The organism is Methylocystis parvus, from assembly GCF_049675845.1.
GTDB lineage: Bacteria > Pseudomonadota > Alphaproteobacteria > Rhizobiales > Beijerinckiaceae > Methylocystis > Methylocystis parvus_A.
Genome location: NZ_CP187161.1, coordinates 2,205,001 through 2,315,419, shown reverse-complemented (window position 1 = coordinate 2,315,419; position 110,419 = coordinate 2,205,001). Strand labels below are relative to the sequence as shown.

Genomic DNA, 110,419 nt, shown 5'->3' with positions numbered 1-110,419 from the left:
AGTGAATTTTATCCGCGCCGCGTCGCCGAAGCGGGCGGCGGCGGCCTGCGCGACGGCCTGGTAAACATGGCCGGGCGCGTAGCCTTTCGCGCCGCGCTCGATCTTGCGCGCATAAGGCACGGTCGGGACGAAAAGCGCCTCGCGCGCGCCCACGGCGTCGCGCGGATCGAGCGAGGCGACGCCGTCGACATACATTCGCATCGAGTCGCGATAGGCGCCGGAAAGGCGCGGGCCGGCGTTGCGCAGCGTCTCGAAAATGAAATCGACGGCCGCATAACCGACCGACCAGCGCGCGACGACGATCGACGAGGCCTTGACGCTGGAAAAGGTCGCCGCCCGCGCGCCGTCGACGACGAGATCGTAAGGCAGTCGCCGGCCGGCGGCCGCCGCATTCTCGGCGTCTGTCTGCGCAATCCGTTTCGCAGCCAGGCGCGCGAAGGCCTGCGCGCGCGCCGCTTCCGAAAAGGCCGGGAGCTCGACAAGCGTGCGCTCGGATATGATCGGGAAGCGCCGAATAATCGGCATTGCGTCACGCGATCCCTAGCCGCTCGGCCTCGGCCAAAGCAGCGCGATAGTCGTCGATCTCGCCCTTTGTCGCCTCGGCCTCGCCGCCATGCGCCCGCGTAAAGCCGCGAATGACGGCGGCGAATTCCTTGAGCGTCATTCGGTCGACGGCTCGCGGGCCGAGTCCGATGGCCCCGCCGGCTTCATAGAAGGGGGAGAGGTCGCCGGGGGCGCGCTCGCTTCCTTCTCCCCCTCGCCTTTTGGGACGTCAACGCCGTCGATAAAGGCCGAGATGATCGACGCCGCAAGCGCGACATGGATGCGCTTTGGGCCGGCGTCGACGTAACGCTCGATCAGCATGTCGGCGTCAACCTCGGAAGCGCCGCCGCCCATGAGGCCGAGGCGGATCGTCTCGCGAACGTCGTCATAAAACCACGTTTCCGAGACGAGCCGCCCGAAGATCAGGGCGACGCCCGCGCGGCATAGCCGCTCGAGCTCGCCCAGCTCGCCGAGCCGCAACTCGAATTTCTGGCGGCGGCCGGCGAATTGCGCATAAACGCAAGTCTGTTTGTCGGTCATTTCTGCCTTTCGCTCTGGCTCAATCCAACCGCTCAAGGGCTACGGATTGACCGTCACGGTCGGCTTGCCCTGGCCGTGGAAAGTCATTTGACATTTGACGAGGCCGTTTTCGCTCTTGCTTTCCTTCCATTGCGTAATGAGGAAAGCCTGCTGCTCCGTCTCGCCGCCATTCGCGCCGGTGAGGTTTTTCTTGAGCTGCAGATTGATCGGCGCGCCGGAACGGAAGGCCGTCCGCAGCTGCACATAAGGCGCTTTCGTCGGATCGACGAGGCCGGAAGCGGTAATGTCCCAGGTGAGCATTTTTACGGTCGAGGTCCGCGTCGGAATGGCGGTCGGATCGTCGCAATCGGGCGCCATGGCGTCTTCCACCTCGGCGCCGTGGTCCGAGTCGATCGTCGTCAGAATGCAGGCGAAAGTGAAAGCCTCGGTCGGCGTCGCGCCGTCGCCGACGAGCAAGTAAAATTTCTGGCCGGCAAGCGGCTGGACAGGATTAACCATGGCTTAAAGCTCCTCTAGGCGGGGTCGGGATAGGGCGTCGCGTCGAAAAGCTCGCAAGCGAATTCGACGAAAACCTCATGAGGCTCGGTCGCGCCGACGACGTCGCCGCCGGCGATCGCGATAAAGCGGTCGATCGTGTGGCCGCCGGCGATGGCGATCTCTTTGCGGTCCAGCGCGAAGCGAACCGCATCGGCCAGGCTGCGCGCCTCGCCCGCGGCGAATCTCGTCGAGACGGCGTGAAAGCGCAGCGAGACGCCGAACCATGGCGAGCAGCCGGCTTCCTTGCCGCGCCAGTTGAAGCCGGCCAGAAAGACGTAAGGCGTCACGACGTCGGCCGCGTCGCCGCGCGAGTCGCGCGGGACGGTTTCATAGACGCGCGGGCCGCAGAAGGCGGCGACGCCGGCGTCGGCCTTGAGCGCGTCGATCGCGGCCGTCTTGAGCGCGTTGAGCGCGTCGCTCATGGGCTTTCGCCGGCGACAGCGGCCGAGGCCTCGGCGGCCCCTTCCGGATCTTCGACGCGCTTGCCCTTGCCCTGCGCCTCGATCTGCTCGATATGCGCGCGCGGCGCTAGATGGATTCCCGGCTGATAAACCTTATTGACGGCGGGCGTGCAGACGACGAGCGCCTCTTGCGTTACCTCGACTTTCATTCCCTTGCCTTTCGGGTTAGCCGCCGATTCTCATGACGGCCGTCAATTCGATATGACGGCGAGCGGCGTCGGGGAGGTTGACGTTATCAATCGCCCAATCGCCGTCACTTGAGGCGCTCGGCGCGATATTCGGCCCGGTGATCTTGAGGCGATCGCCGATCGAGATCGTCCGCGTCTGCGCATTGGCGTAAACGCGCAGCGTCACGACGTTCATATTTTCGAGAAAGCCGCCCTCGGCCTGGTTGAAGCCGTTTTTTTGCTTGAGCGCCGCCCGCGCCGTGAAGGCCTCCGCATAGTCGCCGCGCGACGCGCCGCCAGGGTTTCCGCCGACGACGGCGCGGCGCATGACGGCGATGCGATAGCGCATGGATCCGGCGAGCATTAATCGAGCACCATTTGAGCGAGAGACGACGGCGCGCGAGGGGCGCGGGACGCGCCGAGCCATTCCTCGATCTCGCGCTCTGACAAGTCCGGTGCATCGCCGGCGGTGAAAACGCGCAGAAGGGAAGCCAGAAAAGCCGCGATCATGTATTCGGCGCGCGGTGCGGCATGAGCAGCGCGGCGACGCCGAGCGGGAGCTCTTGCAAATTCGAGCCGAAACCCGTCGTCGCTTCGCGGTTTTGGTAGAAATGCGAGACGAGCAAAAGGGCGGCCTGGCGGATCGCCGCCGGGATGTCGGCCGCGTTGTCGCCATAGCCGAGGCGCGCGGTAATGCGCCAAGCCGCCTCGTCGACGTCATAGCGCGGCCAGGCCGTCCCGTCCGCGACGCGAATAAGCGTCGCCTCTTTTGTCACCTGGCGCGTTACGGCGCTCGCCGTGAAATCCACATAGGCGCCGTTTTGCAGATACTCGACTTTCGTCACGGCCTGGAGCGGCGCGCGCGTGAGCAAAAAGCCCGTCCTCGGCGTATGGCCGCGCATATATGGATTTCCAGCGAGCGGCGACGGCTCGGGCGCGGTGAATTGCCAGGATTGCGAGAGCAGGGGCCGCCCGATTACCCCGTTTTCGAGATCGAGCAGCGCCGTCACGGCGTCGACGATGGCCGTCAGCAAAATGTCGTCGTCGTTGAAATCGACCGTATTGGTTTGACGCTTGGCCTCGGCGAGCGAGACGATCGGCGTCGCGGATTTCGTGACGAGGGACCAGAGCCCGGCCATGTCGACGCCCTCGCTTTACTGACCGTCGCCGGCGGGCGCAGCCTCGGCCGCCGGCGCAGCGTCAACGGCGATCGCGGCCTCGGCCGCCGGCGCAGCCGCGGCGGCCGCCTTCCGGCCTTTCGGCGCGGCCGCGGCGGCGAGCTGCGCCTCAAGATCCGCGACGCGCGCATTTGCGGCCGCGAGATCCATCTCGCGCGAGGCATGGCCCAACTGCGCGGCCTCAAGCGCGCCCTCCAGCTCGACGCCGCGCGCCTTGAGCGCCTCGATCTCGGCCCCGCCCGACGTCGCGCCGAGCTGCTCGGCGAGCGTCTCGGCCTGGCGCTTGAATTCGTCGCGCTCTTCCGTGAGGGCGGAAATCTTCGCCTCATAGGCCGACTTGGCGTCGCCGAACGTGCGGGCGAAATCTGCCTTGAGCGCATCGTTAGCCTCGCGCGCGGCGATAAGCTCGGCGCGGGCCTCGTCGGCCGCCGCCCGATGAATGTCGCGCTCGGCGATCGCGGCCTCGGCTTCTTTCTTCGCGGCCTCGACGGCGGCCGCGGCGTCGATGATCGTCGCGGCCAGGCCGTCGCGACTGGCGCGCGTATCGTCGAGCGCGGCCGTCAAATCGCGGATCCGCTGCGCCGCGACGTCGCCGGCCGGGGCCTCGATCGCCATTCCGGCGGCGATCCACGCCTTTGCAACGTCGTCGGGGCGATCCGTCACGTCGCCAGGCGCGAGCGATTCCCGATCGCCCGCCCAAGGCGAAAGCATTTTGATTTTCATGATTGAGCCTCGCGCAAGCGAAGAGGGGAAGAGACGCGGCGGCGCGCGAACGCGCCGCCGGCGCGGCGATTAGGTCGCCGAGTGCTGAAAAGCCTTGATCGCGGGGAAAGCGGTCTGCGCCGCGTCCTTGGCGTCGATCATGCGGCCATCGGCGCGCGCCCAGCCCAAAAAGCCGACCTGGCCTTTCTTCCCGTAGGCGGAATCCGTGAAACGCAAAATCAGGACGTCCATGACGTCGCGGATCATGTTTTTCGAGAAATCGCCGAAGAGGATCGACTTGGCGTCGGCCGCCGGGACGGCCATATGCTGATTAATGACGATCGGGCGGCCCTCGATCTGATAGCCCGAAACGACGCCGCCGGCGAAAGCGGCCTCGACGCTCGGCAGGAAGATCGGGCGGCCGTTCGCGTCCTTGAGCTGCTTGATCTTCTTCCAAGTCGTGTCGTGCATCATCCACGTCGCATTGTCGCGGTAGGCGGGATCGACGGAATGGAAAAGCTCTTGGAAGAAATCATAGGCGAGCGAGGTCGTGTTTCCGACCGGGGCCGTATAACCGACCGGCGAGGCCGTCACGACGCCCTGCGGCTGGCCGACGCCGGAACCCGTCGTGAAATAGCGGTTTTGACCGCGAGCGATGCGGGTCGCCAGCCCCTTGAGCACGATCGCCTCGACGTTGACGGCCGCGTCCTGCAAAATTTCCATCGAGACGGGGATCGTCTTTGACGAAAACTTGTAGGCGCCGACACTGACAGAACCGAAAGCGAGGTCGTCGTCGCTCGCCGTCACGCCCTCGGCGACGATCTCGCCCTCGGCGGCCGTGTCGTCGATCGTGCCCCAGGAGAACGGATTGCCGCCGGCAGTCGAAAGGATCCACGCGACGGCGCGCATGCCGCCGAAGGCCTTGAGATATTCGAGAACGGTCGGCATGACGATCGTCGGGACGAAAACGCCGCCCGTCGCCGACGCGCCCTCGGCGACGTTCTGGATCCGCGAGCGGTTGCGCGGATCGTCGGCCGCGACGAGCGCCGACTCTTCCGTATTGAGCGCGCCGGCGCCATAGCGCAGCGCCTTGATAAAGGCCGCCTTTGCCTGTTTCACGCGATGCGTGTTTTCGTCGACAGAGCGGCCGTCTTCATTGCTCGCGGCGCGCGCGTTGAATTCGTCGGCCTCGTCGCCGGTGAGCGCGATCGCGTTATTGATGGCGGCGATCTGCGCGTCGACGCGCTCGATCTCGGCGAGTTTGGACTCGGCCTGCGCCTGAATTTCTTTCGTGAAATTCTCGGCCTTGGCGAGCGCCTGATATTCGGTCGCGAGGCGCGCGCGGTCCTCGCGAAGAGCCTGAATCGACTTTGCCATAACGGTTTCCTTTGGGGTTTACGCAGTCGGGAAGGCTTCGCCCCATGCGCGCCGACTGCTCGCCGCGCGTGAGGCGAAAGGGGTCAGGCGGCGGGGCCGAGGGCGATCAATTTCGCCATGCGCGCATGAAAGGCGCGACCCTCTTCGAAAGCCGCCTCGGCGTCGAGCGCGGATTTCGCGGCCGCGTTGAGATCCGGCGCATTCGCGAAGGCCGAGACGTCAAAACGATTGAGCGCCGAGGCCTTGGTTTTCTTTTCCATTTCGACGTCACAGAAGCCCTTGGCGACGGCGGTCGCGGAATCCATCCACGTTTCCGCGTCCATCATTGCGAGCAGCTCGTCGGCCGCGAGGCCGGTTTTCGCGCTGTAGTCGCCGGCGATCGCGGCGCCGACCTGGTCGAGCAGATCGGCCGAGCGGCGCATTTCCTTTGCGTCGCCCATGGCGAAGCCCCAAGGGTTGTGAATCATGACGAAAGCGCCCCTGGCGATGCGGATTTCGTCGGCGGCGAGCATGAGAAACGAGGCCGCGCTCGCGGCCAGGCCGTCGACATGCACGACGACGCGGGCCGAATGCTGCTCAAGCGCGGTTTTGATGGCGCGGGCCTCGAAAACGTCGCCGCCCGGCGAATTCAAATGCAGATTGATGGTTTTCGCCTCAAGGGCGGCGAGGCGCGGCGCGATCGTCGCCGAGTTAATCTGCCAATCGCACGGGCCGATTACGTCGTAAACGTAGAGATTGACGACGCCGGTTTCGTCCTCGTCGGGCGCGCCGGGCGCGTCGGAATCGCCGTCGCGGTCGGGATCCGCAGCCGCCGCATTGGCGAGCCAAAAGCCGCGCTGCGCCTTGGCCGGGTCGGCGATTGGCGCGTGACGGTTGTTTTCGAAAAGCTGCAAAAGACGGCGATGCATTGTCTTACCTCGCGCGGGCGCGGTTGCGGGATTTTCTCGGCTTGGCGGGCGCGGGGGCGGGCGGCTCTTGCTCCTGCGCCTCCTCCGCAGCCTCGTCGGCCGGCTCGGCGGCCTCATGCTCGCATTCGCCCGGCGCATTCCAGCAGACGAGCTCGTCGGCGCGCGGATCGTCGCGAAGGCCAATATTCAGGCGCGCGCGAACCTCGTTTTGAGACATTATGCCGGGGCCGTTATTGCCGCCGAGCGCCGTCCTATAGGCTTCCATGCGCGAGAGAAGATCGCCGCGCACGAAGGCCTCGCGGTCGAATTCGGCGACGAGCGAGTCGTCGCGAATGAGCTTGTAGTTAACCTCGTCCTCGATCGCCTGCAGATGCGGGCCGAGCGTGAAATCGAGGAAGCTTTGCGACATTTCCTCAAGGCCCTTGCCGAAGCTCGTCGCCTTGTCGAGCTGGCCGAGCAGATGCGGCGGAACGCCGAAAATGCGCGCAATGTCCTCGACGGAAAATTTGCGCGCTTCCAAGAGCTGCGCGTCGGCCGCGTTTATCTTGATCGGCTCGAATTTGCCGCCATCCGTGAGAACGGCCGGGCCGGCGAAGCGATTGGCGCCGCCGTGTTTCGCCATCCAATGATTACGGATCTCGTCGGCCTGGTCTTTCGCCTTCGAAATCCCGTTAGGGTAGGTAATATAGCCGTCAGGACTTGAGCCGTTGTCGAAATAGGACTTCGCGAAGGCGTCGGCCGAGATGCCGATTCCGACAGACATTGCGTAAGCCGTGAGCGGCGAAAAGGCCCGGAAAATCTGCCATTGCGTCGAGCCGGGAAAATGCATGACGTCGTCTTGATGCGCCGTAATCAGGCGGCCATCGTCGAGCGTGAGCGTATAGATTTGCGTTGGCTCGCCGAGGATACGGTCGAGGCGCACGCCGGCGCGCGTCCACGGCACGAAATGCAAGGCGATAGGCCGCGCGCCCTTGCGCTCGATCCATGTCACGCCGTTGCCGCTTAGCAGCATGTCGGAAACGGTCGAGCGCCAGAAAATCGACGGCGAGAGGCGCGGATTCGGGCGCTTGTCGATCAGTTTCGCGAGCGGGTGATCTTCCAGGCGCTCGCGGTGGCCTTTCGCGCCTTTCTTGTAAAGCGCGAAGGGGAGCATGGCGACGCAACCGGCGATCAGGAAAACGCAGCGGTAAACGGCCGAGTGCTGCAACGCCGAATCCGCCGAGACGCCAGGACGGGCGGGGCCGAAAAGCTTTTCGAACGCCAGCGGATCCGAGACCGGATAAGTCGCCGTCGTGCCGGCGTTCTGGATTTTGCCGCGCAGCTCGGCGAGCTCGTTTTCGAGGCGCGCCTCTTCCACCTGGCGCGCGAGGCGCTCGCGTTTCGAAAATCCGAACATGCGGGGGGTTCGCCTTTAGTAGTCGAGGAAGCCCGCGCCGGGTTGTTCCGGCGCGCTCAAAAGCGTCGCGTGGGCGATGATCGCGGCGACGATCCCGTCGATTTTCTCGCGGGATTTTTCCTTGTCGGGCGCGAAATTCATGTTTCGATCGAACCGCACGAAGGCGTTACCGGCCATCCACGTTAAAACCGGGTGATTCCCATGGTCGAGAGCGCCCGCGAAAACGAGTTTCTCGAAAACCTTGGTCGACTCGCCGAGCGACGGGATCCCCTGGCGCACTTTCAGGAAGCGCGAGGCCTCGACGCCTTCGTTTTGCAGATCCGTGACGAGTTTCGTCGCGTTCCACGGGTCGAAGCCGATACATTGAACGTCGAAGGCCTCGAGCGCCTCGCCGATCGCTGCTTGCAAATAGCTTTGATCGACATAATCGCCCGGCGTCGCCTCGAGCGCGCCGGATTTCAGCCATCGGTCATAAGCGACGCGATCGCGCTTTGACCGGACGTCGATATTTTCCTCGGGGCACCAGAAACGCGCGAAAAGCCGGACTTTGTCGGTCGTCTCGTCGGGCGGGAACCACGCCACAAGCGCCGTTATGTCCTGCGTCGACGAGACGTCGAAACCCAGGAAACACTTTTTGCCCGCGAGCTCGTTAACGCGACGCAGCCAGGCCTGCGGATCCGCGCAACAGGCCTGCCATTTCTTTGCCGGGATCCACTTAACCGCATTCTCAACCCATTGATTGAGATGGTAGCGGCGAAAATGCGACTCGGCGCGCGGGTTGTTTTTCGCGAGCGCGGCCTCGCGGCGCAGAAAGTCGATCGTCGGCGAGAGGCCGAGATTTGGATTCGCCTTGCGCCAAACCTCTTCGGCTTGCCAATCGTCTTCCTCGTCGGCCGCGAAGACAACGACGAGCGTCGACGGCTCATAGATCCCCGCGCCGTTATCGTTTTGCGGGTCGGGAGGCTCGATCGGCCCCTCGAGGATCTTGCGGCTTTCCTCCCAAAGCCCGAAACCGACCGCGGCCGACTTGAGGCCGGCCGTCGACGCGAAAAGCTCGATCGGCTGCAGGCGCGCGCCCATGCCTTGACGCAGCGTCGTCGCCAAATCGAGCGACTGCCATTCGTGCATTTCGTCGCCGACCGAAACAGTCGGCGAGCGGCCGTGTTTTCCTTCCGCCTTGCCCGTCAGCAAGTAAAAGCCCGACCGCGTTTGCGCGATAAACAGGCTTTTTCCGAAGGCCGTTACGCTCTTTGCAAGTCGCGCGTCTTGCGCGACCACGGCTTTCATTTTGTCGAGAACGATTTTCGCCTGTTTCTCGTCGCGCGCGAAGACGAAACCTTGCCCGCCGACGACGCCGTCGAGGGCGAAAAACAGCAAAGCGAGGCAGGCGAGAAACTCGGATTTTCCGTTTTTACGCGGAACCCACAGCATGAGGCGGCGGAAAAGCCGCACATGCTCGAAAGCCGGCTTTTGCGTCGCGGGGTCGATAACCTCGACCGGGACTTTCCAGCCGACGAGCAGCCGCGTCGTCACTTCCTGCCACAAGGACAAGTAGAACGGTTGCCCGGCGAAACGGTCCTCGGTTAGCCGGAAGACGCGCGGCCAGAGATCGACGATCGCGTCGGCCTTGGCGTAGTCAAACCACGCGCCAGGGACGCAGGCGGCGCGGCGCCAGGCGATCGACGGCCAGGCCCAGCCCTTTTCGCTCGCCTGGCGGATCCATTCCGGCTCGGGCCAGAGATCCGCGCCGGCCGAGGCCGTTATCGCCGCCGCCGAGCTGCTCGACCCCGCGATCGCGGCGGCGGTTGCGCTCATGCGTCACTGAAAACGGCCCGGCGGGGGCGAGTCGAAACGCCCCGCCGCGCCGATTATCTCGTCGTCGGCTTCCGGCGCGGCCGGCGCTTCCGGCGCGGTCGGGGCCTGGCCGGCGGAAGGCGCGCCGCCAAAGAGGCCGCCGAGCGGGTTTGCGGCCTGCGATTGCAGAAGCTTTAAGCGATCGGCCGGCGTGAGGCCGAAATTCTCGGCCATCTTCGCGACGATCGCGAAAGCCGTGTCGCGACGCTTGACGCTCGGATTGATGAAAGGCCGCGCCGCGCCCTCGCCGCCATAGGTTTTGACCGTCACGGCGTAGCCGTTTTTAAGAATGTCCTGCTGAGCCGTGACGAATTCGCCCGCGTAAACGCAGAAGAGCGAGAAAGTGAAGCGGTCGAGCTCGCCGAGAATATTCAAGCGCGAGAGTTTCGGGGCGTAGTCCCGCCAAACGCTAAGCGCGGCGGCGCAGCGCGGATCCGCAAGAAACGCCGGCGGCGAAAGCGCGCCGCCCGACTCGGCCGGAGTCGCGGCGAGCAGCTCGGCGATCGCCGTCGCCTCGGCCGCCTGGCGCTCGGCCTTCGTCATGCGCTTGCCGGGCGAGCCCTTTAGCGCCTGCGTTTCGGGACTGTCTTTGCGTCTTCCCATAAAAAAAACTCTTCCGCAAAAATATCGCGGAATTTTTCTCCGGGTTAGGCATCCGGTCGGGGGGAGGGGGCGGGGAGGTTTTACCGCCCCCCCTACCTTGCGGCGCGCTCTTCTGCCTGCTTCGCGCTGCTGTGATGCGGCGTGCAGAGGGATTGAAGCTCGCCATGCCAGAAGAGATCAGCGTCGCCGCGATGGGGTCTCACATGGTCGGCGACGGTCGCCGGCGTCATGACGCCTTGCGCCTTGCACATGCGGCAGAGCGGCTCGGCCTGCCTCTGCGCCTCGCTCTTGCGCCGCCACGCTTGCGAGCCATACCAAGCGCGCCACTCATTGCCGCGCCGGCGGCGCTCATATTCGGCGTTAGCCTCGCCCGGCGCGTCGCATCGGTAGGAAGGGCGCGCCGTCTTGGGCGAGGTTGCCATGTGGAAAGCTTCGCACTCAGGCCCGCTCGCGCAGGCCATGATTTGAGACGTTGGGCTTGATCGGACGCCGGCGGCATTGCTCCACAAGCTCAACGTGACCGGCTTCGATAACGAGTGGCGCCGATCCGCCGAATTTGTGCGTATCTAGTCGCAAGGCGCGGCCAGAGTCAACCCGCCACACCTCGCCGAGCTGCCCCGCCGCAGGCCCCTCGACAACCCGAACGACGTCGCCGACGCTTATTTTCGTCGGCTCGATCATTGCGCCGAGCGGGACGTTTCCCCTGTAAAATTCGATCATTGCGTCGGCGACGACGATCGGCCGAGCGCTATCTTTGGCGCATAGAACGCCGCGCGCTTTTGGCATGTGGGAAAGCGCCTCGACGAGCTCGGGCGTCATGAGCGACCGCACGAAAAGCAGCGGCCCGAAGCGCGAGATTTTGCGAATCACTTTCTCTCGGCGCGACGCCATAGATCCGACGCGCAGCCGCCGCGTCGCCGTCATCGTGTCGACCAGATGCAAGACTTTCGCATCGCCCAGCGCGCCCGCCGCCAGCGCCGCAGCGAGGGTTAGGGCGAGCGTGAATTCCTCGCCCTCAATCGCCTCGACGACATACCAAGCCGGCTCGATCGCCGCCTTTTCCCAAAACTTCCGGTTTAAATCCGCCGCGCGCTCTTGCGCCATCTGCTCGCCCTCATTCGCCCGTTTCGCCCTTAACGCCTCACGCCCTCGCGCCTCTCGGCCCGTCGCGCGACGTCTCGACGCCGGCGGCGGCGCGATCCTTCGCGCTGGGCGGCCACTCGCTTTGCAGCACGGCGCATTTCGTCATGCGGCCCGTTTCGGGATGGCGCTTTTCCGAGAGGAAAAGCAGGCCCTTGGTCATGCCCTCAACTTCGCGCTTGTAGCGATCCCACGCCGCCGCCTGCGGCGTGCCCGGCCACACGACGACAACCGGGACGGCCGCCTTGCCGGGGGCCGGCTTGAATTCCGCAAAGCGCTTTTCGGCGAGATAGGTCCGCGCCATGGGGAGCTTGCGCTTGCGCTCTTCGTGCAGCTCGACGAAGGGTTTCGCCCACTTCACGGCCGCAGCGCGCTCTTCGTCGGCCAGAGCCTCGAATGCGGTGCGGGCCTGCGCCCTGGAGTCGAGCGGGGAGAACGGCCACACGGCCTCGAAAGCCTCAAAGCGCAAAGCGCGCCCCTCCCCAATTCCCCCTTGGGGGGTAGGGGGGAGGGTTTGTGTTCTAGGTTTGTGTTCAAGCTCTATATGCGAAATCGCACAGTTGCGGTTTAAGGGGGGGTCTATTTGCGGTTTAACCTCCCCGGCGACACCGCAATTTGCGGCATAAGTCACACCGCAATTTGCGGCGTCTGAATTTTGTCCTAAGCCTTCCGCCTCGTCGTCGTCGTCATGAGAGGGCGCGCCGCGCCATCCCAGCTCGACGGCGCGGGCGCGCGAGGGATCGTCATGCAAAACGATATATTCATTTGAGCGACGGCCGCCGCGCTCGCCGTTGGAATAGCGGCCCGTGCGCCAGATCAGGCCGAGGCCGACGAGCTCTTTCAACCGCCGCTGGACGCTATCGACCGATTGCTCTGTTTCGTCTGCGAGGCGCTCTTGCTTGGGGAAGGACTCGCCCGCCGCGCCGGCATAGTTGGCGAGGGCGAGCAGCACGGCCTTCGCGCTCGGCGAGCCTGTTTTCTGCGCGAGCGCCCATGTGACAGCCTGGACGCTCATTCGCCCGCGTCTCCCGTCTCGTCGCCCTCGGCGCGCAGCCATGCCGCAAACTCGCCGTCGATCTTGCGCCACGCCGCGCCGGCCTCGGCGACCGTGTCGAGCTCCTTGCGGCTTTCGACGCCGCAGGCGAGCCGCACGGCGATCGCCGCGTAATCCGCGTCGGGGGCGTTCAAAAACCTTTGAAAGCGCACGTCCGCGCAGCGCATGGCCGCTTGCGTCGCGAGCGGCAGATCGGAAAAGCGGCGGCGCTCGGCCGGCGCGGCTTTCGCCTTTTGAGCCGCCGCGCGCGCGGCCTCGCGCACGACGTCGGCATTGTCGCGCAGCCATGCGAGCGACGCCGCGGCTGCGTCCAGTTTCTTCGCGCGCTCACTCATGACGGCATGCGCCGCCTTGTCGCGGTCCTTGTGATATTCCGCCGTCGCCGCCGCCATATTGGCGGAATCGCGAACGGCGGCCGCCTGATCGGCGAGGGGGATTTTTTGCGCCGCGCCCGCCATCATGCCGCCATGCGGTCGAATAGCTGCAACGCATGGCGCGAAAAGGTCGCGCGCGCCACATCGGGCCGCACGCCGACGATATGAACGCCCAGCGGCTCGGTTTCCGTCGCCCAGCGCATGGGCGCGGGCGCCATGAGCGCGCGCGACTCGTCGGTCAAAATGCGCAAATCGGCCTCGCGCACCGCAGCCGGCTCTTCCCATGGCAAGGCGAAGCGCGTGCAAATCGCCTCCATTATCCGCCTTTCGATCGCCCGGTAATTCGTAAGAGACGACTTGATCGGGCGCGGAACGTCGACGAGATAGGCCTCGGCCGCATCATGTAGCAGCGCCCAGCGCGCGAGCTCGCGATCGCCACGCAAGAGGAAATATTCGCACAGCGTCGAGCTATGCTCGGCGACGCTGTAAAAGCGCGTCGAGTGGCCGCCGAACCGGCAGAGATGCGAAAGAGCGTGCGCAATGTCGCGCATGCAAACATCTTCCGGCCGAGGGTCGAGCGGATAAAAGGCGCGGCCCGAATAAGTTTGAATCCAGTCGCCTCGATCAGTCATTTTCGGCCTCGCTTTCTTCCGCCTCATTCCCCCACGCGTCCCAGCCGGCGCGCGGCGGGCCGCGGCGGTTGAGCTCGATTTTCGGCAGGGTTGGAAACATCGCTTCAATGATCTCGGCGAAGCGTTCCGGCTTTGCGCTATGGGCGCCGACAGGGGCCTCGATCAGCGACTCGAATTGCTCGCCGGGGGCCGGGCAGGGCGGATTTCCGCGCGTCGCGATTATGAGATGCTCGGCCTTATCGCGCGTCCAATAGCCCGTTCCTGCCTTGTCTTTCCCCCACACGATGCAGGACTTGTATTCAAAGCCCCAGCTATCCAGCACGAGCGGGAAGTCGCCGAGCATGGGCGTCGTCACCCACATAAACAGCACGCAATCATCGGCGGCGATCGAGGCGACGTCGCGCGCGCAAATCTCGGCGAGGGCCGACGTCGAATAGTGATTATCGGCCGCGCGATCGAGGCCCCTTTCGCTTCGAACCTCGAAACGCCATTCGGGGTCCGCGTAAATCACGCCGTAACGCTTTTCCGGCAGCGCGCGGATCTTCTCGGCAAGCGCTTCCTCGCGCTCGGCGCGGCGTTCCTTCTTCGCCTGCGCCCGCTCGGCGCGAGAGCCGGCGAGCGCCCGGCGCGCGTCCTTCTGCCGCTCGGCGACGCATTCCTCGAAATCCGACAGAGAGAGGCCGGCGAGCTTCTGCCACGCGGCCGACTGGTCTTTCGTCACGCCAAGGGAGGCGAGCTTCAAAGTCGGCTTGCGCGACTTTGATTTTCGATCACCGCCGCGCGCCTCGCGCGCGCCCTCGTCGGCCATCTTGCGCAAGAGCTCGCCGGCGCGTCGCTGCGCGGCGAGAGAGAGCGCGACGGCCTTGTCGAGCAAATCGGGATCGCGCGCGCGCTTGGCGAAAAGCTCGATCGCGTCGGCCTTGGCGAGCATTTCTTGCGACTCGGCCATGGTCGCCGCCGCGAGCGCGGCCAGCGCCGCGTCATATTGCGCGACCGCGCCATAACGCTCCTCGAATTCCTCGCGGGTTTCGCCCGCCTCGGCGCTCACGGCTCGACGCCCTTGTCGCGCGCGCGGCAAAGCAGCGTCGCAATCGGCCCCTGGCCGAGATCGAGCGCGTCCGACATTTCCGCGTAATTGAACCGCAGCCGGCGCTGCGCGACCGCTTCCGCCTGGCGCGGCGACAGGCGCTCGAATTCCTCGTCGGAAAGCTGCTCGGCGACGATCGTCGCCAGCTTGCCGCGCGTGAGACGCCCGGTCGCCGCGAGATCTAGCGCCGCTATGCGCGTGACCGTTTTCGGCCCGTCTATCCCCGGCGCGCCGCAGGCGCGGCGGGCCTGAGTCGAGACGCCCCGTCGCGCCGCGCCGTCGAGACGCGACGCGACGCCGTGGCGATCCTTGAGGCCGAGCGCCTTGGCGGCCTCGTCGATCGTGAGGCCGAGACGCACAAGCGCGACGGCGCGCGCCTGGCCGATCGTCAAGGCGCGCCGCTCGTCGGCGCTCAATTGCTCGGCGACAATCTGGTCGAGCTTTTCCAGCGCAAACGCGCGGCCGCTTGGGAGGGGAGCGCGCGCCGGCGTCACGGCGGATTCGGCGGCCGTCGTCATGCGCGGCGCCATCTCGCCCGCGCCCGGTCGAGCCATGAGCGAATAACGGCCTCGCTGCGGCAATAGTGCGAGGCGATTTCGGGGACGGTCCAACCCATGCGGAAACGAAACGCCGCGCCGCCCTCGGCGATGCTGAGCCCGCTCAACGTCGGCGACGGATCTTCGAAAAGAGCGTCGATCTGCCCGCCGCCCATCGTCGCGACGACGGCGCGCCAGTAGCTCCGATTATACGCGGCCGCGCCCGGCTCGCGCGGCCGCTCGCGGTAAACGTCCCTTGTGTTGAATGCGCTCATTTAGGCTCATGCTCCCGGCAAAAGTAACGAACGGACTCGCCGCGATGCGGCAGGCCCCGGCCGAAGGGCGCGAAGCCGCCGCAGACGGCGCAACGATGGTTGAGGGCGTAAGGCGCGGCGGCCGCGAGATGCGGCGTGATTTTTGGCGCCTCGTCTTTCTTGCGGTCCCGCGCGCGGCGCCCGGCGCGCTCATGGGCGAAAAGGTCGCTCAATGGCGCCGCGCCTTTTTCGGCGGGGCGATTTCCAGCGCGTCGAAAAGATTGTCGCGCGTGACGACGTCGAGGATCCGCGCGCGCAGCTCTTCCGGCTTGAGGCCGCGCGCGGCGGCCGCGTCGCGAAAGGCCTGCGCGAGATCGCGCGGCACGCCGAGACAGCCCGCGCGATTCGCGGCGATCGGCTTGCGGGCGGCGCGCGCGTCGCCATCTGCCCGCGCCTTGTCGAGCACGTATCGCACTTGCGAGCGCGTGAGGCCGCAACGCTTTTCGATCACGGTGCGTTGCACGCCGCGCGCGTTGAAATCGAGGATTTGCTTATGGCGCTCTTTAAGGTCGTCTCGCATGACTGTGACTCCGGTTGAACGTCGGGCCGCAACCTTCAAGGGGGGTGAGGCTGCGGCCCGGTAACGCGACGCCACACGCAACGGCGCGGGGAAGAGGAAACGAAACCCCACGCAAACCGACCGGCGCGACGCGCCGAAAACCTTGGCGAAAAGACCGGCGCGGGATGACCGCGCCGGCAAGGCGCCAGAGAAGAGGCCGGAAGGACCGGCCGTCACGAAGCGAGGGAGGCCTCGCCGCGTTCCTTGCGCGCCGGCTTGACGAGCCCGCGCGAAATGAAATCGAAATCGGCGAGCAGGCGCGTCAGCTTTCGCGCCGCGTCGGCCTGGCCGTCCCGCATGAGGTCGCGGCGATAATTGACGAGCTCGCCGCGCAGATAGGACGGCCGCGCGGCCGTCACGATCATGTCGATCTGCGCCGGCGTGAGCGGCTCGACCGTGATCGGCACGACGACGCCGCCGGGGAGAGGGACGCGGGCGATCTCGCGCGCGAGGCGCGTCGCGGCGCGGGCCGGCGTCTTGCGCTTAGGGGCGGCCATTTACGCCCCCCTTTCGCCGCGCCAGCAATGCGCGCGCCGTCGCCAGATGCGTTTCAATCTCGCGAGCTTCAAGCCGATCAAGGTCGCCATATCCTTCGCGAGCGATAGCCAGCTCATGCTCAAGTCTTCCGATTTCGCGCTCGACGTCGCAGATGAATTCGTTGCGGATGGAGTCGATCAGATCGAGGCCGATGCGCTTGAGGCGCTTTCTCTCGAAATTCTCCAGCGTGCCGGGGGCCTGCCGCATGCGCGAGGCGAGGCGCGAGCGCGCGAAACCGCGCAGCTTGTCAGGATCGACGCGGCCCTCTAGGCGCTTCTCTTCGCGGCGTAGCGAGAATTTGAGCCACCCCCGCGCCTGCTCGTCGATCGATTCCGCTATGGACATTTTATCCATTCCTGTTGGACACATTGACTGAAACTCCCATGCGATAAACGCGGCATGGGAAACGCGATTGAAAACCCCTCACCACGGCGCTTCGCGCGGGCTGCAAACCGCGCGGGCGCGCTCAATTCGGTTACTCAGACGCAGTTCGCATTTTCGGTTGGATCGACGTCACAAGGTCATAGAGATGGTCGGCGAAGCGCGCGCATTCTGCGGCTTACTCATCGCAGCCGAGCGAGATCAGCTCACGCCGCAGATTTTGAAGATTGTTGCGCGCCGTATTGGCCGCGTCGGTCACGCGCCCGCACGCGGCGAGGCTCGTATCGGGGCGCGCCGTCTCACTCATTCCGCCGCCTCGCGTGGATAGGCTGTGGCGACAGGGATAGGTTTTGCGTTCCCTGCCGCCGCCTCGCTTACTTTTTCGGCAGCCATCGGTAGCGGCGCTGTTTCCGCGCGCGCGCCGCCAGGCGCTTGGGAACGAAAGGGGCCGTCGGCGGCGGGAGAGGCACATCCCACGAAGAAATCGTTCGGCGTAACAGCGCCGTTTGTCTCATCAATGATCTTTTGCATTTGCGTCGGCCGTGGAATGCGATCGCCACTGATCCACGTTTGCACAGCCTTCGTGGTGACGCCGAGCGCGTGCGCGAAGTCGGCTTCGCCTCTTCCGTTCTGATGAAGGTAATCTGCCAATTTCATGATTCAAAAATGGAACAATACGTTCCAAACGTCAAGAACAATATGTTCGTGGAACATATTGTTCGAATATCAGATACTTATGCAATGCCTAGATCCGAAAACAACGACCCAAAACGCGCCGTGGACGCGAAAAAAACTCAGAAACTGCAACTGCCGCTTTGGGCGATTAGGCTTGAGATCGCGCTTTTGCAGGCAGGTTTCGTTGATAAAAAAGGGAAGGTTGATAAGAAAAAGGTTGGCGAAAAGTTTTTGGTTGGCCCAAAGGCTGTTGAGCATTGGTTGAATGGAGCGCGCGAGCCAAGGTTCGCCGTCATGGTGGAACTGCACCGTCTTACGGGCTTATCACTCGATTGGCTGTTTGGAGCTGAAGAAAGCCGCCCTTTCGTTAGCGCATCAACGGATCATTACCGATATACGCAAAGCAATTACACGCAAAGTGATTGCAAAATATAGGTTTGTATATATCGATCACGAAAAGCAGAAGGATAATTTAATGCGTCTTAAGTATATTGTTTTTGCATTATCGCTTTCATCCTGTGGTTCTGCGCCTCATACGATCACCGATCGCGATGACTTTCTTGCTGAGGCAACGCGGCGCTACAAAGGAGAAGATCGCGAAAGGGTGATCAGAGCTGCCGAAACCGTAATCAAGCATTCCGACCCGGCAGACGTCGAAATTCGATATACCGCCTCCGGCTTTACCGCTCTGCGGAAATATTTCATTTACGCGGTCTTTGCCTCTGCGTCTGGACGGGAAAAATGGGAGTTTACCGTCGAGGACGCGCCAGGAGCAAAAGTCGCCAGCATCAGTATTTCTGAAGCAGGGACGTCGACAGGAGGCTATGCGGCGACGCCCTATGAAAACACAATGAATGCTTTCCCATTGTATCGCCTTTTCTGGAAGCGCGTGGATTATATGCTTGGGTTGCGACCCGACTGGGCATATTGCACCCATGAGGAAACTGCGGTTCGAGCTGCTGGTCAAAGCCCTGCTTCGGCATTGTCTGGGCTCTGCGGCCCAACGAGCGAGGGGCGCGATGCGCCCCCACCTCAACCCTTCGCGCCCGCGACAGCGACCCCAGCGACCCGCGCCCCAGCGCTCGCGGGACGGTAAAACAAGTATACCACCAGCCCCTACAAGGACCTCCTTCATGCCAAATTTGGAAATTGAACTAACCTCTGGAAACGATCGCCCCGACCAGCCGACGGCTCCGCCGGATGATGGGGGGTCGAATACGCGCGACGAGCCGATCGGGAGCCCGAAACCGCAAGGCTCCTAAAACAGCGTTAGCAGAAGGGAGACGGCGAAGCTCGCCGCTCCCGCCATGCCGAAATAGAGGCCGGCAATGAAGATCCTATATCGCGCCTGATTCGCGCGATCGGTCAGGTCAATACGGTCCTGGTAGAATGACGCGAGATATCCGAGCATTAGCTCCACCCGTCCCGGCTCTCCGTCGACCCATTTCGGGGTCATCCACATTTGCGGCTCGGACCCCATGTAGCCGAATTTTCCCGGCCGAAGCGCCAGAGCAAAAGCTGCTGCGCCGGAAGCGAATGCGAGGCCCGCGATGAAAAACCATAGTCCCTTATCGCCGATTGGCCCGCCGCGTGCGACCAGCGCCCCGATACTGAAGCTCGCCGAGGCCGCAGCAACATAGGCGGCGAATAGTGCCGTCGATTTCCCGTCGGTCGATTTCTTTGCTTCAAGCAAATCAGCCAGACGCTTTTCCGCCTGCGAAACCACCTCTCGCATAAATTTTTCATCCAACTTGCTTTCGGAAATTTCCTCTCTCGACAACATCGAATCGTCCTTGCTTCTAGCCCGGCCCCGCGCCGGGCTTCCTTTTTAACACGGAAGAGGATGGAACAAAACGTTCTTGACGAAAGGAACAGAACGTTCCACATTTTCCTCGTCACCGCTTCGCCCGCCCGCATCCCCTGCGAGCTCCGAGGCCGACGAGGACGCACGCCATGCTTCGCAATCTCATCCCCCTTATCCCCTTCGTGATTTTCATCGCGCTTTGGCTCGCGGGCGAGCTGCTCTCGAGCATCTTCACGGCCCGCGCCGCCGCCCGCGAGCGCGCCAGCGCCCGCGCCGTCTCCCGGCTTCCGCATCGCTCGCGGGGCCGGAAATGACCGGCGATCCCATGCGTCTCCCCGTCAACACCGAGACGGTCGATCAATTCGCCAAGGCCGCGCAAATTGGCTTCGGACCCGGCGTCGGCGTCGCGCTTTTCGTTTTTACGGATGACGGAAAACCCGGCTGCCTAGCGTTCTCAGCGACCAATGTCGCCGACGCCGATCTCTATGCGCTGCTCGACGACATTCTCGCCCGCATGAACGTCGAAATCTCCATGCGCGCCGCCGTTCCCAGCTCCACCAATTAGGAAAATGCATGAGCCGAGATCTTTTCAAACCCGGCGAAACATGCCGCACCCGCAACGGCAAGCGCGCGCGCGTGATCTGCGTCGACGCCAAGGGCCGCCAATCCATCGTCGCGCTCATGGAAAAGGACGGCGAAGAAAGCCCCGTGAAATTCTGCCACGACGGCACGCGTCAGCTCGACGGTCGATCGGGCCTCGACCTGATCCCGAATGCGCGCGACCGCGCCGAAACCCCGCCGCGCGACGACGCCGCCGCGCTGATCGACCATCATTCGGTTTGAGGGCGCGCCATGAGACGACAGGCCCTCGCGCTCGCCTTCCTTTGTTTCACGATTGGCGCAGCGGCGCTCGCCAGCGCGGCGCTTGTCGCCACGGCATGCCGCGCCCCGTGCCAGTTCGCAACGTCTAGGGCGCAATGAAACGCGGCCTCACGCCCGGCCAGGCCGAGGCCTGCGTTTTCTTTGGGCTGATAACGCCCGCCGCCTTTCCGTTTTCCCGCGCCACCGCCGCTGCGGTCGCCGTCGTCGGGATCGTCATAACCTTCGTTTTGTGAGGCTTTATGCGCTTTCTCAACTCTATCGCCGAATTCTTCCGCGCCGCCCGGCGCTTCGCAAGCGACGCGCTCGACGAGCTGATCGCGGGCGAATGGGACGCCGGCGGCCTCGTCTCGCGGCCCGGCTTTATCGACATGCAAAGCGAGGCGATCCGCGCGGTCGCCAGATTGCGCCGCCGCGCCGACGACGCCGAGCGCCGCGCCGCGCGCAATGGGCTTTGGGCCGTCGCCGGATGGGGTCTGCTCGCGATCGCCGCCGTCGCCGCGATTTTGGGCCTCGCTCTATGAGCGCCGTCGTCGCCCTCAACGCCGTGCGCTCGCGCCGCGAGACGCAGGCCCGCGCCGAGGCCGCCGCGCATCAAGCGCGCCTCGCCGAGGCGCTGCGCGACGCCGCCGAGTGCTGCGAAACCGCGCTCGCCGAGCGCGACGTCGAGACGGCGCGCGACGCGCTGGCCGCGCTGATTTGCGACGCCAGCGCGCCCGAAACCATGCCGCACAATGTCCTCGCCTGGCGCAAGGCGAAAGTTTTGCGCCTCACGCTGCGGCTCATGCAGGCCGAGGAAGACTTGCACGATCTCGCCGCGCGCGGCGCGAGCGTCGACGCCACGAAGGAAACCCCATGAATTTCGAAGCGCTCCCCCTTTCCGCGATTACGCGCATTTCGCCGCTCAATCCGCGCCAGGACATGGAAAGCGACGTCTCGTCGCTCGCCGCGACGATTGCGGCTTGCGGCCTGATCGATCCGCTCGTCGTCTGGCCGCGCCCCGACAGCGACGACGAATTTGAGGTTTTGTCGGGCGGCCGGCGTTGGCGCGCGCTGCAATCGCTCAAGGCCGAAGGGAAACACGGCCCCAATGTGCTGGGCGGGTTCAATATCCCCGTCGAGATCCACAAAGGCGACGAGGCCTCGGCGATCCGAGTCGCGCTCGCCGCCGCCGTCACGCCGCGCCCGCAGCATCCGGTCGACGAATATGAGGCTTTCGCGAAGCTCGTCGACGCCGGCATGAGCGTTGCGCAGATCGCGCGCGATTTCGGCGAGACGGAAAAGCGCGTCAATCAGCGCCTCGCCCTGGCCGGCCTCTCGCCCCGCGTCCGCGAGCTTTGGCGCGCGGGAAAGATCGGCGCGGAAGCGGCGGCGGCCTTCACGGTTGGCAGCGCCGAGGCGCAAGAGGCGTTGCTCGACCAATGCGGCGACGATCGCCACAGGATCGACAATCCGATCGTTATTCGCCGCGCGCTGCGCGGCGACGCCATGCCGGAAAACGAGCCAGTTTCACGCTTCATCCTTTCCGACGCCGCCCGCGTGCAAGCCTATGTCGAGGCCGGCGGCCGCGTGGCCGGCGATCTCTTCACGGCCGGCGCGCTGCGCGACGCGCCGATCGCCGAGAAAGTCGCCGCCGAGCTGCTGCGCGCCGAGGCCGAGCGCGTGGCGCAGGAAGAGGGCTGGGCGCGCGCGGTGATCGAAGACGACGGCGCTTGGGGCTATGAAAACGAGCCGGAATTGACGGAAGAGGAAGAGGCGCGCCTCGACGAGATCGCTGCCGCCATCGACGCTGATCCGGCCTCGGCCGACGCCGACGCGCTATTGGCCGAGCAGGAAAAGATCATGCTCGACGCCATTCTGCGCGAATGGTCCGCCGAAGAGCGCGCGGCGCATGGCGTCTTCGCCGGCCTCGATTCACAAGGCAAGATTTACCTATCCCGCGGCGTTGCGCTCCCCGACGCGTCCGCGGAATCCGCCGGCCAGCAATCGGCGGAAACCAAGCCCGGCGAGGCGGCCCCCCAGGCCTCGCCGGGCGAGAGCGGCGAGCATACCGACGAAGCGGCGCCCGCGGGCGCTCCCTTTGCCGCCCCCGGCAAGGCGTTGCGCGCGGTGATCGACGAGACGGCGACGAAGGCCCTGGCCGAGACGCTGCGCCGGCGGCCCGACATTGCGATCGCGATGGCGGTCGCCGCGCTCGGTTGCTGCTATGACGTCGCGGGCGTCGCGCTGCGCCCGGTCGCCGCCTGGGCGATCGGCGCCGAAGAGGCCAACGGCCTGTTGCGCGCCATTTCCGGCGAGCGTTTCGAGAACGCGCTCGCGGCCTGCGCCGCCGCGCCGACCGGCGATCTAACCGTCGCCTTTGCGCGCTTGATGGCGCTCGCCGTCGATACGCAAAGCGCGAGCCTCTCGACGATCGCGGCCCTGATCGGCGCGGCCGGAACGCGCGGCGCGGATATGACCGGCGCGCTTTACGACGCGCTCGACCGGCGCAGCTATTTCGAGGCGATCGGCAAGGGCCGCGCGCTCGACGCGATCGGCGCCATGATCGGCGAGGGCGAGGCGAAGACGCACAGGAACAAGCCGAAAGACAAGGTCGCCGAGGCCGCCGCACATATTGCGCTCGACCGGCAGTTTCTCCCCGCGCCCTTCGCCAATTGGGCCGCCGTGGCCGCCGCACCGCATGCGGCGGCCGACGCCATCCACGCCGACGACGAGCGCCCGATCGACGCGACGCCTCTCGCCGCCGCCATGGCCGGCGCGATCGCGGCCGACGAGGCGGCGAAATCCGACGAGGCGCGCGCGCTCGACGCGAAGATCGACGAGGTCGCGAGCGCCTTCGCGGCGCCGCTGCTCGCCCCCTTCCTGCGCCAGCGCGTGCATTTCGGTAACGAGGCGCTCCACGCCGGCCAGGTGAAGGCGGGCGAGCTTTACGCCGCCTATGCCGATTTCATCGGCGACAGGACGCCCTTGACGCAGCGCGCTTTTGGCGAGGCGATCGCGGCGATCGGCGTCGGGAAGAAGCGCTCAAAGACCGGCTGGCAATATCTCAACATCGCCTTGAAGGGCGCGCCGGCGAGCGACGCGAAGGAGAGGGACGCAGCATGAGCCTCATTTTTGAATGGTATGTCTCACAGTGCGAAGAGCGATGGCTCGCGACCGGGGCCGCCACGCGAGAGGCAGCGATCGCCTTTGGCCGCACTGAATATTGCGGGGAAAGGTTCTCCATCTGCCGCGCGCGAAGATCCCGCCTCAATTTCAGGATTAGGGCTTGGGAAATCATCGAACAGCTCGTCGGAATCAACGAGGAAAACGTCGATCCAGAGAGCTGCGAAGGCGTTCTCGGAAACCAAGACGCGACCGCCGATCAGGAATCCGACCTTGAAAAATGCGTTGAGGCGGCAATTCGCCTTTGGTTTGAGCGCAACAAATTTTCGGTAGAAGGCTGGGTTTTCGAAGAAATCCGCGATCAAGAAACCATTCTCGACGAGCGAGAGTATCCGCCAGACGTGCGCAAGAGATTTCACAAGCTCGTTGCCAGCATGGGCAGCAATACTTTCGAGGCCGCGCAATGAGATTCGCTTTCTCCACACACACTCTCGACGCCGCCATGCGCTTTGCCGAAACCAGCGCCGCCCGGCGCGCGCTCGGCGGCCTCATGGTCGCCTTTGCCTACGTCGCCGGCGTGAGCCTCTCGGCCGAGCTGGGCGCGCCGGCGGAAATTTCCCCGGCGCACGCCGAGCCGCTCACGCTTCCCGATTTCGAGCAGCATTTCGCGCCGACCGAAAACCTTGAGCGGCTGGACGTCGCCGAGATCGCCCGCGCGACGCGAACACTCGACGTCGCGGCCTATGCGTTGACCGACGTCGCCGTAATCGACGCGATCGCAGAGGCCGCGCGGCGCGGCGTCAAGGTCCGCGTCTATCTCGACGGCAAGCAGGCCGCGCGAAACGACGACAGCCCGACGATTACCGAGCATCTCGGCCGCCTAGCCGAGACGGGCGCGCTGATCAAATACAAGCCCGGCGCGGAACCGCCGATGCATCTCACGGCCTATTGCGTCGACGGCGCGACGCTGCGCACGGGCGCGGCCAATTTCTCGGCGTCCGGCCTAAAAATGCAGGATAACGACGCGGTTTTCTTGCGCGGCGCCAATGTCTGCGCGGCCTTCGCTGCGCATTTCGCGACGATGTGGGGGCGGTGATGGCCGATGGACAATTGACGACGCCCACGCGCCAGAGCGTCGAGCAGGCTTTGAATGACGCGGCCGAGAACGGCTATCGCTTCGAAGGCTGGACGCCGCGCGCGATCGCCATTGATCTTTGCGCTTTCGACTGGACGCATGAGCGATGCGAGATCGAGGCCGTCGAGAAAATCGTCGCGGAAATCAGGGGGAAGGAATGACCGCGCATAACGTGGAAATCGACGCCGCCCGCTCGGCCGTCGTGCAACTGCGGCCGCGCTATCTGCGCAAGGCCGAGGCCGCGAAATATATCGGCTGCGGCGCGTCAAAGCTCGCCATTCTGCTGGCCGAAGGCGTGCTAGAGGCGCGGCGCGCCGACAAGCTCGTTCTCGTCTCGGTCGCCTCGCTCGACGCCTATCTTGACAGCCTTCCGAACGCACGCGACGGGCAGGGGGCCGCCAATAATGGCTAAAACCGGGATCGAATGGACCGACAAGACATGGAATCCGCTCGCGGGTTGCTCGATCGTCTCGCCAGGCTGCGCGAACTGCTACGCAATGGCGATGGCCTCGCGGCTCGAGGCCATGTCCGACACTTACGAAGCGAACCACGGCGGGGATCCGGGGCCGCTTAAGCACTATCGCGGCTTGACCGAATACGTAAAAGGTAAACCAGTTTGGACGGGAACCGTAAAACACGCGCCTGAAAGCAAGCTTCTTGAGCCGCTGCGCTGGAAAAAACCCGCGCGCGTCTTCGTCAATTCCATGTCGGATTTGTTTCACGAGGCCGTCGCCGACGAGACGATCGACCGAATTTTCGCAGTTATGGCGCTTTCGCCGCATTTGACGTTTCAGATTCTTACGAAGCGCGCGGCGCGCATGCGGGAATATTGCAACGGGGCCAAGTCTAAAATTCCGTTCCTCGGTCGCATGCCTCTTGAACGCGTCCACATTCAAGCCGCCGGCCACATGGAAGGCGACGGCAGTTTTATGGATGAATTGAAGCGCGTCGCTAATCCCTACAGCCTTTACTTAGACTGCCCTTGGCCGCTCCCGAATGTCTGGCTCGGCGTGACGGCCGAGCGCCAGCAGGAAGCCAGCGCGCGCATCCCCGATCTTCTCGCCACCCCGGCGGCCGTGCGCTTCGTGTCGATTGAGCCGATGCTGGGGGAAATAGACCTTACCGACATTCCGTGGCCACGCCCGGTCTCGGAGCGCTTCGCGGAAGGCGACGACCTTTCCGATAGCTTCGATGCGCTTCGTTATCAGACCGAAGGCCATGGGCGCCTTGATTGGGTCATCTGCGGCGGCGAGAGCGGCCCGAACGCGCGCCCCATGCATCCCGACTGGGCGCGCAGCCTGCGCGATCAATGCGCGGCGGCGGGCGTTCCGTTCTTTTTCAAGCAATGGGGCGAGTGGGCGCAGCATAAAATGCGCCCAGGCGTCGACCCTGGCGACGACATGCGAGCCGGTCGCGTTGTGCAGATTAGAGCGCACGGCGAGCCGGACGGGCACTTCCGAAAAGGCGATTGCCACGTCGAGCGCGTCGGCAAGGCCCGCGCCGGCCGACTGCTCGACGGCTGCGCGCACAACGCTTTTCCAGAGGCCCGCGCATGAGCGCCGCAACAAAATATGACGATCCGCGCGCCGTCGCCTACGCTATTTCGCCGCAAGACGCCGAGGCCCTGGCTGGCGCGCAAGGCCTTCCGGTCGAGCTGCGCCGGAAGATCCTTGGGAAAATCGCGCAAGAGCGCGGCGCGGCGGCGCTCGTCGAGCTCTTCGCGAATTTCATGGGCCTCGCGAATAGCGTCGTCGCGAACTGCCACACGGCCCTTGAGGTCTATTGCATCACCGACGCCGGCATGCATCCGTTCGAAGCCGAGGCGCTCAACCTCCCGACCATTTTCGGAGCATGCCTCGGCGTTAAACTCGCGCACGGCATGAGCGACGACGGCCTTTGCGCCGGCTGCGCCTTCCGGCTCGGAACGCATGCCAACCAATGCCCGCCGACGCAGATCGACGCCGAGACATGCGCGCAGCCTGGCGAGCGCCTCTTTATGTGCCACGAAGAGCTAGACGAGCGTGGCGCGCCGACAAAGCCCTGCGCAGGATGGGCGCGGGCGCGCAAGGCGAGGGCGCGCGCATGAGCGCCCCGCGCCCCGTCCGGCTACAGCGCAAGCGCGCCAAGGGTTTCGATTTGCAGGCCGTCTCGCGCGCCGCCAATGGCCTGCCAGGCCGCGCCGTGACGCGGCCGGGGGATTTCGGCAATCCGTTTCAAGTCGGCCAATGGTTTCGCGTCGGCGAGGTCGGCGAAGAATGGCGTTGGCTATGGAAGACGGCGCAATTCGCGAAACACGACTTGCGCTTTACTTTTGTCGCCGACGCCGAGACGGCCGTCGCCATGCATAAAACGATGCTTGAGCGCCACGGCCCGCCGCCGCGGATCCGCGAGCTCGTCGGCCACAATCTCTTTTGCTTCTGCCGCCTCTGCCCGCGCCACGCAGCCACAGGAAAGCCATTCGACGAGGATTGCGACAACTGCGCGCCCTACCACGCCGACGAACTCGGCCGACGCGCCCTGGCGCTTGTTTGTGAAGGTCTCGACGCATGAAAACGCCATTAGCGCGCGCACAAGCCTTTCAGGACCGCACGGCTGGTAAATTTCCCCCGCCGCCGCCGCTCGACGATCTCCCGCCCGCGAGCGAGGGGCCTTTCGGTTTCAAATTTGCGACCGTGGCGCTTGCGGTTCTTTTGATCGCAATGGCCGCGTCCTACGCGGCTAGTCGCCAATCATTCCCATAATCTCGCCCGCCCACCATTCCATGAGCCGCCGGCGCTCGTCGAAATAATCCGCCCGGTGATAGGCGCGCCGCACGTCGTTTGCGTCGACATGGGCGAGGGCGCGCTCGACCGCGTCGAAATTCCACAGGCCCGACTCGTTTGCGAGCGTCGAGAATGATGAGCGGAAGCCGTGCGCCGTCGCCTCGTCGCCGGCAAAGCCCATGGCGCGCAGCGCGACGTTAAAGGCGTTTTCGGAAAGCGGCCGGCCGGGCCGGGGCGAGGGGAGGATAAAGGGCGAGGGCGGCCGCGCCTGGCCGTCTTCCGCCTTGAGCCGCGCGAGGATCTCGACGGCGGCGCGCGAGAGCGGCGCGCGATGCGGCAAGCGCATTTTCATACGCGAGGGCGGGACCGTCCAAACGGCGGCCTCTAGGTCGAATTCGGGCCAGAGGGCGAGGCGCAGCTCGCCCGGCCGCGCGGCCGTGAGGGCGAGCAGAAAGAGCCCGTCGCGCACGATTCCGCCCTTGCCCTGGTAAGCGGCGATCGCGCGCATAAGCCGCGCGAAATCCTCCCGCTTGACGAGCGCCGGCCGGTGCGTCGGCCGAGGCGCCAGAAGCGCCCCGCGCAAAAGCGCGGTCGGATCCGTGTCGACATGGCCGCCGGCGGCCGCATATCGGAAGATTTTGGAGATGGTCGAGCGCAGGCGCGACGCCGTTTCTAGCTGGCCGGCGGCCTCGAGGCGCTTCAATACGGCGAGAATGTCGGGCGCGCGCAGCTCCGCGATCGGCCGCGCGTCGAGCTCGCGCGAGAGGCCGGCGAGCCAGATCGCCTTTTCAATCGTCGCCGGCGCGGTGCCCGACCGCTCGACGCCGTCGAGCCATTGCGCTTTGAGCGCGCCAAAGGTTGGCGCGGGCGCCGCCGCGATCGGCGCGTCGAGCGCGCCGGCGGCGATGCGGGCGCGGGCCTCGTCGGCCGCCTGGCGCGCCGCCTTGAGCGATAGGGCGGGATAGTCGCCCAGCGTAATCGAGCGCTGCCGGCCGCCGGCGCGGAACGCCAAATGCCAGGAACGCTTACCGGAAGGATGCGCCCATAGCTGCAACCCGCGCCCGTCTGAAAGCTTCGTAAGCCTCCCGTCGCGCGGCCTGGCCGCGCGCGCCTGCGCATCGGTTAGCGCCATGTCGCCCCCCGTTGGTATGGCCGCCCGCCGGCCGCGTCATACCAACCGGCTACCAACAAAACGCAACGGCTGCAAATGGAAGCTTATGGACGATAACGGAAGCTCAAACGCGAAAAACCGCCCAGCTTTTCCGACGCTTAGCGCCGCTTTGCGGGCGATTTCGGATGATAACGGAGGGAAACGGAAAGGCGGGAAAAAGGCCCGTGGTGCCCTTGGCCGGCGCCACTCCACCGATGCGGTAGACCGAGACGTCCTTCTCCCGGGCGCGTTCGATCGAAAACCCTTTCTTGCGCAGGCCGGTGAGCGCCGCCCGAGTGGTGTGCGGCAGCCACCCTGTCGCCTCGATGAGCGAGTCGATTGTCGCTCCCGATTTGCGGCTCAGCATCGAGATGACCAGCACCTGTTTCGAGCCCGCGCGCGGCTTCTCGATTGGCTGGGACTCCTGCTCCCGGCGCTCGCCCTGCGGCTTCGGCGCATGTGCGGCGGCTCTTGCGCCAGTGCGCTTCCGGGGCTGATCGACGCCGCTAGTCCCATCGCTCTCCTCGACGCCGATCGCCTTGCGTCCCACCTTGGTGATCATGAGGCTGATCGGGCGCCCCTCCCCGTCCTGGCGCCAGACCGGCATGCCCGGCTTCGCCTTCACCTCCCGCATCAGCTTGCGGGCGAGAAGGCGCGATCCGACCTTCGCGGCCCCGGCCCTGTTCATCTTCAAAGGCGCAACCGCTAACCCATCATCACGCGCGGCCGCCGCCGACAAGACGATGAGCTGGGAATCCGTGAGCTTGGTCATGTGTTCTCCTCCGCTTGGACAGCCTGCGCTGTCACCAGCGCGACCCTGCGAAGGCCCATGGCCCGCAGGGTGAGGAGAAAGGCGTTCGGGGCTATCTTCCCGCCGCGACGCCAAGAACGCTCTCTTCCGACAAGAAGTCCAGTGGAATTTCAGAGGCCTGCGCGGAAGGCTCGGCATCAGCGAGAAAACGAAGAAGCCTCGGGGGCCGCGGAGGTCGCGCAGCTATTAGGGAGAGAAGAGCCGCTGACTCTTAATCAGCGGGTCCAAGGTTCGAGCCCTTGTGCGCCCACCAATAAAATCAACGTGTTAAGGGACTTGATGGCAACGCTGATGTCGGATTGGTGACCACATGGTGACCACGCCGAGCAATGTATCAACCCTACAGGCTTTGGATAAAGCGGCGTGCTTCTTTTCGTTGCCGACCTCCATCTAGGCCCGGAGGCTGAATGGAGGTGAGCGGACGGGCGAAAGCAACCTTGAATGTTGCCCCGCCACCAGGAGTTTCGGTTACCCAAAGACGCCCGCCTAGCTTTTCCATCAATTCTCTGGCGATGGCCAAGCCTAGTCCAGTGCCTGGCGTGGCGTCGCTTTTTCGCCAAAACGGCTCAAAAATGATGTCGCGCTCCTCTGGCGCAACTCCCGGGCCGTGGTCGATAACGTCGACGATGCCGTCTGCCAATAAGCGGACGACAACGAAGCCCCCGGACGGCTCTGCGCGCAGGGCGTTCTCAATGAGATTTGTAACGACGCTTTCCACGGCCCAGCGGAAAGCGTAGACGGGAACCGGATCATCCGGGGCCTCGAATTCGATTTGACGATTGCTATGATATGCGATCGGCATCAAATCTGCGATTGTCGTGAGAATCGCTTCTCGCAGATCGACCTTCGGAATTTTTTGCTCATGGGCGCGTTCCTCGATCTGCGCCAAGACGAGAAGTTGCTCTAGAATTGTTTTGATTCGAGCCGCGTCGCGCTGTAACTCCGCCTTGAGCGGGCCATCGTTCATTTTCTCGAGCCGTGCGCACAAAATGGCGATTGGCGTGCGGAGTTCATGCGCCGAGTTGGCCGTGAAACGTCGCTGCCGCGCGACCCCGTCGCGAACGCGTTGAAAGGCGGCGTTCACTTCATCGACAAAAGGCGCGATTTCCGAGGGGAGATTTCCGTCCGGGGCACGCCAGTTCAGCGTGTCGACGCTAATCTTCCTAATATTGCGGGCGGCGACGCTCAGTGGAGCCAAACTTCCGCGGACCACGAAAAATCCGATCAGTAATATGAGCGCGCAAAGCGGAATATAGGCGAGAATATTTTCTATGATCAGATAAGCGTTCAACTGGTAGAAGACGTCGTCCCAGTGAAAGTTCGAGCCATACACAATCGTCTCGATTTTGCCGAAGCGCGTTAGCGTCGTGCGCACGTAACCGCGCGCATTAGGATTTGGGTCATTCTCCAGATGAAAAAGCGAGCCGAACACTTCAACGTCTCCAAGGAGTGGTCTGAAATGCTCGGCGAGTCCTTGCGAAGACCCTGGCAGCAAAGCGCCGCTTACTGGATCAAACGCGGCGAAGCGGAAGTCTGGGTTGCGCTCCTGATGTTTGTGCAATTGCGGGGTCGACTCGATATAAAGCTTGCCGTCGTCCCCGCGTCTAAGCGCGTCGATCAGAACGTCCCGCGCGTGTTTCGTCGTCCAGACCTCAAGCGCCTGCCGATGGTCGCGGCCCCAAAAAAAAGCCAGTGGGATTTGCACGGTGATAGGCGTCGAAAAATAGGCCAGAAGCGAACCGAGGATCCAAAAGAGGATTAACCGCGTCTTGAGAGAGCGCGGTCGCATCAGGCGCGCGCCTGCGCGATCATATAGCCCACGCTCCGCGTCGCATAGATTTCGACGCCCCCATCGGCCTCTCTCAACTTCTGGCGAAGCCGCGACACCAGCATTTTGAGCGCGTCATTCTGCACCTGTTCGTCCAGTCCATAAATCTCGTCGATGATCACCGTATAAGTGACAGCGCGTCCGGCGCGCCGCATCAACGTCTCCAGCAACAGGAGTTCGCGCTTGTGGAGCGCCAGTGGTCGGCCTTGCACCTGCGCTTCGTGCAAATTGAGGTCAAAAGACAAATGGCCCAGCACGACGGGAGGAATCGGCGCGGCGCCGGGCCGACGCAGACTGGCGCGTATCCGCGCGAGAAGCTCGTCAGGCGCGAAGGGCTTGATCAAGTAATCGTCCGCGCCGGCGTCGAGGCCATTGACGCGGTCGTCGAGCGAACGCAGCGCTGTGACCATGAGTACGCGAATATTTGGCCGCAATGTGCGGATCTCCGGCAGGAAATCCAAGCCGTCGCCATCCGGCAGGCGTCGGTCCAGCAGCAGGATGGGATAGTCGAATGCGTGCAGCGCCTCCCGCGCGTCGGCAATCCTGCCCACGCGGTCGACGAGATATCCCGACCGCTCGAGGCGGTCCGACATGAGAATGCCCATGTCGATATGGTCTTCAACGACCAATATTCTCATCGGAGGATTTTCCGCATCTCGCGCTTGGATTACAAATCGAACGCGCCTCCAGACCATAGGCTATCCGCTATTGTTGCGCTCTTGCAACAGTAAAACGGCTTCTGCTTGGGGACCCCGGCAATCGCTCCGGCGGTTGCGCTCGCGTTACCTTCAAGTGTTAACGATCGGGAACGCTCCGATCGAGGTCGAACCGTGTTCCGCGCCCTTTGGATTTTTCTGCTCTGTCTGACCCTTCACGGTGCCGCCCTGTCGGCGGCGGGAGCGTCGAACGGGCGCGGAGTCGGCGCTGGCATAGGCCAAGCTTTTGCGGGCGTGGATTGCACGGCGGGCAGGGATGCCGGAAAGAGCGCGCCGTCAAAAGATTTGTGGCGGCATCGCTGCGATGCGTGTGCGGTCGATCATGTGGGCGGCGCGCCGAGACCCTTTCTAGGTGCTAACGACGCGCTATTGGTTCCCTGGTCGCGAACTCCTCACCGCGTTGCCGGGCTTTCCTGGCAGGTCCCTCCCTTCGGAACCTTTAATCAGCTTGGATCGCAGTCTCCAAGATCACCGCCTCTGGCGAACTGATCTCAGCGCAAGGCCGACAGGCTGTTCCCTCAAATAAGTCAGTAGATTGCGGTCGATCGGCCGCTCCTGGAGCTTTTCATGTCACGCTCACGTCTTCTGCGCGGCGCATCCGTCGCGTCACTCTTGCTCGCCTTTGTTCCTGCAGTCGCCGATGCACAGCAGACGCTGCCGACCATTGAAGTCGGCGCCGCCCGGCGGGCCGTCCCTCGCGCATCGAGCCCCGCGCCCGCCGCCGCACCCGCGATTGGGACCAATGGGACAGAATCGATAAACGCCGCGCCAGGATTCCAGCCCGCGCGGGCCAAGCTGCCTATTTATCGAGACCCGCCGGGGCAAACGGTCACGACGGTCGATCACAAGTTCCTCAGGCCAACGCCCATGTTCACCGTGCGGGAAATGCTGCAATACAGCCCCGGCGTCCAGATTCAGGAAGGCAACACCCCACGAGAGGTCAACATTTCGATCCGTGGTTCGGGCTCCCGCTACTCGGTGGGCTTTCCGCTCGGCGTCCGCAACATCATGCTCTACGAGGACGGATTTCCGATCACGACCGCTGACGGCACGGGCCGAACGGATATCCTCGATCCGCACGCATATAACGGCACGGACGTCTATCGCGGCCCCTCATCGGCGCTCTTCGGCAATTACGCTCTCGGCGGCGCGATCAATTTCCGGACATTTTCGGGCGCGGAAATCGACGGACTGGACACTGGGTCCGAATTCGGCAGTTTCGGCTACATTAATAATTACATCCGCGCGGGCAAGAAGGCAGCGACCGCGAGCCTCGGCGAGTTCGACATCTCGATCTTCGCCTCGGACGCCCGTGGCGATGGCTATCTCGCGCGGAGCGCATTTTCGGGTGACCAGGCGCGCCTTCTTGCGAGATGGGCGCCGACGCCCAATGATCGCTTCACGCTTAAGTATCTGTTCAACGATTCGTTCTCGACGTTCATGAACCGAAGTTCTCAAAATCAGTATTATTGGAACCCATACGGCACAAGCTTCGGCTGCGCCATTGCGACCCCGGCCAATCTGCCGTTTTGCAACAATCTCAACGTGCCGAGGAACGGGATATTCACCTCAGCGTTGGCTCCGCTAATTAATCAGAGCGTCTGGCAGCTCGGCTCGCATCTGCATTCGCAGCAGATGATCGGCGGTGCCCGCTATGAGCATGACTTCGACAATGCGACGACCTGGCGGAGCCAGTTCACCTATAATTATTTCGATTACATCAACGGCACCTGGCCGCCGCCGAAAGTGGGGCCGGCCGTTCTGGGCGGGCTTGGCGGACCCGTCGCGATCCGCGGACCTTCCGTCGGCATCGACGCCAGCACGGACATCACGAGTCACCTCCCTGTTTTCGGCCTGCCGGCGACCCACTATCTCGGTTTCTTCTACAATAACGTCAAAACCACGAATCCGCTCTTCAACCAGCTCCCAAATGTCTGGAATTACGGCGCGGTCGGCGCCGCGGTCGGCAAATTCGACAGCTATACGTCGAATATCGGGCTGCGCGCGCGCGAGGAGATTGCGCTGACGCCTCAATTGACCGGAGTCATTGGCTTCAGCACGAACTGGAACCGCGTCTGGGGCGTCAACACTGTCTACAATTACAACGCCAACGGCACGTGGCGGCTGCCGCAGCAGGTCGGGGTCGACAATGACTATTGGAATACCGCGCCGGAAGCCTCTCTGACCTATCGCTACAGCCCGGAATGGCAGGTCCGCGCGCGCTACGCCGCGGGTTACGGCACGCCGTCCTTCCTTTATCTGACGTCGACGCAGACGGGCGCCGGAAGCAATACCGGCCTACAGGCGCAGACTAATATGGGCGTCGATGTCGGGATCGACTGGACGCCGAGCCGCAACGTGCTGGTGAGCCTTACCGGCTTCAATGAGTGGTATCGCAACGAAATTCTGACCCTGTCAAATGGACTCGTCAGCTACCAGGCCAACGTGCCCGCCTCGATCCATCGTGGTCTCGAAGCGAATATCGATTGGCGGCCCTTCGACGGCTGGCGCTTCCTAGCAGCATATACGCTGAACGATCAGTTCTTCACGAACTACTGGGACAATCTCGGCGCCATGAACGGCCGGTTCGTTATGTATAATCGTTCTGGCAACAGGATCCCCAACGTGTCTCCGCATACGCTGACGGCGCGCGTGGGTTACGATCAGCCGACCGGCGACTTCAAGGGATTGGGGGCCTACGCCGAATATGTCTTCAAGGCGGGCTACACGATCGACAATGCCAATTTCACATCCCTGCCGGGCTATGGGCTGGTCAATCTGAACCTGCACTACAATCGCGACGTCGAGAATTTTTACATCAAGAATCTGGAGATGTATCTCAACCTCAACAACGTCTTCGATCGCACCTATATCGCCGGTTCACTCGTGATGAGCAACACGCTGATCACAGGCACCCCGATCCAGACGCCGACGCTTCTGCTCTCCACGGCGCAAGGCGCGGGGATACTCGCAGGCTCGCCGCGGGCTTTGGTTGGCGGCGTTAAGCTAAAATTCTAGTTGTCGCCGTGACGGGCCTCGTTCTTTGCGAGGCACGTCATTCAAGCAAGCGCCCATGGAGCGGATAATGCCGATCGTCCTGTTTGTAGAGAATATGCATTGCAAAGGATGTGCACAGCATGTCGTCGAGGCCGTGCACGCCCTGAAGTTCAACGCGGACGTATCCGTTGATCTACCCGCGAAGCGGGTGTCGATCGACCCAGCCCCTGCTGATTTGCATGCGCTTCTCTCCGCGATCGACAAGGCCGGATACAAGGCGAGCGTCGTGCAGGAGACCGACGCCGATTTCTTTGCGCGCCGGACGATGGCTCGGGAGCGGCTGAACGCGATGAACCCGCACATGCAGCCAGACGGAGATCCTAGCGACCCAAAGGGAGATCAATGGTTTACGAAGGTCTATGAACTCGCCGGCGACGACGAGGCCAACATTCCCTGGGCGGCGCTTTCCGCAAACTCCCTGCTTACGGATTGGCTGGCACGGCAGGACATTGACGGCAAGCGTGCGCTCGACGTCGGTTGTGGGCTCGGCGACAATGCGGAGGCTTTGTCGGCCGCCGGGGCTCGCGTCAGCGCTTTCGACTATATTGACCGCGCCATCGCATGGGCGAAGCAGCGTTTCCCCCATAGCGCTGTCGACTACCGCGTCGCCGATCTTTTCGCGCCCCCGCCTGAGTGGATCGGCGCTTTCGATCTCGTGCATGAATGCTATACGTTGCAGACCCTTCGAGATGAATTGACGGCGGACGCGGCAAAGGCGCTCGCATCGATGGTCGCGCCCAACGGGCGCCTGCTCATAATTTCCTCCGCGCGGGAAGCAAATGAGCCTCAGACCACGCCGTGGCGGCCGCTGACGCGCCGCGAGATCGACAGTCTCGCCGTAGACGGCTTGAAGTTGCTGGAACTTGACGACATCCCTCAGCAGGGGTGCCTTTCGCGCCGATGGCGCGCCCTGTTTGGTCGGTAAGAGCGTAAGCTATCGAAGTTGATCAACAAGGAAACGCCATGCGTGATCGCCGTCATCCAACGCGCACCTTGCTTGCGTTTCCTTTCAAATGGCTGCCGGCCGCCTTTGCGCTCATCACTTGTCTTATCACGCTTTCTGGGCAGGCCTCGGGGGCCGAAGCGGCAAAGCATGGGCTCGCCCTTTATGGCGAACCGGCGCTTCCCGTTGGTTTCGATCATCTGCCTTACGCCAATCCGAGCGCGCCAAAAGGGGGGCGGTTGCGGCTCGGAATGGCAGGCGGCTACGAGAGCCTCAATCCATTCAATCTCAAATTCGCTGCGGCGCCGCAGCTGCTCATCGGGAATGTCTATCAAAGCCTGATGGCTCGGTCGCAGGATGAGCCCTATAGCATGTATGCGCTCATTGCACAGTCGGTGGAACTCGGACGCGAGCGGGAATATGTTGTTTTTCGCCTCGATCCACGCGCGCGCTTTTCCGACCGCAGGCCAATTACCGCGGAAGACGTTTTATTCTCCTTCGAGCTCTTGAAGGCGAAAGGCCGCCCCGGTCAACGCGAGGCCTTCTCGCGCGTGACGGGCAGCGAAGCAACCGACGCCCATACTGTCCGCTTTAATTTGGGCAAAGGCGCAGACCGCGAATTGCCGCTGCTGCTGGCGGCGATGCCGGTCCTCTCCAAGACAGCGGTCGACAGCACGCATTTCGACGATGTTCGAATGGATATTCCAGTCGGCTCCGGTCCGTACTCTGTCAAGGAAGCGAAAGCTGGCGAGCGTCTCGTTCTGGCGCGAGATGCGGATTACTGGGGAAAGGATATCCCGACCCAACGCGGACTCTATAATTTCGATGAGATCGATGTCTCCTGGTATCGGGACGGCGGCGCTCTGTTTGAAGCATTGAAGGGTGGCCTCATCGATTATCGGGAAGAAGCGAGCGCCGCGCGCTGGCTAGCGGCATATGACTTTCCCGCCTTACGAGACGGAAGGATTGTCAAGGATACGCTGCGCCCGGGACGGCCGATTGGCATGTCTGGCTTCGTCTTTAATCTCCGCAACAAGCTTTTCGAAGACGTCGCGCTGCGTGAAGCCATGGCGATGATGTTCGATTTCGAATGGGTCAACGCCAATTTCTACGTCGGCCTCTACAAGAGAACGACAAGCTATTTCGAAGGGTCGCCCTTTTCTTCATCCGGCCGTCCCGCCAGCGAGGTAGAACGCGAGCTGCTCGCGCGCTTCCCCGACACGGTTCGAAAAGATGCGCTAGATGGTAGCTGGCGCCCCACCATACATGACGGCAGCGGACGTGATCGCGAAATCGCGAGGCGAGCCATCCAGCTTGTCTCGCAGTCCGGCTACAAGCTGACCGACAAGGGGTTGGAAAAAGACGGCCGACCGGTCGCATTCGAGATTATGATCCGCGACCGCGACGAAGAGCGGCTTGCATTGAATTTTGCGGCGTCACTGAAGCGCATCGGAATCATCGCGCAGCCCCGACTATATGACGAGACGCAGTATCAGCAACGTCGGCGGAAGTTTGAATATGACATGATGATCGGCCAATGGCTGCCCGCCGCCGTTCCGGGAGCCGAGCAGGCCGGAAGATGGAGTTCCGGGAGTCTGGACAAGCAAAAAGGAACCAATCTCGCCGGAGCCTCATCGCCCGCGTTGGACGCGCTGGTCGAGGCACTCGTCGCTTCGAAGACACCGGAAGAGCATGTCGATGCGGCGCGCGCACTCGATCGGGCGTTGCTCTCGGGCTTTTATTTCGTTCCGCTGTTTTTTGTCGACGAAATTTGGACCGCTCATACGGCTACGCTCGGGCGGCCTTCATATCTCCCGCATTACCCGATGTATCCGTTCGGTTTCACGCTTGAGCAGTGGTGGTGGAAAAGCGAAGAAATTCGTAACGACTAGGAGCCCGCTTCCCGCACTGAGGAACATTCAATGTATGAGACGCGCTGACTGGGGAGCAGCGGTCGACGCGCCAAAGGCGGGATCTCACTACGGAGTCATGACTGCTTTCGAACAGAGGCCAACACGTCGAAAGAACATTCAGCACAATGATTGACGAGCAACAAAATTCCGCAAGCGAAGAACGCAATTCGAGCTGACGTCCAACTCATTCAGAGCGGCTAGATGATCGACATTGGCGGCCACTCACGGCACTCTTTGCGGCTGCCAGCGCGATGCTAGTGCGCTCGAAACGATGTTGTGCCATAAAGGCTTGGGGTGCCAGGATCGCAGCAAAACGTGGTCATAAGCGGCGGTCGTCGCAGTGGCATGGAGGCTTGCCGTGATCATGCATCGAATGTGGATCGATGGTAGCGAGTTCCCCTTTCGGCGAACGTGCAGGCGTCAAAGCCGGGCATTACGGATAGTCGGTCGAGGCTAGAAGTCGAGACATGAGATCACATGGGCTGCGGCTCGAGAGTCGACAGAACGGCAGAGCAACCGCAGATTGACGGCTGACGCCGGGCGAAGCGGCTGGCGAAGTATGGCCTCGCCAGCGAGATTGAGCCCGGACGCTGGGCGATCGTCGACAAGGCCGAGGCGACCCTGCGGGCGCTCGGCGAGCGCGGCGACATCATCAAGACGATGCACCGGGCGCTTTCTGATCATGGCCTCGCCGAGCAACGCGGGGCGGACCAATATCTCCTTCACGGCGATCGCGTCGGCGCGCCGATCGTCGGCCGCGTCCTCGGCAAGGGACTGGCCGGCGACGAGATGTGCGAGCGGCTTTATTTGATCGTCGATGGCGTCGACGGCCGCATCCATCACCTCGAATTCGCCAAGGCCGAGGCCCTTGACGATATTCGCCGGGGGATGATCGTCGAGGCGGCGCCCGTCGTCGCCGAGCCAAGGGCGGCGGATCGCAACATCGCCATCGTCGCCGCGGGCGAAGGCGGCCTCTACCGGCCGAGCCGTCATCTCGACCGCTTCCGCGACAGCTTTACGCGCAAGGGCAAGGACCCGGACGCCTTCGTCCGTTTCCATGTCCGCCGTCTGGAGGCGATGCGCCGGGCTGGCCATGTCGACCGCCTCGACGCCGACGCCTGGCGCATCCCGGAGGACATCGCCGAGCGGGGCATGCGCTACGATCTCAGCCGGGGCGGCGACGGCCTTTCCGTGCGCATCCTCTCCACGCTCGACCTCGAAGCCCAGATTGGCAGCGACGGCGCGACCTGGCTCGATCGGGAGCTGACGTCGACGAGCCGGACGCCGATGGCCCAGGCCGGCTTTGGCCGCGACACGGCGAGCGCTCTGGAGCGCCGCAAGCGGACGCTCATTGAGAGGGGTTACGCCAGCGGACGACCGGGGGAGGGCTTTCGCGCGCCCAGCGATCTGCTCTCCCGTCTGGAGCGCGCCGAAGTCGCCCGTGTCGGTCGGGCGATCGCCGGCGAGCGCGGCTTGGCCTTCAACGAAGCCAAGACCGTAACCGGCAAGCTCGTCGGCGCGACCCAGCTCGCCAGCGGGCGCTTCGCCATGCTGGAGGATGGCCTCGGCTTCAGCCTTGTCCCCTGGCACCCCGTCCTCGACAAGCGCCTCGATCAGCACATCTCCGGCGTCATGCGCGAAAGCGGGGTCGACTGGACCTTTAGCCGCAAGCGCGGGCTCGGTCTTTGATCTCCGCGCCAACACCGCGCCCCGGCTCCGCTCAATCGCGCGATTGTCCCTCGCTCCATCCGTTCACACGGGCGACGAGGGTTGGAGAGGGATGGAAGGTTAGGACCTTCCGCGCGCTGATCACCGCCTCGACGCCGGTCTTGGGATTGCGACCGATGCGCGGACGCTTTTCGCGCAGGTTGAATGAGCCAAAGCCTCGCAACTTGACGGACTGGCCGCGCAAAAACGCGGCGGCGAGTTCGTCAAACGTGGCGTCGAAAATGTCGCGCGCCTCGGCCCGCGAGAGCTGCGGACAGCACTCATAAACCGCCGCTCGCAAATCCTGGCGCGTAAGGGTTTGGGTTTGTTCGATTCTTTTCAGCATGCGGGCGCTCCGAGCAACAGATCCGTCGCAACGCGCCCGCCGATCAAAATCTTCATGGCCGCCACTCCATAAGACGATTTTGTTGGGACAACTCACGATTAGGCGCGCCGCGCGCCTTTGGCAACCGCGCAGGCATGGCTCCGTCGCCGCGCCCTGGTCGCCGATTGCCTGTCTTCGCGCGAGGCCCTTCGCCAGGGGCGCTTTGCGCCATTTCCGCCATTCTGATCGATCCCGGTTCATCCGATCTTTGCCGTATGCAGAAAGATCGCTCGCTCCCTCCTTCGCCAGATCGCCGCCTGTCACAACCGAACGGGCAGCCTGATCCGATCTGCGACCGCGAGAAGCCAGACCGCGCCGCCGGCCAGTTCAATCGCGACAAGTTTCTCTGGCTCGAACACGTGCATTCTGACGCAGAACTCACGCCCCTCGCCTTCATGCTCGCCTATGCACTGGCCAATCTCGTCAATGAACGGGAAGGCTTCGCCTGGCCAAGCATCGCGCATCTTGCCGCAAAATGTCGCGTCACCGAGAACGGGATCAAGAAGGTCATTCGACGCCTGACCGAACGCGGTCATCTTTCCGTCGAGTTCGAAACCGGTCGCGGCAGAACGAACCGCTATCGCTGGATCGTCAAAGAGGCGCGCGCCGTCACAGCGGATCGACACGAAGGCCAAGAAAGCGCCTGCCGCCAAATGGCGCAAGGAACGCTTCTCTCGACGAAGGAAAAAGGGGGTAACGGCCGTCGCTCCTGTCCACGAGAAAAGGGGTAACCCCGGTTCGAAAAAGGGGCAACTGGCGTTCCGGAAAGGGGCAACGCCCGTTACCCCGATCTTAATTAAAGAATCTAATTATGATCTTTCTTATCGACTCTCATCGCAACGAAACGCGCAAAGCACGGCGAACGCCTTCGACGCCTTCTGGCGCGCCTATCCGAAAAAAGTCGCCTTGAGGGATGCGATCGGCGCCTTCACGCGAGCCATCGAGCGAGCGCCGCCTGACGAGATCATTCGAGGCGCGACGCGCTATGGTGCAGCGCTCGCTGTCGCCGCCGTATCGCTTGTTCTAGCTGGCGGAGTAATTCCCGTCGCTGCGGCAACCACCGCAAAAGTCCATTGCCTTGGAGCGAACAGCTGCAAAGGAAAGTCCGACTGCCATACCCCGAAGAACGCCTGCAAAGGCATGAATGCCTGTAAAGCTCAGGGTTGGGTGTTCACGGAGTCGGAGAAGGCTTGCGAAGAAGCTGGCGGGAAAGTTTTAGATTAGGCGACATCTTGGCTATCGCAAGCGGACGATCGTCACGGAGCCGCATTCGCGATAGAGCAAACAACGAGCGCGCGGTCCTCAACGGCCGCGCACCGTAACCCCCGAGACGTTTCTGAGAGCCTGATCAAGCGTCGTAGCCCGCCGTCGTTCTTACGCTGCGCGTAGCGCGCGGCCGCCGACCAGGTGGGTGTGAGCTGTAACGCCGGGATTGTCCGGGAAAGCGTCGCCAGTCTAGCTGGAAAGGCTAATGCTCATTGCAAGCGCCCAATGATGCAGCTCTATCCTCATCCATGGCGGGCTCCGCCTGTCGCAAGACAAGCCGAAAGGTCGCGCCGCCGCCGGCCGTGTCGAAGCCAAAGAGCGACCCGCCCATAACTTCCGTCAGGCTCTTGGAAATCGCCAGACCGATGCCGGCGCCTCTGCCTCTCGTATCGCGCCGCCAGAAGGGTTCGAAAATCCGATCCCGATCCTCGGCGGGAATCCCCGAACCATGATCAATGACCTCGACGACGGCTCCATTTGAGACGTGAATCACGATGACGCCACCCTCCGGCTCGGCGCGCAGCGCATTATCCAGAAGGTTTGACACGACGCATTCGAGCGCCCATTTGTCGACCTTCGCGCGAATAGGTTGCTTGGGAGCCTCGAATTCGATCCGTCGCCCGTTTTCAACGATCAGGGGCGTGTAATCGGCGACAAGCGCCAGCACCGTGGCGCCGAGATCGATCTCTCCCGGCGCCGATCGGCTTCGTACCAGAGGATTGGTCGACGCCAGCAATTGTTCGACGATCGTTTGCATCCTTCGAATGTCTCTGCGCATGTCGCGCCGGAAGGTCTGATCGTCCGGGTTATCCGCATGGGCGCGCATGATGGCGATTGGCGTGCGCAATTCATGCGCGACATTGGCGGCGAAGCGTCGCTGCGCCGTGACGCCTTTGTCGAGGGTTTCCAGGCCCCGGTTCACAGCCTCTATGAAGGGCGCGATCTCTCTGGGCGCCCCGTCAGCCGACAGCCGTCGATCGAGTGAGTCGACATCGATCGAGGCGATATCGTCGGCGGCAACGCGCAGGGGCATCAGCCCATGATGCACGACAAGCCAGGCAAGCAGCGCCGCGCCAAGAATGCCTGGCGCGATGACGAGCGCGGTGTGCAGCGACAAGAAGACCTTCGCCGCCTCGGAGAGGTCAGCCCAAGAGAAACGATAGCCATAAATCGCGACGGCGTAATTTCCGAAAGGCGTTTGAACGAGGGTCAGATTTCCCTGCGAGCGCATGTCTGGATCGTCGGCAAGATGAAATTTGATTGAGAACGCGTCTATATGATCGAGACAATTCAACGCTGTGACGAGCTCCGGAGAAGAGCCCGAAAGCGCCCGCCTGGCTGCGACGTCGAAGACAGCGTAGCGCGCCTGAATATTCTCCCTCACATAGTGTCGAAGCGCAGCCGTCGGTTCGATGATGACGTCGCCGCCCGGCATTTGCTTGATCGAGTCTACCACCAGCGCCCGCATGCGATAGGCGCCCCAGGCGTCCGGCGCGATGGGCGAATTCTTGGTCAAGCCCGACACGGACACAAAGAATTCGATAAACGGAACAAGAAAAACGATTGCGAGGAATTGCGCGACCGCGAGGCAGACGACCAGCCGAAACGATAGCGAACGCCTCACGCCAGCCTAGCCTTGGTCATCATATACCCAATGCCGCGCGCCGCGTGAATTTCCACGCCGGCGTTGAACTCTTCAAGCTTCTTTCTCAGCCGTGAAACCAGGATGTTCAGAGCGTTCATTTGAACCTCGTCCTCGAATCCATAAACTTCCTCATGAAGCTGATCCCGCAAAACGAGCCTGCCCGCATTTCGCATCAGCGCTTCGAGCAAGGCGAGTTCGCGTCGGTGCAGGACCAGCGTAACGCCGTTGACCGATACCTGGTGCGTGACAAAGTCAAAGGAGAGCGCGCCAAGAGTCGCGGGAGGCACGCTCTCGACGTCGGACCGACGCAGGCATGCCCTGATTCGCGCCATCAATTCGTCGAGATCGAATGGCTTGGCAAGATAGTCGTCGGCTCCCGCGTCAAGACCGGATATGCGGTCACTGACGGCGTGGAACGCGGTCAGGACGAGAACGCGAATGCCGGGCTGAGAGCGCTTGATCTCGGGAAGAAGCTCTAGACCATCTCCATCCGGCAATCGACGGTCGACGAGCGCCAGGGCGTAGTGATGGCACTGCAAGGCTGCGCGCGCCTCTTCGATTCCACCGACAAAATCGGCGATGAAACCGGAGCGGCCAAGGCGAACGCCGAGCGCTCGCGCCATCTCCGGTTCGTCCTCGATCAAAAGGACGCGCATGATTCGTGTGCGCGCGGTTGCCCGCACGTGCTCAATGGGTTCAACATTTTTCGCTCCGCCGCAAGCGGGTTGGCGGGAGCCTAACGCCATATATGATAAATTTGCAACAGCGCAGCAAAGTCTTCGCAGGCTCGGCCCACGTTATCTCCATGAAAGTTTCGTCTCCTAAACAGCCTTCCGACGGCACGCAAAGCCGACGCGCGAGCAGTACAGGAGGCCACCTTGCTCAACCGCGACTTGTTCAGGAATGCCAGCGTCTGCGCGCTGACTTTCTTTCTGACGGGCGAATCCTTCGCCCAGCAAAATCTACCGACGATCGATGTCGGCGCCGGCGCACGGCGCGGCGCGCAGCGGGCCGCCGCCCGACCGACCGGCCCCGCCAATGGCGCGCCGGCAGCCCCGTCCCCGATTGAGAACGGACCTCCAATCCAACAAACCACGGCTGGACCCGTGCGCGGCTACCAGGCGCTGACGTCCCGGGCCACGCGGTTCGAGACGCCGATCAAAGAGCTGCCGATGTCAATCGTGGTCATCCCGCGAAAGGTCATCGACGACCAGCAGGCTATCTCGCAAGCTGAGGTATTTCGGAACGTTTCGGGCCTTCAGCCGGTGTCGCCCGTCTACCCCGGAGGCATTGGGCCGAGCCTGAGAGGCATGCGCGCCGAGCGGTATATCGACGGCCTGCCCAATTACTACGACTATGGCGTTCGCGATCTCCTCGCCAATGTCGAGCGCGTCGAGGTCATCAAGGGTCCCGCGAGCATTCTTTTCCAGGGCGGGCAGAGCCCGGTCGGCGGCGTCGTCAATATCGTCTCGAAGCTGCCGACGCCGGAACGCTTCGCCGAGGCGGGGATACGCGGTGGCGGCTACGCCTATGCGAGTCCCTATATCGACATCAATCAGCCGCTCTTCGAAACTAAGAGCCTGATGTTTCGGCTGACCGCGCAATATGAGACGACGCGCTCGAATATCGATGTCATCCGCCGTCGCAGTTACACGATCAACCCCACGATCAAATTCACGCCAACAGACGCCACGTCGTTGATCGTGCAGGGCTTCATTTCCCGGCGCGATCAGCCGGATTACCCGGGGCTCCCCGCCATCGGGACGATCGATCGCACCTACTATTCCGTGCGGCCGACCACCTTTCTAGCCAATCCCGGCCTGCCGGCGACCACAACGAAGTCGTCGGGCGTCACGGTGCGCTTCGACCACAAGTTCAACGAGACCTTCTCGACTTTCACCAGCGCCCGCTTCTCGTCGTCGAGCATATATGAGCCGTCCCAGACGAGCTTCGGCAACGAGCCGACTTTCTACATCGACCCGCTGCTGCCGCTCCTGGGCGGCCCGGGAGTCATTGGCGGTCCGAGCCAATTCTATGTGGCCAACACCATCCTCAAGGAGCAAACGCAGGAAGTCTCCGTGACGTCGAATGTGACCGCCAAATTCGATGCGGGGCCGACCAAGAACAAGCTGCTGCTCGGAGGCGATTTCAACAAAGTATGGGATCAAGGCTATCTATCGACCGCCAATGCCACGCCGCCGGATCCGAATATCAAGAGCATTCTGGATTTCTGGGGCTTCGGCGCTTTCGCTCCGCTGTATCCGATCCTGATCGACTATCGGGCGCCCTTCTTCCTGCCTTACGTCTATCCGCTTCCCGGCCAGGACTTCTATACGATCTTCAGTCGTCTCGATAATGGCTACCAGAACGCCGGAGTCACCGCGCAGCTTCAATCGACGGTCTTCGACCGTCTTCATATTCTCGCCGCAGGCCGCGTCGCTTTCATCGATATCCTCTCGACGGAAGCTGCAGTCACCCCGCCGACGCGTTTCAATTCCAGCACGACGCAGTTTCTGCCGCGCGTCGGCGCGCTGCTCGACGTCACCGATTGGCTGTCGGTCTATGGCAGCTATGCGCAGGGGCTGCGACCCGTAACCTTCTTCAACGGCGCGGCCGGGGTCGCCCCAAAGCCAGAAGGCTCCGAACAATGGGAAGCGGGCGTCAAGCTCGACGGGCCGATGGGCCTGTCTGGCACGCTCGCCTATTTCGACCTCAAACGCACCAACGTGCCGTTGACTCCGCCGGGCTCTCTCACTCAACGGCAATCCGGAGAATGGCATTCGCACGGCTTCGAGGCTGATCTCGTCTGGCAGCCATTGTCGAATTTGTCTTTCCTCGCCAGCTACGCCCACATCGACGCGAAAGTGTCGAAGGACGAAAATCCGCGCTTCCAGAACGCGCCGCTCAATCTCGCGCCGCCGGATTCGGGACGCTTTTGGGGCAACTACGCCTTTGATGGCTTCTTCAAAGGTTGGTCCTTTGGCGCCGGACTCTACGCCGCGTCGGGAACTGTCATCGAAATCGGTCGGCCCTGGAAGACGAGTGGCTACATCACCTTCGATTCATCCCTGACCTTCAAACACGAGAACTTCACCTTCTCGATCAGCGGCAAGAATCTCGGAAATCAGCAATATTTCGTGCAGTATCCTTATCTCGCGGGTCGCGTCATGCCGGGCGAGGGAAGGACCTTCTTCGCCAACCTGTCGGTGCGCATGTAGGAGCGACGATGATTGAACTTGATCGGCGTCAACTCGGGGAAGTGATCGCGGCCTTTGGCGCTTTGCTGGCGAGCGGCGCGGAGGCCGTCGCAGCTGAAGTCAAGCCCGCAGAGCCAATACCGAAGCACGATATGTCGGACATGCCTGCGAACTGGATGGGAAAAGAACGGATCGCCTTTCTAATCTATCCCGGCTTCACCGCGCTCGACATGGTCGGGCCGCAATATATGCTCGCCAATCTCATGGGCGCGAAGATCGATATCGTCGCCAAATCACTCGATCCCATCCGTAGCGACACGGGGCTCGTCTTCACGCCTTCCTTGCGGTTCGAGGACGCAAAGCTCGATTTCGACATTCTTTGCGTGCCGGGCGGCTCGCAGGGAACGCTCGCGGCAATGCGCGACGACGCCACGATCGCTTTCATCCGCGACGCCGGCCGCAAGGCGAAATTCGTCACATCGGTCTGCACCGGCTCGATGCTTCTCGGCGCGGCCGGCCTGCTCGATGGCTACCGCGCGACGTCGCATTGGGTGACGAAGCCGCTTCTTCCCATATTCGGCGCGACCCCGGCTAAAGGGCGCTTCGTGCAGGACCGCAATCGCATCACTGCGGAAGGCGTCACCGCCGGGCTCGACTTCGCGCTGTCGCTCGTCGCTCAGCTACGCGACGAAAAATACGCCCAAGGCGTGCAGCTTCTCGCACAATATGCGCCCGATCCGCCCTTTCACGCGGGAGAGCCTGACACTGCGCCCAAAGACGTGACCCGGATGATCGACGGCATGTTCGTCGGGCTGAGAAAAGACATGCGTCTCGCCGCCGCAGCGGCCTACGCAAAATCAAAGACCTTATGAGCGTGCAGCGCGCCAGCCCAGGTGTGTTCGTCGCATCGTTGGCCGCGCGATAACGCGCGGCCTGAATCGAGGCCCGACTACGCCGCCTTCTTGCACTCATCTGCGCAGGCCTTGCAGGCCTCGCCCATATCGCTGCACTCGGCATATTGCGGGAACCTGTCGCACTCCTTCTTGCAGGCGAGGCGAATTTCGGCGACGACCTTCGCGAATGCGGGCGCGTGAGGCGAGTTCGTAGCCGCCAGAGACTCCAGCGCTGCGCAAGCGGCGACAACGTCGTAGGAGGCCTTGGTGCAGTCGCCGCCGTATCGCTTGTTCTAGCTGGCGGAGTAATTCCCGTCACTGCGGCAACCACCGCAAAAGTCCATTGCCTTGGAGCGAACAGCTGCAAAGGAAAGTCCGACTGCCATACCCCGAAGAACGCCTGCAAAGGCATGAATGCCTGTAAAGCTCAGGGTTGGGTGTTCACGGAGTCGGAGAAGGCTTGCGAAGAAGCTGGCGGGAAAGTTTTAGATTAGGCGACATCTTGGCTATCGCAAGCGGACGATCGTCACGGAGCCGCATTCGCGATAGAGCAAACAACGAGCGCGCGGTCCTCAACGGCCGCGCACCGTAACCCCCGAGACATTTCTGAGAGCCTGACCAAGCGTCGTAGCCCGCTGGTCCTCAATGACCTGACGAGATACGACCGTGGCGCTGCCCGGCAGCTCCATAATGGAATATTTTGCGCCCGTTGGTCCGGTGACATAGGGGACCATATAGCTGCTATTGGACGCCAACTCGGTCGGCAAAGACATTCGGTGTGGGTGCGATTTTTCACGGCGGATCAGTGTCTCGGCGACCGCACCGTCGCCGAGCAACACCGCCACCGCACATATGAGAGCGGCGCGACAGGCAGTCATCTCCGGTCCCTCCTCTCACTTCGCGGGATCAATACTCGCCTTCGTGCGAATTCGCGAGAAAGATGGCGCGCACGCGGATTCAAGGGGCGGGCGGTTCGAGCTCGTAAGCAACCGCGTTATGCGCCCATCTTTTTGCATTCTTCCGCACAGGCTTTGCATGACGCGCCCATATCCCTGCACTCGTCCACTTGCGGGAACTTGTCGCATTCCTTTTTGCAGGCTGTGCAGACTTCGTACACGACTTTGGCGAAGGCGGGCGTGTGGGGCGAGTTGACCGCAGCCAGAGACTCCAATGCGCCACAGGCGGCGATCACGTCGTAAGTGGCCTTGGTGCAGTCCGCCATGCTCGCGTCATCCATCGACAACATGCCAAAGCAATGGCGCAAGCAATTATTTCCTTCGAGGACGCATTTCGCGCGCGCGTCCGACAGCGCCTTGTAGAGAGGCGGATGGTGATGTGCGGCGCCTTTGCCGCCTTCTTCCGCCAGTGCGGAGGAAACGGAAGTAACGGCAGCAGCCACGCCAAGGGTTGTGATGAATTCACGCCGTTCCATAAGGGAGAAAAGCAGAAAGACAAGAAGACAGCGACAAAAGTCGATGCCCGCTCGCAAGCGGCCTATGGGCGCCTTGTCGGAACTGAGATACGACGGCACACGCCCAATACGTTGGCGCGCGAGCCTGGTTCGGTCGAGGTGACGTTTAAAATTGGGGAGTGCGGGCGTGTTGTCTCCCAGACCATTCGCCGCTCAAGCCATCCCGAGCTTGCGGCGCGGGCAACAAAAATATTGGCTGCCGTGAAAGCGCCGCCGCCGCCTGGCGGATCATACTCTGCGCATCAAGTGTTCAATTTCCATTGACGCGCAATTCGCTAGACAAGCGCTTCTCCCTCTGAAGGAGAAATGGGCGACCGTTAAACCGGCGCCCACGCTTGTCCAACGAATTGGCGGCGGCGAACGCGTTTATGAGACGATTCGCCGCATGAAGCGTTGAGGCGCATTGCTTGACCGCATTTCCGACGGTCTCTAGCGTTTCAGATGGAACCAAAGGCGGCGGCGGTGGATCCATTCTGGCGGCATAGCGGGAAACCGCGCGCGGCGGCGATATTATTTGTCGCAGTGATGATGTTTGCACAGGCCGCTTTCGTCGCGGCATCGGCCGGCATTGGCGCCGATCTCGGGGTTTTGTGTTCCTCGCAGGACACCCGAGATGGGCAAGCTCCGCCTGCGCTTCCAGGCCCGCGCCATCAACATAGCGGATGCTGCATCCTGCATTGCGGGATCGTCGGCGCGCCGCCTCCCCATCGACAAGTTGCGATTGATCCGCAGGATTTTCCGGACTTAGTTGATAGCTGGGCCGGAATTGCATTCGCCTCGACGCTGCGGATTGATCCAAAGGGCGCCCCTCAGTCTCCCCGCGCGCCCCCGTTCGACGAGAGATCGCTTTCAGCTTAGCGACCGCGCCTTATTGGCCGGCCGCGCCGGGTTTGCCGTTAGCGGTAAGCCTGCGCTGATCGCGAGCATGCGTCTCATCACAGCGAGGAAAATCGCTTCCTCTCATTCGAAACAACGAACGTTTGAGCGTGTCGCCGCTTAACCGCGCGACCGTCAGCGTGCGGGTCAGCATCCGCGCGTCATCCCCAATCATGGAGACATCAATGAGCATCGCAAAATCCGCCGCTGCCGACACACGCGCGGCGCGCATTCTCGACACGAGGCCCCTGCTTTTGGGGGTCCTGAGCTTAAGCCTGCTTGTCGCTTTCCTGCGCCTCTATGAGCAGCTCTTTGCCTGGAACGCGGGCCTCGATTCCTTCTCGCCAGAGTTTCAAATCTACTGGACCAGCCTCCTTAAACTGTCTGCTGTTGGTTCATTTGCCGGCGCCGCTGGACTCGTCGCCTATCTCTGGCGGACGCGGGATCGAGAGTTCGCAAAGCTAACTCCAGCGCTTGAGCTTCGACGCCTTCTGTATCTCGTTCAGTGGCTCGTCTTGTTTTCGCTGGCTTTGTTCTGGGGGCTCAGCTTCTTTTCCGAGCAGACGGCTGTCTGGCACATGACGGCGGTGCGCGACACGGACTTCACGCCCAGCAATATCGTCACCTTTTATATTTCGTACCCACTCTTTGCGATCATCGGCATGGGGGCCTTTTTCTATGCCAAAACGCGCCTCCCATCCTTCGCGAAGGGATATTCCTTGCCCTTCCTCGTCCTGGTCGTCGGCGTCTTCATGACGATTCCCAATGTCGGGTTCAACGAGTGGGGTCACACCTCCTGGTCAATGGACGAGGGCTTCGCCGGCCCCCTGCATTGGGGCTTCGTCTTTTTCGGCTGGATGTCGCTCGGCATATTTGGCGTTGCGCTTCAAATTCTTGGTCGCCTCCGCGAACTCCTTGGCGCGGAGCTCCTCGACGAACTGCGCCGACGCTGATCGGCGATGCGCGCAAGAACCCCGCGCGCATCTCCGGGTCGGCGTCGGCGCCCCCTCGCGCCGACGCCGGCCAACATTTCGCGCGTGTGAGCGCGCAATATGGCTTCGCGCGGCCCGCTCCTCGGTCCGCTCGGAGAACTCCCTCGTAAACTTGCCCCGCCTGCGAAATCAGGCGGGGTCTTTCGAACGTTCGAAAGATCCTTTGCGTCAATGGCCTTCTCCGCGTCCAAGTCTTCAAATTTTGAAGGTTAGAGCCGCCGATTATCGATGGACACGCTGGAACGATCGTCCCTACCCGGATTTAGTGCATGTCAGGTGAGCGAAACGGCTGAGCGTTGGTCTGCCCCCTGAAAAGTGCTCCATCCTGAAGTATGGCTTTTGAGCCTTTGAGGAGGGTTTTCAGATGGGGAGAAAGCGTCACAAGCCCGAAGAGATCGTCGCGAAGTTGCGCCAGGTCGACGTGCTGACGTCGCAGGGTCAGTCGGTGGCGGAAGCCACTCGTTCGATAGGCGTGACGGAGGTTACGTATTACCGGTGGCGCCAGGAATATGGCGGGCTGAAGAGCGACCAGGTGAAACGGCTGAAGGACCTCGAGGCGGAGAATGCTCGCCTTCGGAAGGCTGTTTCTGATTTGACGCTGGAAAAGCTGATCCTGAAGGAGGCGGCGTCGGGAAACTGGTGAGCCCCGCTCGCCGCCGGATCTGCGTCGAGCGCGTGAAGGAGCGGTTTGGGGTGTCCGAACGGCTCGCCTGTCGCGTGCTCGGCCAGCATCGATCGACGCAGCGACAGACACCCCGGACGTCCGACGACGAGACAGCGCTGACGGCCGACATCATTGCTCTGGCGCTCCAATATGGACGCTACGGCTATCGTCGGATCGCAGCGCTGTTGGGCGCGGCTGGCTGGGCGGTCAACGTCAAGCGTGTCGAGCGTATCTGGCGACGAGAGGGGCTGAAGGTCCCGATAAAGCAGCCGAAGAGAAAGCGGCTATGGTTCAATGACGGGTCATGCATCCGCCTGCGCCCTGAACCGCCGAACCATGTCTGGTCTTATGACTTCGTCGAGGACCGCACGCATGAGGGGCGCAAATACCGTATGCTGAACGTCATCGACGAGTTCACGCGAAAATGTCTCGCGATCCGCATCGATCGCAAGCTCAACTCGATGGCGGTGATCGATGTGTTGTCAGATCTCTTCATCCTGCGCGGCGCGCCGGGATATGTTCGATCCGACAATGGACCCGAGTTCATCGCCAAGGCGGAGCAGGATTGGATCGCCGCGGTCGGGGCGAAGACCGCTTACATCGAGCCCGGCAGTCCCTGGGAGAACGGCTATTGCGAGAGCTTCAACTCAAAGCTCCGCGATGAACTGCTCAACCGCGAAATCTTCTATTCACTGAAGGAGGCCCGGATCGTGATCGAAAGCTGGCGACGGCATTACAACGAGGTGCGTCCGCATTCGTCGCTTGGATATCGACCGCCCGCGCCGCCGGTGTTGCTCGCTGAGCGCCCGGCTGCGCCACCCCGACCAGCTCCGCCGGGCGCTCAGCGGCTAGCCCAGAGGCCGGTCATGAACTAACATTCAAACTGGAGCACCCCATGGGGGCCGGCCAGGCGCCGTGTCCCTGCTGGTTTGTGTTATTCTGACGTTCAAGGCCGTTGGACGGGAGTGAAGCCTCCTGTCCGGCACGTTCGACTATGGCTGGTTAGGGCCTTGGTCGAATCGGCGACCGCAGACCTTGGACGCCAAAGCCAGCCAAAATGAGCCTCCAATTGCCCCTGGCGTCATGCGCCGACGCTTGCAGTCAATCGCTCGATGAGAAAAGTATATATCGACGCCCACTCCTCGACTTCTGCGAATCGGTCCGACATTCCCTGGTGTCCGCCGTCCAAGCGCACCTTCACCAGAATGCCCGCGGGCTCAGAGCTCATTTCACGAATGCGTTCGGCCCACTTTAGAGCCTCCCAATAGGGAACCCGTGGATCATTGAGGGAACAAAAGACTAAAATTGAGGGATATGCCTGCCTGCGGACATTTTCATAAGGAGAGTAGGATTGAAGCCAAGCCCGGTCCTCCGCAATGGATGGATTCCCCCACTCCTTCCATTCAGACATTGTAAATGGCAAGGTTTCGTCTGCGAGTGTGTTAATCACGTCGACGAACGGCCCATCCGTAACAACTGCGGAAAACAATTCTGGTCGTTGATTGATGGCCGCCGCGGCCAGCAGGCCGCCTGCGCTCTCGCCCATCACGCCGAGGCGACCGGGATGGACGAAGCCTTCGCGGATAAGATATTCCGCGCAAGCGATGAAGTCGCCAATGCTGTTTTGTTTGAGCCGCCCTTGGCCTTGTTCATGCCAGTCGCGGCCGAGTTCGCCGCCGCCGCGAACATGTGCGACCGCATAGACGAAGCCTCGATCGAGCAGGCTTAGCCTTAGGGATGAAAATTCCGCCTCCAGGCGAAAGCCGTATGCCCCGTAACCATAGAGGAGGGCGGGGTGGGAGCCGTCGTTACGTCTTCCCTTACGATAGACCAAGGACATTGGGACGTTGACGCCGTCCTCTGTCGGAACGAGTATCCGCTCGGATGCGTAAGCGGTCGGATTGTAACCCGCGACGGCCGACTGCTGCAGCATGTCAAGGCGGCGATGCGCCATGTCATAGTTGAAAACCGTATATGGCGTTACAAACGAGCTATAGCCGAACCGAAAAATCTCCGTCTCGAACTCTCGGTTGTCCTCTGGATAAAGCGCGATGACGGACTCGGGCAGATCAACGACGTGATCTTCATTGGTCTGCATGTCGACGACGTGGAGCGTGGGGAGACCGCGGCGCCTTTCGCAAATGACGATATGCTTGGCGAAGGCCTGCATCCAGTTGATCTCGACGTCCGCGCGGGCGTTCCTGAAAATACGCCTCTCTAAGCGCTGATTTTTAGGCGGTATTGTCAGGATACGGCTAGTCGACGCGCCCTCGTTCGTGACGATGTAAAACCCCTCCTCGTGATGCGTGGCATAGGCCTCGACCCCGTTTCTGCGAAGGAAAAGTAATTTCACGGTTGCATTTGGGTCATCTGCATCCAAGTAGCGCAGTTCCGTCGTATCGTGAGCCCAGGATGTCAGAATTAGAAAGCGTCCGTCGTCAGTTCGACTGAGTCGCAATTGATACGCTGCATCCTTCTCCTCAAAGACGTTCTCCTCGAAGATTGATGTTCCCTCGACTCGATGGCGAACAAGTTGAAATGGCCGGTTATAGGCATCCAGACGAACCGAATAGAATATTTGTCGATCATTGCTCCATAGCGCGCTTCCATAACTACCGGGGATTGCGACGCTGATAGCCGGATTGGCGAGAAATCGGACAAATAAGGCGAAGCGCTCATCCGCACGCGTGTCGACGCCGAAAAGACACCGCTCGTGATCGGGACTAACGCTTAGAAAGCCGAGCGAGAAATAGCCATGTCCTTCGGCGAGAAGATTTTCGTCGAGGATTATTTCCTCGGGTTCGCCGCTGACGCGTCGTCGGCGGCAATGAATCGTGTAAGCCTTGTCTTCCTCAAAGCGGCTGAAATATTCATAAGGGCCGTGAGGGACGGGCGGAGAGCAGCGGCCCAAATCGACGCGCGCGAGCATTTCTTCGAAAATCCGCCCGCGTAGCGGCGCGGTTCTCGCCAAGAAGGCGTCCGTCCGCGCATTTTGAGCCTCGATATGCGCGTGCACGCGCGGATCGTCGCGATCGCGCAACCAAGCATATGGATCCGCCGAGCAGCTGTGCAATGCATTTTCGAGGCGAACTTCGTTCGGCGAAGGGGGGCAGGGCGATGACGACATGAATTGACTCGCTTGAATTGACGCCCGCCTTCCAGCTTCACCCTTCAGGATGACGCTCGTCGAGTACCGACGCACGGCGGCGCGTGGCGCCACCGATTTCTTCGCGGAGCCCGTAGGGTCGGGGCCTCAGTTCAGAGCCACTCGGCCAAATTGAACGCAGGTTCAGTTCGCGTTGAGCGCGCCCACTAACGGATGATGCGCACTCGAACGGGCTGCCCCGCTCCGAGCGGCGGGATTCCTGTCTTGGCGGAGAGCCAACTTTGCGTTGGCCGCTCGGTGAGAGCCGCGTTGACGCTGATCTTTTCGTCAGATTCTGTAAAATTCTTGGGGGCGGGCTTCATCGCCCTGGGCAATCGTAGATTGCTCGACGCCGACGGCGGAGGCGCAACGCCAACATTGGGGACTTCTCCCGTGACGAGGGCGGCCTTACTGAAGGACCTCGCGAAGAGCTTTTCGTCATTACCGACGTTTGGGGGATTGGCCATGGTCCATCACCTCATCGATTGCTAATTCAGCGCGCCTGCTATGTGCGGAACGCTCGTCTCAACCCCGCGCGCCAATTGACATCGCATTGCGCGCGCTCGCGGCCCGGCGCGCGGGGCTTATCCATTCACCACTAGGTTTGGAGCGACAGGGTTAGTCCGGGGCGCGCCGACCATTGCGCGATCATAAATTTGGTCGCGCAAGGCGCCTCGCTCTACCGGCAGCCATATCCCGCGATGCCTCGGCAGGCGGGCGACGGCTTCTTTCCGACTAAGGTCGACGCGATGACGCCAGGGGATTTGGCGGCGGACGCCGAAATCGTGACGTTGCGCTCGACTGTGGGGAGAGATTTTGGCCGTTTCATCAGAGTCCTCCTTTACAGAAAAGTCGACTGGGTTTGATTGTGGCGATCATGGGCTTCGTCGTGCGAGCGCAAACAACTTTAAACGCTACGACCCGAGCGGACGGGCGACGATGCCGCCATTTTCAGCCCACCACTGTTGCGGACTGAAGATCTTTTGCCAATCAGTGGCGGCGCTCACGCGCGTTCCCGCCGGCGCCGCCGTCTTTTTGAAACGGCGTTCCGCAGTCGGTAAAGCCTTTGGCCGTTTCATTGCGTCTCTCCTCTTCGCCAGTTTGATCAGATTGCCCGAGGCGCGCTCGCCGCTAGAAAAACGCCGACACCCGGCTGCGCTTCGCTCCTCGCCAAAAGAGACGGTCGACGCGAAAATAGGGCGGCAGCGCCTGGTGGACGAGCCGCTTGTTGGCAGAAGCGGCTCGGCTCTGTGGCGATCAGAGCGCGCCGATGGCGATCGGCAATCCGACCTTCGCGACGGTTCCGAGGACATCCCAGAAGCCAGACGGCCCCACCGAGCTCCCCGCTGGCGCGGAAGCGGTTCTTTTCGCATTGCGATCGACAGAGGGAAGTTGCTTCGGTCGTTTCATTGAAATTCTCCATTAATTGTCGAGGCGTGATCGTTCGGCAAAGAGTGAACGATCGTTGGCTCTCCGTTTGACGTCGCCTTGCTTGGTAAGCTTGGCGGCGGAGCGTCAGGGTAAGTAGGGTGGGCAACACTTTGGTTCGCCCACCCATAAGCGCTAAAGAGCTCCAATAAGGCTCTGGGCAACCGGAATCAGCGAACCCCAGTCAAAGGAGGGGCCAACATTCGCCCCCGCGGGCGCCGAGGCGGTTTTGGTTGTTTTGCGCTCAACCGCCGGGAGTTGCTTCGGTCGTTTCATCTCATTCTCCTCAGATGTCAGAGATATCAACTTCGCCCAGCTAGTGGGGTCGCTTTGACGCGCCCACCTTCGGCAGCCGGACCTGCCGTCCGTCGGGCGATGGGACATCGCCCAAGGATTGCGTTTGGCCATTTGCGGCAATCGGCAATGGCCTCTATCGGTCGATCAGGCGAAGCGCGACCACCTGCGCAGCGAGCCGATTCCAACCGGCGAGATGTCGTTCACGTCCACAGTGAGGCGATATTCCTCCAACGCGCGCTGGAGCCGATTTCTTGGATCGAAAAACCGCATGACGACATCCCAGCAGTCGGACTTTGGTCGGCACAGGGGGCTCTTTTCCGCATAGACGCTATCGAGCTCGAGATGCTCCTTGAGCGCTCCGGTGAAGGCTTCGCGCGCTTGGAAAATATTCGTGGTTAGGTAATTGATCGCGCGATCGCTCGGCGCCTGTCCCAAATTGCGGACTTCATAGTATATTCGATCCAGGAAGTTCTTTAGCGCTAGATATTCTTCCGACTTTGGATCGACGTCTGAACCAAGAACGTCTTTTAGCAACAAATCGGTGGTCCAATTGTAGAGGGCGCGTAGCGAGACGTCGAGGGTTGGAACCGTTTGGCCATTGTAGAGTGTGATGTCGCCGATGATCCGACCGGCGATAGACACCCGATCGGAGTGGCGCGGGTTGACAGTGCTCGCGCCGAGCTTGTTCCTGGGATCAACGGGGAGCGTTTCAGGCCTCGACTGATCGTATAAAATGTCGGCGAATTCACTCAACACGGCGAGCGAGAGGGTCTGAAGCGGCCGCAACGCATAGAGCGGCTGATTCTCTTGGTACAGCACCCAGCACACGCTGCCCACATCTTCAGGCGCCCGGCCGGCGGGACGATTAGGATAGCGCGGGCCAGGACCTTTGCACATATAGGCGGCCATCGCCCGGTGATCCTCCGGTAGATAGATCGTATCGCTCGTCAGGCCGAGGTCCGGCGCGAATTTAGCGAATTCGTCGGCCTGCGACATGTCGTGAAACTGCTGCACGAAATAATCGCGCCGCGCGTCGGTGATGAAATCATATCCAAGGGTGCCGATCACATAGACGAGCTGCGAATTCGCCGCGGTGATGAAATCATTCGGCATCGGGATCGGGTAAGCGGACTGCGACGGGGTCACGCCGTGACAAGAAGCCGTTGCGGGGCGCGTCTCGGCTCGACCGCCCGGAAAGGCCGCCATCACCGCCGTGCGTTGCGCCGGCGTTAGAGCCGCTTGGGCGCCATAGGAAGGCGCCATCAGCGGCGGGTTCGGAGAAGGGATCGCGTGCTCCGCTGGCCAGGCGTTGGGCCTCGCCTCATAAGTTTCCTGTTGCATCGGAAGCGCCCCGTGCTGCGGCGTTTGTCCGCCGCAGCCGCACGACGTCTGTTGCGGTTGCAAGGTCGCAGACTGCCCGACCGCCATCGTCGCTTGCGTTTGGGACGGCGTCGCCGAGTGGCCCGCGGACCAAGATTCTTGGGGCGCAATGGCCAAGCCGAGCGGGTCGGCTCCCTGCGGGAGCGCGCCCTGATCGACGCCAGGAGCACGCTGCGGATAGATGTGAGATTGTACGCGTTCCATTACTTTGCCCTCTTGCTTATGGCTTTTTGTCGAATGACTGGCTTGCGCCGAAAGCGGCTTCACGCGTCCGCCTCCAAGGGGGCGCGGCGAATGAACTGTGTCGCCCCGCACGCCGTCCCGCAGACCAGACGCCGCCGTTCCTACAATTTCGAACAGCAGTTCGCAGGCGCCCTCGACGTTGAGTCGACCGCCCAACATCCGCTCGCAATGAGCCTGATCCTCTTCCGGTTTGCAGGGTATCGCCGACTTCACGAGCGCGTCGCGCACGCCCCTCGGGTCCGGCTTTTGGCCGCGCGCTATTTGCAAACCTAAGATCTGGGCTGCGGCGCCCGTGACGATCGGGCAAGCGAAACTGGTTCCGCTATGTCGCGCGACTCCGCCGCCTGGAATGGCGCCAAGTATATTTTCGCCGGGCGCCAACACGCCGTGTTCAGCAAAGCTTTCATCCCAATTGCTAAATGGACTCGGTAGCCCATCGACGGTCGCCGCGCCGACCGCGAGCACGCTCGGCAGCGCTGCCGGCATGTGCAAACATTCGCAGCCCTCATTACCCGTCGCCGCGACGATCACGACATTTTGCTGTTCGCAGCGGCGGACGACTTGCTCGAGAAACGGATCCGCGTCACCTACCCGAATGAGTTCACCGCCGCTAATGTTGATGAGATGCGCGCCAGCCTCCAGCGCAAGCGAGACGGCGCGCGCCAAATCTTCCTGGCTACAAGACCGTAACTCTCCTGCCGCCGTCTCCCCATAGACAGGGATGACGACGCCGCGACATCGTGGCGCAAGGCCTTCAACCGCCGAGCCAGGCTGGCCGAATATGATGCTGGAGACATGCGTGCCGTGCAACGAGCCGGACGGTCCCATGACAGATCGCAACCAGACCGGCATAAGTTCCTCAAGCCGTCCGCCGATAAAGCATGGATGCGCGAGATCCGCCCGGCTATCGATAATCGCGATGCAAATCTCCTCGTCGCCCGCGCCGATTTGGCGCTTCGCAGAAATCTCTTCCCTTGTGGAAAGACTGCTCATCTCCGCAACTCCGGATTTGACGACGCGAAAACTGAACCACGAAATCGTCGGTGTGGAGAAGTCGCGCATTGTTGGGACCCTAAACATGCGACTCGAGTGAAGGGCGAGGCCGCCCTAACATTTTGCAATTCAATAAGTCGGATGCAGATGCTCCACGCGATCCACGCGTGATCGCCGACGTCGTCGAAGCGCAAATGGAGAGTGAGAATGGCTTTCGAAGCGGATCCATGGGCTGCTGCGCTCGCTGTCCTGGTCGCCTGGATCCTTGTCGTGTTTGGGGGCTTGATCCTGCAGTTCGGCCGAGGGACGAGACTGGAGCGCATCGTCTCCGAGCTGAACTATCCATTGATCGCCGCGCCGGTCTTTTTGCTCGCGGTCGCCGCATATACAGGAAAGTGGCGCGCCTTTGGGTTGCAACTTGACAGCGACAGCAATTTCTCGCTGTTGATCGCGCCCGCGATTGCGATCATCGCGCTTTGGATATTCGCCTTTCGCAATGGCGTCACGTGGAATGCCGCTTTAAAATTTGCGGGAGCAAACACGCTGCTCGTTGGCTTTTCGGAAGAGCTGATGTTTCGTGGCGTCTTGTTTTATGGCGCTCTGTCGAACTTCGGCACGATTTGGGCCGCCGCAATCAGCGCCGCAATTTTTGGCGGGGTCCATTTATTGAATGGCGCGCTAACCGGAAACTGGACGCAAGCGGCAGAGCAGGCGCTTATCAATGTCTTCACCGGGTTTTGGCTCGGCGCGCTGCGGGCCAAGCTTAGCACTATTATCCCCCTAGTTGTCATCCATTGGCTTTGGGACTTCGCCCTGTTCACGGCCGGGACGAAAAAGTCGATGTCAGTTAAGTCGGCCTCTCTTAGTGGAGCGGTCCCGCTCGCCTGTGACCTCGTTCTGTTTCTCTATGCGATCTGGCTTGTCTTTGGGTGAGGCGATAAGCGCCGAATGCGCGCTTGGGCACCGGACCGTTCAAATCGCGTCGCTACCGTGCCTTCGCCGTCGCGCTTTTGTGACGCTTGGGACCGTCAGTCGGATCGCCGCGCCGCACGACGGTCATTTTGGTTTCACGGGCGTTAACTCCGGCGTCATCATCCCCTCAGAAATCGGATCATCAAATCCCCTGTTCGCTCATAAATGCGACTCCTAAAAACCATCATTGCGAGCTACGCTAAATTCATTGGGACAACTATTTCTTTGCCTCCCAGGCTACCAGTTCCGGAATACGGTTCGTTTGGATGACGCTGATGCCAAAAATGGCCATTTCCGATCACGAAGCGCCAGAGCAGGGGGCCGTAGACGTCGAGCTGGAAGAATTAATCAGTCAAACTATCATAAATCTTGCTCAGATCTATATGGGCGCCCGCACGGAGCCGTCGTCGAACTGCATTAGCGAGCGGATAATTTTCGATTTTAGTCACCAAGGCGAACGCTACGTTTTGCTAAGGATCGCCTGCATCGATCACAAATTGAAGCAACTTAGCGCGAGAGAAAGCGAAATTATCCAGCTCGTCGCCCGCGGCCTCCAAAATAAATCTATCGCGGATAGGCTCGGTATCAGCTCTTGGACGGTATGTACGCATCTGCGGAGAATTTTCGCCAAACTGGGTGTCACTTCGCGCGCCGCGATGGTCGCGGAATTCGTCGAGTTCAGCGGCGGCGAAATGCCCTATGATGGTGTCGAGCATGCATCTGGCCAAAGCAGAAGCAAATTATCGGCGCCGGACAGCGTCGCTCCTGATTTCGTTCGCTCGGGGAGAGCGGAGCGTGGGGTCTGCCCCAGCGGGTTGACGCCGAACGCAAAGCCTGCTCGTCGCAAACGGAAGGGTCTATAGGGCGCTCCCGGACGCCTGTGCGCTCGGCTCATGGGGCGGTAAAACGCACAAGACATTATACTCCACAGCTTCTTCGAGATGTTTCCATACCTCAGCGTCGCTGATCCCGATCTCATCGAGGATTTCTGCGACCGATTGCACGCCATCGACCTCACGGAGGAAGCGGACCCATGGTTTGAGATGGGGTTCGAGTGCGAATTCTAACGCGTTGTGCCTCAAAATGTAGTAGTCGCCATCTTCCTTCAGCCGAGGGTCGCCCGCTTCGCTGTGCACGATGCGTATGCCGTCGGCGAAGCGGAGGACGCTGTCTCGATCAAGAGTGGACGCCCGCCGGACGAGTGAGATCTCGAACTTCTGCTGCCAAGCGGACCAGTCGTCGATCGCCACTTCCGTCACGGGAAGCGGGCCTTCCCATGTGTAAGCCTCAAGCGGTGCCCTGCCCATGGCCGCGAGAAGTCCCATATTGACCAAATCGAGCACCATATCGACGTTGGCGTATTCGGGGTCGTCAGGCAGTTTCTTAAACAGTCTCCAAAGAACATCTTTATTGACGACGCGAGCGGTCTCCGACGACTCGACGAGTGCCTCTTCCAAAAGCGCATTATCGTGGGCGCAAAGGAGATTGTACAAGAGGCGACGTGTGTATCTTAAATCCTCGCCAATGAAGAAGGGGGTCTTGGGCCGAAGGCGAAATTCGTCCGGAAGGTAGGGCTTCATCGCCTCGCGCAAGATCGCTTTGTCCCAAAACAATTTCTCATGAAGCGTCTTTGGAACCGAATATGTCAGTTCGACGAGTCGGTGATCCAGGAATGGCACGCGCGCCTCGACGCCGTTGGCGGCGGATGTTCGATCCTCGTGCCACAGCTGATACATTTGCAACATGTGGCGATAGATGTCTCTATAGGCGTCGAACGCGCCGTCGTAAGGCGGCGCGCCCGCTTGTTCGGCGAGAAAATCTCTTGAGATGACCCACTCGTCGTCGAGGCTCGCATTTGCGTATGCACTCCAGGCGCCGCTTCGATGCTGGAGGGATTCCCGGTCATGACACCTTAGGTTTTTCTCGAATTCGGCCCATGACGGCGCGTCGGGCGTATTAAAGGCCGACCGGCTGTAACCGCCATTGAATTCGTCGCTTCCGCTCCCCAGAAGCATGACCTTTAGATTGGGGACTCGCTTTCGCGCATGTGCATGGAGCAAGAACTTGTAAAATTGCTCAGCGCCGGCGATGGGGGTTTCGACCTGACGGATGATTTTGCGCCAGAGCGACGGGTCCAGCTCAAGTTCGCGCCAATCGTAAAGCACCATATGGCTGGGAAGGCCAAAGAATTTCGCCGCAGCGCAGGCCGTGGGCGCGTCGCCGTTTGTGATCGTGCTCTGAGAAAGAACCGTGAAGGCGTGGATGGCTTTGTGACGGCTCGCAAGACGCGCGACGGCGAGGGAATCTATTCCGCCGCTGAGAAATATTCCACACTCCACGTCGGCCATGAGTTGCATTTTGACGGCGTCGTCGAGCAGTTCGCGGTAGCGGCGTATGTAGACGCTCTCATCTTGCGCCGGCTCGGCGTCGCGGGGAATGGAGACCGGGTCCCAGTAAGATCTCGCTTTTTGCGCGCCCGACGCGAGGTCTATCTCAAGAACCTGACCAGCCGGAAGTTGATAAATGTTTTCGAAAAATGAACTGAGCTTTCTGTCGCGATCGGGGTAATTCATGCAATTGCGATAGCTGAGCGCCTCGGCCCAATTAAACCTGCTCTTCACGTCGGGATGAGCAAGCACCGCCTTCACTTCAGAACCGAAAATGAAAACATCCGCGTCGCAATAATAAAAGAGCGGCTTCACGCCAAGCCGGTCGCGACAAAGGATGAGCTTTTGTCTCCGCTTATCGAGGAGAGCAAAGGCGTATATGCCGTTCAATTGGTCTAAAAACGCCAGCCCTAAGCGATCGTATAAGTGCAACAGGACTTCGCAATCGGACGCGGTCCTGAAATGCTGACTGGAACAAAAGCGCGAGCGTAGATCGAGATGGTTATAGATTTCACCGTTGCAAATCAGCGCCAGCCTTTCATCGTCAGAGCATAAGGGCTGCGCTCCAGTGGCCAAATCGACGATGGCGAGTCGGCGAAAGGACAATCCCACATTTGCCCAAAGAAGGGTTTTTTCATCATCTGGCCCCCGATGAGCCAGTTGCTGAGCCATCGTTCGCAAAATGCGCCGATCCGTCTCCCGAGAAAGCGCCATCCCGTCTAGACGCATAAATCCTGCGATTCCGCACATGCCAAATCACCCTGGAGTTCGTCGCGATTTTGCGTGGGTCGTCCCGATCAGTGCCGATCAGTTAGCAACTTTAGGATGATGAGCCGCAAAAGATGAGTCGCACGAATGAGGTATCATTCTAAAATATACGCGCGGCGCTGTTTCTTCGTCCGGGGTCGGCGGCTGGCTGACAGAGACTCTGCACAGCTTGATGAATAACTTTCCCGCCGCGCGAGCCCGCCCAGCAAGAAAATTGCGCCGTCGCTTCTGGGCCGTGTGTAGAAAGCGCAGGTGAGGAAAGGCAGGCTGCGCACAAACAGAGCTGTCTGCATGTGAGTATGGCTCTTACCCAATAGTGGACGCCGCGAGGGAGCTTTTGGGCACAAACCCAGCCCAGCGCGGCGAGACATAAGAGGAGGATGGTTACCCGCGGGGTCCAAGAAGGGGTCTGCCGGCTGCTATTTGACCGCAAGGGATGTCGCGTTTCCCGAAAATCGGTTTAGCCGTTCGCCTATGCCACCTCGCTACGCCGCCAAGTCCGTAAGTCGCCCTGAATCCATGCAGAACAATCTGCTTGCCGTCGCTGGCGGTGCCCCTTGCAAATTGCACGGCAGAGCCAAGCGTAATCAGCGAAATTGCTCAGGGATCTGCGGACTGCTGGCAGGATTCGTATCGTGTCTGGATACGCTGAGGATCAACCCACTATCCGCAAGCGGCCGTAAATCTGCTTCTAACGCATCGGCTACCGCCTTGTTGTAGACCTCCACACCGTCAACGAGGACGGCGAAAGAGGTTGAGTGCTTCGCTTTCTTTGCTGGATCTTCGATGGTCGCTTTGGTCCACCTATAGAGTGGATAGTGCTCTACGCCCTCTTTTTCCGCCTCAGACACGTAGGCGGCGAACGCGTCATATTGACTGCGCGCGATTGCGTTGTGCCTCTCCAAGATATCCGTGATGGGCTTTAGCGCGGGATCGCGCGGATTTTTCCGCGCAATCGCTGCTCGCTTCTCGTCAAGCCTGAAACGGATTTGATATTGCCAGTCTTGGCCCATGGCGTTTCTCCGCATCCCACCCTTGAGGCGGAAATAGAGGCTTGGGCCTATGGGAAAAGCCCGCTGGCAGATGAAAGATGGGAGGTGAGGCGTGTGGAGGCTGTCAACTGGACCCAGTGGATAAAATGTCCCCATGGGCTTGCCGAACGACTATCCGATGGTCGCACGAATTACGCGGCCAAGCGTTCCGAACTGGCCAAGAACTCTGGGCTGGGTCAGACCCGGAAGACTCGGAGTGCAGGAAGGGCGGCCGCAAACTATCGGCGGATCGCTAACTGCGCAGTTGAGACGCTTGGTTAGGGGCTGCTGCACCTCGTTGCGTTCGGCAGTGGCGGCTACCTACGTCCCGCGCTGCCCTGTTTCCAGAGCGTTTTTAGGCTCCCGTCGGGCGGACTTGACATGTGCGCCGGCGCACCCCTGCGGGGAGCGCCCACGGCTAGTATTTCGAGCGTGCTCTAGCGTTGCCAGGCGTTTTAAAAAAGGAGTGCGCCATGACCTTCACCGAATCCTTGCGAAGCTGCTTTACGAAATCCACAGTTTGGCACGGCCGGGCGTCGCGATCGGAATATTGGTGGTTCATTGTCTTTATTTACTCGCTTACTTCGTCGCGGCGGCGCTGAACGACGCGTTCGCGCCGCGGATGCATGGTTTCTTTTTTTTCACTTGCCGCTGATGTGTTGCTATTTCTCCCCGGGCTTGCGGTTTCGATCCGCCGGCTACACGACCTGGCGCACAGCGCCTGGTTGATGACCTTCTATGGCGGCGACCGTCTCCGGTTATGCCACTCTCATATGGTTCGCTGCGCCGCCCGTGAAGGTGCTTCTTTTTGTCGGCATCACTATGTTCATAACGCCGTGCGTCTATTTCACCCGGTCCGGAACGCCCGGTCCCAACGCTTATGGCGATCAACCCGCCTAGCAGGCTGTTGAAAAACCCCTCTTCTGAGTGGCGCTGACGTGATTCCCTTGTTCTCGGACAATGGAGGCTTGGGATGCGGGGCAAGGATGCGCGATCGGGGGCGTTGTTTAGCTACGTGGACCTAGAGTCGCGCGTTCCGAAGGCGCATCCGCTTCGGGTGATCCGGGATCTGGCGAACGAGGCTCTGGCTGCTTTGGCCGGGGAGTTTTCCACGCTTTACGCCTCGGCGGGCCGGCCTTCCATCGCACCGGAGAAGCTGCTGCGCGCCATGCTGCTGCAAGCGTTCTATTCGATCCGCTCAGAGCGCCAGCTCATGGAGCGGCTGGATTTCGACCTTTTATTTCGCTAGTTCGTGGGGCTCGGGATCGACGATCCTGTGTGGGACCATTCGACATTCTCGAAGAACCGCGACCGGCTGCTCGACGGCGACGTCGCGGCGAAGTTCCTATCCGCCTTATTGGCGCAGCCGCGCGTGAAGCGGCTCTTGAGCAACGAGCATTTCTCGGTGGACGGCACGCGGATCGAAGCCTGGGCGTCGATGAAGAGCTTCACGCCGAAAGGCGTGGACGAAGGCTCGAAGGACGGGACGGACGATCCGCCTCCGGGCGGCGGCTCGCGCAACCGCGAAGCGGATTTCCATGGGGAGAAGCGTTCGAACGAGACGCACGCCTTGACGAGCGACCCGGAGGCGCGGCTTTACCGCAAGGGCGCCGGCAAGGAGGCGAAGCTGTGTTTCATCGGCCATGCGCTGATGGAGAACCGCAACGCGCTCTTCGTCGGCGCCTGCCTGACGAAAGCCGACGGTCACGCCGAGCGCGTCGCCGCGCTGCATATGATCGAGCCGCGCGCCGACCGCGCGAAACGGATCACGCTCGCGGCCGACAAGGGCTATGACGCGGAGGATTTCGTCAACGAACTGCGGTCGATGCGGGTGACGCCGCATGTCGCGCAGAACGTCAGCGGCCGATCGTCGGCGATCGATGGACGCACGACGCGGCACGAGGGCTACGGGCTCAGCCTGCGCATCCGCAAGCGGATCGAGGAGGGCTTCGGCTGGATCAAGACAGTCGCGGGGCAGGAAAAGACGAAGTTTCGGGGCTGCGACCGAGTGGGCTTCGCTTTCACCTTCGCAGCCGCCGCCTATAATCTGATCCGGCTGCCGAAGCTGCTCGCGGCGGCGTGAGCCGATAGGCCGAGCGGGAGCGCGCACCATGCCCCCCAAGACAGATAGACCGCGTCGAACACGACCCGAAAACACCGTTCGAAACGGAATGACGCCGACGCGGGCCCCTTTTTCAACGGCCTGCTAGAGCGTCCGGCCCCAAACGTATCTCGATCCGAGGCATTCGAATCTTACCTGGCGCTTGATGGCGAGCGTCCTGATTCGCTTGATGCGAAAGATACCTCAATAATAAGCCCGCGGCGTTTGCGTCCTGGCGATGAGCGCATCCCACTGCTCGTTTGTCAGCAGGGACATGAAGGGAAGTTTCTCATCCAGCAGCGCCTGACTGATCGAGTCGCATTGATCGTCGTGCCGGCTGCCGGGAAAGGAAAAGAGCTCGGCTTCGAGGTCGGGAAGCCAGGACGCGCGTTCGGGGAGGAAGACCTGCCCCGCCTCGATTTTTGCAGACGCAACCGACATGCGGCTGATCTTGTCGCGGTCGGGTTTGACCGCGATGACGCCTTGAATCCTGCCGCGAAGTTCCTGGACCAAAGCCGTGCCCGCGCCGGCGTCCTCGACGAGGACGCGGCGCGCCTTCCATCGCCTGGCGTTCTCTTCGACCTTGGCTTTGAGGGCCGGGTAGTCGACCTTGCCGCGCCAGACGTCCGCGAGATAATAGGCGCGTTTTCGGGTGACGACCCAGGTTGTGCAGACCGACCAATCATTGTCGGGCCCGCCCTTGCTGGCCGTGTCCCAGCTCTGCACGATCAGAAGGCGGTCGGACTCTAGCGGCAATTCGCGATAGCGCTGGATCCAGTGTCGTTTGACCATCGCGCCGCCTGGCGGGGCGGGCGACTGCTGATATCGCGCGGAGAAGGCGTCGGAGCCGATCTGGAGTTTCAGCGCCTCGAGCACATGAAGGGGTTCGCGTTCCGGCGAAAGCGCTTCTCCCGCCTCGCGGATATGGATCCGCCCGCCCCACACTTGGATTGTTTCACGGCTCTCGGCGATCGCCGGCAGGCTCAGGACCTGCCATTCATCCGACTGTTCGAGCAGGAACCCGGTGAGGTCGTCCATATGGACGCGCTGCATGACGACGATAATCGCGCCCGTCAGCTTGTCGTCCAGCCGCGACAGGAGCGTATTCGTGAACCATTGGTTCGCCGCCGTCCGCTTGGCCTCCGACATGGCGTCGTCGGGCTTGAGCGGATCGTCGATAATGATGACGGAGCCGCCGCGGCCGGTGAGCGTGCCCCCGACCGAGGTCGCCAGACGAAAGCCGCGTTGCGTCAGTTCGATTTCGGTCTCGGAGTTCTTGTAGGGGCCAATGCGGGTATGCGGAAAAGTCGAACGGTACCAGGCCGATTCCAACACGGCGCGAAAGTCGTTCGCGTGCTTCTTGGCGAGATCAGCCGAATAGCTGACGCAGATCACCCGCTGTGTCGGATCATGTCCCAAGAGGAAAGCCGGCAAAGCGACCGAGGCGGCGATCGATTTGAGCGAGCGCGGCGGCATGTTGATGATCAGCCGCCGGATTTCCCCGCGCCGCACGCGCTCGAGTTGAACCGCGATCGCTTCCAAATGCCAGTTTGGAATGAAAGTCTGGCCGGGGGAAAGGGTGGCGAACACCTTTTGCAGGAACGCGCGCAAGTCCGAGCGGAGCAATGCCTCGAGGATGCGCGCGTCAGTCGGCGCCGACATTGTCGCCTCCAGGGCTCAAAGCAGCGCAACCGTCCGCCGACGCTTCCTCTCGCGAGCCGATAAACTGCGCGAGAATAGCCCTGTCCTCGGCGAGCATCTCCTCGAGCGGCAGGGCGGCGGTTGATGCTTCGCCATAGCGCTCGTAGAGCGAGAGCAGAGATTTGATCGCCTTCGGATCGCCACGTAGCGCGTCGCTTTTTCAGGCGGCACTTCAAGCGTGGTCATCCGCCGCGTCTTGCCGTTCTCCGTCACGGGGATTTTCTGCTGGAGCACGTCCTGAAGCACCGCGCCGATTGGCCGGCTTCCCTTCGGCCGCCCGTTGCGATTGCCGCTTTGGCCTGGCTGAAAGCGGGTATGCTCTGGCGGGCGGCCGTAGCCGACCGCGTAGTCGCCCGCGGGGGAGGAATAGGGTCTTGGGCTTTTCATGGCGCGGCGGCTCATTCGCTAGCGACGAAGGGAAGGTCCTGGCTGCAGAGCGCCGCCCAATCCCCCGCCGGCGCGTCCGAATCTACTGGCGGAGTTTCAGCCCTATCTGGGCGTAGCGCCGCCTCGTCGAGGTCGCCACGGCAGCTCACCGCCGGCCCGGCGGATGGCGGCGATCGATCCTCGGGGGCATCCGTCTGTGCGCCAAGGTCGGCGATTAGCGCATCGACTTCGCCCGCCTCGAAACCCGTGACGGAGAGATCGAGCTGGAGCGCCGGCAGTGCGACTGAGAGCTCTTCAAGCTCGATCGCCAGCAATTCCCGGTCCCAGCCGGCGCGCTCGGCGAATTTGTTATCGGCGAGAACGAAGGCCCGGACGAGACTCTCATGCAGTCCAGTCACGCATAAAGTCGGCACGGTCTTCATGCCGAGCAACCGCGCCGCCGCATGGCGGGCGTGCCCCGCGAGGATCATCCCGGCATCGTCGATCACGATCGCCCCGATAAAGCCAACGGCCCTGATCGTTTCGGCGAGGTCCTTGATCTTGCGTTTCGAGTGGGTTCTGGCGTTCTTCGGGTTGGGACGTAGCGCGTCAATCGCGCGCATGATGATCACCGGATCGACGCCTGGAACTCGCATGACCGCTCTCCTCTTTGCTCATAGTGCACGCTTTGCACTTCGTCGGCCAAAAAAAATCGCGACTACTCGCGCGCTTCTTCTCGCAGCCCCTGAAAGGCCGCGGTGAGGTCGATCACAATCGCAACCATTGTGCTCGCCATGTCCGCAAAGATCGTTTCAAAGCTTTCGCCGCCGCCCTTGATCACAAGCTTCCAAGCCGGGTCGTCTTGCTCGGGGAAATCCACCAGCCACGCCTGCGCCTCCCCTCGGATGATCTTCCCCAATATCCCTCGCCGCGAGAATCCCCGCGTGAGAAACTGGTCGCGGAGGATGTAGCTGACGCGCAATAATTCCCCGACCGGGGTTTGCCGCGCCACAAGCGCCTGCATCACACAGGCGACAATGGCTTCGTCGCCGGCAAAAAGCCTTGGCGTGCCGGTGCCGGCCCGATTGGTCTGCGGGATCGCCAGGAGAATCCCCGAAGCCGCCCAATGCTGGACGCTTCGCGGCTTGGCCCCGGCCGCTCGCGCGATTTCCGCCACCGTATATTCGCCGCGCCGGTCGATCGCCACCATGAAAGCAAGATATGCACTCTGTTTTCAATTGGTCAAGAGGCGTATTCCAGCCCAGGGACAGGCGACGCCGCAAGAGGCGCCGCAATCCTCGATCCCTGTTTATCAGGGGCTCAGCGGAACGGTTTCCCTGTTTCCTTGAAAAAGTTCCCTGTTCCCCGCGTTAGGGAATTTCGCCGCAAGCGACTGAAAAAACGCATATTTCAAACGACCCCAGGCGCTCGGCTGGCCGCATTTTCGCGGAGTTCCCTGTTAATTTCCCTGTTAGCAGGGAAATCTGCGGCGGAGACGGGTTCGCACGGAACTGCGTCGTCAGCCACGCAGTTCCCGATTCCCGAGACTTTGCCGAAGACCGTCGAAATGCCCGCATATCGTGGGCTTTTGCGGGCGCGGAAATCAGAGACCGGCCGGTGGCGGCGTCTGGGCTCCTTTCGCGGAGACCGGTTCGGGTGTGTCTGGGACCGTTTCGTAAAACCTCCGACAAGCTCGCGGGCCCACCGGAATGAAAACGGGGCTGCAGTCGGCCCTTTTCCCACAGGCCCATGGGTGACGCCCTTGCGCGGCAAGGCTGGCGGCGCGAAGGGAATCCGGAGCGCCTCCATTTGACGCCATCTCAATCGCCTCGGCTCGACCGCGGGCATGCCGCCCGTGAGCGCGGCGGCGAGAATGGCGACGGCGATCGTCAGACCCCATGAGACGACGATTTTGCTGAGAGCGTGCCGGTCTAAAACAGGCAAGGCGCGCCCCGACCGCGTAACGGTGGGCGCCTTTGCGACGTGCGCTAGGCGCTAGTGTTTGATTGCTTTGCTCTCTTTCTCAGCTGCGCCGATCTTCCAACCGCAAAAAGCACCCAAGCCGCGAATACAATGGATCCGACGATCAGCTTTGTGAAAATTGCCATGTCATGGATTAATGCTACGCTCACGATGAGTATGAGCGTGACAACGGTCACCAGTTTCATATTCGATGCGAACTTCATGTCTCGCTCCCTTGCCAGGCAATCAAACGCAGCCAAGGCATTGTCGTGGCCATGCCCTCCAAGTGCAATAGCAGACGCGCGCCACCTGCGGGCGCTTTGGGCTGTGCGACGAAACGACCAGAAGATAGACGGAAGCCGAGCCTTTTCTTCATCCCATCGAGCGCAATCTGCGCTTGGGCCCATGAAATCAATCGTCACGACCGGCTCTAGTTCCGGCGCGCCAACTCCGGCTCGACGAGCCCATACCTGATCAGAAATTTGAGCGCTCTGCTCCAGGACTCGTCCGTCTCGCCGCGCAGGTCGGTCTGTGAGATGTTGACGAATTCGTTCGTCCGGACGTCGCGCATCCGGAATTCCAGATTCTGCTCCATCACGCTTATTTTTCTGAAGAAGCCGATGAAGGACATGTCCGCGCCCAGTTCCCGGGCCGCGTCCACTTCGCAACCGTTGCATTTGCGCAGCCAATGTTCCGCGACCATGGGGTTCCTGGACGGGCGGACGTCGACGATCTCGAACAGGCCCGAACGAGACAGAAGCTCGCGCGCCAATGCGCTCATTCGCTGGAGACGGGCGGTTTCGACCGCGCTTTCCCCCGCGAGCGGGCCGCCCGCGCTGAAGTCGTCGAGTTCGAGGTCGAAAACGGCGAGCTTGATCGGGCGTGGCGTGGCTTCGTCGCCCGCATTCGCCGGTGTCGCCAGCGAAGTCAGCGCGGCCAAGGCGGCGACGAAGGCGAACAAGCCAAACCGGGCGCTGCTCGAGGAAGGGCGTTCCATCTTGTTTTCTCCCACAGGCGACAGTCCATGCGGGGGAGTATGATGGGGCGCAGCCCCTTCGCCATCGGCGCGGCGCCTGAGATTTGGCAGGCAAATCTCCTGAAAGCCGCCTCGCTCAGTCCGCCTTTTCGGCGTCGACGAGACCCGCGCCGATCGCGAGCCAGACGAGATGGGCGTCGGTCCGCGCGCCGATCTTCGACTTGATCTGGTAGTGGTAGTTCTGGACGGTCTTGGCGCTGAGATTGAGGAAAGCGGCGATCTCCTCCGTCGTCCGGCCCGAGGCGACGAGACGCAGGATTTCGGTCTCGCGCGGGCCCAGGTCCTCGACGAGGGAGCGCCCCTCTCCCAGCCGCTCGGCTGCGACCTCGCGCGCGATATCGTCGCTGAGCGCCCGGCTGCCGCGCGCGACGATTCCAACCGCCTTGATGAGCGCCGCCGCGTCGCTGCTCTTGGTGACATAGCCCGAAGCGCCCGCCTCGAACGCCTTCAGCGCGAACGTCGAGCCGCTGTACATGGTGAAGACGAGGATGCGCGCGCCCTTGTCCCATTGCCGGATATGGCGGATCGCCTCCAATCCGCCGGCGCCGGGCAGGGAAAGGTCCATGATCACGATGTCGGGGCCGACGTCCCTGTAGGCCCGGTAGGCCGCCGCCGCAGTATCGGCCTCGCCGACGACCTGGAAGCCGGGCTGCCGCTCGAGAAGGCGGCGGTAGCCTTCCCGCACAATGGGGTGATCGTCGACCAGGAGGATGGAAACCGCCGTCATGCCGTCACAAGGCCCGTTGACGCCAACCCGCTCGGCTGTGAGAGCGGAATCCTTGCGGCGATGCGGAGGCCGCCCGCGGCGCGTCCGATCGTGAGGCTCCCGCCCAATGCGGCGATGCGCTCCCGCACCCCCAGGATCCCGTGGCCCGCAGAACCGTTTATGCTTGCCGGAGTCCCGCCGCCGTTGTCCTCAATCGTCAACGAGACTTCCGCGTCCGTGGACGACGCGCGCTCGACGCGAAGAAGAACGTCGCTCGGGCGACCGTGGCGCATGGCGTTGGTCAGGCATTCCTGCGCGATGCGATAGACGCTCGTCGATACCGACTGGGGCAGGGCGGCGAGATTGCCCATGAGGTCCAGATGGACGACGGCCGTCCGCGCCGTCCGCGCGTTCCATCCGGCGACAAGCTGAATGAGGCAAGCCTCCAGACCGAGCTCCTCCAGATCCTGCGACCGAAGGCGCGCCAGGGCCTCCCGCAGCGTCCCCATCATCCGCCTCGCCGCTTTCGAGATGGAGCGCGCGTCCTCGGCGAGATCGGGCCGGTCATGGGCGCCGGCTTCGATGGCCGCGGCGAAGGCCAGAGTGGCCGCGAGGCACTGTCCGAACTCGTCGTGAAGGTCGCGCGCCAGGGCGCGACGCTCCTCTTCCTGGACCTCGAACAGGCGCTTGGTCAGCGCCGTCCGTTCCGCCGCCGTATGGTCGAGCCGCTCGGCGAGATCGTTCACCGCGCGGGCGATGAGGCCGAACTCCGCCGCCTGGCCGTCGTCGATTGGCCGCCGGTAGTTCCCCTTCTCGAGGCGCCGCAGTCCTTCGACGATGGTTTGGGTCGGAGCGAGCGCCCTGGCGATCGCCATGGCGGCGAGGAGGCAGATCGCCATCGCCATGGGCGCGGCGACGCCGAGAACGATCGAGATCTGCCGCCACGCCTGACGGACCGCAGCGTCGGCGTCCGCCGCCGCGACGACGGCGCCGGTCTCGGGCTCCCTGACCGTGAGCCGGCGGGTCACCGAAGTCTCCGGCCCGAAGAGCTCCCGGTAAGCGCCGGCGAACCACTCAGGCGCCGGGGCGCCGACGCCCTCGAGGAGGCTGCATAATTTGCGCGGCTCCTCTCCCGCGGGCGCGAAAGTGATGCAGACGCCGGGAGAGACGAGCTTCAGGGTCGAAAGCGATTCCCAGTTCGGGATCGGAAGCACCTTGTCGCGACGCATGCTTCCGCGCCACAGGATCTCCCGCCAGAAGAGGTTCTCGAGTTCGAAGGCGACGCGCTCGGCTGTCGCCGCAGTCTCGGCCTCGACGGTCTTGTGGGCCTCGATCATGACGAAGCCCGACGTCGCCGTGAGCGTGGCGACGACGATGACGACGAGCTGGGCGATCAGACGAACGATAAGTCGCATGGGCGGCCCTCCGGATACGAACGGCGGAGTCTAACCGGCGAGCCGCCTCCAGCCAACGCGGCAAGCGGTGCATCCGTGAAGTCGGGCAAATTGCCCAAAGAACGTCGCTCAGCCCCCCCTTTGCATCCGGCCGGGCAATTTCCCTGGTCGCATGAGGGCATCTTGCCGTGGGCGAGCGACGCCCGATCCGCTCAACTTTCATGACTGAAACCTGCCGGGAAAGGATTGGTCATGACCGAGTTCGCGTTTGACGATCGCAACATCCGCTGGAAGAGCCTCGACGGCATAGAGCATCTGTCGCTGTCGGTTCTCGACGCCGACGGAAAGAACGGGATCATTCACGTTCTCTTCAAATTCACGGCCAACCAGCGGATCATCCTCCACCGTCATCTGACCCTGAACAAGACGATGACGATCCAGGGCGAACACCGCCTCTATCATCCGGATGGGCGTCTGAAGGAAATCAGGCCGGTTGGGAGCTTCAATGTGGCGCCGCCGTCAAACGATCCACACAGGGAAGGCGGCGGCGATCAGGACGCCATCGTCCTCTTCGCCATCCACGGGGAGGGCGCGCTCTATGAAGCCCTGGACGACGGACTGAACGTTCTCAGGACGCTTACCGCTCAGGATTTCATCGGCCTCCGCGACAGTGAAGAAAGATGAGCGATGACGATCTCCGCCTTTGTCCTCGCCGGCGCGCTCTGCATTTCCATCGCCTTGATTGAAGCGTGGCTACTCGTCGCGCTGCTCGCGACTTCCGGCGGCGCCCTTCACAGGCTCCTTCCGAACAGGACGGACCTCGTCCGCTCCCACATCGACTATCTGATGATGTCGCTTTTCCTGTTCGTCTTCTACGGGCTGTGTCGGGTCACGGGAGCCGCGCCTGCGGGCTGGCTGATCGCGGCGGCGTGCCTCGGAGCCTTTTTCAATCCCTTCGCCTTTCTCGTTCATGCGATGAGGCCGGATTTCAAAGAGGCGCCGCCACCCGTGTTTTTTACGTTGCTGATATCAAGCTGCCTGGCGACGACAATCGGCTTCGCGGCGACCGCCTGGATGGTCACGGCTCGCGTCCTGTTGCAATGACGAGTCTCGTCTCGCGCGGCAGACAGGCGCGTCGTTCCCGAGCGATCGATGCGTGCTGACCCTCGTTGCGAGTATGGCAGGATCGGGCGAAGGCGCGCTGTGACGCAGTGACAGGCGCTGCTTCACAAGATTGCCATAGATGCTGTCACGGTCGCCGGCCTCAAAGCCGCTGCGCCAAACATCGCATCGGCGGTCTCGCTTAGCCCTCAACCTCGATACCAATTGTCCTGCCGTAGCCGGCCATGCTGGCTTTACGCGACTGTGTCGAGCCGCAGATTCACTCGCCCGAGCGCGCCGTAGTCGGCAGAAACGGAGTCTCCCGGGTGAATCTCCAGCGGCTTCATGCAGGCCCCCGTCGTGACAATCTGATCGGCGGCGAGCGTCAGGCCCAAGCCTGACAGGCAATTGGCCAACCATGCCAGCGCGACGCTCGGATCCCCCAGGACATTTTCCCCAATGCCTTCTCGCGTCCAGCTGTCGCCCTGTGCGGTCACGACATGAGCGGTCACAGCATGGCGGCTGAGGTGCAAGTCGCGCCATAGCATCGGCGCTTCCGGCCCGAGCACAAACTGCCCTGTGCAGGCGTTATCGGCGATGAGTTGCGCTTCGCCGGCCTGCTCGAAGACGGCGAAGCGCGAGTCCGGCGCCTCCAGCGCCAGATGCAAAGCGCCGACGGCCGCCATCACTTCCTGCCGGGAGTAGGGCTTTGCGCGCGGAGGCAGATCGCACGCCATACGAAAACAAAATTCCGGCTCAACAACACGCATACGGTTCCCGGCCAGCGACAGCGTCGCGCCGTCGCCAAAGACCTGGCCCGACAAAAGGCGGCCGGCGAGCGGGCCTGACACGCGAATATGCGCCTGTCCGGCGAGGCTTGTCGCTGCGATCTTCCAGCCGACCACCTCGCGTCCGGCGACGATCGGCAGCTGCGCCTGCACCGCGTAACCTTCGAGAGCGGTTCTCGGACGTGAAGCGACGGGTAATTCAACGAGCGTTTCGCCAGCGCGCCAGAGCGCCCAGATCAATCGCGCCGCCTCGGCGGCGTTTTCAGCAGAATAGTCTGTCATGATTCGGCGTCGGGAAGCGATCGGCTGTGCGGACTCGCCGGACCGTTCCGACGTTCAAATGCAATTTTCCGCCGTTTTTTGACCCGTGACAAGGCTGCAGCGCGTCGAGGGCGGCCAGAACGTCGGCTTCGCAGCGGCCGCGAGAGGACAGGGCGAAGGCGGCGAGGCCAGCTGCGGCGACCGCAGATCGCAGCGAGACAGAATTGTTATAGGCTAGTGCGCCGTGGGATTTTCTCCGGCGAGCCGCCTTAGCCGCGCTTCCTCGAGGTCGAGTTCGGCCTCGACCGCGTGAAGCGTCGTGTCATGCACATTGCCGAGCTGGTGGAGGCGCAGCAGCTCGGCCCGCGCCCGCGCGACGGCGGCGATCGCCATGTCGAAATGCGCTCGTCGCATCTCGCTCACCGCCTCGTCATTCTCGTCATTCGCGCGATAGACAAAGACGCGCCGGCGATATTCCTCCATCAGCCTGGGATGCAGGTGTCGGCCTTCCGCGTCCACCTCGGCCGCGATCAGGTCGAGCGCGGCGGCGTAGATCTTCTCGCGCGCCGCGTGGTCTCCGAGATGGTCGTAAGGCCCCACAGGCGGCGCGCTCGGCTTCAACCATCGCACCAGCGTCCCCAACGTCCCGCCCTGCAGCAGCACCGTGACCGAGATGACGACGAAAGTCGTCAGCACGATGAAGCTGTGGCCCGGGAAATCCAATGGCAGCGCGAGGGCGGCGGCGAGGCTCACCACGCCGCGCATCCCGGCCCAGCCGATGAGGACGGGGATAGCGGCGGGCGGGGAGGGATCATGCGCGCGAAGCGACGGTATGAGCAGGCGCGGCAGGTAGGTCGCCGGGAAGACCCAGATGAAGCGCGCGAGAATGACGGCGGCGGTCACGATGAGCGCCTTCGGCAGGGCTGAAGTCAGCGCCGGTCCGAAGCCGCCAAGTTCATCGACGACCTTTCGCAAAGCGAGGCCTATGAGGATGAAGACCATCGCCTCCATCACGAAGACGGCCGAGCGCCACACGGCCTGCGCCTCCATCCGGCTTTGTGCGTCGAGAATGGCGTGCTGCGCCCAGCCCATGAGCAGGCCGCAGGCGACGACCGCGAGCACGCCGGAGACATGCAGCGCCTCGGCGACGACATAAGTCACCCAGGCGATGAGGAAGCTCGCGAGAATGACGAGCTGCGTGTCGCGCAGCCTCTTGAACGCGATGTTCACCAGATAGCCGGCGACAAGGCCGACGGCGACGCCGCCGAGAGACAGCCGGGCGAAGAGGATCGCCGCCTCGTCCCAGTTGAAGACGCCCGTCAGCGCCGCCGCCGCGGCGATGCGATAGAGCATCAGGCCGGAAGCGTCGTTGACGAGGCTCTCGCCCTCCAAAATCGTCACGAGCCGCGCCGGCACCGGGAGGCGCGCCAGCACCGCCTTGGCCGCCACGGCGTCGGGGGGCGAGACGATGGCGCCGAGGCAGAAGCCGACGGCCAGAGGCAGGGACGGCAGCAAAGCGTGGACGACGAACCCGACCACGAGCGTCGTGAAGATCACCGCGCCGATGGCGAGCATCAGGATGGGGCGGAGATTCGCCCGGAAATCCCGCCAGACGGTGAAATAGGCGCTCGACTGCAAGAGCGGCGGCAGGAACAGCACGAGGATGAAATCGGGGTCGATTTCGAAAGGCAGCCGCGCCGGGGCGAAGGAGAGCGCCATGCCGCCGATGACGTAAGCGGCGGCCGGCGGCATGTTGAGCCGCCGCGCGACGAGCGAAAGGGCGAGCGCGGCGGTAAGCAGCGCGAGCAGTATGGCGAAGGGGGCGTGGCCGGCCATGTCGTCTCACAGGCGGGGAGAGGGCGTCGCCAGCCTAGAGCAGAAGCGGCGCCAAGTTAAAGGCGTCAGACGCTGAGGGAGCCCGCCTGCGTCGCCGCCGCGCGCAGCGCCGCGACATTGGCCGCATATTGCGAGGGCCCGCCGCGAAAAGCCGCCGAGCCCGCGACAAGCGCGTCGGCGCCCGCCTCGACGATCGCCGTGGCGGTTTCCGGCGTCACGCCGCCATCGACTTCGAGATGGATGGGACGCCGCCCGATCATCTCGCGGATGGCGCGGATCTTGTCGAGCTGCGACGTGATGAAGCTCTGCCCGCCAAATCCCGGATTGACGCTCATGACGAGGATGAGATCGACCTCGTCCAGCACATATTGCAGGCAGCTCTCATGCGTCGCGGGATTGAGCGACACGCCCGCCTTCTTCCCTCTCGCGCGGATGGCCTGCAGGGAGCGATGGAGATGCGGCCCGCCCTCGGCGTGGACGGTGATGATGTCGGCGCCCGCGTCGGCGAAGGCGCCGATATAAGGGTCGATGGGCGAAATCATCAGATGCACGTCGAGCGGCAGACCGGTGTGCGGGCGCAGCGCCGCGACGATCCCCGGCCCGAAGGTGATGTTGGGCACGAAATGCCCGTCCATGACGTCGAGGTGAATCCAGTCGGCGCCCGTCGCCGCCATGGCGCGAGTCTCCTCGCCGAGCTTCGCGAAATCGGCGGAGAGGATGGAGGGGGCGATGATGGTCACGGGCGGTCTCGCGAGGTGGGCGTCCCCGCTAGATAAACGGCGGACCCGCCTGCATCAACCGGCTCAGATCGAATGGCCGCGTTTGCGCAGCTCGGCTTTCATCTCCTCCATGAAGCGCACGCTCAAGCGCTTGCCCCAGGAGACCGACGCCTCATGCATCTCGGCGCGGATCTGCGGCTGCTGCGCAAAATATTTCGCGCCTGCCGGCGTCGCCTGGAAGGCGGATTTGGCCGCGTCATCCTTGGGGCCGGTCTCATAGATGTCGATCGCCTGAAGCTCCGCCAGCGAGAAGCGTCGCGAATAAGTCTGGGTGAGAGCCGACTTGAGTTCAGCGATCATCGGCTCCGACCGCTTTTCGACGACGGCTCTCGCCGCCGAGGCCTCCGCGGCGCTGTCCGGCCAGAGCGCGACCATCTGCTGTTCGACCGCGGCCGCGATCGCCGGAAGATTGGCCCGCACCTTCTCGGCGACGCCCATGTCCTCGATGAGATATTGCGCAGCGGTGAGACTGTCCCGCGCTTCGACGCGTTTGGACTTGGCGGCGAAACAGCCGGAAAGGGACAAGGCGGCGCAGAAAAGGACAATAAAACGCATGATCGGCCTCTATGAAAATCAGGGACGGCATCATCGCAGCGTCGTCCTGAGAGAGCGTTAGAGGCCGCGCGTCGCTTGATGCGAGCGTTAATGAAGCGTGCTGAAAGCAGCTCGAATAAAAAAGCCTCCCCGCGCGCGGGGAGGCCCTTAGAAGCCGGCCGTGGAAGCGGATTACTCCGCCGCCTGCTTCGTCGCGAACTTCGGATCGAGCGCGCCGGACGCATAGCGCTTCGCCATTTCCGCCATCGGAATCGGCTTGATCTTCGAGGCCTGGCCGGCCGTGCCGAATTCCTCGTAGCGCTGCTTGCAGACCTTCACCATCGCTTCCTGCGCGGGCTTCAGATATTTGCGCGGGTCGAACTCGCCCTTGTGCTTGCCGAGCGTCGCGCGGATGGCGGCGGTCATGGCGATGCGGCAGTCGGTGTCGATGTTGATCTTGCGCACGCCGAACTTGATGCCGCGCTGAATCTCCTCGACCGGCACGCCCCAGGTCTGGGGCATCTCGCCGCCGGCCGCGTTGAACGCGTCCTGCAGATCCTGCGGCACGGAAGACGAGCCGTGCATCACGAGATGGGTGTTGGGCAGGCGGCGATTGATCTCCTCGATGACATGCATCGCGAGAATGGCGCCGTCCGGCTTGCGGGAAAATTTATAGGCGCCGTGCGAGGTGCCCATGGCGATGGCGAGCGCGTCCACCTTGGTCGCCGCGACGAAGTCCACGGCCTGCGCCGGGTCGGTCAGGAGCTGGTCGTGCGAGAGCTTGCCCTCGGCGCCGTGGCCGTCTTCCTTCTCGCCTTCGCCCGTCTCCAGCGAGCCGAGCACGCCGAGTTCGCCCTCGACCGAGGCGCCGACCCAATGGGCGAGATCGACGACGCGGCGCGTCACGTCGACATTGTATTGATAATCCGCGGGCGTCTTGCCGTCGGCCTTGAGCGAGCCGTCCATCATGACGGACGAGAAGCCGAAGCGGATCGCGCTGGCGCAGGTCGCTTCGCTGTTGCCGTGGTCCTGATGCATCACGATCGGGATGTCGGGATACATGGCGATGAGCGCCTCGATCATCTTGGCGAGCATGATGTCGTTGGCGTAGCTGCGCGCGCCGCGCGAGGCCTGGATGATGACCGGCGCGTCGACCGAGGAGGCCGCCTCGAGCACGGCGAGGCCCTGCTCCATGTTATTGATGTTGAAGGCGGGCACGCCATAGTCGTGCTCGGCGGCGTGGTCGAGAAGCTGTCGCAGCGTGATCAGGGCCATTGGGAAGATTCTCCCTTTTTGGGGCGGTTGCCGAATAGCGGGACTTTTGGGGTTATCTACAGCGTACCAGAAATGAGGGCCAGTCGGGCCCGTGGGCGAAGCCTATGCCACAGGCCGGTTTAGCGCGCGTAAAGGTCCGGAGGAACAAGCCAGCAACGCGGCCGCGGCCTTCAGCGCCTCTCCGGCGGCAGGCCGACATGGCTTTCGAGGCGGCGCAGGCGCTCCTCGAATTCGCTCAGAAGGGCGCCGTGGCCGACGGCGGACGAGTGATACTCGATCACGGCGCGGCGCAGGCCGGTTATCTGGTCGCCGAGGCGCTTTTCGAGGGTTATCATGTCGGAGGCGACATCGGCGCGAAGCGAATTAATTTGGGAGCCAAGCTCGGCTTCCATAGTCATCATTCTCGCCTCGACGGCGTCCACTTTCTTATCGATCTTGCGCAGCAGCGCCTTTGTCAGGTTTTCGGGCTCGTCGGTCAACGCAGCGTCCATATTGCAAAATGCCCCGGCCCTATGGCGGGGTTGGGGCATTCTAGCACATTCCCCGCGGTTCGGCCCCCGCTGCGCCGCCCGAGCCCGCTCAGGCGCCGGTCTTGCCCAGAAGCGTGGACGCAGCCTCGGCCACCGCCTGGGCCGTGATGCCGAAATGCTTGTAGAGTTCCGCCGCCGGGGCGCTGGCGCCGAAGCCGGCCATGCCGATGAAGACGCTGTTTTCGCCGAGCCAGCGGTCCCAGCCGAGGCGCGCCGCCGCCTCGACGCCGATGCGCGGGCCCTTGCCCAGCACTTTGGCGCGGTAGTCGGCCGGCTGAGCCTCGAAAAGCTCCCAGCAGGGCATGGAGACGACGGCCGCCTTGACGCCCTTGGCCGCCAGCGCGTCGGCGCCGGCGAGCGCGATCTCGACCTCCGAGCCCGTGGCGAGGATCGTCACGTCGCGGCCGCCTGCCGGCTCGCGCAGCACATAGGCGCCCTTGGCCGAGAGGTTCTCGGAGACGGGACGCTCCAGCGTCGGCAGGTTCTGGCGCGAGAGGCTGAGGATGGAGGGCGTCGCCTTCTGCGCGACGGCCAATTCCCAGCACTCCGCCGTCTCGATGGCGTCGGCCGGACGGAAGACGAGAAGGTTCGGCATGGCGCGAAGCGACGCCAGATGCTCGATCGGCTGATGCGTCGGGCCGTCTTCGCCGAGACCGATGGAGTCGTGGGTCAGCACGTAAATGACGCGCAGGCCCATCAGCGCCGAAAGGCGGATCGCCGCCGCGCGCATAGTCGGAGAAGACGAGGAAGGTGCCGCCATAGGGCACGAAGCCGCCATGCAGGGCGATGCCGTTCATCGCCGCCGCCATGCCGAATTCGCGCACGCCGTAATGGATGTAGCGGCCCGAGAAGTCGCCGGGCCGCACAGAGCCCATGCCCTTGGTGATGGTGAAGTTGGAATGCGTCAGATCCGCCGACCCGCCGATGGTGGCGCCCGTCGCGGCGTTGATGACGCCGAGCGTCATCTCGGACGATTTGCGCGTCGCGACCTTGGGCTTTTCGGCGGCGAGCGTCGCGCGGAATTCGGCGAGCGGGCCGGCGATCTCCTTCGCGACGTCGTTCGTCAGGAACGTCTCGAAGGCGCGGCCCTTGGGCGAGGCGGCGCGGCGCTTCTCCCAGGCTTCGCGAGCGTTCGCGCCCCGGCTGCCGGCGGCGCGCCACGCGGCGAGGACCGGCTCCGGCACTTCAAAGGGCGTATGCGGCCAGTCGAGCGTCGCGCGGGCGGCCTCGATTTCGGCGGCGCCGAGCGGCGCGCCATGGACCGATTCCTTGCCCTGCTTGCCGGGGGCGCCATAGCCGATCACGGTGCGGCAGGCGATCATGGAGGGGCGCGGATCGGCCTTGGCGGCCTCGATCGCCTTGGCGACGGCCTCCTGGTCATGGCCGTCCACACGCTGCGTGTGCCAGCCGGCGGCCTCGAAGCGGGCGCACTGGTCCGTGGAAGTCGAAAGGTCGGTCGGCCCGTCAATTGAAATGGAATTGTCGTCCCAGAGGACGATCATGCGCGAGAGCTTCAGGTGGCCGGCGAGGTCGATCGCCTCATGCGAGAGGCCCTCCATCAGGCAGCCGTCGCCCGCGATGACATAGGTGTTGTGGTCGACGAGGTCGTCGCCGAAGCGCGACGCGGAAAGACGCTCCGCGATCGCCATGCCGACGGCCGTCGCGAGGCCCTGTCCGAGCGGGCCGGTCGTCGTCTCGACGCCGGGCGCGTGGCCAAATTCGGGGTGGCCGGCGGTGGGGGCGCCGAACTGGCGGAAATTCTCGAGGTCGGCTTTGCTCATGCCCGGATAGCCAAGCAGGTAGTGCAGGGCGTAGAGCAGCATGGAGCCGTGGCCGGCGGAGAGCACGAAACGGTCGCGGTCGGGCCAGTCGGGGCGGCTCGCGTCGAACTTCATGAAGCGCTGGAAGAGCACGGTCGCGACGTCGGCCATGCCCATCGGCATGCCGGGATGACCGGACTTGGCCTTTTCGACGGCGTCCATGGCGAGCGCGCGGATGGCGTTTGCGCAAAGGCGCGCGTCAACTTTTGCTTCTGACATTTCTTAGTTCTTTCAAGTCGCGCTCTTTCGGCGCCTGACGAGTTCGAGGATCCTCGGCGTGAGGATGAGTTGCATCGCGAGATCGAGCTTGTTGCCCGGAATGACGATGGAATTGGCGCGCGACATCCAGCTGCCGGCGATCATGGCGACGAGATAGGGAAAGTCCACGCCGCGCGGGTCGCGAAAGCGGATCACGACGATGGATTCGTCGGGGGTGGGGATCGAGCGCGCGACGAAGGGGTTCGAGGTGTCGACCGTCGGCGCGCGCTGGAAGTTGATGTCCGTCTCGGAGAATTGCGGGCAGATGTAGTGCACGTAGTCGTGCATGCGGCGCAGGATCGTCTCCGTCACGGCCTCGGTGGTGTAGCCGCGCGCCTGACGGTCGCGATGGAGCTTCTGCGTCCATTCGAGATTGATGACGGGGACCACGCCGATCTTGAGGTCGGCGTAGCGCGCGACATTGACCTCGTCCGTCACGACCGCCCCGTGCAGGCCCTCATAGAACAGGACGTCCGTATTGGGCGGCAGCTCCTCCCAGTCGGTGAAGCTGCCGGGCGGCACGCCAAGCTGTGCGGCCTCGTTCTCGTCATGGGCGTAGTGGCGGTAGCGGCCGGAGCCGGTCTCGCCATATTCGCGGAAGAGATTTTCGAGCTCCGGCAGGAGATTGGCGTCGGGTCCGAAATGGCTGAAGTGATACTTGCCGCTCCCTAAGGCCTCGGCCATCCGGGCTTTCATTTCCTCGCGGTCGTAGCGATGGAAGCTGTCGCCCTCGACATAGGCGACCTCGATGCGCTCGCGGCGAAAAATCTGTTCGAAAGTCGCCTTGACGGAACTCGTGCCGGCCCCCGAGGAGCCGGTGATCGAGATGATGGGGTGTTTGACCGACATGGGCGCGCTACCCAGTGAGTTCCTTTACGAGCCGACGGCGACCCGGCCCGCAGGCTCCCCGCGCAGGGCTTGTCGCATGGCGGCCCGGCAAAGAAAAGGCTTTTGACGTTGCGGATGGGGCGCTGGGGCCTGCCCGGAGGGGCGGTCTGGGCGCGGGGCCGGACCGCCTTGGACGGAAAAATCGCGGCCCCGTGACAAGCGCTTGACTTGGCGTGGGCGCGCGACCTATATCGCTCCCGTCTCAGAAAGGCCGCGTCAAGACGGTCCGGGGCGGAGTAGCTCAGTTGGCCAGAGCAGGGGAATCATAATCCCTGTGTCGGGGGTTCGAATCCCTCCTCCGCTACCATCGATCCTCCAAATTTGTTCCAGAACGCGGCCGCCAGTTCCTTGGCTTCCGCCTTTATCGGATTCGCGCGCAAGCGACAGATCGTCTTGGGCCCATCGGCCTGCAGCCTCGGAGCCCTCTATGGACGCGCGCCCTCATCGTTCCGGTTCGGACGATATGGCGGGAGGGCCGCTTCACCACGGCGGGGAGCCGGGGCCAAAAAGCGATCGAAGCGGGTTTGTCGTGGCGCTTCTCGCCGTTGTGGCGGTCGCCGCAGGCGCCGCGGCCGCCGGCGCGATGGTTTATCTCCTCGGCGGGGGGATGGCGTTTCTGATGCGGGCCGCCGCCCGCGCCGAGGGATGGACGGCTCTCCTCGCGGTCCTCGTCTTCGTGGGCACCTACGCCGTCATCGCCATCGGCAAGCTGCCGGGCTTCCAGCTCGACCGCGCGGGAGCGGCGCTACTTGGGGCGAGCCTCATGGTGGGCGTGGGGATCCTGTCCCTCGAAGACGCCTACCGCGCCATCGACTTCGACACGATCACGCTTCTCCTCGGGATGATGATCGTCGTCGCCAATCTCCGCCTCTCGGGCTTCTTTCGTCTCGTCAGCGATTTCGTGGTTGCGCGTGCGCGGCATCCCTTCCCGCTGCTCGTCGCGGTGGTGATGGTCTCGGGCCTGCTCTCGGCCTTCCTCGTCAACGACACGATCTGCCTCGTCATGACGCCGCTCGTGCTGGAGCTCGTCCGGCGCCTCGGGCGTGACCCCACGCCTTATGTCATGGCCATTCCGATGGCCTCGAATGTCGGCAGCGTCGCGACGATCACGGGCAATCCGCAGAACATGATGATCGGCGCCTTCTCGCATCTTCCCTACAGCGCATTCGCCGGCGCCCTCTGGCCCGTGGCGCTGGTCGGGCTGCTGCTGACGACGCTGTTCATCGCCTTCGCCTATCGCGGCGATTTCCTCTCGGGCGCGCCGCTCCCGAAGATCGCGGCCCCGCAGAGGCGCTATCACCGCTCGCTCGTCCTCAAGGCCGTGACAGTGACCGTCGTGATGATGGGCTTCTTTTTCGCAGGCCAGCCTGTGGCCAAGGTCGCCATTGTCGGCGGCGCCTTCCTGCTGCTCACGCGCAAGGTCAAATCCGACAAGGTCTACCGCGAGATCGACTGGCCGTTGCTGCTCATGTTCGTCGGGCTGTTCGTCGTCGTCGCGGGACTCGAAAGGGCGGTCGTCACCCCCGATCTCGTGAAGGCTGTCGGCCGGCTGGATCTCGGCGCCCCGGCGATCCTCTCGGCGGTCACCGCGCTGCTGTCCAACATTGTCAGCAACGTTCCCGCGGTTCTGGTGCTGAAGCCCTTCATCTCCGGCCTCGACGATCCGCAGCGCGCCTGGCTCGTCGTCGCCATGGCCTCGACGCTCGCCGGCAACTTCACGCTCGTCGGCTCGGTCGCCAATCTGATCGTCGCGCAGAGAGCCAGGGCCGAGGGCGTCGAACTCGGCTTCCGGGCCTATTTCAGGATCGGGGCTCCATTGACGGTCGCGACCATCCTCTTCGGGGTCTGGTGGCTGTAGCCCTGCGCGCGGAGGCGCCCCTTCGCTTCCGATGCGCCGCCGCGACGAACGCCCATGGTCAAGGCGGCCCGAAGCTCCGCAGGCGCTCGCGACTTTTGACGGAACCGCCGGACGGACCGCCTGTTATCTCGAAATGCACCGACGCGCGGCGACGCGTCTTCACTTTTTCGAGAGCGACTGAGCCATGAGCGCGACCGTCGGCGACTTCTTCGTCCACAGGCTCTATGAATGGGGCGTGCGACGCATCTTCGGCTACCCCGGCGACGGCATCAACGGCGTGCTCGGCGCCTTGCAGCGCGCGAAGGAGAAGATCGACTTCGTACAGGTGCGGCACGAGGAGATGGCCGCGTTCATGGCCACCGCGCACGCCAAGTTCACGGGCGAACTCGGCGTCTGTCTCTCCACCGGCGGTCCGGGCGCGGCGCATCTCCTGACCGGGCTTTACGACGCGAAATGCGACCATGCGCCGGTGCTGGCGATCACAGGGCAGGCGCCGCGCACGGCGAGGGGCGCGCATTACCAGCAGGAGCTCAATCTCGACCGCATGTTCTCCGATGTCGCGGCCTTCGTGCAGGAGGCGGAGACGCCCTCGCAAGTGCGCATGCTGGCCGATCGCGCAATCCGCATCGCCAAGGCGCAAAACGCGGTTTCGGTGATCGTGCTGCCCGGCGACCTGCAGGATCTCGACTATGAGGAGCCGCCGCGAAAGCATGGCGCCGTTCAGACGGGCGTCGGCTATTCGCGCCCCTTGGTCGTGCCCGGCTATGACGACATGCGCCGTGCGGCGAAGGTTCTCAATGAAGGCGAAAAAGTCGCGATGCTGATCGGCGCCGGCGCGCTCGGGGCCCGCGAGGAAGTCATCGCCGTCGCCGAGAAGCTGAAGGCCGGCGTCGCCAAGGCGCTGCTCGGCAAAGCCGCTGCGCCCGACACGGTGTCATGGGTCACGGGCTCGATCGGCCTCCTCGGCACGAAGCCGAGCTACGACATGATGATGGAATGCGACACCCTGCTGATGGTCGGGTCGGGCTTTCCCTATTCGGAGTTTCTGCCGCAGGAAGGAAAGGCGCGCGGCGTGCAGATCGACGTGGACGCCTCGATGCTCAGCATGCGCTTTCCGATGGAGGTCAATCTCCATGGCGACGCGGCCGTCACCTTGCGCGAATTGCTGCCGTTGCTGGAGGAGAAGACGGATCATCGCTGGCGCGACAGGATCGAAAACAACGTCTCCGACTGGTGGAAGACTCTCGAGAGCCGAGCGCACGCGCCGGCCAACCCCATCAATCCGCAACTCGTCACCTGGGAGTTGTCGCCGCGCCTGCCCGACGACGCGATCCTCACCTGCGATTCCGGCTCCTGCGCGAACTGGTACGCGCGGGACATCAAGATACGCGGCGAGATGATGTGTTCCCTCTCGGGCGGCCTTGCGTCGATGGGCGCCGCCGTGCCTTACGCCATCGCCGCCAAATTCGCGCATCCTGGAAGGCCCGTGATCGCGCTTGTCGGCGACGGCGCCATGCAGATGAACAATATGGCCGAGCTGATCACCGTCTCGAAATATTGGCGCGACTGGGAAAGTCCGAAATGGATCTGCTGCGTCTTCAACAATGAAGACCTCAATCAGGTGACGTGGGAACAGCGCGTCATGCAGGGCAATCCGAAGTTCGAGGCGACGCAGGACATTCCCGACGTGCCCTATCACAGCTTTGCGGAACTGATCGGGCTCAAGGGGATCTTCGTCGACGATCCAAATGATCTCGCGAGCGCATGGGACGAGGCGCTGTCTTGCGACCGGCCCGTGGTGCTGGAGGTGAAAACCGACCCTGAAGTGCCGCCGCTGCCGTCGCATATCTCCTTTGAGCAGGCGCGCAAATTCGCGGCGACGCTGGTGAAGGGCGACCCCGACGAAGGCGCGCTCATCGTCGGCGCGGCGAGGCAGGTTTTCGCGCCCCTTCTGCCGGGGCAGGAATGAAATCGAAGCCGCTGCCCGCCGCGGTCGGCGCTCTCGTGCTTGGCGCCGTCGTGGCGGCGCCAGGACGAAGCGCGTCGCGGCAGGCGCCGGCGAATCTGCAGGAACCTCGCGCGACGCCGTCGAGCGAGGCGCGCAAACTCGACGGCGCCGCCGCCCTTCTCGCCGCCAGCGTTCTCGCCGACAGCGCCATGGAGCATTATCGGGGCTCGTTTGAAAATCCTGGAATGTTCGCGCCGCTCATCAGTGCGACGCTCGCACTCGTCGCGGGCGTCGAAGGCGCCACGACCGGGGCGGCGGGTTCGCAAAAAATTTCGCAAGAGCGCGTTCCGTCTCTCCATCGGCGTCGGCGCCGCGGGTCTTGCCTTCCACGTCTACAACGTCTTCAAACGGCCCGGCGGGCTGAGCTGGCTGAACCTGTTTTACGGCGCGCCCATCGGCGCCCCTGCCGCGCTGGCCCTTGCGGGCCTCGTCGGGGAGGCGGGCGAACGCGTCGCGGATCAGCCGCGCGCCCCGCGCCTCTTCGGCTTGCCGGCCGGCCGCGCGCTCGCGGGACTGATGAGTTTCGCGCTGGCGGGAACCGTTGCGGAAGCCGCGCTCTTTCATTTCCGCGGCGCCTTTCAGGATCCCTTCATGTGGGCGCCGGTGACGCTTCCCCCCGTCGCCGCGGGGCTTCTGGCGAAAGCGGCGGTTGAGCAGCCGGGAAAATCCCACCCGCTCCTTCGCTTCTGGCTGCGCCTGACCGCTCTTCTTGGCGTTATCGGGATGGGCTTCCATGCCTACGGGATTTCCCGCGCCATGGGCGGCTGGCGCAATTGGAGCCAGAACGTGCTCGACGGCCCGCCTCTGCCCGCGCCGCCGAGCTTCTCCGCTTTGTCTCTCGCCGCTCTGCCGGCGTTGTCGCTCATCGAAAAGGAAGCCGATGACAAGCGAGAAGAAGGCGCTCGCCCCCTACGCGGATTATGACGTCCTCGCCAAATGGGAGACGCCGTCATTTGACGACGTGACGCGGGGCGTCCTGTCGCAACGATTGAGCGACGTTCCGGAGCGGCGCTTTTTTTCGCAAGAGGAATTGGCCTTGCTCACCGCGGTTGTGGAACGACTCGCCCCATTCTTCTCGGCTTTGCCGGCCTCGCTGATCGCGCTTTGGATCGATGATTGCGTCGAACGCAATTTGGGCGAAGGTTTCCGCAATGAAGGCGCGCCGCCTCTTCGGGAAAGCTGGCGGAATGGGCTGACGGCGATAGACGGCGAAGCGCGCGGGAGGTTTTCATCGTCCTTTGCGGCGTTGAAGCCGGAGGAGCGCGACTTGACGCTACGCGCGATACAGTCCGGCAAGGTCGACGCCGCGTTGTGGCGGGGGCTGGATCCCGCGTCCTTCTTCACCGACACGCTGCTGAAGACGATCGCCGGTCTCGTCTATGCGCATCCCTCCGCGTGGAACGACATTGGCTTTGGCGGCCCGGCAAGCCCGCGCGGCTATGTGCGTCTCGGTTTCGACGAACGCGATCCGTGGGAGGCGAAGGCGCGAGGATGAGCGTCGAGCGACCCCGCGCCAAAAATGGCCGCGCGCCCGACGTCTTCACGCCGGGCGGCTGGACGCCGATGCGCGACTATCCGGAATCCGAGCCCGTCGATTTTCTCATCATCGGCGCCGGCGCGGGAGGCGCGACGCTCGGCTGTAGGCTCGCTGAAAGAGGCTTCTCGGTCGTCATTATCGAAGCCGGTCCCTTCTGGCGGCCGCTCGACGACTTCGCATCCGACGAACTGGCGCAGCAGGTGCTTTACTGGACGGACGACCGCATTATCGGCGGCGACGATCCCATCGCGCTCGGCGGCAATAATTCCGGGCGGGGCGTCGGCGGCTCGACGGTGCATTACAGCATGATCGCGCTGCGCTTCCGTCCCGAATGGTTCAAATGCAAAAGCGCGCTCGGCTATGGCTTCGACTGGCCGATCTCTTACGAAGAAATCTCGCCTTATTACGAGGAGGTCGAGGAGGCGCTCAAAGTCGCTGGTCCCGTGAACTATCCCTGGGGGCCGCCGCGCCGCCGCTATCCTTACCGGCCCCACGAGGTGAACGCCGCCGGGCTCGTCCTCGCGCGCGGCGCCGAGAAGCTTGGCATAGAATGGGCCGCGACGCCGCTCACGACAGTTTCGGCGCCGCGCGGGAAATCGCCGCCCTGCGTCTATCGGGGCTTTTGCAATTATGGCTGCTCCACCAACGCCAAGCAGAGCGCGCTGACCGTGTGGACGCCACGCGCGCTTCGCGCCGGCGCCGAAATACGCGATCTCGCCATGGCGGGGCGAATCGAACTCGACGCCCAGGGTTGCGCGCGCGGCGCCGAGTATTTTCGCGAAGGCGCGTGGCGCTTCCAGCCGGCGCGCAATGTCGTCCTCGCGGGCTATGCGATCGAGACGCCGCGTCTTCTGCTGAATTCGGCGTGTCCGCTTTTCCCGAATGGACTCGCCAACAGCTCCGGCCTCGTCGGCACGCACCTCACGACCCATGCCGGCCCCGGCGCCTGGGCGACGTTCGACGAGGAAATCCGCTGGTACAAGGGACCGCCGAACATGGCGGTCACGGAGCACTGGAATTATACGGACGAAGGCAAGGATTTCGTCGGCGGCTACGCCTTCATGAGCCAGGGACCTCTCCCCATGGCCTGGGCGCAGACGCTCGCGACAACGCGCGGCCTGTGGGGCGAGTCGCTCAAGGCCGAGATGCGCAAATATAACCATGTTGCAGGTTTCGTCCCCGTCGGCGAAACGGAGCCGCGCCCGCAAAACCGCGTGGAAGTCGCCGACGAGAAGGATCGCTTCGGCCTGCCCATCGCCAAAGTGATCTTTTCCTATTCGGAAAACGACAAGCGTCTGCAGCGCCACGCCCTGCGTTTCATGAGTGACATTCTCACGGCGGCCGGAGGCTACGACATCTGGACGAACGACAAGGATACGAGCCATTTGCTCGGCACATGCCGCATGGGCGCTAGCCCCGAAACAAGCGTCGTCGACGCCGATGGGCGAAGCTGGGACATTCCCAATCTCTGGATCTGCGACGGGTCAATCTTTCCCACCTGCGGCGGCGTCAATCCGTCTCTGACGATACAGGCGCTCGCCTGCCGCGCGGCCGATCGGATATCGCGACTGGCGGTCGCGCGAGAGATTTAACGGGTGAGGAAAGAGGCGTCCAATTCCCTTACGGAAGAGGCGCCCAAAAGGCCGAGATCGCGGTCGATCTCCTCCCGCATGATGTCGATCGCGCGGGTAACGCCGCTCTCGCCCGCCGCTGCCAGCCCATAAAGCGTCGCGCGGCCGAGCAAGACGGCGTTCGCCCCGAGCGCCAGCGCCTTAAGTATATCCGTTCCACGCCTCATCCCGCCATCGACGATGAGCGTGAACTGGCTCCCGACGCGCCGCCGCGCTTCAGGAAGAACGTCGAGGCTCGAAATCGTCCAGTCGAGCTGCCGGCCGCCATGGTTCGACAGAACGACGCCGTCGGCGCCGATCCGCTGCGCGCGCTCGACATCGTCGACATTGAGGATTCCCTTGATGAGAAATTTCCGGGGCCAGAGCGTCCGCAGTCGCGCCGCTTCGTCCCAGTCGAGCGAATGATCCATATTCGCGCGAATCCAGAAGGCGCTGTCGAAGAAGCCGCGCTTGTCTTCAGGGACATAATCGACGTCGTTCGCAAAGGAGGGCATGCCGCCGCTCAGCGTCGTGGCGATCCAGTGCGGATGCCGCGCGCTCTCGAGAATCGAGGCAATGGTCAACCGGCCAGGATGCGTGAAGCGCCGCTGCTCCCATTCCCGGTCGCCGTAGAACTGCGCGTCGACGGTGAGGACGAGCGCTTCGCAGCCGGCCTGTTCTGCGCGCGCAATGAGCGCCTCTCGGATGCGCCGCTCGCCGAAAACATAAAGCTGCCACCAATGCCTTAAGCTCGGAACGGCCGCGACCTCCTCAATCGGATCGTTGGACATGGTGCTCTGCGCAAAGGGAACGCCCGCCTGTGCGGCGGCGCGCGCGAGGAGCACGTCCGCCTTCCGCCAGAAAAGGCCATTGAGCCCGGTCGGCGCGATGGCGAAGGGCAGGGGCATGTCGCGGCCGAAGAGAGTGACGCTCTCATCCCGCCGCGACACGTCCTTGAGGGCGCGCGCCACCAGGCGCCAGCTCGCGAGCGCGGCGAGATTGCGCGAGAGCGTCGCCTCCTCTTCGGCGCCGCCTTCGAGATATTCGACCGCGAAAGCCGGCAGGCGGCGATGCGCCATGGCGCGCAGATCGGCGATCGTCCGCGCGCGTTCGAGCTTGGCCCCCGCATAGAGGCGCCGCGCCGGCGTTCCCATTTGCGTTGCGGGCGCCGGGTCGAGCCGCGCGGCGGTCGCATCGGCTTCAACGGCGTCCTCTCGGTGCGGATATCTCAGCGGGAAGCGCATGGCGGTCACCCATCGTCGAAGAGCGAAGCGGGAACTCCCTTCACGCCTGGCCGTATGTGAAACAGAGCGCCGGCGAGGGGCTCGCTTTCGGGCGAGACGCCATGCGCCGCGGTCGTGACGTAGAGCGTTTCACAATCCGGGCCGCCGAATGCGCACATGGTCGGTTGGCTGACGGGCAGGGGGATCTCGCGGTCCAATCGGCCGTCGGGCGCAAAGCGGAGGATGCGCGCGCCGCCATAGAGGGCGCACCAATAGAATCCGTCCGCATCGATCGTCGCGCCGTCCGGCGTTCCCTCGCGTTGTTCGAAGCGCGCAAAGACGCGTTGCGAGTAAAGCGCGGCGCTGTCGAGATCGAAATCGAACGCCCAGATCGTTCGCCGGTCGCTGTCCGAGAAATACATCGTGCGCGAATCTGGGCTCCACGCCAGGCCATTGGCGATTGCGGCGCAGGCGCGCCTTTCCGCAAGGCGTCCTCCTGAGAAGACGCGCAGCGGCTGGGCCGCATCGGCCTTCGGGGCGGTCCCATCTGGCGCCCGAAGCGGCTCGTGCTTCGTTCCCACCCAGAAGCGGCCGCGTGCGTCGCATTTCGCTTCGTTGAAGCGATGCCGCAAGGGATTGTAAGGCGCGGCGCGGAGCAAGTCGAAGCGGCCGCTTTTCAGGTCGATCCTCGCGAGCCCCATGCGCAGCGCCGCGAGAACGGCGCCGCTGCGGCAGAGCGCCATGCCCCCGATCGCGCAGGGCATTTCCCACCAGTCGTGCGCGTCTGTCTCCGGCTGGAAGCGATGGATGGCGGGCTGTTCGATATCGATCCAGTAAAGCGCCCGCTCGCTTTCGCTCCAAATCGGATTTTCCCCCGTGCGGGCGCGCGTCGCGAGGGCAGGCGTCACTCCGGCATTCGAAGGCGCAACCATTGGAATCCTTCTTTGACGCTGCGATCCCCCCGAAGAGAACGAAGGGTTCGAGGCGCTGTTCCCACGGAAAAGGACGCCGGCAGGATGGAAAATGGGCCGCGACGCAGTTAGCTTGAGGCGCCGGCGCGCTGCGCAGGCCCATTTTGCGCCGCTTGAGGATATGTGATGTCGGAACCTTCGATCGCCCGAATGAAGACGCCGCGCCGCGAGGATCTCGGCCTCATCGGGATCGCGAATCGATCGGGCATGACCATCAATTTCCTGCCCAGCGGCGCGGTCTTTTCCATCGAACATTTGCGCTCGAACGGCGCCGTTATGGTCAACCAATTGCTCGCCTCGCCCATCGCAGGCGAAGTGGGCGGCCTTTATCTGCGCCTCGGCGGGCGTTCCGGCCTCGTCCCGATCACAGGCGCAAGATCGTGCGCGCAATTCGGCGTCAGGGACGACCGTGCGGTCTGGGAGGGAGCGGATGGCGGTTTACGCCATCGCGTCACGCTGTGGCTGCATCCCGGGCAGGATATCTGGTTCTGGCGCGTCGAGGCGACGAATGCCGGCGACGCCGGCGTTTCATGCGACTGCGTGTTCACACAGGACCTCGGTCTCGGTGCGCCGGGCTTCGTCATGAACAACGAGGCCTATGCGAGTCAGTATATCGACCATTTCGTCGCGGAGAGCGCCGCGCGCGGCTTCGTCGTCATGAGCCGCCAGAATCTCTCCCAGCACGGCGCCCATCCATGGATCGCGCATGGCTGCCTTGAAGGCGCGGCGGGATTTGCGACGGATTTCCGTCAGTTCGCGGGGCCGAGCTACCGCAATGCGGCGCATTTCGATCTGCCCTTCGGGACAAATCTCCCTTCTGAGGTCCTTCAATACGAGACCGCCTGCGCAGCCTTGCAAACGAGGTCCGTGGAATTGGCGCCCGGCGAAACGGCGGCGTGGACGATCTTCGCGTGCTACAACACCGACCATCGACATGCGTCGAGCGCGAGCGATCTTGCGATCGAGGAGAATATAGAAAAAGCTTTCCTCGACTGGAAGCCGCGCGAGGTCGCCCGATCGACGCCGGTGCGCAACGTCATGATCGACGCGCCGGTGGCCGTTGCGGACGATCTCGACGAAAAGGCCATTAAAGCCTTTTATCCGAACCGGGCGCATGACGAGCGGAGTGAACGGAATGACCTCCTCTCGTTTTTCGTTCCTGGCGAGACTCATAGCCGTCATGTCGTCCTGCGTGCGAAGGAAAGGCTGGTTGCGCGCCGCCACGGCGCCATTCTCGTCAACGGCGACGATTATCTGCCGACGGACGAAACCCTGAGCGCCACATGCTGGATGCACGGCGTGTTCGGCGCGCAGGTGACGATCGGGAACACGTCTTTTCATAAACTCTTCTCAGTGTCGCGCGATCCCTACAACATCTCGCGCGCGAACGGATTGCGGATTCTCGTGGAGCTCGATCGAAGCTGGCGGCTGCTCGCCATCCCGTCTGCGTTCGAAATGGGCCTGAGCGATTGCCGGTGGCTTTATCGCTTCGGCGAGCGGGTCGTTACGGTGCAGGCGTCCGTCGCGGACACAACGGCGATGCAATGGAGTATATCCGTCGAGGGCGAACCCGCGCGCTTCCTGATCGTCGGCCATCTCATCATGGGCGAGATCGAATTCGCCCATGCGAGCGATGTCGACTTCCAGGCAGGAGAGAGCCGTATCTCCTTCAGGCCCGATCCGGAGTGGATTTGGGGAAGACAATATCCCGACGCCGTCTATCACCTTTTCGTCGGCGCGGCGGAACATCTCGACGCCATCGGCGGAGATGAGTTGCTTCATGAAGACGGCGTACGGCGCAGCGGCGCCTATGTCGTGCTGCGCACGCGGTCGACGTCCGCCTTCTCATTCGGCTTTGCCGGATCCTTGACCGATCCCGCGCGGGCGGATGCTTTGGCCGAGCGCTTGTCGAGAGAAGGAGCGGGCGACGGCGCGAGGCCCCGCGGCGACAAATACTGGCGGGGCTTGCTGCGCGGCATGCGCGTCGACGGCGCCGACGCCGAAGCCCTGAGCACGATCCTGCCCTGGTTCGCACAGAACGCGATCGTCCATCTCAAAGCCCCGCATGGGCTGGAGCAATATACGGGCGCCGCCTGGGGAACGCGCGACGTTTGCCAGGGACCGGTGGAGCTTCTGCTGAGCCTCGAACATGACGAAGCCGTGAAAAGAATCCTGCGCATCGTCTATGGCGAGCAGCAGGACGAGAATGGAGACTGGCCGCAATGGTTCATGCTCGAGCCTTATTCCTTCATCCGCGACTCGGAGGCGCATGGCGACGTCATCGTGTGGCCGTTGAAGGCGCTGTGCGATTACGTCGAGGCGACGGGCGATCTTGCTTTTCTGGACGAAAACGTAGCATGGCGTCACAAGGGTTCGAACGAAAAGACACAGCATGAAGACACGATCTCCGCGCATGTCGGCAAGCAGATCGCGACGATGCGGTCACGCTTCATTCCCGGAACTCATCTCATCCGTTACGGGAATGGCGACTGGAACGACTCGCTGCAACCGGTCGGCCGCGAGAAGCGCGAATGGATGGTGAGCAGCTGGACCGTCGCGCTGCTCTACCAGCAGCTCTGCCGGTACGCGGAAGTTCTACGACTGGCGCGCCGTAACGACGAGGCCGAAGAGCTCGCCGCCGCCGCGCTGTCCATGCGCAACGATTTCAACCGGTATCTTATTCGCGACGGCGTGGTCGCCGGCTATGCGGTCTTCAGCCCGCAAGGCGGGGAGCCGCAGCTCCTCCTGCATCCGTCCGACGCGCATACTGGCATTTCCTTCTCGATGCTGCCGATGGTGCAGGGGATTTCGAGCGGATTATTCACGGATGAGCGAGCCCGCCGCCATCTTGGCCTCATTCGCGAACGCCTCCTGTCTCCGGACGGCGCCCGTCTCATGGACAAGCCGCTCGCCTATCATGGCGGACCCGAGAAAATCTTCCGGCGCGCGGAGTCCGCCGCTTTCTTCGGGCGCGAAATAGGGCTGATGTACACGCACTCCCATCTGCGCTACGCAGAAGCGCTCGAAGCTCTCGGCGAAGCCGACGCCTTTTGGGAGGCGCTGCTGGTCGCCAATCCAATCACGGTCACGGAGCGTCTTTCAAACGCGTCCCTCCGCCAGCGCAACGCCTATTTCAGCAGCAGCGACGCCGCCTTTTCGACGCGCTATCAGGCCTCCGCCGAATGGGATCGCGTCAGGGCCGGAACGATCCCCGTCGATGGCGGCTGGCGCATCTATTCCAGCGGTCCCGGGATTTTCGTGAGCATGGTCGTGCAGCGCGCGTTCGGATGGCGGCGCCAGTTCGGGAAGCGCTATCGCAGCGCGCAAGTCCCGGCAGGCAAGGCGGCGGATCTCGCTCTGTCGCTTTAGCGCGCCGCGAGGCGCCACGCGCTCTGGGCAATCTCCAGTTCCTCATTGGTGGGGATGACGAGGACCGCGACCTGCGACTGCGGGCTGGAAACGGTCGTCCGGGCCTCGCGATTGGCCGCGTCGTCCAGCGCCACGCCGAGCCAGGCGCAGCCCTCGGCGACCTCGGCGCGCGTCGCGGCGTCGTTCTCGCCGATGCCCGCCGTGAAGACGATGGCGTCGAGCCCGCCCAGCGCCGCGGCGAGCGAGCCGATCTCGCGCTGAATGCGGTAGACGAAGAGCGCGATCGCTTCCTTGGCCTGGGGCGCGGACGAAGCGCGAAGCGTGCGCATGTCCGACGAAATCCCGGAGATCCCCAGCAGGCCCGACTCGCGGTAGATCAGATCCTCGAGCCGTCGAGCGTCGAGGCCGTATCGGTCCATCAGATGCAGCAGGACGCCGGCGTCGATCGCGCCGCAGCGCGTGCCCATCATCAGCCCGTCAACGGTGGAAAAGCCCATCGTGGTCGCGACGCTCTTTCCCTCCTTCATCGCGCAGAGGCTGGCGCCGTTTCCGAGATGCGCGACGATCACGCGGGCTTGGGCGAGGCCGGGCGCGACCGCGCCGAGCCTGCGGGCGACATACTGGTAGGAAATGCCGTGGAAGCCGTAGCGCCGAACGCCCGCCTGCGAATATTGGCGGGGGATGGCGAAAGCCTGCGCGAGGGGCGGCTGGCTTGCATGGAACGCCGTATCGAAGCAGGCGACCTGCGGGAGCTGCGGATGCTCGGCCAGCAAGGCGCGGATCACCGCGAGATTGTGAGGCTGATGCAACGGCGCGAGCGGGACGAACTGCGAGAGTTCGTCGACGACCGCCGCGGTCGCCAGCACGGGCGCGCAGAAGCGTCCGCCGCCATGCACGACCCGATGCCCGACAACGGCGATATCCTTGCCGTCGAGCCAGGGCGCGGCGACCCGCATCATCGTGCGGGTCGCCGCGGCGTGGTCGAAACCCTCGGGCGCAACGTCTTCCCGGAGAAGCGTTTCGCCGCCGGCGCCGAAAAGATTGACGCGCGGCGCGGCGCCGATGCCCTCGATCAGTCCGCGCAGCCGCATCGTCGGCGCTTCGTCGGCCGCGTCGAAGATTGCGAATTTGACGCTCGAGGAGCCAGCGTTGACGACGGCGATTTTGGACATGGCTGGCGCGAATTCCCGTGGCGGCGACCGCGATCGGCTTTGGTCATAACATTGCAGCATGCATATGTCGCTCTGCAGGCGAGCGCAGCCGTAAGGGAGCGGCGCGCCGCCAAAACTTGACGGAACTGTTAACGCCCACGCGCGTTAAGCTGGAATGACGCCATGGCCGCGCCGCGAGCGCAGACGCACATGCAGTCTTCCAGGGCGACATCCAACCTCAGAGGCAGACAGGCTGCGACGGAAGGGGCTCCGCCCGTGAACATTCCTTTTGAAGACGTCCAGGCGCCCGAGTCGACGCCCCGCCCGCGCCCGAAGCGTCAGCAACGCGCGCTCGACATTCTCGTCGTCGAGGACGAATCAATCATCGCGAAGGACATCGAGCTGATCGTGAGCGATCTCGGCCATCGCGTGGTGGGAACGGCGCGCACGCATGAGGAAGCCTTGTCGCTCGCGCTGAAGACCCGTCCGGCCGTGGTCGTCGCCGACGTCAAGCTGGCGGACGGGAGTTCGGGGATCGTGGCGGTGGACGAGATGCTGAAAAGCATCGACGCCTCGGTGATCTTCATCACCGCCGTGCCGCAATGGCTGCAAACCGGGGAGCTGGAGCCAGTGCTGGTGATCCCGAAGCCCTATTCGGTCCACGACGTCAAAGCCGCCATCGCGCAGGCGACCACCCGGCGCGCCCAGTCGATGGAGACGATCATGGCGACGAAGTCGGCGGTCAGCCGTCTCACCCGCAAGCAGTAGCGGGCCCGGCCAACCGGAAACCATGCGGCGATCCTTCGCAGGCGCGCCCCTCGCGGGGCGGCCGCCTTTCCCCTATTTATAGTCGCATAAAAGCAAGAGATTGGAGGGAGGCGGCGATGTACAAGAAGATTCTGGTGCCGGTTGACCTGGGGGAGGCGGAAATGGCGCAGCTGGCGATAGGCGCCGCGCAGGCGCTCGCCAAGACGGACGCCGCTTCGCAGATAAGGCTGATCAACGTGCAGCCGCTCGTCCCGGTCGCCTTCGTCGACTACATTCCCCCGAATTTCGATGAGGAAATGCGAGAAGTCGCCGAGAAAGACCTCGCCGACCTGGCGCTCAAAGTGGACGCGCCGCGCGACCGGGTCTCGTCGACCGTGCGCTTCGGCGCCGTTTACCCCGAGGTTCTCGCGGAAGCCGAGGACTGGGGGGCCGACCTCATCGTCGTCGGCTCGCATCGGCCGACGATGGCGACCTATCTTCTCGGCTCCAACGCCAAGACGATCGTGCGCCACGCCAAATGTTCGGTGCTGGTCGTGCGGCGATAGGGCGCGGCTTGCGGGTCATGGAGCGGGGGCTACACTGTCGAACATGGTTCGATTCGCGCCCCTCGCTCTTCCTATAATCATGTTCCTCGCCGCCCTCGGCCCCGCCGCCGCGGCGAGCAGGGACGCCATCAAGGTCGGCGAGGGCATCGCCAAGGCCAATTGCGGTCGCTGCCATGCGGTCGGCCGCAAGGGCGAGAGCCCAAACCCCAAGTCGCCGCCTTTCCGTCATCTCGCGCGCAGATATCCGCTCTCCAATCTCGAGGAGGCGCTTGGCGAGGGCATCGTCGTCGGCCATGAGGGGCTGGAGATGCCGCAGTTCCAATTCGACGGCAAACAGGTCGAGGCGCTTCTGGCTTACTTGCATTCGATCCAGCGGTGACTATGCTGGAAGCGGGCGCCGACCGGCGCAGCGCTTCAGAGTGTATTTCCGCTGTGAATTCATTGAGACACGACTTCGACGCGCATCCGGCTGTCGCCCGTCGGGGGACCGACAATCCCGAGACGATCGAGAACCCGCTCTGGCGCCGGGCTGCCCAAAGCGGTTGGTCCGCCGCGAAGCTCGCCCATGAGGCCGGCCCCGTTACGCTTGGTCCCGTCTGGAGCCTGGAGCGTTTCGGGGGCTCGCAGATCACCCTCCCTGACGGGCGCGTCGTCCACATTGCGGGCCGGCACAGGGATTCGCGCGGCGCAGGGGAATATTTCTACAACGACGTCGTCGTGGAGCATCCCGACGGCGCCATCGATTTCCACCTCTATCCGACCGAGGTTTTCCCGCCCGTCGCTTATCACAGCGCCACATTGATGGGCGGCGAGATATGGCTGATCGGCGGGATGGGCGTGGGCGGCGCGCCAAGCGAGACGATCCAGGTCGTGCGCCTCGATACGAGCAGCTTCCGGATCGAGCGCGTCGCCACGGCGGGCGAAGCGCCCGGCCCGCTGTCGCGCCACCGCGCCGAACGGCTGGACGAGACGCGCATTCTGATCATGGCCGGTCATTGCGGGGCCGGCGATTCGATGGAGCCCAACCGCGAGATTTTCGAACTCGACGTGACGACGCTGCGCTGGCGACGCCGCGCGCATGGCGATGCGGCGCTGTTTCCCGTCCCGAAAGACGTCTACGAAACATGCAAGAGCCCGCGTTCGGGCCGGGCCAATCCGGAAAAATCGGACAATCCCTTCTGGCTCGAAATGGCCCGGCGGCGCTGGCTGCCGAGCCGCGCCCGCCTGCATTATGGCGACTTCGGGCCGAAAGATCCGAGGCGGCCGCCGACGCCCGCCGAAGTCGAGGCGCTGCCGCCCGGCGCGACTTTCGGGCGCGAGGCGGTCGATTGCCCGAAGGTCTGGACCGCGCGCCGCGCCGACGCCGCCATCGTCACGCTCGACGACGGAAGCAGGCTGCGCATCGGCGGAGTCGTCCACGACTTCAAAGAGGGCTTCAGGGAGGAATGGGCCGATGTCTGGACCTATGCCGACGTTATGCTCGAGAAGCCTGGCGGCGAGATCGACATCTTCATTTACCCGCCGGACGTCTTCCCGCCGCTCTGGCCGCTCTGCGCCCTCGCGCGTCCCGGCTGCGTGCTGATTTTCGGCGACGTCGACAATTCGCCGGGGCGGGAGGATTCCCGGCCAGTCGTCCTGCGGCTCCATAAGCCGCCTTTGCGCTTGCCGGGCGGCTGGTCTAAAACGCCCGGAAACAGGCCCGAGGAAACGATGTCCGCGATCCCCGATTTCACCAAGATCCCCTTCGCCGCCACCTCCGTCGCGCAAGACGCGCCCGCCCGTAGCTGGCTGACGCCCGAGGGGATCGAGGTGAAGAGCGCCTATGGGGCGCAGGATATCGAGGGACTTTCCTTCATCGACGGCTATCCGGGCGTCGCGCCCTTCGTGCGCGGGCCTTATCCGACCATGTATGTCGCCCAGCCCTGGACGATCCGCCAATATGCGGGCTTCTCCACGGCCGAGGACTCCAACGCCTTCTACCGGCGCAATCTCGCGGCCGGCCAGAAGGGCCTCTCGTGGCCTTCGATCTCGCGACCACCGCGGCTACGACTCCGATCATCCGCGCGTGATGGGCGACGTCGGCATGGCGGGCGTCGCGATCGACTCGATCTACGACATGCGCACGCTGTTCGACGGCATCCCGCTCGATCAGATGTCCGTGTCGATGACGATGAACGGCGCCGTGCTGCCCGTTCTCGCGCTCTTCATCGTCGCGGCGGAAGAGCAGGGCGTCTCGGCCGACAAGCTCACCGGCACGATCCAGAACGACATTCTGAAAGAATTCATGGTGCGCAACACCTACATCTATCCGCCCGCACCCTCGATGCGGATCGTCTCGGACATCTTCGCCTACACCAGCGCATATGCCGAAGTTCAACTCGATCTCGATCTCCGGCTACCACATGCAGGAGGCCGGTGCGACCGCCGACCTCGAACTCGGCTACACGCTCGCCGACGGCGTCGAATATGTGCGCGCCGGCGTCGCCGCTGGGCTCGACATCGACGCCTTCGCGCCGCGCCTCTCCTTCTTCTTCGCGATCGGCATGAACTTCTTCATGGAGGTCGCCAAGCTGCGCGCCGCGCGCCTGCTCTTGTGGGCGCGGCTGATGAAGGATCTCGGCGCCAAGTCCGAAAAGAGCCTTACGCTGCGCACCCATTGCCAGACCTCCGGCTGGTCGCTCACCGCGCAGGATGTCTACGTCAACTCGATCCGCACCTGCGTCGAGGCGATGGCGGCGACGCAGGGCCATACCCAGTCGCTGCACACAAACGCCCTCGACGAGGCGCTCGCGCTGCCGACCGACTTCTCCGCCCGCATCGCCCGCAACACGCAGATCGTCCTGCAGCAGGAAAGCGGCACGACGCGCGCGATCGACCCCTGGGGCGGCTCCTATTATGTCGAGCGCCTCACGGCGGAACTCGCCAAGAAGGCGTGGGAGCATATCGAGGAGATCGAGAAGCTCGGGGGCATGGCCAAGGCCATCGCGGCGGGCGTGCCGAAGCAGCGCATCGAGGAGGCCGCCGCCAAGACGCAGGCGCGCATCGACAGCGGGCCGCAGGTCGTCGTCGGCGTCAACAAATACCAGCCTGAAAACGACGCCAAGCCGAACGTCCTCAAGGTCGACAACGCCGCCGTGCGCGCCGCGCAGCTCGCCAAGCTCGCCCGTCTGCGCGCCGAGCGCAACGAAGCGGAATGCCAGGCCGCGCTCAACGCGCTGACCGAAGGCGCGACGCCGGCGCCAATCTCCTCGATCTCGCGGTGAAGGCGGCGCGCGCCAAGGCGAGCGTCGGCGAGATTTCCTTCGCGCTGGAAAGGTCTTCTCGCGCCACAAGCCGAAGGCCAACGTGATTTCCGGCGTCTATGCGAAGGAAGCCGGCAAGGACAGCCAGCAGGTCGGCCGCGTCGTCGGCATGACCCGCGACTTCGAGGAGAACACCGGCCGCAAGCCGCGCATCCTCGTCGCCAAGATGGGCCAGGACGGCCACGACCGCGGCCAGAAGGTCATCGCCTCGGCCTTCGCCGATATGGGCTTCGACGTCGTCATCGGCGATCTCTTCGCGACGCCCGACGAAGTCGCGCAGAAGGCCGTCGAAAACGACGTGCATGTCGTCGGCGTCTCGACCATGACCGCCGGCCATCTGACGCTGACCCCCGAACTGCGCGATGCGCTCAAGCGCGTCGGCCGCGAGGACATCATGATGGTCGTCGGCGGCGTCATCCCGCCGGACGATTTCCAGGCGCTGCTCGATTTCGGAGCGGCGGCGATCTTCCCGCCCGGCACGAACATCCCGCTCGCGGCCGAGAAGCTGCTGTATGAGCTGAACATCCGGCTCGGCTTCGCGCAGCGCGAGCCGGCGAAGGCGTAAGCGACGCGGCGAGGGCGCCGACTCACCCTCCCGTCAAGGGGGAGGGTGGAAGGGCGCAGCGCTTCGGGGTGGGGCGGCGCCGCGATGACGATGTAAGGCGAGAGCCGCAATCCGCTCCTCTCCCCGCGCGTTAGGACCGCGGCCGGGACGCTTCCTCCCCGTGCGCATTTATCTTTCACGCATTCGGCCGAACGGGGCCGGGGCGTCCCGGCTTCCTCGATCAGCGCGCGTCGGTTTCCGGCGGCGGGAGTTTCCGCGCGCCCAACGCATTCGACCCAAGACAATTTGCGGCGCTTGAGTTAGGAGGCTCTGACTTAACCAAGAAACGGAAAACCCAATGGAAATCCTCCTCATCGGCTCCGCCGCCTGCATCGTCGCCCTCATCGTCACAGCCTGGCTGATGACGCTCGCCAAATGGTTTCCCATCAAGGCCGTCGACGCCTTCGTCGTCGACTACAAGACGATGATCCGCGCGCATGTCGATTATGCGCTGATGGCGCTGTTCGGGGCGGCGTTTTACGGTTCGGGCGTGGAGCTGCCGGTCGTCGCCTGCTGGTGCGTCGCGATTGGCGGCTTCTCCAATCCGACCGTCTTCACCATCGCGGCCTTCGATCCCAATTTCTGGGACAAGAAATTCTGGCGTGTCTACACGGCGCTGAGCTTCACCGTGTCGAGCGTCGGCTTTGTTTGGATCGCCTACGCCTTCGCCGCGCAAGCGGTGAAGCATTGGGCCTGATCGGCCCCTTGCGCGGGTGACGCCGCCACGCCATTTGCAGGGCGGCCGCCGCGCGGGCGGCCGCTGGAGCGCGGCGAAAAGAGGATGCTCGCGACGCGCTCCGATGAGAGGCCACGCATGACTTTCATGTTTGACGCCGCGCTGGCGGCGCTTCGCGAGATTCTCTCGCCGCCCTTCCGCAACGTGCTCTTCAAGAGCCTGGGCATGACGTTGCTCTTCCTGGCGCTCGCCTGGGTCGGTCTCGACAAGCTCGCTCTGTCCTATATCGCGGTGAATCACCCCTGGCTGCAGGTCGCGCTGACCTACGCGACGGGCGTCGGCCTCTTCCTCTTTCTGGCCTTCTTCATCGGCCCCATCTCGGTTCTGGTCGCGGGCTTGTTTCTCGACGATCTCGCCGACGTCGTCGAATCGGATCTCTATCCGCCCGGCGAGCGGGGGCAAGCGATCCCCGCTTCGCAGGCCATCATGATGGGCGTGCGATTCGCGGCCGTGTCCGCGGGCGTCAATATTCTGGCGCTGTTCCTGCTGCTGATCCCCGGAATCAACGCGATCGCCTTCCTGCTGGCGAACGCCTATCTGCTCGGGCGCGAATATTTCCTCTTCGCGGCCACGCGTTTCCGGAGTCTGGAGGAGGCGATGGAGCTGCGCCGCCGCTACGCGCCGCAGCTATTTCTGGCGGGCCTGTTCGTCGCCGCCTTCGTGATGACGCCGGGCCTCAATGTGCTGACGCCGCTCTTCGGCGTCGCCTTCATGTCGCGCATTCACAAAATGCTGGCGCCCGAACGTATGCGCTGGGCGGAAAGGTAAGTCACGCCCGCACCGGCGCGGGCGTGACGCGCATTCCTCAAGCCCCCAGGCGCTGCGCCTGATACTGGCCCGTCTTGCGATAGCGATAGAGATAGGTCGGCGCGATCGCCTCGATCGACTGCGGCTGAACGCCGAGGCCCTGCAGCGTGCGGCTTTCCTTGATGGCCGCTTCGCTCACGACATTGTCGTGCTTGAGCAGCTCGACCTGATCGCCCGTCATGCGCAGCAGCGTCGGGAAGAGGCCGAGCGACAGCTTGGTGAAGAGGCCAGTGATCGAGGCGACGAGCTTGCCGGTCGCGAAGGAGAGCTTCGCCACGCGGCGGTCGCGCTCCGTCACCTTCAAAACGTAATCGATCAGCGCCGCGAAGTTCTTCACTTCCGGCCCACCGAGCTCATAGGTCGCGCCGGCCTTGGCTTCGCCCGCAATCGCCTTGGCCACGGCGTCCGCGACGTCGCCGACATAGACCGGCTGGAACTTCGTCTCGGCGCCGACGATCGGGATCACCGGGAAGTAGCGCGCCATGGTCGCGAAGCGGTTGAAGAAGTCGTCCTCGATTCCGAAGATCACCGACGGACGCAGAATGACGGCGGAGGGGATCGCCGCGAGAACCGCCGACTCGCCGGCCGCCTTGCTGCGGGCGTATTCGGAAGCCGAGCCCGCATCCGCGCCGATGGCGGAAATATGGACGAGATTGTCGATGCCGGCCGCCTTGGCGGCCTCGGCGATGACCTTCGCGCCCTCGGCCTGCACCTTGGAAAATTTCTGCGCGCCGCTTTCCGAGAGAATGCCGACGAGGTTCACGACCGCCGAAGCGCCGTGCAGGGCGGCCGCGACCGATTCGGGGTGCCGCACATTGGCCTGCACCGCCATGACCTGGCCGACGCGGCCCTGCGGCTGCAGATGGAAGGCGAGGTCCGGGCGGCGGCAGGCGATGCGCACGCGCCAGCCGTCGCGGGCCAGCGCGCGGACGACATAGCGCCCCACGAAGCCGGATCCGCCAAACACCGTCACCACGCGTCCCGCGCCCACGTTCACGCCGCTCATCGCTCTTGCTCCGTTCGCCGCGCCGGCGTCGCCGGCCTTGCAGAATTCGTCGCCAGTGCTCTAGCGAAAATCGGCCGGGAAGGAAATGCGCCATTGCGCGCCCGGGGTGGGCCGCGGCGACCTTATTTGACGAGCTTTGCGTTTTTTGCCGAACTGCGCATTGACAGGACCCGGCCGGCGCCCCTAAGAGAGCGCCCACATGCCCAGGTGGCGGAATTGGTAGACGCGCTGGTTTCAGGTACCAGTGGTGAAAGCCGTGGAGGTTCGAGTCCTCTCCTGGGCACCATAATTTCACGCAGCATATGCGCCCGCGAGCGACTCGGCCAAATGCGCTCGTCCCCCGCGCGCGGAGTGATTTTCTCGTGCTTGCCCCGGTGAGTCGTCCCGCCAATATTCTGGTCTGCGGAAAAATTCGTGAACAAGGCGAATTTCAGCGAGAGATCGACAGATATCTTCAATGGCGGGCCGCCGGGCTCGTCGAGCGGATCGTCTTTTCGAGCTGGGTCGAGGATTTTCACGCGCATCGCGCCGTCTTCGACGCTCTCGAGCGGAACGGCGTGGAGATCGTCATTTCCGAGCAGCCGCGGCTCAAGATCGTCGGCCACGCCTTTCACCAGCTCAAGAGCATTGACGCCGGCCTGACGCTTTTTGGCGCAGACGACCTCATCCTGCGTACGCGCACCGATAAGGTCTTTACCGGTTTCGACCTTGCTTTCACGCTGAACCGCTTCGCAAGCGCGCCGCCGCCGGGCGAGGGCTCGCCCTTCTCGAAGCGGCTGACCATCCAGGTGAGCGTCCCGTTCCAGCCCTATTTCTTCAACGACATGGTGTTTCTAGGCCTGAAACGCGACATCGCGAAATTGGCCTCCTTCGATTTGTGGTTCGATTTGCGCGGGACAATCATGAATCCCGAGCAGATCATTCACTTCGGCCCGTTTTCGAGGATGCGGCCCGTTGTTCGGGATTTCTTCGGCGTGAATCCGGGCCTCATCTATTCGGACCCCGCCTTGAGCCGCGAGGTCTACGCCTTCGCCCTCGGGCGGGAATTCTACTGCGCCGCGCTCTATACGAGCCTGAAGGACACGCTCGACTCCTATCTCGTCGGCTTCGACCGGGCCTGCGCGGACCCGCTCTATTATTGGCCGCAATCCGTCGCCATGACCGACCTTCTGGACCCCGAGACGGCGACCTCCCTGAGCGGGGTCGACTATCACGACCTCGCCGCGACGATTCACACGCGCTCCGAGAGCGTCATCAAAAAATTGCTCCAAACGCCGATCCGCGAGCAGGGCGGCGCGACGCTCTTGGAAATCGGCCCGGCCTTCCTCGCCAGGGCGCAGGCGGGCGAAAGCGGCTGGCTGTCCGATGCCGCGCTCGACTTCGCGCGGGATTTGTACGAGCGCTTCCCAAACCTGCCGCACCGCCGTCGGCTGCCCCAGAAAGATGGTTTGAAGACTTTTTACCATGCCGGCCATCCGATGATTGCGAGCTGAGCGCGTCGGCCATATTCCCGCCAACCCTTTATTTGACTTGATATTTTTGCTGCGCTACTTAAGCTTGTCGTCGCCTGCGGGCCCCGCGGTTCAAACAATTCGCGCGTCGATCGGAACAGACCCGCACGATGAAATCGAGAATTCTCGCCCATCGGGGTTTCTGGACCGCCCCTTCAGAAAAAAACGCCGCCGTAGCGCTGGAGCGCGCCTTCGCCGCGGGGTTTGGCGTGGAGACGGACATCAGGGATCTGGACGGAGTTCTTGTCGTCTCCCACGATCCACCCCGGCGACGGTCCGCGCCCATGACCGCCGAGGCGTTGTTCGAACTTTACCTCCGCATGGGCGCGCCTGGCTGGCTCGCGCTCAACGTCAAGGCGGATGGGCTCGCGTCGCAGATCGGGTCCCTGCTTGCGCGTTACGCCATCGACGCGGCTTTCGTGTTCGACATGTCGGCGCCGGACATGCGGGCCTATCTCGCTATGGACATCCCGGTTTTCACGCGCCGCAGCGACGCCGAGCCGGTCCCGACCTATTACGGAAAATGCGCCGGCGTCTGGATGGATTGCTTCGGGATCGCGCACAGCCCGGCTGATTGGAGCCGTCAGGCGCTCAGCGACGGCAAGCGCGTGGCGCTCGTTTCGCCGGAACTGCACGGTCGTCCTCATCTCGCCGCATGGGCCGAGTGGCGCGAAGCGCTTCATCCGCATAGCGAAGCCAATGTGATGATCTGCACCGACTATCCTGAAGAAGCCGCCGCCTTCTTTCCGGAGGCCGTATGATCAGGGCTGTTCTCTTCGATATGGACGGCGTCCTGATCGATGCGAAAGACTGGCACTATGAAGCGCTCAATCGCGCGCTGGACCCTTTTGGAATGGCGATCGGCCGCGATGCGCATCTGGCGACCTATGACGGCCTGCCGACGCGCAAGAAGCTGGAGATCCTGTCGAAGACGAAGGGCTTCCCCGTCAGGCTGCATTCCTTCGTCAATGAATTGAAGCAAAGCTACACGGTCGAACTCGCCTACTCGCTCTGCAAGCCGAATTTTGCGCATCAGCGCGCCTTGTCGCGATTGAAGGCAGATCGCTTAAAGCTCGCCGTGTGCTCGAATTCGGTGCGAGCTTCCGTCGAGCTGATGATGCGGCTGGCGCATCTCGAACAATATCTCGACCTCGTTCTCTCCAATGAAGATGTCGCAAAGGCCAAGCCCGACCCTGAAATGTACAGGGTCGCGATCGACCGTTTCGGCCTTGCGCCGGAAGAGTGCCTGATCCTCGAGGACAATGACCATGGCGTCGCTGCGGCCCGCGACAGCGGGGCGCATGTCATGATTGTGGGGACGACGAGCGAGGTCACCTATGAGAGCGTCGCCGAAAGAATCGCTTCCATAAATGCGCGAGGCTAGGGAGCGATAATGAGCGGGGCGCTTCAAATCCTGGTCCCCCTGGCGGGCGAGTCGATCTTCTTCGACCCTGCTGAATATTACTTCCCCAAGCCGCTCGTCGAGATCGCCGGCAAGACGATGATCGAGCACGTGCTCGCTCCTCTTAAGGCGGCGGCTCCGGATGCGCGCTTCGTCTTCCTCGTGCGTCAGCAGGACATCGCGAAATTCTCGCTCGACTCGATCCTGCGCCTCTGTGTCGGCGAAGATACGACGGTAGTCTCGATCAAGGCGCCGACCAAGGGCGCGCTCTGTTCGTGCATGATGGCCGTCGACCAACTCGACCTCGACGCGCCGCTGCTGATCTCCAACGGAGATCAGGTGCTGGACGCCGACCTCGGCGGGTTGCTGCGGCGCTTCCGGAATTCGCAGGCGGCGGCGGGCGTCGTCACTTTTCGTTCCGTCCATCCGCGCTGGTCATATGTGCGGCTCGATCAGAGCGGCGACGTAATCCAGGCGGCCGAGAAGTCCGTTATCAGCGAACATGCCGTCGCCGGCCTCTATTATTTCCGCACCGCGCGAATTTTCGTCGAAGCGGCCATGGCGACGATCGCCGCCAACGATAGCGTCGGAGATTCGTATTACATCGCGCCGAGCCTCAATCAGGTGATCCTGAAAAACGAGCGCGTGATGCGGCTCGCAATCCCGGAGCAGGATTATCACAGCTTTTACTCGCCCCAGAAGATCAAGGATTTTCTCGACCTGCGCATGGGGTTCGCGCGTCGCATGGCGGCCGCTCCCCGTCCCGTCACCGTCATCGTGCCTGCGGCGGGCGAGGGGAGTCGTTTCGCAAAAGAAGGGTGGAAGCGGCCCAAGCCCTTCATCGACGTCGCCGGCCGGCCGATGATCGAACATGTGCTGCAAAACGTGACGCCGAAAAATGCGCAGCCGATCGTGCTCGTTCGAAAAGAACATACGGAGGGGCAGGGAGCCCTTTTGCAGCGGCTCGGCGTCGGCGCGGAAGTCGCGCTCGTCGATCGACTGACCGAGGGCACGCTCTGCACCGTCATGCTCGCGCGGCGCTTCTTCGCGGCCGACAATCCGGTCCTCATCGCCAATTCGGACCAGATCGTCGATTTCTCTGTCGACGCCTTCGTGCAGGATTGCCTCGACCGCAATCTCGACGGATCTATCCTGGTCTTTCGCGATTCGGAGCGCGACCCCAAATGGTCCTTCGCGCGGCTCGACGCCGAAGGGCTGGTCGCAGAGGTCGCGGAAAAGGTGCCGATCTCGGATCTTGCGACGGTGGGAATCTACTTCTTCCGCCGCGCGCGCGACCTCCTCGACGCCACGATCGACATGTTCGCGCGCAACGATCGCGTCAACGGCGAATTTTATACCTGCCCCGTCTATAACTACATGATCGCCAATGGCGCGCGTATCGGCGCATATGAGATTCCCGCGCAAGCTATGCAGGGCCTCGGCGTCCCGGCCGATCTCGACGCCTACCTTGCTCGCGTAGGAGGGCCGCGTTCCGCCGACGCGCCCTCTGATTCTCAATGAAGATCATCGTTCCACTCGCGGGTCCCGATTTTCAGCTGCCGGACGGCAGCGTCAAAGCCGAGATCGACATTGGCGGCGCGCCCCTCCTGCGCCGCGCGCTGGAGACCCGAAGCTGGCGTCGGCGCCGCACGGTTGCGGACGTGGACTATGTGTTCGTTCTCCGGGACAGCGCGCCGAGCCGGCGCTTCGCCGCCGAAAAACTCGCCGCATGGCATCCGGGCAGCCGGGCCGTGTTTCTGTCTGCCTTCGCGCAGGGGGCAGCCATGTCGGCAATGGCGGGACTGTCGCTCTTCGCCCATGTCGACGAGCCTATTTGCGTCGAACTTGCGGATATTCTGTTCGACGAGGAGACGGACCCGCTGGCGGAATTCTCCGACCCCTCGGTCGGCGCTCTCGGTCTGACCCTCCGTTCCGACAACCCTGCCTATTCCTACCTGCGCCGGGATGAAGACGGCCGCGTGGTCGAGGCGGTCGAAAAGCGGGCTGTTTCCACGGAAGCCTCCGCCGGGGTCTATTTCTTCCGGTCTCCAGCCGTCTATTTGCGCGCCTGCGCCCATCTGCTCGGCCGCGACGAATATCTGCACCAAAGCCTCTATTACGTCTGCCCTCTTTTCAACGGCGTTCTGGCGCAGGGGCTCGACGTGAGGGCGCTACCGGTCGAGAACGTACGGGACCTGAAGGTCGAGCCGATGCGAGATTGATTCGTTGCGTCAAAGCGCGTCGAGCGCTTCCGGCATTGACGGCCTCAGAGCGGGGTCAGGTTGGACGCAGGCGTCCGCAAGGGCGCGCATCCTGCTGATCTCGGCGGCGTCGCCCTCGCTCCGGTCGACGAGTTCCCCCAGCAACAGGCCCCAGGCCCGCACCTCGACCCGGTTCCAGAGATCCGCGTCGCGCCCTCCTTCCGGCAGGGCGCAGGCCGCGCCGAAATCGCTCAGCGTCGCTTTGCCCGTGACGCCGTCCCAAAGAGTGTTGTGCGCGTAAAGGTCGCCATGCATCAGACCCCGCGAATGGAGATGCGCCGCCGCCGACCCGACGCTGCCCGCGATCTTGCGGGCCACGGCTGCGTCCAGCCGAAGCGCCGGATCGTAAACGTCGCGGCTGCACGTCTCGAGACTGGGCGGCCCCGCAAGCACGCGCCAATGTGCTGGCAACAGGGGCATCAGCAGCGCATCCACGCCGTCGGGGTGATCCCCCAGCCGCCCGAGCGCCGATGTGAGATTGGGATGCGCGCCGGCCGCGAGGCAGGCGCGCATCTCTCGCTCCGGCAGTCCGTCGCTGGTCATCGCCCCTTTGAAGAATTTCAGGGCGATGGGCCGTGGCGCTTCTTTCTCCGCGCGCCAGATGGCCTCATGGACCCGGCCTGAAGCCCCCTCGCCCAGGAAAGCGCCCACTTCAAGCTCGCGCCAGGAGACGGGTTCGCCCTCCTCGGGCGCGGGCGCGCGTTCGAACGGGTTCCCGGCCCATGCGATCCAGGCAAGGCTGGGAAGCGCCGCGACCCAGGCGGGCAGGGCGTCGAATCCATTCGCACTCAGCCGGACCAACTCCAGATTTCCAGCGCCCGCGAGAGTCTCGGGGAGGCGCTTCAGCCGATTGCCTGCAAGCATGAGCTTTTGCAGATGGGGCCGCGCGCCAAGGGCGTCGGGGAGCGAATCGATCTGATTATCGGTGAGCGTCAGCCAGCGCAGGCGCGGCGGCAGGGCCTCGTCGGGCACATCCCGCATGCCGGTGGCGCGGAACCCGATCTGGCTCAGGGAGG

The 110,419-nt window shown here is 63.3% G+C and carries 109 protein-coding genes, 3 tRNA genes and 3 pseudogenes (2 of these 115 running past the window's edge); 51 read left to right on the top strand and 64 right to left on the bottom strand.

Annotated features, from left to right (window positions below; genetic code table 11):
- The 27 genes from ACPFMJ_RS12020 to ACPFMJ_RS11890 all read right to left on the bottom strand — a co-directional run.
- Window positions 1–525, bottom strand: the 5' portion of a protein-coding gene (locus tag ACPFMJ_RS12020) for a hypothetical protein (RefSeq protein WP_424360253.1). The gene continues 129 nt to the left of window position 1, outside the view; the window shows 525 of its 654 coding nt (coding positions 1–525); it begins with the start codon at window positions 523–525; its stop codon lies off the left edge, out of view.
- Between the two features lie 4 nt (window positions 526–529).
- A complete protein-coding gene (locus tag ACPFMJ_RS12015) occupies window positions 530–664 on the bottom strand; it encodes a hypothetical protein (protein ID WP_424360252.1) in 135 nt (44 codons plus the stop codon).
- Window positions 661–1,083: a gene transfer agent family protein gene (locus ACPFMJ_RS12010; RefSeq protein ID WP_424360251.1), complete on the bottom strand. Its 423-nt coding sequence runs from the start codon at window positions 1,081–1,083 to the stop codon at window positions 661–663. Before ACPFMJ_RS12010 ends, ACPFMJ_RS12015 begins: the two co-directional genes overlap by 4 nt.
- A 39-nt stretch (window positions 1,084–1,122) precedes the next feature.
- Window positions 1,123–1,581, bottom strand: coding sequence for a phage tail tube protein (locus ACPFMJ_RS12005; RefSeq protein WP_424360250.1), 459 nt, complete (start codon window positions 1,579–1,581; stop codon window positions 1,123–1,125).
- A gap of 14 nt (window positions 1,582–1,595) precedes the next feature.
- Complete coding sequence (gene gp17 / locus ACPFMJ_RS12000; RefSeq protein ID WP_424360249.1) at window positions 1,596–2,042, bottom strand: tail completion protein gp17; 447 nt, start codon at window positions 2,040–2,042, stop codon at window positions 1,596–1,598.
- Window positions 2,039–2,230, bottom strand: coding sequence for a hypothetical protein (locus ACPFMJ_RS11995; protein ID WP_424360248.1), 192 nt, complete (start codon window positions 2,228–2,230; stop codon window positions 2,039–2,041). The genes gp17 and ACPFMJ_RS11995 overlap by 4 nt, the downstream gene beginning before the upstream one ends.
- Window positions 2,231–2,246: 16 nt before the next feature.
- Window positions 2,247–2,612, bottom strand: coding sequence for a hypothetical protein (locus ACPFMJ_RS11990; RefSeq protein WP_424360247.1), 366 nt, complete (start codon window positions 2,610–2,612; stop codon window positions 2,247–2,249).
- A gap of 142 nt (window positions 2,613–2,754) precedes the next feature.
- A complete protein-coding gene (locus tag ACPFMJ_RS11985; protein WP_424360246.1) occupies window positions 2,755–3,387 on the bottom strand; it encodes a head-tail connector protein in 633 nt (210 codons plus the stop codon).
- A gap of 15 nt (window positions 3,388–3,402) precedes the next feature.
- Window positions 3,403–4,149, bottom strand: a complete 747-nt coding sequence (locus ACPFMJ_RS11980) for a hypothetical protein (protein WP_424360245.1) — start codon at window positions 4,147–4,149, stop codon at window positions 3,403–3,405.
- A 69-nt stretch (window positions 4,150–4,218) separates the two neighbouring features.
- Complete coding sequence (locus tag ACPFMJ_RS11975) at window positions 4,219–5,505, bottom strand: phage major capsid protein (RefSeq protein WP_424360244.1); 1,287 nt, start codon at window positions 5,503–5,505, stop codon at window positions 4,219–4,221.
- Window positions 5,506–5,588: 83 nt separating this feature from the next.
- Window positions 5,589–6,413: a head maturation protease, ClpP-related gene (locus tag ACPFMJ_RS11970; protein ID WP_424360243.1), complete on the bottom strand. Its 825-nt coding sequence runs from the start codon at window positions 6,411–6,413 to the stop codon at window positions 5,589–5,591.
- 4 nt (window positions 6,414–6,417) lie between these two features.
- Window positions 6,418–7,809: a phage portal protein gene (locus tag ACPFMJ_RS11965; RefSeq protein ID WP_424360242.1), complete on the bottom strand. Its 1,392-nt coding sequence runs from the start codon at window positions 7,807–7,809 to the stop codon at window positions 6,418–6,420.
- A 15-nt stretch (window positions 7,810–7,824) separates the two neighbouring features.
- Window positions 7,825–9,624, bottom strand: coding sequence for a terminase large subunit (locus ACPFMJ_RS11960; protein ID WP_424360241.1), 1,800 nt, complete (start codon window positions 9,622–9,624; stop codon window positions 7,825–7,827).
- A 3-nt stretch (window positions 9,625–9,627) separates the two neighbouring features.
- Window positions 9,628–10,266: a phage terminase small subunit P27 family gene (locus ACPFMJ_RS11955; protein ID WP_424360240.1), complete on the bottom strand. Its 639-nt coding sequence runs from the start codon at window positions 10,264–10,266 to the stop codon at window positions 9,628–9,630.
- A gap of 92 nt (window positions 10,267–10,358) precedes the next feature.
- Entirely contained in the window at window positions 10,359–10,688 is a 330-nt protein-coding gene (locus ACPFMJ_RS11950) for an HNH endonuclease (RefSeq protein ID WP_424360239.1), read from the bottom strand.
- 16 nt (window positions 10,689–10,704) lie between these two features.
- Window positions 10,705–11,370 (bottom strand): transcription termination/antitermination protein NusG, encoded by a 666-nt coding sequence (gene nusG / locus ACPFMJ_RS11945; protein ID WP_424360238.1) that lies wholly within the window; start codon window positions 11,368–11,370, stop codon window positions 10,705–10,707.
- Between the two features lie 37 nt (window positions 11,371–11,407).
- Window positions 11,408–12,421, bottom strand: a complete 1,014-nt coding sequence (locus tag ACPFMJ_RS11940; RefSeq protein ID WP_424360237.1) for a helix-turn-helix domain-containing protein — start codon at window positions 12,419–12,421, stop codon at window positions 11,408–11,410.
- Entirely contained in the window at window positions 12,418–12,921 is a 504-nt protein-coding gene (locus ACPFMJ_RS11935) for a hypothetical protein (protein ID WP_424360236.1), read from the bottom strand. The genes ACPFMJ_RS11940 and ACPFMJ_RS11935 overlap by 4 nt, the downstream gene beginning before the upstream one ends.
- A complete protein-coding gene (locus ACPFMJ_RS11930; protein WP_424360235.1) occupies window positions 12,918–13,466 on the bottom strand; it encodes a phosphohydrolase in 549 nt (182 codons plus the stop codon). Before ACPFMJ_RS11930 ends, ACPFMJ_RS11935 begins: the two co-directional genes overlap by 4 nt.
- On the bottom strand, window positions 13,459–14,514 hold the full coding sequence (locus tag ACPFMJ_RS11925; RefSeq protein WP_424360234.1) for an MT-A70 family methyltransferase: 1,056 nt from the start codon (window positions 14,512–14,514) through the stop codon (window positions 13,459–13,461). Before ACPFMJ_RS11925 ends, ACPFMJ_RS11930 begins: the two co-directional genes overlap by 8 nt.
- Window positions 14,511–15,071, bottom strand: a complete 561-nt coding sequence (locus ACPFMJ_RS11920; protein ID WP_424360233.1) for a hypothetical protein — start codon at window positions 15,069–15,071, stop codon at window positions 14,511–14,513. Before ACPFMJ_RS11920 ends, ACPFMJ_RS11925 begins: the two co-directional genes overlap by 4 nt.
- Window positions 15,068–15,364: a terminase gpP N-terminus-related DNA-binding protein gene (locus ACPFMJ_RS11915; protein WP_424360232.1), complete on the bottom strand. Its 297-nt coding sequence runs from the start codon at window positions 15,362–15,364 to the stop codon at window positions 15,068–15,070. The genes ACPFMJ_RS11920 and ACPFMJ_RS11915 overlap by 4 nt, the downstream gene beginning before the upstream one ends.
- Window positions 15,361–15,576: a hypothetical protein gene (locus tag ACPFMJ_RS11910; RefSeq protein WP_424360231.1), complete on the bottom strand. Its 216-nt coding sequence runs from the start codon at window positions 15,574–15,576 to the stop codon at window positions 15,361–15,363. The genes ACPFMJ_RS11915 and ACPFMJ_RS11910 overlap by 4 nt, the downstream gene beginning before the upstream one ends.
- A complete protein-coding gene (locus ACPFMJ_RS11905; protein WP_424360230.1) occupies window positions 15,573–15,923 on the bottom strand; it encodes a hypothetical protein in 351 nt (116 codons plus the stop codon). The genes ACPFMJ_RS11910 and ACPFMJ_RS11905 overlap by 4 nt, the downstream gene beginning before the upstream one ends.
- A gap of 212 nt (window positions 15,924–16,135) precedes the next feature.
- A complete protein-coding gene (locus tag ACPFMJ_RS11900) occupies window positions 16,136–16,459 on the bottom strand; it encodes a hypothetical protein (protein WP_424360229.1) in 324 nt (107 codons plus the stop codon).
- On the bottom strand, window positions 16,446–16,844 hold the full coding sequence (locus ACPFMJ_RS11895; RefSeq protein ID WP_424360228.1) for a hypothetical protein: 399 nt from the start codon (window positions 16,842–16,844) through the stop codon (window positions 16,446–16,448). Before ACPFMJ_RS11895 ends, ACPFMJ_RS11900 begins: the two co-directional genes overlap by 14 nt.
- Window positions 16,845–17,058: 214 nt before the next feature.
- Entirely contained in the window at window positions 17,059–17,187 is a 129-nt protein-coding gene (locus ACPFMJ_RS11890; protein WP_424360227.1) for a hypothetical protein, read from the bottom strand.
- 125 nt (window positions 17,188–17,312) lie between these two features.
- Here ACPFMJ_RS11890 and ACPFMJ_RS11885 point away from each other — a divergent pair, with 125 nt between their 5' ends.
- Complete coding sequence (locus ACPFMJ_RS11885; protein WP_424360226.1) at window positions 17,313–17,990, top strand: hypothetical protein; 678 nt, start codon at window positions 17,313–17,315, stop codon at window positions 17,988–17,990.
- A complete protein-coding gene (locus tag ACPFMJ_RS11880) occupies window positions 17,896–18,651 on the top strand; it encodes a hypothetical protein (RefSeq protein ID WP_424360225.1) in 756 nt (251 codons plus the stop codon). The genes ACPFMJ_RS11885 and ACPFMJ_RS11880 overlap by 95 nt, the downstream gene beginning before the upstream one ends.
- 162 nt (window positions 18,652–18,813) lie before the next feature.
- Here the strand turns inward: ACPFMJ_RS11880 and ACPFMJ_RS11875 are convergent, their stop codons facing one another.
- Complete coding sequence (locus ACPFMJ_RS11875; RefSeq protein ID WP_424360224.1) at window positions 18,814–19,338, bottom strand: hypothetical protein; 525 nt, start codon at window positions 19,336–19,338, stop codon at window positions 18,814–18,816.
- A gap of 170 nt (window positions 19,339–19,508) precedes the next feature.
- On the opposite strand from ACPFMJ_RS11875, the gene ACPFMJ_RS11870 reads away from it, so the two are divergent.
- The 14 genes from ACPFMJ_RS11870 (at window position 19,509) to ACPFMJ_RS11805 (ending at window position 27,028) form a co-directional block, all read left to right on the top strand.
- Entirely contained in the window at window positions 19,509–19,673 is a 165-nt protein-coding gene (locus tag ACPFMJ_RS11870) for a hypothetical protein (RefSeq protein ID WP_424360223.1), read from the top strand.
- Window positions 19,670–19,924 (top strand): hypothetical protein, encoded by a 255-nt coding sequence (locus tag ACPFMJ_RS11865; protein ID WP_424360222.1) that lies wholly within the window; start codon window positions 19,670–19,672, stop codon window positions 19,922–19,924. Before ACPFMJ_RS11870 ends, ACPFMJ_RS11865 begins: the two co-directional genes overlap by 4 nt.
- Before the next feature lie 8 nt (window positions 19,925–19,932).
- Window positions 19,933–20,202: a hypothetical protein gene (locus ACPFMJ_RS11860; protein WP_424360221.1), complete on the top strand. Its 270-nt coding sequence runs from the start codon at window positions 19,933–19,935 to the stop codon at window positions 20,200–20,202.
- Window positions 20,203–20,336: 134 nt separating this feature from the next.
- Window positions 20,337–20,474 (top strand): hypothetical protein, encoded by a 138-nt coding sequence (locus ACPFMJ_RS11855; RefSeq protein ID WP_424360220.1) that lies wholly within the window; start codon window positions 20,337–20,339, stop codon window positions 20,472–20,474.
- Window positions 20,475–20,480: 6 nt separating this feature from the next.
- Window positions 20,481–20,762 (top strand): hypothetical protein, encoded by a 282-nt coding sequence (locus tag ACPFMJ_RS11850; RefSeq protein WP_424360219.1) that lies wholly within the window; start codon window positions 20,481–20,483, stop codon window positions 20,760–20,762.
- Window positions 20,759–21,097: a hypothetical protein gene (locus tag ACPFMJ_RS11845; protein WP_424360218.1), complete on the top strand. Its 339-nt coding sequence runs from the start codon at window positions 20,759–20,761 to the stop codon at window positions 21,095–21,097. The genes ACPFMJ_RS11850 and ACPFMJ_RS11845 overlap by 4 nt, the downstream gene beginning before the upstream one ends.
- Window positions 21,094–23,343: a ParB N-terminal domain-containing protein gene (locus ACPFMJ_RS11840; RefSeq protein WP_424360217.1), complete on the top strand. Its 2,250-nt coding sequence runs from the start codon at window positions 21,094–21,096 to the stop codon at window positions 23,341–23,343. The genes ACPFMJ_RS11845 and ACPFMJ_RS11840 overlap by 4 nt, the downstream gene beginning before the upstream one ends.
- Entirely contained in the window at window positions 23,340–23,810 is a 471-nt protein-coding gene (locus tag ACPFMJ_RS11835) for a hypothetical protein (protein ID WP_424360216.1), read from the top strand. Before ACPFMJ_RS11840 ends, ACPFMJ_RS11835 begins: the two co-directional genes overlap by 4 nt.
- Entirely contained in the window at window positions 23,807–24,439 is a 633-nt protein-coding gene (locus ACPFMJ_RS11830; RefSeq protein WP_424360215.1) for a phospholipase D-like domain-containing protein, read from the top strand. Before ACPFMJ_RS11835 ends, ACPFMJ_RS11830 begins: the two co-directional genes overlap by 4 nt.
- Window positions 24,439–24,639, top strand: a complete 201-nt coding sequence (locus tag ACPFMJ_RS11825; RefSeq protein ID WP_424360214.1) for a hypothetical protein — start codon at window positions 24,439–24,441, stop codon at window positions 24,637–24,639. The genes ACPFMJ_RS11830 and ACPFMJ_RS11825 overlap by 1 nt, the downstream gene beginning before the upstream one ends.
- Complete coding sequence (locus ACPFMJ_RS11820; protein ID WP_424360213.1) at window positions 24,636–24,890, top strand: hypothetical protein; 255 nt, start codon at window positions 24,636–24,638, stop codon at window positions 24,888–24,890. The genes ACPFMJ_RS11825 and ACPFMJ_RS11820 overlap by 4 nt, the downstream gene beginning before the upstream one ends.
- Window positions 24,883–26,034, top strand: a complete 1,152-nt coding sequence (locus ACPFMJ_RS11815) for a phage Gp37/Gp68 family protein (protein ID WP_424360212.1) — start codon at window positions 24,883–24,885, stop codon at window positions 26,032–26,034. The genes ACPFMJ_RS11820 and ACPFMJ_RS11815 overlap by 8 nt, the downstream gene beginning before the upstream one ends.
- A complete protein-coding gene (locus tag ACPFMJ_RS11810) occupies window positions 26,031–26,564 on the top strand; it encodes a hypothetical protein (RefSeq protein ID WP_424360211.1) in 534 nt (177 codons plus the stop codon). The genes ACPFMJ_RS11815 and ACPFMJ_RS11810 overlap by 4 nt, the downstream gene beginning before the upstream one ends.
- Window positions 26,561–27,028, top strand: a complete 468-nt coding sequence (locus tag ACPFMJ_RS11805) for a hypothetical protein (protein WP_424360210.1) — start codon at window positions 26,561–26,563, stop codon at window positions 27,026–27,028. Before ACPFMJ_RS11810 ends, ACPFMJ_RS11805 begins: the two co-directional genes overlap by 4 nt.
- Before the next feature lie 168 nt (window positions 27,029–27,196).
- Here ACPFMJ_RS11805 and ACPFMJ_RS11800 read toward each other — a convergent pair whose 3' ends face one another.
- Both ACPFMJ_RS11800 and ACPFMJ_RS11795 read right to left on the bottom strand, forming a co-directional pair.
- Window positions 27,197–28,372, bottom strand: a complete 1,176-nt coding sequence (locus ACPFMJ_RS11800; RefSeq protein WP_424360209.1) for a tyrosine-type recombinase/integrase — start codon at window positions 28,370–28,372, stop codon at window positions 27,197–27,199.
- A 103-nt stretch (window positions 28,373–28,475) separates the two neighbouring features.
- The gene (locus tag ACPFMJ_RS11795; protein WP_424360208.1) at window positions 28,476–29,162 is read right to left on the bottom strand and encodes a DUF3489 domain-containing protein; all 687 of its coding nucleotides are present in this window, start codon (window positions 29,160–29,162) and stop codon (window positions 28,476–28,478) included.
- Between the two features lie 212 nt (window positions 29,163–29,374).
- Between ACPFMJ_RS11795 and ACPFMJ_RS11790 the strand changes: the two genes are divergently transcribed.
- Window positions 29,375–29,454 (top strand) — tRNA-Lys (locus tag ACPFMJ_RS11790).
- Window positions 29,455–29,541: 87 nt separating this feature from the next.
- Here the strand turns inward: ACPFMJ_RS11790 and ACPFMJ_RS11785 are convergent.
- A complete protein-coding gene (locus ACPFMJ_RS11785; RefSeq protein ID WP_424360207.1) occupies window positions 29,542–30,990 on the bottom strand; it encodes a sensor histidine kinase in 1,449 nt (482 codons plus the stop codon).
- Entirely contained in the window at window positions 30,990–31,667 is a 678-nt protein-coding gene (locus ACPFMJ_RS11780; protein WP_424360206.1) for a response regulator transcription factor, read from the bottom strand. Before ACPFMJ_RS11780 ends, ACPFMJ_RS11785 begins: the two co-directional genes overlap by 1 nt.
- Window positions 31,668–32,312: 645 nt before the next feature.
- On the opposite strand from ACPFMJ_RS11780, the gene ACPFMJ_RS11775 reads away from it, so the two are divergent.
- From ACPFMJ_RS11775 to ACPFMJ_RS11760, 4 genes are all read left to right on the top strand, one after another.
- Window positions 32,313–34,763, top strand: a complete 2,451-nt coding sequence (locus tag ACPFMJ_RS11775; protein WP_424360205.1) for a TonB-dependent receptor family protein — start codon at window positions 32,313–32,315, stop codon at window positions 34,761–34,763.
- A 67-nt stretch (window positions 34,764–34,830) separates the two neighbouring features.
- Entirely contained in the window at window positions 34,831–35,727 is an 897-nt protein-coding gene (locus ACPFMJ_RS11770) for a cation transporter (protein ID WP_424360204.1), read from the top strand.
- A gap of 269 nt (window positions 35,728–35,996) precedes the next feature.
- On the top strand, window positions 35,997–37,637 hold the full coding sequence (locus tag ACPFMJ_RS11765; protein WP_424360203.1) for an extracellular solute-binding protein: 1,641 nt from the start codon (window positions 35,997–35,999) through the stop codon (window positions 37,635–37,637).
- Between the two features lie 570 nt (window positions 37,638–38,207).
- Window positions 38,208–39,347, top strand: a complete 1,140-nt coding sequence (locus tag ACPFMJ_RS11760; RefSeq protein WP_424363852.1) for a DUF3363 domain-containing protein — start codon at window positions 38,208–38,210, stop codon at window positions 39,345–39,347.
- 31 nt (window positions 39,348–39,378) lie between these two features.
- Here ACPFMJ_RS11760 and ACPFMJ_RS11755 read toward each other — a convergent pair whose 3' ends face one another.
- Window positions 39,379–39,711, bottom strand: a complete 333-nt coding sequence (locus ACPFMJ_RS11755) for an integration host factor subunit alpha (protein ID WP_424360202.1) — start codon at window positions 39,709–39,711, stop codon at window positions 39,379–39,381.
- Window positions 39,712–39,845: 134 nt separating this feature from the next.
- Between ACPFMJ_RS11755 and ACPFMJ_RS11750 the strand changes: the two genes are divergently transcribed.
- The gene (locus tag ACPFMJ_RS11750) at window positions 39,846–40,481 is read left to right on the top strand and encodes a helix-turn-helix domain-containing protein (RefSeq protein WP_424360201.1); all 636 of its coding nucleotides are present in this window, start codon (window positions 39,846–39,848) and stop codon (window positions 40,479–40,481) included.
- A 737-nt stretch (window positions 40,482–41,218) separates the two neighbouring features.
- On the opposite strand, the gene ACPFMJ_RS11745 is transcribed toward ACPFMJ_RS11750, so the two are convergent.
- Both ACPFMJ_RS11745 and ACPFMJ_RS11740 read right to left on the bottom strand, forming a co-directional pair.
- Complete coding sequence (locus tag ACPFMJ_RS11745) at window positions 41,219–42,640, bottom strand: sensor histidine kinase (protein ID WP_424360200.1); 1,422 nt, start codon at window positions 42,638–42,640, stop codon at window positions 41,219–41,221.
- Window positions 42,637–43,317 (bottom strand): response regulator transcription factor, encoded by a 681-nt coding sequence (locus tag ACPFMJ_RS11740; RefSeq protein ID WP_424363851.1) that lies wholly within the window; start codon window positions 43,315–43,317, stop codon window positions 42,637–42,639. The genes ACPFMJ_RS11745 and ACPFMJ_RS11740 overlap by 4 nt, the downstream gene beginning before the upstream one ends.
- A gap of 222 nt (window positions 43,318–43,539) precedes the next feature.
- On the opposite strand from ACPFMJ_RS11740, the gene ACPFMJ_RS11735 reads away from it, so the two are divergent.
- The gene (locus ACPFMJ_RS11735) at window positions 43,540–45,879 is read left to right on the top strand and encodes a TonB-dependent siderophore receptor (protein WP_424360199.1); all 2,340 of its coding nucleotides are present in this window, start codon (window positions 43,540–43,542) and stop codon (window positions 45,877–45,879) included.
- Window positions 45,880–45,887: 8 nt separating this feature from the next.
- Window positions 45,888–46,730 (top strand): DJ-1/PfpI family protein, encoded by an 843-nt coding sequence (locus ACPFMJ_RS11730; RefSeq protein WP_424360198.1) that lies wholly within the window; start codon window positions 45,888–45,890, stop codon window positions 46,728–46,730.
- A gap of 593 nt (window positions 46,731–47,323) precedes the next feature.
- On the opposite strand, the gene ACPFMJ_RS11725 is transcribed toward ACPFMJ_RS11730, so the two are convergent.
- The 4 genes from ACPFMJ_RS11725 to ACPFMJ_RS11710 all read right to left on the bottom strand — a co-directional run bounded on the left by ACPFMJ_RS11725 (window position 47,324) and on the right by ACPFMJ_RS11710 (window position 49,291).
- Window positions 47,324–47,629, bottom strand: a complete 306-nt coding sequence (locus ACPFMJ_RS11725; RefSeq protein ID WP_424360197.1) for a TonB-dependent receptor plug domain-containing protein — start codon at window positions 47,627–47,629, stop codon at window positions 47,324–47,326.
- Between the two features lie 116 nt (window positions 47,630–47,745).
- Window positions 47,746–48,183 carry a four-helix bundle copper-binding protein gene (locus tag ACPFMJ_RS11720; protein ID WP_424363850.1) on the bottom strand — a complete coding sequence of 146 codons (438 nt, stop codon included), beginning with the start codon at window positions 48,181–48,183 and terminating at the stop codon, window positions 47,746–47,748.
- 476 nt (window positions 48,184–48,659) lie between these two features.
- Window positions 48,660–48,791 carry a hypothetical protein gene (locus ACPFMJ_RS11715; protein ID WP_424360196.1) on the bottom strand — a complete coding sequence of 44 codons (132 nt, stop codon included), beginning with the start codon at window positions 48,789–48,791 and terminating at the stop codon, window positions 48,660–48,662.
- Between the two features lie 299 nt (window positions 48,792–49,090).
- Complete coding sequence (locus tag ACPFMJ_RS11710) at window positions 49,091–49,291, bottom strand: hypothetical protein (protein ID WP_424360195.1); 201 nt, start codon at window positions 49,289–49,291, stop codon at window positions 49,091–49,093.
- Between ACPFMJ_RS11710 and ACPFMJ_RS11705 the strand changes: the two genes are divergently transcribed.
- Both ACPFMJ_RS11705 and ACPFMJ_RS11700 read left to right on the top strand, forming a co-directional pair.
- Entirely contained in the window at window positions 49,284–50,051 is a 768-nt protein-coding gene (locus tag ACPFMJ_RS11705; protein ID WP_424360194.1) for a methane monooxygenase/ammonia monooxygenase subunit C, read from the top strand. The two genes, ACPFMJ_RS11710 and ACPFMJ_RS11705, sit on opposite strands and share 8 nt — an antisense overlap.
- 403 nt (window positions 50,052–50,454) lie before the next feature.
- Window positions 50,455–51,629, top strand: a protein-coding gene (locus ACPFMJ_RS11700; RefSeq protein WP_424360193.1) for an IS3 family transposase whose coding sequence is annotated in 2 segments (ribosomal slippage) — window positions 50,455–50,719 and window positions 50,719–51,629 — 1,176 coding nt in all. Because the reading frame shifts where the segments join, the coding sequence is not laid out codon by codon here.
- A 206-nt stretch (window positions 51,630–51,835) separates the two neighbouring features.
- On the opposite strand, the gene ACPFMJ_RS11695 is transcribed toward ACPFMJ_RS11700, so the two are convergent.
- A complete protein-coding gene (locus ACPFMJ_RS11695; RefSeq protein WP_424360192.1) occupies window positions 51,836–53,881 on the bottom strand; it encodes a S9 family peptidase in 2,046 nt (681 codons plus the stop codon).
- Window positions 53,882–55,768: 1,887 nt separating this feature from the next.
- Window positions 55,769–58,309, bottom strand: coding sequence for a S8 family serine peptidase (locus tag ACPFMJ_RS11690; protein ID WP_424360191.1), 2,541 nt, complete (start codon window positions 58,307–58,309; stop codon window positions 55,769–55,771).
- Window positions 58,310–58,447: 138 nt separating this feature from the next.
- Here ACPFMJ_RS11690 and ACPFMJ_RS11685 point away from each other — a divergent pair, with 138 nt between their 5' ends.
- Complete coding sequence (locus ACPFMJ_RS11685; protein ID WP_424360190.1) at window positions 58,448–59,173, top strand: CPBP family intramembrane glutamic endopeptidase; 726 nt, start codon at window positions 58,448–58,450, stop codon at window positions 59,171–59,173.
- A 305-nt stretch (window positions 59,174–59,478) separates the two neighbouring features.
- On the top strand, window positions 59,479–60,075 hold the full coding sequence (locus ACPFMJ_RS11680; RefSeq protein WP_424360189.1) for a response regulator transcription factor: 597 nt from the start codon (window positions 59,479–59,481) through the stop codon (window positions 60,073–60,075).
- Here the strand turns inward: ACPFMJ_RS11680 and asnB are convergent.
- A complete protein-coding gene (gene asnB / locus ACPFMJ_RS11675) occupies window positions 60,070–62,349 on the bottom strand; it encodes an asparagine synthase (glutamine-hydrolyzing) (protein WP_424360188.1) in 2,280 nt (759 codons plus the stop codon). The genes ACPFMJ_RS11680 and asnB overlap by 6 nt on opposite strands.
- A gap of 605 nt (window positions 62,350–62,954) precedes the next feature.
- Window positions 62,955–63,380, bottom strand: coding sequence for a hypothetical protein (locus ACPFMJ_RS11670; protein ID WP_424360187.1), 426 nt, complete (start codon window positions 63,378–63,380; stop codon window positions 62,955–62,957).
- 644 nt (window positions 63,381–64,024) lie between these two features.
- Here ACPFMJ_RS11670 and ACPFMJ_RS11665 point away from each other — a divergent pair.
- Both ACPFMJ_RS11665 and ACPFMJ_RS11660 read left to right on the top strand, forming a co-directional pair.
- Window positions 64,025–64,309 carry a hypothetical protein gene (locus ACPFMJ_RS11665; RefSeq protein WP_424360186.1) on the top strand — a complete coding sequence of 95 codons (285 nt, stop codon included), beginning with the start codon at window positions 64,025–64,027 and terminating at the stop codon, window positions 64,307–64,309.
- A 62-nt stretch (window positions 64,310–64,371) separates the two neighbouring features.
- A pseudogene (locus ACPFMJ_RS11660) lies at window positions 64,372–65,481 on the top strand (IS5 family transposase).
- 222 nt (window positions 65,482–65,703) lie between these two features.
- On the opposite strand, the gene terL reads toward ACPFMJ_RS11660, so the two are convergent.
- The 8 genes from terL to ACPFMJ_RS11620 all read right to left on the bottom strand — a co-directional run bounded on the left by terL (window position 65,704) and on the right by ACPFMJ_RS11620 (window position 72,685).
- The gene (gene terL, locus ACPFMJ_RS11655) at window positions 65,704–67,161 is read right to left on the bottom strand and encodes a phage terminase large subunit (RefSeq protein ID WP_424360185.1); all 1,458 of its coding nucleotides are present in this window, start codon (window positions 67,159–67,161) and stop codon (window positions 65,704–65,706) included.
- 15 nt (window positions 67,162–67,176) lie between these two features.
- Complete coding sequence (locus ACPFMJ_RS11650) at window positions 67,177–67,587, bottom strand: DUF5681 domain-containing protein (RefSeq protein ID WP_424360184.1); 411 nt, start codon at window positions 67,585–67,587, stop codon at window positions 67,177–67,179.
- Window positions 67,588–67,598: 11 nt separating this feature from the next.
- Entirely contained in the window at window positions 67,599–68,222 is a 624-nt protein-coding gene (locus ACPFMJ_RS11645; RefSeq protein ID WP_424360183.1) for a ParB N-terminal domain-containing protein, read from the bottom strand.
- A 62-nt stretch (window positions 68,223–68,284) separates the two neighbouring features.
- Window positions 68,285–68,776: a hypothetical protein gene (locus tag ACPFMJ_RS11640; protein WP_424360182.1), complete on the bottom strand. Its 492-nt coding sequence runs from the start codon at window positions 68,774–68,776 to the stop codon at window positions 68,285–68,287.
- Window positions 68,777–69,554: 778 nt separating this feature from the next.
- Window positions 69,555–69,950 carry a hypothetical protein gene (locus ACPFMJ_RS11635; RefSeq protein ID WP_424360181.1) on the bottom strand — a complete coding sequence of 132 codons (396 nt, stop codon included), beginning with the start codon at window positions 69,948–69,950 and terminating at the stop codon, window positions 69,555–69,557.
- An 8-nt stretch (window positions 69,951–69,958) separates the two neighbouring features.
- Window positions 69,959–70,525: a DUF3280 domain-containing protein gene (locus ACPFMJ_RS11630; RefSeq protein WP_424360180.1), complete on the bottom strand. Its 567-nt coding sequence runs from the start codon at window positions 70,523–70,525 to the stop codon at window positions 69,959–69,961.
- Window positions 70,526–70,640: 115 nt separating this feature from the next.
- Window positions 70,641–71,291, bottom strand: a complete 651-nt coding sequence (locus tag ACPFMJ_RS11625; RefSeq protein ID WP_424360179.1) for a response regulator — start codon at window positions 71,289–71,291, stop codon at window positions 70,641–70,643.
- Entirely contained in the window at window positions 71,288–72,685 is a 1,398-nt protein-coding gene (locus ACPFMJ_RS11620) for a HAMP domain-containing sensor histidine kinase (protein ID WP_424360178.1), read from the bottom strand. The genes ACPFMJ_RS11625 and ACPFMJ_RS11620 overlap by 4 nt, the downstream gene beginning before the upstream one ends.
- Before the next feature lie 231 nt (window positions 72,686–72,916).
- Here ACPFMJ_RS11620 and ACPFMJ_RS11615 point away from each other — a divergent pair, with 231 nt between their 5' ends.
- Complete coding sequence (locus tag ACPFMJ_RS11615) at window positions 72,917–73,348, top strand: regulator (protein ID WP_424360177.1); 432 nt, start codon at window positions 72,917–72,919, stop codon at window positions 73,346–73,348.
- 3 nt (window positions 73,349–73,351) lie between these two features.
- Window positions 73,352–73,768: a hypothetical protein gene (locus ACPFMJ_RS11610; RefSeq protein WP_424360176.1), complete on the top strand. Its 417-nt coding sequence runs from the start codon at window positions 73,352–73,354 to the stop codon at window positions 73,766–73,768.
- A gap of 251 nt (window positions 73,769–74,019) precedes the next feature.
- Here ACPFMJ_RS11610 and ACPFMJ_RS11605 read toward each other — a convergent pair whose 3' ends face one another.
- The 8 genes and pseudogenes from ACPFMJ_RS11605 to ACPFMJ_RS11570 all read right to left on the bottom strand — a co-directional run bounded on the left by ACPFMJ_RS11605 (window position 74,020) and on the right by ACPFMJ_RS11570 (window position 82,695).
- Window positions 74,020–74,793, bottom strand: coding sequence for a 2-keto-4-pentenoate hydratase (locus ACPFMJ_RS11605; protein WP_424360175.1), 774 nt, complete (start codon window positions 74,791–74,793; stop codon window positions 74,020–74,022).
- 255 nt (window positions 74,794–75,048) lie between these two features.
- Window positions 75,049–76,650, bottom strand: coding sequence for a Na+/H+ antiporter (locus ACPFMJ_RS11600; RefSeq protein ID WP_424360174.1), 1,602 nt, complete (start codon window positions 76,648–76,650; stop codon window positions 75,049–75,051).
- A gap of 65 nt (window positions 76,651–76,715) precedes the next feature.
- Window positions 76,716–77,390, bottom strand: a complete 675-nt coding sequence (gene rpe / locus ACPFMJ_RS11595; RefSeq protein ID WP_424360173.1) for a ribulose-phosphate 3-epimerase — start codon at window positions 77,388–77,390, stop codon at window positions 76,716–76,718.
- Between the two features lie 63 nt (window positions 77,391–77,453).
- Window positions 77,454–77,984, bottom strand: coding sequence for a DUF2059 domain-containing protein (locus ACPFMJ_RS11590; RefSeq protein WP_424360172.1), 531 nt, complete (start codon window positions 77,982–77,984; stop codon window positions 77,454–77,456).
- Window positions 77,985–78,155: 171 nt separating this feature from the next.
- Complete coding sequence (gene fba, locus ACPFMJ_RS11585; RefSeq protein WP_424360171.1) at window positions 78,156–79,238, bottom strand: class II fructose-bisphosphate aldolase; 1,083 nt, start codon at window positions 79,236–79,238, stop codon at window positions 78,156–78,158.
- A 170-nt stretch (window positions 79,239–79,408) separates the two neighbouring features.
- Window positions 79,409–79,717 (bottom strand): hypothetical protein, encoded by a 309-nt coding sequence (locus ACPFMJ_RS11580; RefSeq protein WP_424360170.1) that lies wholly within the window; start codon window positions 79,715–79,717, stop codon window positions 79,409–79,411.
- 100 nt (window positions 79,718–79,817) lie between these two features.
- Window positions 79,818–81,807: pseudogene (gene tkt, locus ACPFMJ_RS11575) on the bottom strand (transketolase).
- A 12-nt stretch (window positions 81,808–81,819) separates the two neighbouring features.
- Window positions 81,820–82,695 (bottom strand): phosphoribulokinase, encoded by an 876-nt coding sequence (locus tag ACPFMJ_RS11570; RefSeq protein ID WP_424360169.1) that lies wholly within the window; start codon window positions 82,693–82,695, stop codon window positions 81,820–81,822.
- Between the two features lie 269 nt (window positions 82,696–82,964).
- On the opposite strand from ACPFMJ_RS11570, the gene ACPFMJ_RS11565 reads away from it, so the two are divergent.
- The 6 genes from ACPFMJ_RS11565 to ACPFMJ_RS11540 all read left to right on the top strand — a co-directional run bounded on the left by ACPFMJ_RS11565 (window position 82,965) and on the right by ACPFMJ_RS11540 (window position 89,729).
- Window positions 82,965–83,041, top strand: a tRNA-Met gene (locus ACPFMJ_RS11565).
- Window positions 83,042–83,353: 312 nt separating this feature from the next.
- Complete coding sequence (locus tag ACPFMJ_RS11560; RefSeq protein ID WP_424363849.1) at window positions 83,354–84,592, top strand: SLC13 family permease; 1,239 nt, start codon at window positions 83,354–83,356, stop codon at window positions 84,590–84,592.
- 184 nt (window positions 84,593–84,776) lie between these two features.
- Complete coding sequence (locus ACPFMJ_RS11555) at window positions 84,777–86,561, top strand: thiamine pyrophosphate-requiring protein (RefSeq protein ID WP_424360168.1); 1,785 nt, start codon at window positions 84,777–84,779, stop codon at window positions 86,559–86,561.
- Window positions 86,562–86,804: 243 nt separating this feature from the next.
- Window positions 86,805–87,524, top strand: a complete 720-nt coding sequence (locus tag ACPFMJ_RS11550) for a hypothetical protein (protein ID WP_424360167.1) — start codon at window positions 86,805–86,807, stop codon at window positions 87,522–87,524.
- Window positions 87,481–88,095, top strand: a complete 615-nt coding sequence (locus ACPFMJ_RS11545) for a gluconate 2-dehydrogenase subunit 3 family protein (RefSeq protein ID WP_424360166.1) — start codon at window positions 87,481–87,483, stop codon at window positions 88,093–88,095. Before ACPFMJ_RS11550 ends, ACPFMJ_RS11545 begins: the two co-directional genes overlap by 44 nt.
- Complete coding sequence (locus tag ACPFMJ_RS11540) at window positions 88,092–89,729, top strand: GMC family oxidoreductase (RefSeq protein ID WP_424360165.1); 1,638 nt, start codon at window positions 88,092–88,094, stop codon at window positions 89,727–89,729. Before ACPFMJ_RS11545 ends, ACPFMJ_RS11540 begins: the two co-directional genes overlap by 4 nt.
- On the opposite strand, the gene ACPFMJ_RS11535 is transcribed toward ACPFMJ_RS11540, so the two are convergent.
- The gene (locus ACPFMJ_RS11535) at window positions 89,726–90,991 is read right to left on the bottom strand and encodes an alpha-hydroxy acid oxidase (RefSeq protein ID WP_424360164.1); all 1,266 of its coding nucleotides are present in this window, start codon (window positions 90,989–90,991) and stop codon (window positions 89,726–89,728) included. The genes ACPFMJ_RS11540 and ACPFMJ_RS11535 overlap by 4 nt on opposite strands.
- 5 nt (window positions 90,992–90,996) lie before the next feature.
- Window positions 90,997–91,902, bottom strand: coding sequence for an SMP-30/gluconolactonase/LRE family protein (locus ACPFMJ_RS11530; protein WP_424360163.1), 906 nt, complete (start codon window positions 91,900–91,902; stop codon window positions 90,997–90,999).
- Window positions 91,903–92,067: 165 nt separating this feature from the next.
- Here ACPFMJ_RS11530 and ACPFMJ_RS11525 point away from each other — a divergent pair, with 165 nt between their 5' ends.
- Window positions 92,068–95,310: a GH36-type glycosyl hydrolase domain-containing protein gene (locus tag ACPFMJ_RS11525; protein WP_424360162.1), complete on the top strand. Its 3,243-nt coding sequence runs from the start codon at window positions 92,068–92,070 to the stop codon at window positions 95,308–95,310.
- Here ACPFMJ_RS11525 and ACPFMJ_RS11520 read toward each other — a convergent pair.
- Window positions 95,307–96,482, bottom strand: coding sequence for an acetate/propionate family kinase (locus ACPFMJ_RS11520; RefSeq protein ID WP_424360161.1), 1,176 nt, complete (start codon window positions 96,480–96,482; stop codon window positions 95,307–95,309). The genes ACPFMJ_RS11525 and ACPFMJ_RS11520 overlap by 4 nt on opposite strands.
- A gap of 255 nt (window positions 96,483–96,737) precedes the next feature.
- On the opposite strand from ACPFMJ_RS11520, the gene ACPFMJ_RS11515 reads away from it, so the two are divergent.
- The 6 genes and pseudogenes from ACPFMJ_RS11515 (at window position 96,738) to ACPFMJ_RS11490 (ending at window position 103,184) form a co-directional block, all read left to right on the top strand.
- Entirely contained in the window at window positions 96,738–97,229 is a 492-nt protein-coding gene (locus ACPFMJ_RS11515) for a response regulator (protein ID WP_424360160.1), read from the top strand.
- Window positions 97,230–97,345: 116 nt separating this feature from the next.
- On the top strand, window positions 97,346–97,774 hold the full coding sequence (locus ACPFMJ_RS11510; RefSeq protein WP_424360159.1) for a universal stress protein: 429 nt from the start codon (window positions 97,346–97,348) through the stop codon (window positions 97,772–97,774).
- A gap of 79 nt (window positions 97,775–97,853) precedes the next feature.
- Window positions 97,854–98,153, top strand: coding sequence for a c-type cytochrome (locus tag ACPFMJ_RS11505; RefSeq protein ID WP_424360158.1), 300 nt, complete (start codon window positions 97,854–97,856; stop codon window positions 98,151–98,153).
- 1,331 nt (window positions 98,154–99,484) lie between these two features.
- Window positions 99,485–101,641: pseudogene (gene scpA, locus ACPFMJ_RS11500) on the top strand (methylmalonyl-CoA mutase).
- A gap of 337 nt (window positions 101,642–101,978) precedes the next feature.
- Window positions 101,979–102,377 carry a hypothetical protein gene (locus tag ACPFMJ_RS11495; RefSeq protein ID WP_424360157.1) on the top strand — a complete coding sequence of 133 codons (399 nt, stop codon included), beginning with the start codon at window positions 101,979–101,981 and terminating at the stop codon, window positions 102,375–102,377.
- A 117-nt stretch (window positions 102,378–102,494) separates the two neighbouring features.
- Entirely contained in the window at window positions 102,495–103,184 is a 690-nt protein-coding gene (locus ACPFMJ_RS11490) for a sulfate transporter family protein (protein ID WP_424360156.1), read from the top strand.
- Between the two features lie 37 nt (window positions 103,185–103,221).
- Here ACPFMJ_RS11490 and ACPFMJ_RS11485 read toward each other — a convergent pair whose 3' ends face one another.
- Window positions 103,222–104,229, bottom strand: a complete 1,008-nt coding sequence (locus tag ACPFMJ_RS11485; protein ID WP_424360155.1) for a complex I NDUFA9 subunit family protein — start codon at window positions 104,227–104,229, stop codon at window positions 103,222–103,224.
- A 201-nt stretch (window positions 104,230–104,430) separates the two neighbouring features.
- Here ACPFMJ_RS11485 and ACPFMJ_RS11480 point away from each other — a divergent pair.
- From ACPFMJ_RS11480 to ACPFMJ_RS11455, 6 genes are all read left to right on the top strand, one after another.
- Window positions 104,431–104,515: transfer RNA gene (locus ACPFMJ_RS11480), tRNA-Leu, on the top strand.
- Window positions 104,516–104,591: 76 nt separating this feature from the next.
- Window positions 104,592–105,722: a hypothetical protein gene (locus ACPFMJ_RS11475; RefSeq protein WP_424360154.1), complete on the top strand. Its 1,131-nt coding sequence runs from the start codon at window positions 104,592–104,594 to the stop codon at window positions 105,720–105,722.
- 128 nt (window positions 105,723–105,850) lie between these two features.
- The gene (locus tag ACPFMJ_RS11470) at window positions 105,851–106,501 is read left to right on the top strand and encodes a hypothetical protein (RefSeq protein WP_424360153.1); all 651 of its coding nucleotides are present in this window, start codon (window positions 105,851–105,853) and stop codon (window positions 106,499–106,501) included.
- On the top strand, window positions 106,498–107,124 hold the full coding sequence (locus tag ACPFMJ_RS11465) for an HAD family hydrolase (RefSeq protein ID WP_424360152.1): 627 nt from the start codon (window positions 106,498–106,500) through the stop codon (window positions 107,122–107,124). The genes ACPFMJ_RS11470 and ACPFMJ_RS11465 overlap by 4 nt, the downstream gene beginning before the upstream one ends.
- Before the next feature lie 9 nt (window positions 107,125–107,133).
- On the top strand, window positions 107,134–108,663 hold the full coding sequence (locus ACPFMJ_RS11460) for a glycosyltransferase family 2 protein (RefSeq protein WP_424360151.1): 1,530 nt from the start codon (window positions 107,134–107,136) through the stop codon (window positions 108,661–108,663).
- Window positions 108,660–109,364, top strand: coding sequence for a hypothetical protein (locus ACPFMJ_RS11455; RefSeq protein ID WP_424360150.1), 705 nt, complete (start codon window positions 108,660–108,662; stop codon window positions 109,362–109,364). The genes ACPFMJ_RS11460 and ACPFMJ_RS11455 overlap by 4 nt, the downstream gene beginning before the upstream one ends.
- Window positions 109,365–109,373: 9 nt before the next feature.
- Here ACPFMJ_RS11455 and ACPFMJ_RS11450 read toward each other — a convergent pair whose 3' ends face one another.
- A protein-coding gene (locus tag ACPFMJ_RS11450; protein ID WP_424360149.1) for a leucine-rich repeat-containing protein kinase family protein crosses the window boundary here: on the bottom strand, window positions 109,374–110,419 show its 3' portion. The gene runs 256 nt beyond the window's last position; the window shows 1,046 of its 1,302 coding nt (coding positions 257–1,302); its start codon lies off the right edge, out of view — the gene reads right to left on this strand; it ends in the stop codon at window positions 109,374–109,376.

Bases quoted from the DNA above. Each gene is read 5' to 3' on its own strand.
- ACPFMJ_RS12015 (WP_424360252.1), bottom strand. From the start codon at position 664: ATGACGCTCAAGGAATTCGCCGCCGTCATTCGCGGCTTTACGCGGGCG.
- ACPFMJ_RS12010 (WP_424360251.1), bottom strand. From the start codon at position 1,083: ATGACCGACAAACAGACTTGCGTTTATGCGCAATTCGCCGGCCGCCGC.
- ACPFMJ_RS12005 (WP_424360250.1), bottom strand. From the start codon at position 1,581: ATGGTTAATCCTGTCCAGCCGCTTGCCGGCCAGAAATTTTACTTGCTC.
- gp17 (WP_424360249.1), bottom strand. From the start codon at position 2,042: ATGAGCGACGCGCTCAACGCGCTCAAGACGGCCGCGATCGACGCGCTC.
- ACPFMJ_RS11995 (WP_424360248.1), bottom strand. From the start codon at position 2,230: ATGAAAGTCGAGGTAACGCAAGAGGCGCTCGTCGTCTGCACGCCCGCC.
- ACPFMJ_RS11990 (WP_424360247.1), bottom strand. From the start codon at position 2,612: ATGCTCGCCGGATCCATGCGCTATCGCATCGCCGTCATGCGCCGCGCC.
- ACPFMJ_RS11985 (WP_424360246.1), bottom strand. From the start codon at position 3,387: ATGGCCGGGCTCTGGTCCCTCGTCACGAAATCCGCGACGCCGATCGTC.
- ACPFMJ_RS11980 (WP_424360245.1), bottom strand. From the start codon at position 4,149: ATGAAAATCAAAATGCTTTCGCCTTGGGCGGGCGATCGGGAATCGCTC.
- ACPFMJ_RS11975 (WP_424360244.1), bottom strand. From the start codon at position 5,505: ATGGCAAAGTCGATTCAGGCTCTTCGCGAGGACCGCGCGCGCCTCGCG.
- ACPFMJ_RS11970 (WP_424360243.1), bottom strand. From the start codon at position 6,413: ATGCATCGCCGTCTTTTGCAGCTTTTCGAAAACAACCGTCACGCGCCA.
- ACPFMJ_RS11965 (WP_424360242.1), bottom strand. From the start codon at position 7,809: ATGTTCGGATTTTCGAAACGCGAGCGCCTCGCGCGCCAGGTGGAAGAG.
- ACPFMJ_RS11960 (WP_424360241.1), bottom strand. From the start codon at position 9,624: ATGAGCGCAACCGCCGCCGCGATCGCGGGGTCGAGCAGCTCGGCGGCG.
- ACPFMJ_RS11955 (WP_424360240.1), bottom strand. From the start codon at position 10,266: ATGGGAAGACGCAAAGACAGTCCCGAAACGCAGGCGCTAAAGGGCTCG.
- ACPFMJ_RS11950 (WP_424360239.1), bottom strand. From the start codon at position 10,688: ATGGCAACCTCGCCCAAGACGGCGCGCCCTTCCTACCGATGCGACGCG.
- nusG (WP_424360238.1), bottom strand. From the start codon at position 11,370: ATGGCGCAAGAGCGCGCGGCGGATTTAAACCGGAAGTTTTGGGAAAAG.
- ACPFMJ_RS11940 (WP_424360237.1), bottom strand. From the start codon at position 12,421: ATGAGCGTCCAGGCTGTCACATGGGCGCTCGCGCAGAAAACAGGCTCG.
- ACPFMJ_RS11935 (WP_424360236.1), bottom strand. From the start codon at position 12,921: ATGATGGCGGGCGCGGCGCAAAAAATCCCCCTCGCCGATCAGGCGGCC.
- ACPFMJ_RS11930 (WP_424360235.1), bottom strand. From the start codon at position 13,466: ATGACTGATCGAGGCGACTGGATTCAAACTTATTCGGGCCGCGCCTTT.
- ACPFMJ_RS11920 (WP_424360233.1), bottom strand. From the start codon at position 15,071: ATGACGACGGCCGCCGAATCCGCCGTGACGCCGGCGCGCGCTCCCCTC.
- ACPFMJ_RS11915 (WP_424360232.1), bottom strand. From the start codon at position 15,364: ATGAGCGCATTCAACACAAGGGACGTTTACCGCGAGCGGCCGCGCGAG.
- ACPFMJ_RS11905 (WP_424360230.1), bottom strand. From the start codon at position 15,923: ATGCGAGACGACCTTAAAGAGCGCCATAAGCAAATCCTCGATTTCAAC.
- ACPFMJ_RS11900 (WP_424360229.1), bottom strand. From the start codon at position 16,459: ATGGCCGCCCCTAAGCGCAAGACGCCGGCCCGCGCCGCGACGCGCCTC.
- ACPFMJ_RS11895 (WP_424360228.1), bottom strand. From the start codon at position 16,844: ATGTCCATAGCGGAATCGATCGACGAGCAGGCGCGGGGGTGGCTCAAA.
- ACPFMJ_RS11890 (WP_424360227.1), bottom strand. From the start codon at position 17,187: ATGAGTGAGACGGCGCGCCCCGATACGAGCCTCGCCGCGTGCGGGCGC.
- ACPFMJ_RS11875 (WP_424360224.1), bottom strand. From the start codon at position 19,338: ATGTTGTCGAGAGAGGAAATTTCCGAAAGCAAGTTGGATGAAAAATTT.
- ACPFMJ_RS11870 (WP_424360223.1), top strand. From the start codon at position 19,509: ATGCTTCGCAATCTCATCCCCCTTATCCCCTTCGTGATTTTCATCGCG.
- ACPFMJ_RS11865 (WP_424360222.1), top strand. From the start codon at position 19,670: ATGACCGGCGATCCCATGCGTCTCCCCGTCAACACCGAGACGGTCGAT.
- ACPFMJ_RS11860 (WP_424360221.1), top strand. From the start codon at position 19,933: ATGAGCCGAGATCTTTTCAAACCCGGCGAAACATGCCGCACCCGCAAC.
- ACPFMJ_RS11855 (WP_424360220.1), top strand. From the start codon at position 20,337: ATGAAACGCGGCCTCACGCCCGGCCAGGCCGAGGCCTGCGTTTTCTTT.
- ACPFMJ_RS11850 (WP_424360219.1), top strand. From the start codon at position 20,481: ATGCGCTTTCTCAACTCTATCGCCGAATTCTTCCGCGCCGCCCGGCGC.
- ACPFMJ_RS11845 (WP_424360218.1), top strand. From the start codon at position 20,759: ATGAGCGCCGTCGTCGCCCTCAACGCCGTGCGCTCGCGCCGCGAGACG.
- ACPFMJ_RS11840 (WP_424360217.1), top strand. From the start codon at position 21,094: ATGAATTTCGAAGCGCTCCCCCTTTCCGCGATTACGCGCATTTCGCCG.
- ACPFMJ_RS11835 (WP_424360216.1), top strand. From the start codon at position 23,340: ATGAGCCTCATTTTTGAATGGTATGTCTCACAGTGCGAAGAGCGATGG.
- ACPFMJ_RS11830 (WP_424360215.1), top strand. From the start codon at position 23,807: ATGAGATTCGCTTTCTCCACACACACTCTCGACGCCGCCATGCGCTTT.
- ACPFMJ_RS11825 (WP_424360214.1), top strand. From the start codon at position 24,439: ATGGCCGATGGACAATTGACGACGCCCACGCGCCAGAGCGTCGAGCAG.
- ACPFMJ_RS11820 (WP_424360213.1), top strand. From the start codon at position 24,636: ATGACCGCGCATAACGTGGAAATCGACGCCGCCCGCTCGGCCGTCGTG.
- ACPFMJ_RS11815 (WP_424360212.1), top strand. From the start codon at position 24,883: ATGGCTAAAACCGGGATCGAATGGACCGACAAGACATGGAATCCGCTC.
- ACPFMJ_RS11810 (WP_424360211.1), top strand. From the start codon at position 26,031: ATGAGCGCCGCAACAAAATATGACGATCCGCGCGCCGTCGCCTACGCT.
- ACPFMJ_RS11805 (WP_424360210.1), top strand. From the start codon at position 26,561: ATGAGCGCCCCGCGCCCCGTCCGGCTACAGCGCAAGCGCGCCAAGGGT.
- ACPFMJ_RS11800 (WP_424360209.1), bottom strand. From the start codon at position 28,372: ATGGCGCTAACCGATGCGCAGGCGCGCGCGGCCAGGCCGCGCGACGGG.
- ACPFMJ_RS11795 (WP_424360208.1), bottom strand. From the start codon at position 29,162: ATGACCAAGCTCACGGATTCCCAGCTCATCGTCTTGTCGGCGGCGGCC.
- ACPFMJ_RS11785 (WP_424360207.1), bottom strand. From the start codon at position 30,990: ATGCGACCGCGCTCTCTCAAGACGCGGTTAATCCTCTTTTGGATCCTC.
- ACPFMJ_RS11780 (WP_424360206.1), bottom strand. From the start codon at position 31,667: ATGAGAATATTGGTCGTTGAAGACCATATCGACATGGGCATTCTCATG.
- ACPFMJ_RS11775 (WP_424360205.1), top strand. From the start codon at position 32,313: ATGTCACGCTCACGTCTTCTGCGCGGCGCATCCGTCGCGTCACTCTTG.
- ACPFMJ_RS11770 (WP_424360204.1), top strand. From the start codon at position 34,831: ATGCCGATCGTCCTGTTTGTAGAGAATATGCATTGCAAAGGATGTGCA.
- ACPFMJ_RS11765 (WP_424360203.1), top strand. From the start codon at position 35,997: ATGGCAGGCGGCTACGAGAGCCTCAATCCATTCAATCTCAAATTCGCT.
- ACPFMJ_RS11755 (WP_424360202.1), bottom strand. From the start codon at position 39,711: ATGCTGAAAAGAATCGAACAAACCCAAACCCTTACGCGCCAGGATTTG.
- ACPFMJ_RS11750 (WP_424360201.1), top strand. From the start codon at position 39,846: ATGGCTCCGTCGCCGCGCCCTGGTCGCCGATTGCCTGTCTTCGCGCGA.
- ACPFMJ_RS11740 (WP_424363851.1), bottom strand. From the start codon at position 43,317: ATGCGCGTCCTTTTGATCGAGGACGAACCGGAGATGGCGCGAGCGCTC.
- ACPFMJ_RS11730 (WP_424360198.1), top strand. From the start codon at position 45,888: ATGATTGAACTTGATCGGCGTCAACTCGGGGAAGTGATCGCGGCCTTT.
- ACPFMJ_RS11725 (WP_424360197.1), bottom strand. From the start codon at position 47,629: ATGACTGCCTGTCGCGCCGCTCTCATATGTGCGGTGGCGGTGTTGCTC.
- ACPFMJ_RS11720 (WP_424363850.1), bottom strand. From the start codon at position 48,183: ATGGAACGGCGTGAATTCATCACAACCCTTGGCGTGGCTGCTGCCGTT.
- ACPFMJ_RS11715 (WP_424360196.1), bottom strand. From the start codon at position 48,791: ATGCCGGCCGATGCCGCGACGAAAGCGGCCTGTGCAAACATCATCACT.
- ACPFMJ_RS11705 (WP_424360194.1), top strand. From the start codon at position 49,284: ATGAGCATCGCAAAATCCGCCGCTGCCGACACACGCGCGGCGCGCATT.
- ACPFMJ_RS11710 (WP_424360195.1), bottom strand. From the start codon at position 49,291: ATGCTCATTGATGTCTCCATGATTGGGGATGACGCGCGGATGCTGACC.
- ACPFMJ_RS11695 (WP_424360192.1), bottom strand. From the start codon at position 53,881: ATGTCGTCATCGCCCTGCCCCCCTTCGCCGAACGAAGTTCGCCTCGAA.
- ACPFMJ_RS11690 (WP_424360191.1), bottom strand. From the start codon at position 58,309: ATGCGCGACTTCTCCACACCGACGATTTCGTGGTTCAGTTTTCGCGTC.
- ACPFMJ_RS11685 (WP_424360190.1), top strand. From the start codon at position 58,448: ATGGCTTTCGAAGCGGATCCATGGGCTGCTGCGCTCGCTGTCCTGGTC.
- ACPFMJ_RS11680 (WP_424360189.1), top strand. From the start codon at position 59,479: ATGACGCTGATGCCAAAAATGGCCATTTCCGATCACGAAGCGCCAGAG.
- asnB (WP_424360188.1), bottom strand. From the start codon at position 62,349: ATGTGCGGAATCGCAGGATTTATGCGTCTAGACGGGATGGCGCTTTCT.
- ACPFMJ_RS11670 (WP_424360187.1), bottom strand. From the start codon at position 63,380: ATGGGCCAAGACTGGCAATATCAAATCCGTTTCAGGCTTGACGAGAAG.
- ACPFMJ_RS11665 (WP_424360186.1), top strand. From the start codon at position 64,025: ATGGTTTCTTTTTTTTCACTTGCCGCTGATGTGTTGCTATTTCTCCCC.
- terL (WP_424360185.1), bottom strand. From the start codon at position 67,161: ATGTCGGCGCCGACTGACGCGCGCATCCTCGAGGCATTGCTCCGCTCG.
- ACPFMJ_RS11650 (WP_424360184.1), bottom strand. From the start codon at position 67,587: ATGAAAAGCCCAAGACCCTATTCCTCCCCCGCGGGCGACTACGCGGTC.
- ACPFMJ_RS11645 (WP_424360183.1), bottom strand. From the start codon at position 68,222: ATGCGAGTTCCAGGCGTCGATCCGGTGATCATCATGCGCGCGATTGAC.
- ACPFMJ_RS11640 (WP_424360182.1), bottom strand. From the start codon at position 68,776: ATGGTGGCGATCGACCGGCGCGGCGAATATACGGTGGCGGAAATCGCG.
- ACPFMJ_RS11630 (WP_424360180.1), bottom strand. From the start codon at position 70,525: ATGGAACGCCCTTCCTCGAGCAGCGCCCGGTTTGGCTTGTTCGCCTTC.
- ACPFMJ_RS11625 (WP_424360179.1), bottom strand. From the start codon at position 71,291: ATGACGGCGGTTTCCATCCTCCTGGTCGACGATCACCCCATTGTGCGG.
- ACPFMJ_RS11620 (WP_424360178.1), bottom strand. From the start codon at position 72,685: ATGCGACTTATCGTTCGTCTGATCGCCCAGCTCGTCGTCATCGTCGTC.
- ACPFMJ_RS11615 (WP_424360177.1), top strand. From the start codon at position 72,917: ATGACCGAGTTCGCGTTTGACGATCGCAACATCCGCTGGAAGAGCCTC.
- ACPFMJ_RS11610 (WP_424360176.1), top strand. From the start codon at position 73,352: ATGACGATCTCCGCCTTTGTCCTCGCCGGCGCGCTCTGCATTTCCATC.
- ACPFMJ_RS11600 (WP_424360174.1), bottom strand. From the start codon at position 76,650: ATGGCCGGCCACGCCCCCTTCGCCATACTGCTCGCGCTGCTTACCGCC.
- ACPFMJ_RS11590 (WP_424360172.1), bottom strand. From the start codon at position 77,984: ATGCGTTTTATTGTCCTTTTCTGCGCCGCCTTGTCCCTTTCCGGCTGT.
- fba (WP_424360171.1), bottom strand. From the start codon at position 79,238: ATGGCCCTGATCACGCTGCGACAGCTTCTCGACCACGCCGCCGAGCAC.
- ACPFMJ_RS11570 (WP_424360169.1), bottom strand. From the start codon at position 82,695: ATGTCGGTCAAACACCCCATCATCTCGATCACCGGCTCCTCGGGGGCC.
- ACPFMJ_RS11560 (WP_424363849.1), top strand. From the start codon at position 83,354: ATGCGGGCCGCCGCCCGCGCCGAGGGATGGACGGCTCTCCTCGCGGTC.
- ACPFMJ_RS11555 (WP_424360168.1), top strand. From the start codon at position 84,777: ATGAGCGCGACCGTCGGCGACTTCTTCGTCCACAGGCTCTATGAATGG.
- ACPFMJ_RS11545 (WP_424360166.1), top strand. From the start codon at position 87,481: ATGACAAGCGAGAAGAAGGCGCTCGCCCCCTACGCGGATTATGACGTC.
- ACPFMJ_RS11540 (WP_424360165.1), top strand. From the start codon at position 88,092: ATGAGCGTCGAGCGACCCCGCGCCAAAAATGGCCGCGCGCCCGACGTC.
- ACPFMJ_RS11535 (WP_424360164.1), bottom strand. From the start codon at position 90,991: ATGCGCTTCCCGCTGAGATATCCGCACCGAGAGGACGCCGTTGAAGCC.
- ACPFMJ_RS11530 (WP_424360163.1), bottom strand. From the start codon at position 91,902: ATGGTTGCGCCTTCGAATGCCGGAGTGACGCCTGCCCTCGCGACGCGC.
- ACPFMJ_RS11525 (WP_424360162.1), top strand. From the start codon at position 92,068: ATGTCGGAACCTTCGATCGCCCGAATGAAGACGCCGCGCCGCGAGGAT.
- ACPFMJ_RS11520 (WP_424360161.1), bottom strand. From the start codon at position 96,482: ATGTCCAAAATCGCCGTCGTCAACGCTGGCTCCTCGAGCGTCAAATTC.
- ACPFMJ_RS11510 (WP_424360159.1), top strand. From the start codon at position 97,346: ATGTACAAGAAGATTCTGGTGCCGGTTGACCTGGGGGAGGCGGAAATG.
- ACPFMJ_RS11505 (WP_424360158.1), top strand. From the start codon at position 97,854: ATGTTCCTCGCCGCCCTCGGCCCCGCCGCCGCGGCGAGCAGGGACGCC.
- ACPFMJ_RS11495 (WP_424360157.1), top strand. From the start codon at position 101,979: ATGGAAATCCTCCTCATCGGCTCCGCCGCCTGCATCGTCGCCCTCATC.
- ACPFMJ_RS11490 (WP_424360156.1), top strand. From the start codon at position 102,495: ATGACTTTCATGTTTGACGCCGCGCTGGCGGCGCTTCGCGAGATTCTC.
- ACPFMJ_RS11485 (WP_424360155.1), bottom strand. From the start codon at position 104,229: ATGAGCGGCGTGAACGTGGGCGCGGGACGCGTGGTGACGGTGTTTGGC.
- ACPFMJ_RS11470 (WP_424360153.1), top strand. From the start codon at position 105,851: ATGAAATCGAGAATTCTCGCCCATCGGGGTTTCTGGACCGCCCCTTCA.
- ACPFMJ_RS11465 (WP_424360152.1), top strand. From the start codon at position 106,498: ATGATCAGGGCTGTTCTCTTCGATATGGACGGCGTCCTGATCGATGCG.
- ACPFMJ_RS11460 (WP_424360151.1), top strand. From the start codon at position 107,134: ATGAGCGGGGCGCTTCAAATCCTGGTCCCCCTGGCGGGCGAGTCGATC.
- ACPFMJ_RS11455 (WP_424360150.1), top strand. From the start codon at position 108,660: ATGAAGATCATCGTTCCACTCGCGGGTCCCGATTTTCAGCTGCCGGAC.